General features: G+C 74.8%; 106 protein-coding genes, 1 rRNA gene, 1 pseudogene and 1 riboswitch (1 of these 109 only partly in view). Of the genes and pseudogenes, 51 read left to right on the plus strand and 57 right to left on the minus strand.

Features of this window, described 5'->3' with window-relative positions; all coding sequences use genetic code 11:
* The 3 genes from BM142_RS11325 to BM142_RS11335 all read right to left on the minus strand — a co-directional run.
* A 16S ribosomal RNA gene (locus tag BM142_RS11325) occupies window positions 1-61 on the minus strand; the annotation flags it as partial.
* A 367-nt stretch (window positions 62-428) separates the two neighbouring features.
* Entirely contained in the window at window positions 429-1058 is a 630-nt protein-coding gene (locus BM142_RS11330) for an alpha-ketoglutarate-dependent dioxygenase AlkB (protein WP_092198311.1), read from the minus strand.
* A 112-nt stretch (window positions 1059-1170) separates the two neighbouring features.
* Window positions 1171-3390 carry a RecQ family ATP-dependent DNA helicase gene (locus tag BM142_RS11335; protein WP_092198314.1) on the minus strand — a complete coding sequence of 740 codons (2220 nt, stop codon included), beginning with the start codon at window positions 3388-3390 and terminating at the stop codon, window positions 1171-1173.
* Window positions 3391-3470: 80 nt separating this feature from the next.
* On the opposite strand from BM142_RS11335, the gene BM142_RS11340 reads away from it, so the two are divergent.
* On the plus strand, window positions 3471-4304 hold the full coding sequence (locus BM142_RS11340) for a PHP domain-containing protein (protein ID WP_092198316.1): 834 nt from the start codon (window positions 3471-3473) through the stop codon (window positions 4302-4304).
* A gap of 4 nt (window positions 4305-4308) precedes the next feature.
* On the opposite strand, the gene BM142_RS11345 is transcribed toward BM142_RS11340, so the two are convergent.
* The gene (locus tag BM142_RS11345) at window positions 4309-4497 is read right to left on the minus strand and encodes a hypothetical protein (RefSeq protein WP_139228861.1); all 189 of its coding nucleotides are present in this window, start codon (window positions 4495-4497) and stop codon (window positions 4309-4311) included.
* Window positions 4498-4674: 177 nt separating this feature from the next.
* Here BM142_RS11345 and BM142_RS11350 point away from each other — a divergent pair, with 177 nt between their 5' ends.
* From BM142_RS11350 to BM142_RS11360, 3 genes are all read left to right on the plus strand, one after another.
* Complete coding sequence (locus BM142_RS11350) at window positions 4675-5640, plus strand: carbamate kinase (RefSeq protein WP_254790813.1); 966 nt, start codon at window positions 4675-4677, stop codon at window positions 5638-5640.
* 29 nt (window positions 5641-5669) lie between these two features.
* Window positions 5670-6773 carry a barbiturase gene (gene bar / locus BM142_RS11355; RefSeq protein WP_092198321.1) on the plus strand — a complete coding sequence of 368 codons (1104 nt, stop codon included), beginning with the start codon at window positions 5670-5672 and terminating at the stop codon, window positions 6771-6773.
* Between the two features lie 221 nt (window positions 6774-6994).
* Window positions 6995-8248 (plus strand): Cache 3/Cache 2 fusion domain-containing protein, encoded by a 1254-nt coding sequence (locus BM142_RS11360; protein WP_254790814.1) that lies wholly within the window; start codon window positions 6995-6997, stop codon window positions 8246-8248.
* Between the two features lie 33 nt (window positions 8249-8281).
* Here the strand turns inward: BM142_RS11360 and BM142_RS11365 are convergent, their stop codons facing one another.
* A complete protein-coding gene (locus tag BM142_RS11365) occupies window positions 8282-9712 on the minus strand; it encodes a PP2C family protein-serine/threonine phosphatase (RefSeq protein WP_092198323.1) in 1431 nt (476 codons plus the stop codon).
* A gap of 480 nt (window positions 9713-10192) precedes the next feature.
* The gene (locus BM142_RS11370) at window positions 10193-10615 is read right to left on the minus strand and encodes an organic hydroperoxide resistance protein (RefSeq protein ID WP_092198326.1); all 423 of its coding nucleotides are present in this window, start codon (window positions 10613-10615) and stop codon (window positions 10193-10195) included.
* 111 nt (window positions 10616-10726) lie between these two features.
* On the opposite strand from BM142_RS11370, the gene BM142_RS11375 reads away from it, so the two are divergent.
* Window positions 10727-11293: a TetR/AcrR family transcriptional regulator gene (locus tag BM142_RS11375; RefSeq protein WP_217640686.1), complete on the plus strand. Its 567-nt coding sequence runs from the start codon at window positions 10727-10729 to the stop codon at window positions 11291-11293.
* A gap of 96 nt (window positions 11294-11389) precedes the next feature.
* On the opposite strand, the gene rpsD is transcribed toward BM142_RS11375, so the two are convergent.
* Window positions 11390-11992 (minus strand): 30S ribosomal protein S4, encoded by a 603-nt coding sequence (rpsD, locus tag BM142_RS11380; RefSeq protein WP_092198788.1) that lies wholly within the window; start codon window positions 11990-11992, stop codon window positions 11390-11392.
* Window positions 11993-12068: 76 nt separating this feature from the next.
* On the opposite strand from rpsD, the gene BM142_RS11385 reads away from it, so the two are divergent.
* Entirely contained in the window at window positions 12069-12824 is a 756-nt protein-coding gene (locus BM142_RS11385; RefSeq protein WP_092198332.1) for a hypothetical protein, read from the plus strand.
* 71 nt (window positions 12825-12895) lie between these two features.
* Here the strand turns inward: BM142_RS11385 and BM142_RS11390 are convergent, their stop codons facing one another.
* The gene (locus tag BM142_RS11390; RefSeq protein WP_092198335.1) at window positions 12896-14317 is read right to left on the minus strand and encodes a YlbE family protein; all 1422 of its coding nucleotides are present in this window, start codon (window positions 14315-14317) and stop codon (window positions 12896-12898) included.
* 70 nt (window positions 14318-14387) lie between these two features.
* Window positions 14388-15845, minus strand: a complete 1458-nt coding sequence (locus tag BM142_RS11395) for an FdrA family protein (RefSeq protein WP_254790816.1) — start codon at window positions 15843-15845, stop codon at window positions 14388-14390.
* 248 nt (window positions 15846-16093) lie between these two features.
* Between BM142_RS11395 and BM142_RS11400 the strand changes: the two genes are divergently transcribed.
* From BM142_RS11400 to BM142_RS11420, 5 genes are all read left to right on the plus strand, one after another.
* The gene (locus BM142_RS11400; RefSeq protein WP_092198338.1) at window positions 16094-17587 is read left to right on the plus strand and encodes a uracil-xanthine permease family protein; all 1494 of its coding nucleotides are present in this window, start codon (window positions 16094-16096) and stop codon (window positions 17585-17587) included.
* Between the two features lie 193 nt (window positions 17588-17780).
* Window positions 17781-18656: an FAD binding domain-containing protein gene (locus BM142_RS11405; RefSeq protein WP_092198341.1), complete on the plus strand. Its 876-nt coding sequence runs from the start codon at window positions 17781-17783 to the stop codon at window positions 18654-18656.
* Window positions 18653-19171 carry a (2Fe-2S)-binding protein gene (locus BM142_RS11410; RefSeq protein ID WP_092198344.1) on the plus strand — a complete coding sequence of 173 codons (519 nt, stop codon included), beginning with the start codon at window positions 18653-18655 and terminating at the stop codon, window positions 19169-19171. The genes BM142_RS11405 and BM142_RS11410 overlap by 4 nt, the downstream gene beginning before the upstream one ends.
* A 97-nt stretch (window positions 19172-19268) precedes the next feature.
* Window positions 19269-21689, plus strand: coding sequence for an aerobic carbon-monoxide dehydrogenase large subunit (gene cutA / locus BM142_RS11415; RefSeq protein WP_092198346.1), 2421 nt, complete (start codon window positions 19269-19271; stop codon window positions 21687-21689).
* A complete protein-coding gene (locus tag BM142_RS11420) occupies window positions 21686-22348 on the plus strand; it encodes a CoxG family protein (protein WP_092198349.1) in 663 nt (220 codons plus the stop codon). Before cutA ends, BM142_RS11420 begins: the two co-directional genes overlap by 4 nt.
* A gap of 72 nt (window positions 22349-22420) precedes the next feature.
* Here the strand turns inward: BM142_RS11420 and BM142_RS11425 are convergent, their stop codons facing one another.
* Complete coding sequence (locus BM142_RS11425) at window positions 22421-23341, minus strand: oxidoreductase (RefSeq protein ID WP_092198352.1); 921 nt, start codon at window positions 23339-23341, stop codon at window positions 22421-22423.
* 92 nt (window positions 23342-23433) lie between these two features.
* On the opposite strand from BM142_RS11425, the gene BM142_RS11430 reads away from it, so the two are divergent.
* The gene (locus BM142_RS11430; RefSeq protein ID WP_092198355.1) at window positions 23434-24102 is read left to right on the plus strand and encodes a maleylpyruvate isomerase family mycothiol-dependent enzyme; all 669 of its coding nucleotides are present in this window, start codon (window positions 23434-23436) and stop codon (window positions 24100-24102) included.
* Between the two features lie 136 nt (window positions 24103-24238).
* On the opposite strand, the pseudogene BM142_RS11435 reads toward BM142_RS11430, so the two are convergent.
* The 4 genes and pseudogenes from BM142_RS11435 to BM142_RS24530 all read right to left on the minus strand — a co-directional run.
* Window positions 24239-24802 (minus strand): annotated as a pseudogene (locus BM142_RS11435) (peroxiredoxin family protein); the annotation flags it as partial.
* 12 nt (window positions 24803-24814) lie between these two features.
* Window positions 24815-24958: a hypothetical protein gene (locus BM142_RS24525; RefSeq protein WP_175527241.1), complete on the minus strand. Its 144-nt coding sequence runs from the start codon at window positions 24956-24958 to the stop codon at window positions 24815-24817.
* A gap of 78 nt (window positions 24959-25036) precedes the next feature.
* The gene (locus BM142_RS11440; protein WP_092198361.1) at window positions 25037-25597 is read right to left on the minus strand and encodes a hypothetical protein; all 561 of its coding nucleotides are present in this window, start codon (window positions 25595-25597) and stop codon (window positions 25037-25039) included.
* Window positions 25598-25751: 154 nt separating this feature from the next.
* The gene (locus BM142_RS24530; protein ID WP_217640687.1) at window positions 25752-26345 is read right to left on the minus strand and encodes a TetR/AcrR family transcriptional regulator; all 594 of its coding nucleotides are present in this window, start codon (window positions 26343-26345) and stop codon (window positions 25752-25754) included.
* A gap of 126 nt (window positions 26346-26471) precedes the next feature.
* Here BM142_RS24530 and BM142_RS11450 point away from each other — a divergent pair, with 126 nt between their 5' ends.
* Entirely contained in the window at window positions 26472-28676 is a 2205-nt protein-coding gene (locus tag BM142_RS11450; RefSeq protein ID WP_092198363.1) for an MMPL family transporter, read from the plus strand.
* Window positions 28677-28739: 63 nt separating this feature from the next.
* Here BM142_RS11450 and BM142_RS11455 read toward each other — a convergent pair whose 3' ends face one another.
* A complete protein-coding gene (locus tag BM142_RS11455) occupies window positions 28740-29873 on the minus strand; it encodes a serine hydrolase domain-containing protein (protein ID WP_092198366.1) in 1134 nt (377 codons plus the stop codon).
* A 148-nt stretch (window positions 29874-30021) separates the two neighbouring features.
* On the opposite strand from BM142_RS11455, the gene BM142_RS11460 reads away from it, so the two are divergent.
* Complete coding sequence (locus BM142_RS11460; protein WP_092198368.1) at window positions 30022-30666, plus strand: NAD(P)-dependent oxidoreductase; 645 nt, start codon at window positions 30022-30024, stop codon at window positions 30664-30666.
* Window positions 30667-30705: 39 nt separating this feature from the next.
* On the opposite strand, the gene BM142_RS11465 is transcribed toward BM142_RS11460, so the two are convergent.
* The 4 genes from BM142_RS11465 to BM142_RS11480 are packed head-to-tail and all read right to left on the minus strand — an operon-like array spanning window position 30706 to window position 34329.
* Window positions 30706-31164: a GNAT family N-acetyltransferase gene (locus BM142_RS11465; protein WP_092198370.1), complete on the minus strand. Its 459-nt coding sequence runs from the start codon at window positions 31162-31164 to the stop codon at window positions 30706-30708.
* 53 nt (window positions 31165-31217) lie between these two features.
* On the minus strand, window positions 31218-32615 hold the full coding sequence (locus BM142_RS11470; protein WP_175527243.1) for an amidase: 1398 nt from the start codon (window positions 32613-32615) through the stop codon (window positions 31218-31220).
* Between the two features lie 2 nt (window positions 32616-32617).
* Window positions 32618-33340 carry an alpha/beta fold hydrolase gene (locus BM142_RS11475; protein ID WP_092198376.1) on the minus strand — a complete coding sequence of 241 codons (723 nt, stop codon included), beginning with the start codon at window positions 33338-33340 and terminating at the stop codon, window positions 32618-32620.
* Window positions 33341-33399: 59 nt separating this feature from the next.
* Window positions 33400-34329, minus strand: coding sequence for an AraC family transcriptional regulator (locus BM142_RS11480; protein WP_092198379.1), 930 nt, complete (start codon window positions 34327-34329; stop codon window positions 33400-33402).
* Between the two features lie 74 nt (window positions 34330-34403).
* On the opposite strand from BM142_RS11480, the gene BM142_RS11485 reads away from it, so the two are divergent.
* Complete coding sequence (locus BM142_RS11485) at window positions 34404-35234, plus strand: SDR family oxidoreductase (RefSeq protein WP_092198382.1); 831 nt, start codon at window positions 34404-34406, stop codon at window positions 35232-35234.
* Window positions 35235-35316: 82 nt separating this feature from the next.
* Here BM142_RS11485 and BM142_RS11490 read toward each other — a convergent pair whose 3' ends face one another.
* From BM142_RS11490 to BM142_RS11505, 4 genes are all read right to left on the minus strand, one after another.
* Window positions 35317-35931, minus strand: a complete 615-nt coding sequence (locus tag BM142_RS11490; RefSeq protein ID WP_092198385.1) for a dihydrofolate reductase family protein — start codon at window positions 35929-35931, stop codon at window positions 35317-35319.
* A gap of 137 nt (window positions 35932-36068) precedes the next feature.
* Window positions 36069-36977: a GGDEF domain-containing protein gene (locus BM142_RS11495; protein ID WP_092198388.1), complete on the minus strand. Its 909-nt coding sequence runs from the start codon at window positions 36975-36977 to the stop codon at window positions 36069-36071.
* 146 nt (window positions 36978-37123) lie between these two features.
* Window positions 37124-38206, minus strand: coding sequence for an alkene reductase (locus BM142_RS11500; protein ID WP_092198391.1), 1083 nt, complete (start codon window positions 38204-38206; stop codon window positions 37124-37126).
* 61 nt (window positions 38207-38267) lie between these two features.
* A complete protein-coding gene (locus BM142_RS11505) occupies window positions 38268-38741 on the minus strand; it encodes a MarR family winged helix-turn-helix transcriptional regulator (protein WP_254790846.1) in 474 nt (157 codons plus the stop codon).
* Between the two features lie 114 nt (window positions 38742-38855).
* On the opposite strand from BM142_RS11505, the gene BM142_RS11510 reads away from it, so the two are divergent.
* Window positions 38856-39269: a nuclear transport factor 2 family protein gene (locus tag BM142_RS11510; protein WP_092198394.1), complete on the plus strand. Its 414-nt coding sequence runs from the start codon at window positions 38856-38858 to the stop codon at window positions 39267-39269.
* 70 nt (window positions 39270-39339) lie between these two features.
* Here the strand turns inward: BM142_RS11510 and BM142_RS11515 are convergent, their stop codons facing one another.
* Entirely contained in the window at window positions 39340-41166 is a 1827-nt protein-coding gene (locus tag BM142_RS11515) for an ABC transporter ATP-binding protein (protein ID WP_092198797.1), read from the minus strand.
* 86 nt (window positions 41167-41252) lie between these two features.
* Here BM142_RS11515 and BM142_RS11520 point away from each other — a divergent pair, with 86 nt between their 5' ends.
* The 6 genes from BM142_RS11520 to BM142_RS24535 all read left to right on the plus strand — a co-directional run bounded on the left by BM142_RS11520 (window position 41253) and on the right by BM142_RS24535 (window position 47110).
* The gene (locus BM142_RS11520; protein ID WP_217640689.1) at window positions 41253-41669 is read left to right on the plus strand and encodes a MarR family winged helix-turn-helix transcriptional regulator; all 417 of its coding nucleotides are present in this window, start codon (window positions 41253-41255) and stop codon (window positions 41667-41669) included.
* Window positions 41670-41736: 67 nt separating this feature from the next.
* Window positions 41737-42312: a DUF421 domain-containing protein gene (locus BM142_RS11525; protein ID WP_092198398.1), complete on the plus strand. Its 576-nt coding sequence runs from the start codon at window positions 41737-41739 to the stop codon at window positions 42310-42312.
* 54 nt (window positions 42313-42366) lie between these two features.
* Window positions 42367-42798 (plus strand): DUF1707 SHOCT-like domain-containing protein, encoded by a 432-nt coding sequence (locus BM142_RS11530; RefSeq protein ID WP_217640690.1) that lies wholly within the window; start codon window positions 42367-42369, stop codon window positions 42796-42798.
* Between the two features lie 45 nt (window positions 42799-42843).
* A complete protein-coding gene (locus BM142_RS11535; RefSeq protein ID WP_092198401.1) occupies window positions 42844-44946 on the plus strand; it encodes a hydantoinase/oxoprolinase family protein in 2103 nt (700 codons plus the stop codon).
* A complete protein-coding gene (locus BM142_RS11540) occupies window positions 44943-46847 on the plus strand; it encodes a hydantoinase B/oxoprolinase family protein (RefSeq protein WP_254790818.1) in 1905 nt (634 codons plus the stop codon). The genes BM142_RS11535 and BM142_RS11540 overlap by 4 nt, the downstream gene beginning before the upstream one ends.
* A 122-nt stretch (window positions 46848-46969) precedes the next feature.
* The gene (locus tag BM142_RS24535; RefSeq protein WP_175527244.1) at window positions 46970-47110 is read left to right on the plus strand and encodes a hypothetical protein; all 141 of its coding nucleotides are present in this window, start codon (window positions 46970-46972) and stop codon (window positions 47108-47110) included.
* 54 nt (window positions 47111-47164) lie between these two features.
* Here the strand turns inward: BM142_RS24535 and BM142_RS11550 are convergent, their stop codons facing one another.
* Window positions 47165-47950, minus strand: a complete 786-nt coding sequence (locus BM142_RS11550) for a helix-turn-helix domain-containing protein (protein ID WP_092198407.1) — start codon at window positions 47948-47950, stop codon at window positions 47165-47167.
* An 87-nt stretch (window positions 47951-48037) separates the two neighbouring features.
* Between BM142_RS11550 and BM142_RS11555 the strand changes: the two genes are divergently transcribed.
* Window positions 48038-48451, plus strand: a complete 414-nt coding sequence (locus BM142_RS11555) for a hypothetical protein (protein ID WP_092198410.1) — start codon at window positions 48038-48040, stop codon at window positions 48449-48451.
* A 38-nt stretch (window positions 48452-48489) separates the two neighbouring features.
* Here the strand turns inward: BM142_RS11555 and BM142_RS11560 are convergent, their stop codons facing one another.
* Window positions 48490-48987 carry a DnaJ family domain-containing protein gene (locus BM142_RS11560; RefSeq protein WP_092198413.1) on the minus strand — a complete coding sequence of 166 codons (498 nt, stop codon included), beginning with the start codon at window positions 48985-48987 and terminating at the stop codon, window positions 48490-48492.
* Window positions 48988-49025: 38 nt separating this feature from the next.
* Here BM142_RS11560 and BM142_RS11565 point away from each other — a divergent pair, with 38 nt between their 5' ends.
* From BM142_RS11565 to BM142_RS11575, 3 genes are all read left to right on the plus strand, one after another.
* Window positions 49026-49559 carry an NUDIX domain-containing protein gene (locus BM142_RS11565; protein WP_092198416.1) on the plus strand — a complete coding sequence of 178 codons (534 nt, stop codon included), beginning with the start codon at window positions 49026-49028 and terminating at the stop codon, window positions 49557-49559.
* 87 nt (window positions 49560-49646) lie between these two features.
* Window positions 49647-50660 carry an ATP-dependent DNA ligase gene (locus tag BM142_RS11570; RefSeq protein ID WP_092198810.1) on the plus strand — a complete coding sequence of 338 codons (1014 nt, stop codon included), beginning with the start codon at window positions 49647-49649 and terminating at the stop codon, window positions 50658-50660.
* Between the two features lie 79 nt (window positions 50661-50739).
* A complete protein-coding gene (locus BM142_RS11575) occupies window positions 50740-52581 on the plus strand; it encodes a sensor domain-containing diguanylate cyclase (protein ID WP_092198418.1) in 1842 nt (613 codons plus the stop codon).
* Here BM142_RS11575 and BM142_RS11580 read toward each other — a convergent pair.
* The 6 genes from BM142_RS11580 to aceB form a co-directional block, all read right to left on the minus strand.
* Window positions 52578-53144 (minus strand): MarR family winged helix-turn-helix transcriptional regulator, encoded by a 567-nt coding sequence (locus tag BM142_RS11580; RefSeq protein ID WP_254790820.1) that lies wholly within the window; start codon window positions 53142-53144, stop codon window positions 52578-52580. The two genes, BM142_RS11575 and BM142_RS11580, sit on opposite strands and share 4 nt — an antisense overlap.
* Window positions 53141-53989, minus strand: a complete 849-nt coding sequence (locus BM142_RS11585) for an SDR family oxidoreductase (protein ID WP_092198421.1) — start codon at window positions 53987-53989, stop codon at window positions 53141-53143. Before BM142_RS11585 ends, BM142_RS11580 begins: the two co-directional genes overlap by 4 nt.
* Window positions 53990-54045: 56 nt before the next feature.
* Window positions 54046-55035 carry a sensor histidine kinase gene (locus BM142_RS11590; protein WP_175527245.1) on the minus strand — a complete coding sequence of 330 codons (990 nt, stop codon included), beginning with the start codon at window positions 55033-55035 and terminating at the stop codon, window positions 54046-54048.
* Between the two features lie 115 nt (window positions 55036-55150).
* Window positions 55151-55798: a DUF5701 family protein gene (locus tag BM142_RS11595; RefSeq protein WP_092198427.1), complete on the minus strand. Its 648-nt coding sequence runs from the start codon at window positions 55796-55798 to the stop codon at window positions 55151-55153.
* A gap of 34 nt (window positions 55799-55832) precedes the next feature.
* Complete coding sequence (locus BM142_RS11600) at window positions 55833-57092, minus strand: DUF6986 family protein (protein WP_092198430.1); 1260 nt, start codon at window positions 57090-57092, stop codon at window positions 55833-55835.
* Window positions 57093-57216: 124 nt separating this feature from the next.
* On the minus strand, window positions 57217-58788 hold the full coding sequence (gene aceB, locus BM142_RS11605) for a malate synthase A (protein WP_092198817.1): 1572 nt from the start codon (window positions 58786-58788) through the stop codon (window positions 57217-57219).
* A 105-nt stretch (window positions 58789-58893) separates the two neighbouring features.
* Here aceB and uraD point away from each other — a divergent pair, with 105 nt between their 5' ends.
* Genes uraD through pucL form a run of 3 tightly spaced genes read left to right on the plus strand, consistent with a single transcriptional unit; the run spans window position 58894 to window position 60678 of the window.
* Window positions 58894-59391, plus strand: coding sequence for a 2-oxo-4-hydroxy-4-carboxy-5-ureidoimidazoline decarboxylase (gene uraD / locus BM142_RS11610; protein WP_092198433.1), 498 nt, complete (start codon window positions 58894-58896; stop codon window positions 59389-59391).
* Window positions 59388-59705 carry a hydroxyisourate hydrolase gene (gene uraH, locus BM142_RS11615; RefSeq protein ID WP_092198436.1) on the plus strand — a complete coding sequence of 106 codons (318 nt, stop codon included), beginning with the start codon at window positions 59388-59390 and terminating at the stop codon, window positions 59703-59705. The genes uraD and uraH overlap by 4 nt, the downstream gene beginning before the upstream one ends.
* Before the next feature lie 49 nt (window positions 59706-59754).
* Entirely contained in the window at window positions 59755-60678 is a 924-nt protein-coding gene (gene pucL, locus BM142_RS11620; RefSeq protein WP_092198439.1) for a factor-independent urate hydroxylase, read from the plus strand.
* Between the two features lie 2 nt (window positions 60679-60680).
* Here the strand turns inward: pucL and BM142_RS11625 are convergent, their stop codons facing one another.
* The 4 genes from BM142_RS11625 to BM142_RS11640 form a co-directional block, all read right to left on the minus strand.
* Entirely contained in the window at window positions 60681-61154 is a 474-nt protein-coding gene (locus BM142_RS11625) for a hypothetical protein (RefSeq protein WP_092198442.1), read from the minus strand.
* Window positions 61155-61468: 314 nt separating this feature from the next.
* Complete coding sequence (locus BM142_RS11630) at window positions 61469-62611, minus strand: class I SAM-dependent methyltransferase (RefSeq protein WP_092198445.1); 1143 nt, start codon at window positions 62609-62611, stop codon at window positions 61469-61471.
* A 40-nt stretch (window positions 62612-62651) separates the two neighbouring features.
* The gene (locus BM142_RS11635; protein WP_092198448.1) at window positions 62652-63776 is read right to left on the minus strand and encodes a class I SAM-dependent methyltransferase; all 1125 of its coding nucleotides are present in this window, start codon (window positions 63774-63776) and stop codon (window positions 62652-62654) included.
* On the minus strand, window positions 63773-64675 hold the full coding sequence (locus tag BM142_RS11640; RefSeq protein ID WP_092198451.1) for a haloalkane dehalogenase: 903 nt from the start codon (window positions 64673-64675) through the stop codon (window positions 63773-63775). The genes BM142_RS11635 and BM142_RS11640 overlap by 4 nt, the downstream gene beginning before the upstream one ends.
* 218 nt (window positions 64676-64893) lie before the next feature.
* Between BM142_RS11640 and BM142_RS11645 the strand changes: the two genes are divergently transcribed.
* The 5 genes from BM142_RS11645 to BM142_RS11665 all read left to right on the plus strand — a co-directional run bounded on the left by BM142_RS11645 (window position 64894) and on the right by BM142_RS11665 (window position 67747).
* Window positions 64894-65910, plus strand: coding sequence for an NADP-dependent oxidoreductase (locus tag BM142_RS11645; protein WP_175527246.1), 1017 nt, complete (start codon window positions 64894-64896; stop codon window positions 65908-65910).
* Between the two features lie 106 nt (window positions 65911-66016).
* Window positions 66017-66217 (plus strand): hypothetical protein, encoded by a 201-nt coding sequence (locus tag BM142_RS11650; RefSeq protein WP_092198823.1) that lies wholly within the window; start codon window positions 66017-66019, stop codon window positions 66215-66217.
* A 24-nt stretch (window positions 66218-66241) separates the two neighbouring features.
* Window positions 66242-66970: an alpha/beta hydrolase gene (locus tag BM142_RS11655; RefSeq protein ID WP_092198454.1), complete on the plus strand. Its 729-nt coding sequence runs from the start codon at window positions 66242-66244 to the stop codon at window positions 66968-66970.
* Between the two features lie 82 nt (window positions 66971-67052).
* Window positions 67053-67445, plus strand: a complete 393-nt coding sequence (locus tag BM142_RS11660) for a DUF1622 domain-containing protein (RefSeq protein WP_092198457.1) — start codon at window positions 67053-67055, stop codon at window positions 67443-67445.
* Complete coding sequence (locus BM142_RS11665) at window positions 67442-67747, plus strand: DUF1622 domain-containing protein (RefSeq protein WP_092198460.1); 306 nt, start codon at window positions 67442-67444, stop codon at window positions 67745-67747. The genes BM142_RS11660 and BM142_RS11665 overlap by 4 nt, the downstream gene beginning before the upstream one ends.
* Here the strand turns inward: BM142_RS11665 and BM142_RS11670 are convergent.
* The 3 genes from BM142_RS11670 to BM142_RS11680 all read right to left on the minus strand — a co-directional run bounded on the left by BM142_RS11670 (window position 67726) and on the right by BM142_RS11680 (window position 70280).
* Window positions 67726-68745 carry a 1-aminocyclopropane-1-carboxylate deaminase gene (locus BM142_RS11670; protein WP_092198463.1) on the minus strand — a complete coding sequence of 340 codons (1020 nt, stop codon included), beginning with the start codon at window positions 68743-68745 and terminating at the stop codon, window positions 67726-67728. The genes BM142_RS11665 and BM142_RS11670 overlap by 22 nt on opposite strands.
* On the minus strand, window positions 68742-69404 hold the full coding sequence (locus tag BM142_RS11675; RefSeq protein WP_092198465.1) for a GntR family transcriptional regulator: 663 nt from the start codon (window positions 69402-69404) through the stop codon (window positions 68742-68744). The genes BM142_RS11670 and BM142_RS11675 overlap by 4 nt, the downstream gene beginning before the upstream one ends.
* A 75-nt stretch (window positions 69405-69479) precedes the next feature.
* Window positions 69480-70280, minus strand: a complete 801-nt coding sequence (locus tag BM142_RS11680) for an SDR family NAD(P)-dependent oxidoreductase (RefSeq protein ID WP_092198468.1) — start codon at window positions 70278-70280, stop codon at window positions 69480-69482.
* Between the two features lie 152 nt (window positions 70281-70432).
* Here BM142_RS11680 and BM142_RS25170 point away from each other — a divergent pair, with 152 nt between their 5' ends.
* The 7 genes from BM142_RS25170 to BM142_RS11715 all read left to right on the plus strand — a co-directional run bounded on the left by BM142_RS25170 (window position 70433) and on the right by BM142_RS11715 (window position 77667).
* Window positions 70433-72892 (plus strand): molybdopterin oxidoreductase family protein, encoded by a 2460-nt coding sequence (locus tag BM142_RS25170; protein ID WP_092198471.1) that lies wholly within the window; start codon window positions 70433-70435, stop codon window positions 72890-72892.
* A complete protein-coding gene (locus BM142_RS11690) occupies window positions 72889-73371 on the plus strand; it encodes a hypothetical protein (RefSeq protein WP_092198474.1) in 483 nt (160 codons plus the stop codon). Before BM142_RS25170 ends, BM142_RS11690 begins: the two co-directional genes overlap by 4 nt.
* Window positions 73371-74036, plus strand: coding sequence for a GPR1/FUN34/YaaH family transporter (locus BM142_RS11695; protein ID WP_092198477.1), 666 nt, complete (start codon window positions 73371-73373; stop codon window positions 74034-74036). Before BM142_RS11690 ends, BM142_RS11695 begins: the two co-directional genes overlap by 1 nt.
* A gap of 75 nt (window positions 74037-74111) precedes the next feature.
* Window positions 74112-74215: riboswitch (TPP riboswitch) on the plus strand.
* Window positions 74213-74842 carry an ECF transporter S component gene (locus tag BM142_RS11700; RefSeq protein WP_092198480.1) on the plus strand — a complete coding sequence of 210 codons (630 nt, stop codon included), beginning with the start codon at window positions 74213-74215 and terminating at the stop codon, window positions 74840-74842. It overlaps the preceding riboswitch by 3 nt.
* Window positions 74843-74849: 7 nt before the next feature.
* The gene (locus BM142_RS11705; RefSeq protein WP_254790822.1) at window positions 74850-76301 is read left to right on the plus strand and encodes an ABC transporter ATP-binding protein; all 1452 of its coding nucleotides are present in this window, start codon (window positions 74850-74852) and stop codon (window positions 76299-76301) included.
* A complete protein-coding gene (locus tag BM142_RS11710) occupies window positions 76298-77059 on the plus strand; it encodes an energy-coupling factor transporter transmembrane component T family protein (protein WP_092198483.1) in 762 nt (253 codons plus the stop codon). Before BM142_RS11705 ends, BM142_RS11710 begins: the two co-directional genes overlap by 4 nt.
* Window positions 77060-77211: 152 nt before the next feature.
* Complete coding sequence (locus tag BM142_RS11715) at window positions 77212-77667, plus strand: ATP-binding protein (RefSeq protein ID WP_092198487.1); 456 nt, start codon at window positions 77212-77214, stop codon at window positions 77665-77667.
* A 13-nt stretch (window positions 77668-77680) separates the two neighbouring features.
* Here BM142_RS11715 and BM142_RS11720 read toward each other — a convergent pair whose 3' ends face one another.
* Window positions 77681-80269: a SpoIIE family protein phosphatase gene (locus BM142_RS11720; protein ID WP_254790823.1), complete on the minus strand. Its 2589-nt coding sequence runs from the start codon at window positions 80267-80269 to the stop codon at window positions 77681-77683.
* A gap of 825 nt (window positions 80270-81094) precedes the next feature.
* Window positions 81095-81931 (minus strand): hypothetical protein, encoded by an 837-nt coding sequence (locus tag BM142_RS11725; protein WP_092198494.1) that lies wholly within the window; start codon window positions 81929-81931, stop codon window positions 81095-81097.
* Between the two features lie 283 nt (window positions 81932-82214).
* Between BM142_RS11725 and BM142_RS11730 the strand changes: the two genes are divergently transcribed.
* Window positions 82215-83153, plus strand: coding sequence for a nucleoside hydrolase (locus tag BM142_RS11730; protein WP_092198498.1), 939 nt, complete (start codon window positions 82215-82217; stop codon window positions 83151-83153).
* Here BM142_RS11730 and BM142_RS11735 read toward each other — a convergent pair.
* On the minus strand, window positions 83150-83836 hold the full coding sequence (locus BM142_RS11735) for a GAF and ANTAR domain-containing protein (protein WP_092198829.1): 687 nt from the start codon (window positions 83834-83836) through the stop codon (window positions 83150-83152). The two genes, BM142_RS11730 and BM142_RS11735, sit on opposite strands and share 4 nt — an antisense overlap.
* A gap of 126 nt (window positions 83837-83962) precedes the next feature.
* On the opposite strand from BM142_RS11735, the gene BM142_RS11740 reads away from it, so the two are divergent.
* The gene (locus BM142_RS11740) at window positions 83963-84499 is read left to right on the plus strand and encodes an ATP-binding protein (protein ID WP_254790824.1); all 537 of its coding nucleotides are present in this window, start codon (window positions 83963-83965) and stop codon (window positions 84497-84499) included.
* Here BM142_RS11740 and BM142_RS11745 read toward each other — a convergent pair.
* The 9 genes from BM142_RS11745 to BM142_RS24540 all read right to left on the minus strand — a co-directional run bounded on the left by BM142_RS11745 (window position 84496) and on the right by BM142_RS24540 (window position 95409).
* Entirely contained in the window at window positions 84496-86079 is a 1584-nt protein-coding gene (locus BM142_RS11745) for a GTPase (protein WP_092198501.1), read from the minus strand. The genes BM142_RS11740 and BM142_RS11745 overlap by 4 nt on opposite strands.
* Window positions 86076-87779: a P-loop NTPase family protein gene (locus tag BM142_RS11750; protein ID WP_092198504.1), complete on the minus strand. Its 1704-nt coding sequence runs from the start codon at window positions 87777-87779 to the stop codon at window positions 86076-86078. The genes BM142_RS11745 and BM142_RS11750 overlap by 4 nt, the downstream gene beginning before the upstream one ends.
* A gap of 104 nt (window positions 87780-87883) precedes the next feature.
* Complete coding sequence (locus tag BM142_RS11755; RefSeq protein WP_092198507.1) at window positions 87884-88546, minus strand: PilZ domain-containing protein; 663 nt, start codon at window positions 88544-88546, stop codon at window positions 87884-87886.
* A gap of 396 nt (window positions 88547-88942) precedes the next feature.
* The gene (locus BM142_RS11760) at window positions 88943-89677 is read right to left on the minus strand and encodes an NYN domain-containing protein (protein WP_254790826.1); all 735 of its coding nucleotides are present in this window, start codon (window positions 89675-89677) and stop codon (window positions 88943-88945) included.
* A gap of 116 nt (window positions 89678-89793) precedes the next feature.
* Window positions 89794-91914, minus strand: coding sequence for a putative bifunctional diguanylate cyclase/phosphodiesterase (locus BM142_RS11765; protein ID WP_092198513.1), 2121 nt, complete (start codon window positions 91912-91914; stop codon window positions 89794-89796).
* A 116-nt stretch (window positions 91915-92030) separates the two neighbouring features.
* The gene (locus tag BM142_RS11770) at window positions 92031-93680 is read right to left on the minus strand and encodes an acyl-CoA dehydrogenase family protein (protein ID WP_092198516.1); all 1650 of its coding nucleotides are present in this window, start codon (window positions 93678-93680) and stop codon (window positions 92031-92033) included.
* 55 nt (window positions 93681-93735) lie between these two features.
* The gene (locus BM142_RS11775; protein WP_092198519.1) at window positions 93736-94104 is read right to left on the minus strand and encodes a type II toxin-antitoxin system death-on-curing family toxin; all 369 of its coding nucleotides are present in this window, start codon (window positions 94102-94104) and stop codon (window positions 93736-93738) included.
* The gene (locus BM142_RS11780; protein ID WP_092198835.1) at window positions 94092-94298 is read right to left on the minus strand and encodes a hypothetical protein; all 207 of its coding nucleotides are present in this window, start codon (window positions 94296-94298) and stop codon (window positions 94092-94094) included. Before BM142_RS11780 ends, BM142_RS11775 begins: the two co-directional genes overlap by 13 nt.
* Window positions 94299-94434: 136 nt before the next feature.
* On the minus strand, window positions 94435-95409 hold the full coding sequence (locus tag BM142_RS24540; protein ID WP_217640691.1) for a hypothetical protein: 975 nt from the start codon (window positions 95407-95409) through the stop codon (window positions 94435-94437).
* Here BM142_RS24540 and BM142_RS11790 point away from each other — a divergent pair.
* The 4 genes from BM142_RS11790 to BM142_RS24545 all read left to right on the plus strand — a co-directional run bounded on the left by BM142_RS11790 (window position 95396) and on the right by BM142_RS24545 (window position 98531).
* The gene (locus tag BM142_RS11790) at window positions 95396-95821 is read left to right on the plus strand and encodes a hypothetical protein (RefSeq protein ID WP_139228863.1); all 426 of its coding nucleotides are present in this window, start codon (window positions 95396-95398) and stop codon (window positions 95819-95821) included. The genes BM142_RS24540 and BM142_RS11790 overlap by 14 nt on opposite strands.
* Before the next feature lie 156 nt (window positions 95822-95977).
* Window positions 95978-97336: a hypothetical protein gene (locus BM142_RS11795; RefSeq protein WP_139228864.1), complete on the plus strand. Its 1359-nt coding sequence runs from the start codon at window positions 95978-95980 to the stop codon at window positions 97334-97336.
* A 139-nt stretch (window positions 97337-97475) separates the two neighbouring features.
* Window positions 97476-98327 carry a class E sortase gene (locus BM142_RS11800; RefSeq protein WP_092198531.1) on the plus strand — a complete coding sequence of 284 codons (852 nt, stop codon included), beginning with the start codon at window positions 97476-97478 and terminating at the stop codon, window positions 98325-98327.
* 45 nt (window positions 98328-98372) lie between these two features.
* Window positions 98373-98531 (plus strand): hypothetical protein, encoded by a 159-nt coding sequence (locus BM142_RS24545; protein ID WP_092198533.1) that lies wholly within the window; start codon window positions 98373-98375, stop codon window positions 98529-98531.
* A 12-nt stretch (window positions 98532-98543) separates the two neighbouring features.
* On the opposite strand, the gene BM142_RS11810 is transcribed toward BM142_RS24545, so the two are convergent.
* Window positions 98544-99827, minus strand: a complete 1284-nt coding sequence (locus BM142_RS11810) for a competence/damage-inducible protein A (RefSeq protein ID WP_092198536.1) — start codon at window positions 99825-99827, stop codon at window positions 98544-98546.
* Between the two features lie 134 nt (window positions 99828-99961).
* On the opposite strand from BM142_RS11810, the gene BM142_RS24200 reads away from it, so the two are divergent.
* On the plus strand, window positions 99962-100762 hold the full coding sequence (locus BM142_RS24200; protein WP_139228865.1) for a hypothetical protein: 801 nt from the start codon (window positions 99962-99964) through the stop codon (window positions 100760-100762).
* A 10-nt stretch (window positions 100763-100772) separates the two neighbouring features.
* Here the strand turns inward: BM142_RS24200 and BM142_RS11815 are convergent, their stop codons facing one another.
* Both BM142_RS11815 and BM142_RS11820 read right to left on the minus strand, forming a co-directional pair.
* Window positions 100773-102272 carry a protein kinase domain-containing protein gene (locus tag BM142_RS11815; protein WP_139228866.1) on the minus strand — a complete coding sequence of 500 codons (1500 nt, stop codon included), beginning with the start codon at window positions 102270-102272 and terminating at the stop codon, window positions 100773-100775.
* Window positions 102273-102351: 79 nt separating this feature from the next.
* Window positions 102352-103965, minus strand: coding sequence for a serine/threonine-protein kinase (locus tag BM142_RS11820; RefSeq protein WP_092198540.1), 1614 nt, complete (start codon window positions 103963-103965; stop codon window positions 102352-102354).
* A 435-nt stretch (window positions 103966-104400) separates the two neighbouring features.
* Here BM142_RS11820 and BM142_RS11825 point away from each other — a divergent pair, with 435 nt between their 5' ends.
* Window positions 104401-105165, plus strand: a complete 765-nt coding sequence (locus BM142_RS11825; RefSeq protein ID WP_254790827.1) for an enoyl-CoA hydratase/isomerase family protein — start codon at window positions 104401-104403, stop codon at window positions 105163-105165.
* A 542-nt stretch (window positions 105166-105707) separates the two neighbouring features.
* Here the strand turns inward: BM142_RS11825 and BM142_RS11830 are convergent.
* From BM142_RS11830 to BM142_RS24550, 3 genes are all read right to left on the minus strand, one after another.
* Window positions 105708-107390, minus strand: a complete 1683-nt coding sequence (locus BM142_RS11830) for a dynamin family protein (protein ID WP_092198546.1) — start codon at window positions 107388-107390, stop codon at window positions 105708-105710.
* Window positions 107387-109285, minus strand: coding sequence for a dynamin family protein (locus BM142_RS11835; RefSeq protein ID WP_092198549.1), 1899 nt, complete (start codon window positions 109283-109285; stop codon window positions 107387-107389). The genes BM142_RS11830 and BM142_RS11835 overlap by 4 nt, the downstream gene beginning before the upstream one ends.
* Before the next feature lie 131 nt (window positions 109286-109416).
* Window positions 109417-110913 (minus strand): IniB N-terminal domain-containing protein, encoded by a 1497-nt coding sequence (locus tag BM142_RS24550; RefSeq protein ID WP_175527248.1) that lies wholly within the window; start codon window positions 110911-110913, stop codon window positions 109417-109419.
* 285 nt (window positions 110914-111198) lie between these two features.
* On the opposite strand from BM142_RS24550, the gene BM142_RS11850 reads away from it, so the two are divergent.
* Window positions 111199-113163 (plus strand): Hsp70 family protein, encoded by a 1965-nt coding sequence (locus BM142_RS11850; protein ID WP_175527249.1) that lies wholly within the window; start codon window positions 111199-111201, stop codon window positions 113161-113163.
* A protein-coding gene (locus BM142_RS25175) for a helix-turn-helix transcriptional regulator (protein ID WP_092198558.1) crosses the window boundary here: on the plus strand, window positions 113160-113682 show its 5' portion. The gene runs 2072 nt beyond the window's last position; 523 of the gene's 2595 nt are visible here — the first part of the coding sequence; the start codon lies at window positions 113160-113162; its stop codon lies off the right edge, out of view. Before BM142_RS11850 ends, BM142_RS25175 begins: the two co-directional genes overlap by 4 nt.

The following is a 113682-nucleotide window of genomic DNA, read 5'->3' on the forward strand; positions in this document are numbered from 1 at the left end:
CTTGCATGTGTTAAGCACGCCGCCAGCGTTCGTCCTGAGCCAGGATCAAACTCTCCGTAGATGAATTTGAACCGGCTGAGAACCGAGAGCTAGCACTCTCGATATCAATCAACCAAAGGAATCCCAGCCGAGCTCCGAAGAACCCGACACGGGGTATTACTTGGCACTGACTTTCGGCACGCTGTTGAGTTCTCAAAGAGCGGACGCGCAGAAACTCGACCCTCGCGGGCTCCGCATCTGGCTGGATGTCCAACACTACGCCGGTTTCCAGGACCCGCCACAGCGGGGCACCTGGTCCGGCGGACCTTCCGGTCCGCGCGGCGCATGGAGAACAGTACACGAGCCCGGAGGGGGTCTGCAGGGGGGTCCCCGGCCCCGTCCAGAGGCTCGCGCCGAGCTTGCGAGGAGTGAGGGGGACGGGGTGTTTCTCAGGCGACGCCGGTGGGGCGGAACTGGACGCTGATCCGAGGGCCGACCGGCTTCGCCGTCTTGGGGATGCAGTGCTCCCACGTGCGCTGGCAGGAACCGCCCATGACCACCAGGTCGCCGTGCCCCAGCGGGAAGCGCAGGCTCTGACCGCCCCGCGCCGGGCGGAGCAGCAGTGGACGCGGGGAGCCGAAGGAGACGATGGCGACCATCGTGTCGGCGGTGCGGGCCCGGCCGAGGCGGTCCCCGTGCCAGGCGACGCTGTCGCGTCCGTCGCGGTACAGGCACATGCCGGCGCTGACGAACCGGTCGGCCGGTTCGACCCGGTAGTAGCGGTTGAGCGCCTCCCGCGCCTCGGCCAGCAACGGGTGCGGCAGCGTCTCGGCGCCTCCGTACCAGCGGAGCAGCCGGGGAACGGCCACCTCCCGCTCGTACATCTGGCGGCGGTCCTCCCGCCAGCCGATATCACCGAGCAGGACGTCGAGGATCTCGTCCGACCCGGTCACCCAGCCGGGCAGGTGGTCGACCCAGGCGCCGTCGCTCAGTTCGTGCCGGGTGACGGAACCGGCCAGCGGGCCCAGCGAGGCCTCCTCGGCCAGATCCCACATCGAGGGCTGGTGCGCGAGTGACATGCCGGCACGCTACTCCGAGTTTTCGCACAGGTGTGCGAAAAGCTGTGGACAGGGTCCCTCTGCCGGGGCCTGCGCCGAGCGTGCGCGGCGTGGGGAGCAGCGGGGTCCGTCTTCAGGCGGTCAGCGCCAGGGCGAACGGCAGCACCGCCGTGGCACCGGCCCGCCGCAGCTCACGGCCGGCCACGGTCATGGTCCACCGCGAGTCGGCGAGGTCGTCGACCAGCAGGACCGGGGCCGACCCGGCCTCGGCGAGGCGGTCGCGCAGGTCGGGCCCGACCACGAGCCGGTCCCACACCGCGGCCAACCGGAACGCGCTGTTGCCACCGGGCTGCCCGGTGGGCCCGCCGTGCTGGAGCGTCAGCTCCCCCAGGTAGGGCAGCCGCCCCAGCCGGGCCAGCCCCTGCGCCAGGCCGGTGACCAGCCGGGGCCGGCGCCGGGAGGGGATGGCGACGACCGCGCCGGGCCGCTCCTTCCAGTCCCAGGACGCCAGCACGCGCGCGCACGCGCGGATCAGCTCGTCGTCCGGAGGCAGGTCGGACACCGACCGCTGCACCGGCACGTCGAAGGCCGCGTCCGGATCCTCCTCGATGCTCGGCGCCTCGAGGTCGACGACGCCGCCGATGCCGTCGTCGCCCAGCAGCGTGCGCAGCCGCTGGCCCCAGCCGAGATCGGTGAGCCGGGCGACCGCCCGGCCGGGCTCGATCTGCTCACCCGGGGCGATCTTGCCCTTGACGTCCACCCCCAGCCGGTCGGCGCCGGTCGGCCACTGCGCGCGGGGGGCGAGCTCCACACCGGGCCGGTCGAGCGCCGCCGACGCGGCCTCGGCCGCGGCCTCGGGGACGTCGGCGGAGTACCAGGGGCCGGCGCAGACGTCGCAGCGACCGCACGGCGCCGCGGTCGGGTCGTCCAGTGCCTCCTGGAGGAAGGCCATCCGGCACATCGCCTCGTCGACCGGCCGCGCGTAGGCGATCATCGACCGCTGCTCGGCCTCGCGGGTCCGCGTCACGCGGGCGTACCGGTCGGCGTCGTACACCCACGGCTGCCCGGTGGAGCGCCAGCCGCCCTGGACCCGTTCCACCGCGCCGTCCACGGCGAGGACCTTCAGCAGCAGCTCGAGCCGGGAGCGGCGGACGTCGGCCACGGTCTCCAGCCGGGCCACCGACCACGCCTTCCCGTCGGCCATCGCCGTCAGCACGGCCGCGGCGTGGTCCTCGCGCGGCATCGAGGAGGTGGCGAACCACTGCCAGATCGCGAGGTCCTCGGGACCGGGGAGGAGCAGCACGTCGGCGTGCTCCACGGCGCGGCCGGCCCGGCCCACCTGCTGGTAGTAGCTGACCGGTGAAGAGGGGGCGCCCAGGTGGACGACGAAGCCGAGGTCGGGCTTGTCGAACCCCATGCCCAGCGCGGAGGTGGCCACCAGCGCCTTGACCTCGTTGGTCCGCAGCGCCTCCTCGGCGTCCTTGCGGTCGGCGTCGTCCAGGCGGCCGGTGTAGGCGCGCACCTCGTGGCCGGCGTCGCGCAGCAGCCGTGCGGTCTCCTCGGCGGCGGCGACGGTGAGCGTGTAGACGATCCCGCTGCCCGGGAGGTCGCCCACGTGGGCGGCCAGCCAGGCCAGCCGGGCGCGGTCGGACGGCAGCCGGAGCACGCCCAGCCGCAGCGAGTCCCGCGACAGCGGGCCGCGGACCGTCGTGACCCCCACGCCACCGGCGCCCAGCTGCTCGGCGACGTCGGCGACGACCCGCTCGTTGGCCGTCGCGGTGGTGGCGAGGACCGGCGTCCCCGCGGGGAGCGTGCCCAGCAGGTCGCGGATCCGGCGGTAGTCGGGGCGGAAGTCGTGCCCCCAGTCGGAGACGCAGTGCGCCTCGTCGACGACGACCAGACCGCAGCGGGCGACCAGGCCGGGCAGCTGCTCCTCGCGGAACCGCGGGTTGGTCAGCCGCTCGGGGGAGACCAGGAGCACGTCGACGTCGTCCGCGGCGAGCCGGGCGGCGATGTCGTCCCACTCCGTCATGTTCGCGCTGGAGATCTCCACCGCGCGGATGCCCGCACGGGCGGCGGCGGTGACCTGGTCGCGCATCAGCGCCAGCAGGGGGCTGACGAGCAAGGTGGGGCCCTTGCCCCGGCGGCGGAGCAGCGCGGTGGAGACGAAGTAGACCGCCGACTTGCCCCACCCGGTCCGCTGCACGACCAGCGCCCGCTCCGACCGCTCCACCAGCGCCGAGACCGCGTCGTCCTGGCCCTCCCGGAACACGGCGTCGGGACGACCGGTCAGCTCGCGGAGGACGGCGAGCGCCTCGTCGGCGATCTCGGACGGCGGCGCGGCGGTGGTCATGCCTCCGACAGTAGGCACCACGGACGACGGAACCGACCTCCCGCTACGGGCTGTGGATGTGAGGGGGAGAATCCACGCCGATGCCATCGCCGGAGGGCCTGCCGCCCGACAACCACGTCCACACCCACTGGTCCTGGGACACCGCCGACTCCGCCACGATGCGCCGGGCCTGCGAGCGCGCCGTCCAGCTCGGGCTGCCGGCCATCGCCTTCACCGAGCACCTGGACTTCACCGTCTGGGACCCCGACGACCGCGCCACCGACGAGGGGCTGGTGGAGCGGCACGCGTCCCGGCACGCCGAGATCGACGCGGCCGGCTACTTCGCCGAGCTGGAGGAGGTGCGCGACCGGTTCCCGGAGCTGCGGATCCTGTCCGGCGTCGAGACCGGCGAGCCGCACCTGTTCGCGGCCAGCGTGGCCGGCTACCTGCGCGACGCCCCGGTGGACCGGGTCCTCGGCTCGCTGCACTCGCTGTCCCGCGACGGCCTCCTCTACGGCGTCGGCCACCTGCTGTGGGACGACGCCGACGGGACGATGCGCCGCTACCTCGGCGAGCTGGTGGACATGATCGAGACCAGCGACGTCTTCCAGGTCCTCGCCCACGTCGACTTCCCGCGGCGCTACTGGCCGGGTGGCACGCACCGCTACGTGGAGAAGACGTTCGAGGAGGAGTACCGGGAGGTGTTCCGGGCGCTGGCGTCCACGGGCCGCGCCCTGGAGGTCAACACCAGCAGCCCGCTGGCCTCGGTCGACCAGGTCCGCTGGTTCCACGAGGAGGGCGGCGACGCGGTGAGCTTCGGCAGCGACGCGCACCAGCCCGGCGCCGTCGGCCAGCACTTCCGGCTCGCCGTCGACATCGTCGAGGCCGCCGGCTTCCGCCGCGGGCGGGACCCTTTCGACTTCTGGCGTCGCTGACCGGTCAGCCGTCCCCGGGAGCGGGTCCGGGCCGGCCCCACAGCCAGCCCTGGCCGTGGCCGACCCCCCCGGGCCCGGAGCGCGTCGCGCTCGCCGCCGTCTCCACGCCCGTGCCGACCCGTTCCCGCGCCGTCTCCAGCAGCCAGGTGAGCCAGGGATCGCCCAGGAGGGGTCCGAGCGGCTCGACCGTCACCGACATCGATCCCCCCGATGCACCCGCGCAGCCGGGAGTCGTCGACCGGAACCGGCTGGTGTCCCGGAATCCGTCCGGCTGCGTCGTCGATACCAGACGGAGGAGATCCGTAATGCCAGCCAGACCGATCCGGTCAACTACTTCACCGCTAAGGAATCTCCCGCTAGGGTCGGTGCCGTGACCTCTTCGCGCGCCGTGATCGCCCTGGGCGGCAACGCCATGACCGGGCCCGACGGCTCGGCGACGCCCGGGGCCCAGCGCACGGCGATGCGCGAGGCGGCCGGACACATCGCCGAGGTCGTGGCCGCCGGCATCGAGGTCGTCCTGACGCACGGCAACGGCCCGCAGGTCGGCAACCTGCTCGTCAAGAACGAGATGGCCGCGCACGTCGTCCCGCCGGTGCCGCTGGACTGGAACGTGGCGCAGACGCAGGCGACGATCGCCTTCACCCTCGCCGACGAACTCGACGCCGCGCTCGCGGCGCGGGACCTCCCCCAGCGCACCGCCGGCCTGATCACCCGCACGCTCGTCGACCCCGACGACCCGGGCTTCCGGACGCCGTCGAAGCCGGTCGGCCGCTTCCTGCCGCGCGAGGAGGCGGAACGGTTCGTCTCCCTTGGCCAGCTGTGGGAGGACCGCGGCGAGAAGGGCTGGCGCCGGGTGGTCGCCTCCCCCGAGCCGAAATCCGTCGTCGACTCCCCGGCGATCCGCGCCCTGGCCGCGGCCGGCTTCGTCGTCGTCTGCGCCGGTGGCGGGGGCATCCCGGTGACCGACGACGGCCGGGACGGCGAGGCGCTGCGCGGGGTCGAGGCCGTCATCGACAAGGACCTGACCGCCGCGATCCTGGCCGGCGAACTCGGCGCGGACACCCTGGTCATCGCGACCGACGTCCCGAACGTGATGGTCGACTTCGGGACGCCCTCCCAGCGGCCGCTCGGCCGGGTGACCGCCGCCGAGATCCACGAGCACGCCGCCGCCGGGCAGTTCGCACGCGGCAGCATGGGCCCCAAGGTGGAGGCCGCGCTGCGCTTCGTGGAGGGTGGCGACACCGCCACCGGACGGCGCCGAGCCGTCATCACCTCCCTGGACCACATCGCCGACGCCGTCCGCGGGGACGACGCCGGCACCGTACTGACAGCCTGATCCAGTCCCGACCAGACCAAGGAGAGCCAGTGCCCGCACCGATCGAGGTCCGCAAGGTCCCGCTGCACAACGTCAGTGACGCCTCCGAGCTCGCGAAGCTCATCGACGACGGCGTCATGGAGGCCGACCGGGTCGTCGCGGTCATCGGCAAGACCGAGGGCAACGGCGGGATCAACGACTACACCCGGATCATCGCCGACCGGGCGTTCCGCGAGGTGCTGCTGGAGAAGGGCACCCGCTCGCTCGACGAGGTCAAGCAGATCCCCATCGTCTGGTCCGGCGGCACCGACGGCGTCATCAGCCCGCACGCGACGGTCTTCGCCACCCTGCCCGAGGACTCGGTCGAGAAGACCGACGAGCCGCGGCTGACCGTGGGCTTCGCCATGAGCGACGTCCTGCTGCCCGAGGACATCGGCCGCGTCGCGATGGTGGAGAAGGTCGCCGAGGGCGTGAAGAAGGCGATGGCCGCCGCGGGGATCACCGACCCGGCCGACGTGCACTACGTGCAGACCAAGACGCCGCTGCTGACCATCGACACGATCCGCGACGCGCACGAGCGCGGGGAGACGACGATCCTGGAGGAGCCGCACGGCTCCATGGACATCTCCAACGGCACGACGGCGCTGGGGATCGCGGTGGCGCTCGGCGAGATCGAGATGCCGAAGCAGGAGCAGATCATGCGCGACCTCTCCCTCTACAGCGCCGTCGCGTCCTGCTCGTCCGGCGTGGAGCTGGACCGGGCCCAGATCGTCGTCGTCGGCAACGCCCGCGGGCACGGCGGCACCTACCGCGTCGGCCACTCGGTGATGAAGGACGCGCTCGACCAGGACGGCATCTGGAACGCCATCCGCGACGCCGGCCTGGAGCTGCCCGAGCGGCCGCACCACACCGACCTCGGCGACCGCCTGGTCAACGTGTTCCTCAAGTGCGAGGCCTCCCCCGACGGCAAGGTCCGCGGGCGGCGCAACGCCATGCTCGACGACTCCGACGTCTCCTGGCACCGCCAGATCAAGGCGACCGTCGGCGGCGTGACCGCGTCGGTGACCGGCGACCCGGCCGTGTTCGTGTCGGTGGCCGCGGTGCACCAGGGCCCGTCCGGCGGCGGCCCGGTCGCCGCCATCGTCACGGCCTAGCACGACACCCCCTCCGAGAGGGGACGACCGCGGGGAAGCAGCGGTCCGGACAGCGGTCCGGGCTCCTGCTTCCCCGTCGTCGTTCCCGGCCCCGGGCGACGGCCGTCCGGCACCGCAGGACACCGCACCGGCGCGCCTCCTCGGCCGTGCCGGAACGGGACCTACCGTGTTCCGGAATCCCCGCGAACCAGACGGGGCCGTTCTGCCCGGAGGAAACCGTCGTGCGTTGGTCAGGTCGGCGGGATGTCACCCCGGTCGCCCCCGACAGCGGGCCACCGACCGTGGCTCCCCGCCCCCGCGCCGCCGTCGCGGGACGGCACCAGGAGCGGGACGTCAGCCTGGAGGTGGCCGCGCAGCAGGCGGGGGTCCTCTCCCAGGCCAGCCGCGAGGTGTCGGACACCTCGCAGGAGGCCGCCGCCTCCCTCGCCGAGCTGCGCACCGCGATCGGGGAGATCTCGGCCAGCACCGTGCGGGCCTCGACCGTGGCCGAGGCGGCCGTGCGCGACGCCGAGGCCGTCGACGCCCGCATCGCCGCACTGCAGACGGCCAGCGAGGCGATCACCGACCTGGTCGACCTCATCGCCGCGATCAGCCAGCAGAGCCGGATCCTGGCGCTGAACGCCTTCGTCGAGGCGGCCCGCGCCGGTGAGGTGGGGCGCGGGTTCGCCGTCGTCGCGCAGGAGGTCAAGCAGCTGGCCGGCCGGACCGCCCAGGCGGCGGAGGACATCGGCGCCCAGGTCGCCGCCGTCCAGCAGGAGACCGGCGCCGCCGTGGACGTCATCCGCCGCATCGGCAGCACGCTGACCTCGATCGCCGACGCGCAGGACTCCATCGCCGCGGCCGTCGAGCAGCAGCGGGTGGCCACCGACCGCGTCGTCGACAACGTCGACCGGGCCGCAGGCGGCTCCGCCCGGATCACCGAGGCCGTCGCGCAGCTGGCCGAGAGCCAGCGGGTGGCCTACGTGCGCCGGGCCCTGGACGTGGCGCAGCAGGTGCTGGACGACGCCGGGGGCATCGAGCTGGGCACCGCGCGGCAGACGCTGACCGTCCGGGACCAGGCGACCTCGCGCGCCCACCCCGCGGACCTCCCCGAGCTGCTGCTGGGCGGCGTCCCGGTGGACCGCGACGACGACCCCGGGCGGCCGTCCGCGCTCGTCGACGACGTCGTGGCCCGGGTGGGCGGGAGCTGCACGCTGTTCCAGCGGCTGGACGACGCGGGCGGCATGGTGCGGGCGGCCACGAGCGTCGTCACCCCCGCGGGGCGGCGCAACGTCGGCACCTACATCGCCCGGACCGACGCCGACGGCAGCCCGAACCCGGTGCTCACCGCGGTGCACGCGGGTCGGACGTTCACCGGACCGGCCACGGTCGCCGGGCGGCCGTACTTCACCGCCTACGCCGGGCTGCACTCCCCCGCCGGCGAGCTCATCGGCATGCTCTACGTCGGCATCCCGCTGGACGCGATGCCCGCCTGACCCCTCCGCCCGCCTGGCCGGCGGCGGTGCCGCTCAGCAGCGGTAGAGCAGGAAGGCGACGTCGTCGTCCGGGGCGTCCACGAGCAGCTTCTGCCGCAGCTCCTCCGCCAGGTCCTCGGGCGGGAGGGCCCGGCCCGCCGCCAGCGCCTCGACGGCCCGGGCCATGCCCTCGTCCAGCGCCTCGCCGCGCCGCTCCACCAGGCCGTCGGTGTAGAGGAACAGGGTGGACCCGGGCGGCAGCACGACGTCGGCCTCGGGGCGCTCCAGGTCCGGGACGACGGCGAGCGGCAGCGACCCCGCCTCCTCCAGGAACCGCGCGCCACCGTCGACGTCCACCACGATCCCCGGCACGTGGCCCGCGCTGCTGTAGCGCAGCTCCCCGGTCGCGGGGTCGACCACCGCGCAGAACACGGTGCTCACCGACGCACCGGGGATGAGTGCGGCGAAGCGGTCCAGGGCCTCGAGGACGTGGGCCGGCGAGCGGCTCTCCAGCAGCAGCGCCCGTCCGGCGCTGCGCAGCTGCCCCATCACGGCGGCCGCCGACAGCCCGGTGCCGACGACGTCGCCGACGACGACCCCGTACCGGCCCTCCGGGAGGTCGATGACGTCGTACCAGTCCCCGCCGACCTCCAGCGTGCCGCTCGCCGGCTCGTAGTGGACGGCGAAACCGTCGGGCAGCGCGGTCGGCCCCAGGACGGCGCGCTGCAGCGTGACCGCCACCTCGGTGAAGAATGCGGCGCGAGCCCTGTCGACCGCCGACTGCTCGTCGGCACGGCGCCGCTCGACCTCCACGGCCCGGGCATCGGCGACGGCGGCGGCCACCTGCCCCGCGGTGAGGGAGAGGAAGGTCCGGTACTCGTCGTCGAGGCGCAGGTGCGGACTGGTGCCCAGCACCAGGGCGCCGACCGGCGTGCTCCGGCCGGCGACGACGAGCGGCAGCGCCATCGCGGTGCGCACGTCGGACTCACCGATCCCGCCGACGGTGGACAGACCCGGCAGCAGCCCGTCGAGACCGTCGAGGAGCTCCGGCCGGCCGGTCGCGACGACCCGGGCCACCGGGCCCGGGACGACACCGCCGGCCGCCTCGCCGTCGAAGGGGAGGCCGTGAGTGGCCACCATCCGCGGCACCCGGTGCTCGTCGAGGAGGTACACCAGCCCGAACGGGCAGTCCGTCCGCGCGCCGGCGAGGACGTCCAGCGCCGCGGCGGCCGCTTCGGCGGCGTTCCCGTGCACCGAGCGAGGCAGGCTGCCCAGCCGCTGGAGGACGCCCATCCGGCGTGCCGCCAGGACGCGCTGCGTGGTCTCCACGACCGTGTCGAGCAGACCGGCGATCCGCCCGCCCGGTTCCACGACCGGGCTGAAGGAGAACGAGAAGTACGTCTCCTCCACGAACCCGTACCGGGTCATCACCAGGGGGAGGTCCTCGGAGTAGGTCGCCCGGCCGGCCATGACCTCGTCGACCATCGGCTGCAGGTCGGCCCAGATGTCGGCCCAGACGGTCGGCGCCGGGCGGCCGAGCGTCGGGGTGCCGGTCGCCCAGCATGGGCGCGTACGTGTCGTTGTAGACCATCACCAGGTCCTCGCCCCACATCAGCAGGGTGGGGAACCGGCTGTTCAGGCAGGTGCTGACGGCGCCGCGCAGGGTGGGTGACCAGTCGCTCTCCGGGCCGAGCGGCGTCGCGGCCCAGTCGTGCTCGAGGACCATCCGCTGCAGCGGGCTCCGCGGGACCCCCGGAACCAGCTCTGCCAACCGCCCGTCCAGACCCCTACCCCCAGCGCCCGCACGCGGCCTCGTCGCCGGCGGCGTCGATCGAACGTGTTGTGCCCGATGATTCCATCCGCGGCCGGATCCGTCTCGTCGCGCCTCCGGAAGGACGCGTGCCCCGCAGACCGGTGGCCACCGGGGCCGAGCCCCAGTGGCCACCGGGGCCGAGCCGGCCCTGGTCAGGCGACGGTCGTCTCCAGCGTCACGGGGACGTTCCCGCGGGTCGCGTCGGAGTAGGGGCACACCTGGTGCGCGGCCTCGACGAGCTGCTCAGCAGCGGCCTGGTCCAGCCCCCCGAGCTCGACGGACAGCGCGATCTCGAGGCCGAAGCCCCCGGCGTCGTTCGGGCCGATGCCGACGTCGGCGGTGACGGCCGAGTCGGAGAAGCTGATCTTCTGCTGGCGGGCGACGGCCTTGAGCGCGGAGTGGAAGCAGGCCGCGTAGCCGGCGGCGAAGAGCTGCTCGGGGTTGCTCGCGCCACCCGCGCCGCCCATCTCCTTCGGAACGGCCAGGTCGAGGTCGATCAGGCCGTCGGAGGACCGGGTGTGGCCGTCACGGCCCTCGCCGGTGGCGGTGGCTGTGGCGGTGTAGATCGCGGGCACGGAGACCTCCAGGTGCAGGAACGTGACAGAACGGTCATTCTGCTCACCTGAGGCAACCACGAGCCATCGAGCGATGCAATACAGAACGTTCGTTCTGCTATCGTGGCGGACGTGACGCCGCCCACCCGGCCGTCCGCGGCCCGGGACCGCCTGCTCCGGAGCGCCTCGGCGACCTTCTACGCCGAGGGCATCCGCGGGGTCGGCGTCGACCGCATCGTCGCCGAGGCCGGCGTCACGCGGGCGACCTTCTATCGGCACTTCCCGAGCAAGGACGACCTGGTGGTCGCCTACCTGCGCGGGATCGACGAGGCGATCCGGGCACGGGTGGGCCAGGTGCCGGAGCAGCGGGCGGCCGCCGCCGGGCTGGTGCGCGCGCTGGCCGGCGGCATCGGCGACGAGCTGTGCACCGCCGGCTTCCGGGGCTGCCCGTTCATCAACGCCGCCGCCGAGTTCGCCGAGCCGGAGAGCCCCGTCCACCGCGCCGTCGTCGACCACCGCGCCTGGCTGGGGGGCACGGTGGCCCGCGCGTTCGCCGTCGCCGGCCGTCCCGACCCCGACGAGGCGGCCCGGCGGTTCGTGATGCTGCGCGACGGCGCGATGGTCGCCGGCTACCTCGCCGACCCCGCCACCGCGCGACGGACGCTCATCGCCGGGGTGGAGGACCTGCTCACGGGCTGACGAGCCCGCCGAACCATGCGAACTCGTGGTCATCGGGCGTGGATGGCCACGAGTTCGCATGATCGGCGCGGGGGCGGGTCACGCTCGGCGGGTGCGTCAGCGGGAGTAGTACTCCACGACCAGCTGCTCCTCGCAGATCACCGGGACCTCCTCGCGTCCCGGCGTCCGCTCGACGCGGGCCACGAGGTCGGCCAGCCGAACCTCGAGGTAGGCCGGCGGCTCGGCGTGCGCCCCCGAGGCAGCGACGAGGAACGGGTCCTTCCGCTTCGACTTCTCCGCCACCTCGAGGAAGTCGCCCGGCTTCAGCCGGTAGGAGGGGCGGTCGACCCGCTTGCCGTTGACCAGCACGTGCTGGTGGGTGACGAACTGGCGGGCCTGGTAGATGGTCCGGGCGAAGCCGGCGCGCAGGACGGTCGCATCCAGCCGCGACTCGAGGTCCTGGATCAGCGCCTCGCCGGTCTTGCCGCCCGACCGCTTCGCCCGGTCGAAGGCGGCCCGCAGCTGGGTCTCGCTGATGTCGTACTGCGCCCGGAGCCGCTGCTTCTCCTTGAGCCGGGTGGAGTAGTCGCTGTCCTTGCGCCGCTTGCGACCGTGCTCGCCCGGCGGGTACGGCCGGCGCTCGAAGTACTGCACGCACTTCGGCGTCAGCGGGATGCCCAGCGCGCGGCTGAGGCGGACCTTGGGGCGGGGAGTGTTCACGGGCACCTCTTCGCGAGCGGGCACTGTTTGGTTAGGCTCACCTTACAACTCACCGCTACTCCCCCGAGGTGGTCCCATGACGGCCGGTTCGCCCTCTTCGTCCGCGACCACCGCGCACCAGCCCCCGGTGGCCGAGCGGGCCCGCACGGTGGCCGCCCGCCCCGCGGCGTCGCTGCACTGCGCGGGTCTCGGCATCTGCCAGCTGTGGGGAGCCACGACCACCGCGCGCGGCGACGTGCTGCTCGTCGTCCCCGCGGCCGGTGAGCTCGTCACCGCCCTGGCGCGTTCCCCGCTGGGCGACGTCCCGGCCCGCCTGACGGTGACCGACCGGGCGCCGCGGCCGCTGCGCCACCCGGTGCGCGGGCTGGTGCAGCTCACCGGCTGGGTCATGCCGGTGCCGGAGGACGACGTCGCCCGGCTGGTCCTCGACTTCGCCGACGCCTACCCCTGCGACAGCCTCTTCGACGTCGGGCTGAGCGCCTCGCTGGTGCGGCTGGACCTGGCCGACGTCGTGCTGGAGGAGGCCGGCGTCTCCAGCGACGTCGAGCCGGAGGACTTCCTGGCCGCCCACCCCGACGTCGTCAGCGCCGCGGAGACCGAACTCATGACCGCGGAGAGCCGGGCGCTGGGCCGGCTCGGCGACCGGGTGCAGCAGTGGGCCGGCCGGCACGACGACGTCCGACTGCTCGGCCTGGACCGGTTCGGCGTCCGCTTCCGGGTGCAGGGCCGCACCGGCTGCTACGACCTGCGGGTGCCCTTCGGGTTCCCGCTGGACGGGCCCGCCGGCTTCCCCGCCGCCCTGGACCACCTGCTCACCTGCGGCCCCGCCTGACGCCGTGCCGAATGCGACGAACCGGTGGTCATCAGCGCGTGATGGCCACCGGTTCGTCGCACTCGTCGTCGTCAGGCGGTGCGGGTCTCCTCGGCCAGCGCGACCAGCGCCTGCTCGAAGCACACCTGCGGCGGCTGGACGAGGCCGGCGCCGACCTGGCCGGTTCCGGCCACGCGCCCGGCCATGCCGGTGTTGATCTGCGGCAGCCAGCCGGTGCGCGCCACCTTGAGGACGTCGATGCCCGTCGGCGAGCCGCGGAAGCCCATGATCGGGATGGCCATGGCCGGGTTCTCCGCCAGCGTCACCTGGTACATCCGCTCGGTGGTGGCCAGCGCGTCCGGGACGGTGCCACCGACGAAGCGCACGATCGCCGGGGCGGCGGCCATGGCGAAGCCGCCGATGCCGTAGGTCTCCATGATCGCGGAGTCGCCGATGTCGGGGTTGGCGTCGTCCGGTCCGTAGTCGCCGAGGAACAGGCCCACCGGGGTGTTGGCCGGGCCGGTGAACCAGCGGTCGCCGGTGCCGGCGGTCTGGATGCCGAACTCGGTGCCGTTGCGGCTCATCACGGTGAGCATCGAGGAGCCGGGGATGCCCCGGGCGGCGTCCAGCGCGAGCTTGGCCGTCGGCATGCCGAGGTTGAGGAAGAAGTGCTCGTTGCCGCCGATGAACGCCAGGACGGCGGCGATGTCGGACGACGGGACGCCCTCGACGGCCACGATCGACGGGGACAGCTCGCGCAGGGTCATCAGCGAGCCGGCGCGGTTGCGGTTGTGCCCCTCGTCGCCCATCTGCAGCATCTGCGCCAGCACGCTCTTGACGTCCAGCGGGTCGTTGCCGGCGTCGATCGAGCCGCGCACCGCCTTCTGCAGGACCGGCCCGAGCACGTCGCGCATCCAGGCCAGCCGGGTCTGCACCTCGTCGTTGAAGGCGCCCATCCGCAGCACCTTGCCGAGGCCCTCGTTGAGGTTGCAGAACGCCTGGCCGCCGTGGACCGGGTCCTTGAGGCACCACATCCACATCGACGGCGACGTCACCCCGGCCATCGGGCCGACCGTGCGGTGGTGGTGGCACGGGTCGAGGGTGATCTCACCGGCGGCGAGGATCCGCTCGGCATCCTCGACGTCGGTGGCCCAGCCCTCGAAGAGGCAGGCGCCGATGAGCGCCCCGCGCATGGGCCCGGACGCCGTCTCCCAGGTCAGCGGGGGGCCGGAGTGCAGCAGCGTGCGGTCCTGGAGGCCGATCACCTCACGGGCCGGCCGGACGTCGACCAGTTGCGAACCGGCGGACATGATCCGCTCGACCGCGACCCGGTTGGCGGCGTTGCGGCGCGGGTCCAGCGCCAGCGCGGCGAGGTCGGCCGGGTCGCCGAAGCCCGGCGGGCGCCAGTCGACGTCGTGCACGTCGGCGCCCTGGGCGCGCAGCGCGTCGGAGAAGACGTCGACACCGGCGGCGACGATGGCCGGGGGAGCGGAGAGCAGTCCACCGAGGGTCATGACTCCTCCTCGCTGGCGCTCGTCGGGCCGATGACGGTCGCTCTGTTCTTCGATGAGCTCGCAAGCTCGCTCATGCAACGGCTCCCAGCAGGTCGAGGGCGTACCGCGTGGCCGCGGCGTTGGAGGAGAAGACCGCCGCACCGGCGGCGGCGAGGGCATCGGCCTGGCGGGACCAGCCCTGCGGATCACCCTCGGTGCCGATCAGGGCGATCACCACCGGCAGGGCGGCCTGCTCGCGCGCGGCGGTCAGCGCCGGGACGAGCGCGCCGGCCGGGTCCGGATCGGCGCCGTAGCCGAGGACGACGTCCATGAGCAGGACGGCGGGCTCGCCGGAGCGGGCCAGGGCGTCCAGCGCCTCGAGCCGCAGCGTCGGGTCGATCATCGGGTGCGCGCGGCCCACGGTCAGGGCGTCGTCCCCGAAGTCGATGACGACGTGACCGGAGGCGGACAGGTCCGTCCCGAGATCGAGCTCCGGCTCCAGCGGGGTGTTCGAACGGATGTCGCCGAGCGCGGGGGCGGCCAGCAGCATCGTCTCGTCGGCCAGCGTGCCGCCGGAGTAGAGGCCCTTGAGGACGGCGCCGGGGACCGCGGACTCCGCGGGACCGGGGCGGGACGGCCACACCGGGACGTCGTGCCCCATGTCGGCCAGCAGCCCCTCGACGGCCGCGGTCAGGTCGGGCGTCTCCGGCGACAGGACGGCGGAGCGCACCGGCACCGAGAGCCCGCCGGCGAACTCCTCGACGGCCGCGGCGACCGACGCCGCCGGCGGCTTGGAGACCAGGAGCACCCGCTCGGTGGCCTCGTCGGCGTCCAGCGCGGCCAGGGCGTCGAGGGTGGCCAGCCCGCCGACCTCCTCCTTCAGGTCGCGGCCGCCGACACCCAGCACGTGCGAGACGCCCACGCCGGCCATGTCGAGCAGGCAGGAGATCTGCTGGGCACCGGTGCCGGACGCGGCCACCAGACCCACCGGACCGGGGCGGACGACGTTGGCGAAGCCGAGGGCGACCCCGGAGACGATCGCCGTCCCGCAGTCGGGGCCCATGACCAGGACGCCGGCGTCGTGCGCGGCGCGCTTGAGCGCGACCTCGTGCTCGACCGGGACGCCGTCGGAGAAGACCAGCACGCTGCGGCCGGCGGCGATCGCGTCGGCGGCCTCGGCGACGGCGTACTGCCCGGGGACGCTGACGATCGCCAGCGCGGAGCCCTCGAGCTCGCCGAGGCCGGCGCCGATGGTGCGCTGCGGGATGGCCTGGGCGGAGCCGGCGGAGCGCTCGCGCGCGGCGAGGGCGGCGTCGACGGCGGCCAGCGCGCCGGCCAGCGCGGCGTCGTCCTCGGCCCGGACGGCGATCAGCAGCTGCTCGGGGCTGGTCGGCTCGTCCGGGGACAGACCCATGTTCGCGGCAAGTTCCAGGTTCAGCGGCGTGGCCATGGCGACCAGGACGGCGGTGACGCCGTCCGCGGCCGCGACGTCGCGGCTGACCTGCATGAGCTTCACGGAGTCGGCGTAGACGCCGGATCGCAGGGCCACCGACCGGACTCCGGCCGTGGCTGACGGGGCTCCCGGGGGCGCTGAGGCAGTCACCTGCGTCACCGTACCCACAGATCTCTCAGCGGTGAAGTATCGGCATCTGTTCGCAATAACGATTTAGCACTGAGGTACTTCCGCAGCGCCGTGGCGCATGACACATTGGCCGCTCTCGGTGCTGGCCGGGCCCTCGCCAGGGCCCGTCGACCGGCACCGACCCAGGCCGCAAGTCAGTCGGAGGAGGCGCTCAGATGGCGTTCAGCTGGAAGCTCTACGGGGACGGCAAGACGCCGCCCCTGGGTGAGGCGGTAGCCCCGGACGAACGGCTCTCGTGGCCGCGGACCGCCGGGATCGGTGCGCAGCACGTCGTGGCCATGTTCGGGGCGACCTTCGTCTTCCCGCTCATCATGGGCCTGGACGCGAACCTCGCGATCATGATGAGCGGTATCGCGACGATCATCTTCCTGCTCATCGTGAAGAACCAGGTGCCGAGCTACCTGGGCACCAGCGCCGCCTTCGTGGGCGGCGTCGCGGCGATCCGCGCCAACGGCGGTGAGTCCAGCGACGTCGTCGGCGCCCTGCTGGTCGCCGGTGTGGTCCTGGCGCTCGTCGGCGTCGTGATCCACTTCGCCGGTCTCGGCGTCATCAACCGCGTGCTTCCCCCGGCGGTCACCGGCGCGGTCGTGATGCTGATCGGGTTCAACCTGGCCCCGGTCGCCGCCGGCATCTACTGGCCCCAGGACCAGTGGGTCGCGCTGGCCACGATGACCTTCGTCATCGTCGCGTCCCTGGCGCTGCGGGGCTTCATCGCCCGCGTCTCGATCCTGCTCGGCCTGATCTTCGGCTACCTGCTGTCGGTGCTGCTCGACGTCACCGCCGGTCCGATCACGGCTCCCGACGGGACCGGCACGGTCAGCGAGCACGACCGGATCTCCTTCGACGCCGTCGGTCAGGCCGACTGGTTCGGGCTGCCCGAGTTCACCTTCCCCACGTTCTCGGTCAACTTCAGCCTCCTGGTGATCCCCGCGGTCATCGCCCTGGTCGCCGAGAACGCCGGCCACGTCAAGGCCGTGGCCGAGATGACCAAGCGCGACCTCGACCCGTACATGGGCCGCGCGGTGGCCGCGGACGGCATCGCCACCGTCGTCGCCACCTCGGTCGGTGGCTCCCCGACGACGACCTACGCCGAGAACATCGGCGTCATGGCCGCCACCCGGGTCTACTCCACGGCGGCCTACTACATCGCCGCGCTGGTGGCGATCCTGCTGGGCCTGATCCCCAAGTTCGGCGCGCTGATCAGCATCGTTCCGGGCGGGGTGCTCGGCGGGATCACCGTCGTCCTCTACGGGATGATCGGCCTGCTCGGCGCCAAGATCTGGAAGGAGAACCGGGTCGACTTCGCCAACCCGATCAACCTCGTGCCGCTCGCGGCGGGGATCATCATCGGCATCGGCAACGTGACCCTGAGCTTCACCGACGACTTCTCGCTCACCGGGATCGCCCTCGGCTCGATCGTCGCCGTCGTCGCCTGGCACCTCGCCAAGGCGCTGGCCCCGGCGGACATGAAGGAAGCGCTGCTGCGCGAGGGCAGCGTTCCCGAGAGTGCCTCCGCCCTCGGCCACCACGGCGCCCCCGTGGGACGCTCCGAGGGTCCGGCCGGCGGCTACGCCGACGAGCGCGGTGGCACCGACCCGTCGTCGGTCGACGAGCTCGGCCGCGCGGGTCGGCCCGACCAGAACCGCTAGTCCCAGGCCGGGTTCCCGGCCGCTCCGACCGCACGCCGTCCCCGTCCGCGGGGGCGGCGTGCGGCGTTGCGGGGGCCCGATCCGGAGTTCCGGGCCGGACCAGAAAGTTTTAGCGCTGAGGTACTTTCGCCGTCCCGCGTGCGGTGAAAGAGTGACTGCTCTCGCACGACTCGTACGGAGGTGACCGCAGCCGGTGAAGCCTGCACCGTTCCGCTACGCCGATCCCAGCACGCTCGACGAGGCCCTCGCGGTCCTGTCCGACGAGGGTGCGGGCGCCAAGGTGCTCGCGGGCGGCCAGTCGCTGCTCCCGCTGCTCTCCATGCGGCTCGCGGCACCCACCACCCTGGTCGACATCAACCGGGTGCCCGGTCTCGACTCGATCGAGGTCACCGGCGACGGCGTGACCGTCGGGGCGCTGGTCCGGCACAACGCCCTCCTGGCGCACGAGGGGGCCGCCGGTGTGCAGCCGCTGCTGGCCCGCGCCACGGCGAACGTCGCCCACCCCGCCATCCGCAACCGGGGCACCACCGTCGGGTCCATCGCGCACGCCGACCCCTCCGGCGAGATGACCTCGGTCCTCGCCCTGACCGACGGCACCGTCTCCGTGGCCGGCCCGGGCGGCGTCGAGACGGTCGGCTGGCGGGACTTCTTCGTCGGCCCGCTGGAGACGTCGGTCTCCGGCCCCGCCGTCGTCACCGCCGCGTCCTTCCCGGCGCTGCCGGCGCGTTCCGGTACGGCGTTCGCCGAGGTCGCCCGCCGCAAGGGTGACTACGCGGTCTGCGGCGCCGGAGTCGTCGTCACGCTGGACGCCGACCGCCGCGTCGAGCGGGTGCTGGCGTCCTACGTCTCGGTGGGCATCGTCCCCGAGGTGCACGACCTGACCGAGGCCGTCGCCGGGAAGCCCGTCGACACCGCCGACTGGGCCGCCGCCGGGGAGCTGGCACGGACCCTGGTCGAGCCGGACACCGACATCCACGCCAGCGCCGACTACCGGCGCCTGCTGGTCGGCGTCCTGACCGAACGAACCCTTCGCGACGCAGCCGCGGAAGCGGCGGAGAGGGCGGCATGACCTCCGTCGACACGGACCGCACCATCACCCTGACCGTGAACGGTGTTCCGCGCGAGGCCACCGTGCCGGTGCGCCGGCTGCTGTCGGACGCGCTGCGCCACGACCTCGGACTGACCGGCACGCACGTCGGCTGCGAGCACGGGGTCTGCGGGGCCTGCACGGTGCTGGTGGACGGCGACCCGGTGCGCTCCTGCCTGCTGCTCGCCGTCCAGGTGGACGGGCACCAGGTGACGACGGTCGAGGGCCTGGCCCGCGACGACCACCAGGGCGGGCAGGTGCTGCACCCGGTGCAGGAGGCCTTCCGCGAGTGCCACGCCCTGCAGTGCGGGTTCTGCACGCCGGGCTTCCTCACCACGATCGCCGCCGGGCTGGAGAAGCGGGACAACGCCGCGGAGCTCACCGAGGACGAGGTCGACGACATGGTCGGCGGCAACCTCTGCCGGTGCACCGGCTACGCCAACATCAAGAAGGCCGTGCACCACGCCAACGCCGCGATGCGGGACGGCGCCCGATGACGGCGGGCCACCGGAGCCGCGTCCCCGGATGGGGAGCCGCGCCACGGCACGGCTCCGCATCGGCCGCGGCGGCTCAGGCTCCCCGGGAGGGACGGCGATGACGACGAAGCTGTTCGGCGAGCCGGTCCGGCGTCGCGAGGACGCCCGGCTGATCGTCGGCAAGGGCCGCTACCTCGACGACATCGGGCACCAGGCGCTGGCCGCCGCCTTCGTGCGCTCCCCGCACGCGCACGCGCGGATCACCGACATCGACGTCGAGCCCGCCCTGGACGTCGAGGGCCTGATCGCGATCTACACCTACGACGACCTGACCGGACCGATGGCCGAGCCGTTGCCGGTGCTGATCCCGCACCCCCAGCTCACCGAGCCGCGCACCAACTACCCGCTGGCCCGCGACGTCGTCCGGCACGTGGGCGAGGCCGTGGTGATGGTCATCGCCACCGACCGGTACGTGGCCGAGGACGCCGCCGAGCGGATCCTGGTCAGCTACGAGGAGCTGCCGGTCGTCGTCGGCGTGGACGCCGCGGTCGAGGCCAAGGCCGCCGTGCACGACGACGTCCCGGACAACGTGGCCGCCCGGCACCGCCAGGAGACCGGCGACGTCGAGCCGGTGCTGGCCGCCTCGCCGCACACGCTGAGCTTCACGCAGTACATCGAGCGCAGCGCCTCCATGCCCATGGAGGGCAAGGGCGTGCACGCCAAGTGGGACGCCGACGACCGTTCGCTGCGGGTCTACACCAGCACGCAGGCGTCGACGTCGGTGCGCGCGGCGGTCGCCGCGAAGCTCGACCTGTCGCTGGACCGGGTCGAGGTCATCGCCCCGGACGTCGGCGGCGGCTTCGGCGTGAAGATCGTGCACCCGTGGCCGGAAGAGCTGCTCATCCCGATGGCCGCCATCGCGCTGCAGGCCGAGGTGAAGTGGGCCGAGGACCGGCGCGAGCACTTCATCTCCAGCGCGCACGAGCGGCAGCAGCGCCAGGACATCACCGTGGGCTACGACGACGAGGGCCGGATCACCGCTCTCGACGTCCACGTCCTGCACGACAACGGCGCGTACACGCCCTACGGGATCATCGTCCCGATCATCACCGCGACCCAGCTGGTCGGCCCGTACGTCATCCCCGTGTACCGGGTGCAGGTGGACAGCGTCTACACCAACACGGTCATCGTGACGCCGTACCGCGGCGCCGGCCGGCCGCAGGCCTGCTACGCGATGGAACGGACGATGGACCGCATCGCCGACGAGCTGGGCCTCGACCGCGCCGTCGTCCGCGAGCGGAACCTCATCCAGCCCGACCAGTTCCCCTACGACCACCAGCTGACGTTCCAGGACGGCCGGCCGGTCATCTACGACTCGGGCGACTACCCCGGCCTGGTCGACAAGCTCAAGGCGCTGGTCGGCTGGGACGAGGCGTCGCGGCTCCGGGACGACGCAGCTGCGCGCGGGAAGCACCTCGGCATCGGGATGGCGCTCTACGTCGAGGGCACCGGGCCCGGGCCGTACGAGGGCGGGCACGTGCAGGTGCTCGGCAGCGGCAAGGTGCTGGTGTCGACCGGGCTGACCTCGCAGGGGCAGGGCCACGAGACGGCGTTCGCGCAGATCGTCGCCTCCGAGCTCGGCGTGCCGATCGAGGACGTCGAGGTGACCACCGGCGACACCCGGCGGTTCGGGTACGCCGTCGGGACGTTCGCCTCCCGGGCCGCGGTGATGAGCGGCAACGCGATCGCGCTCGCCGCCCGCGGGGTGCGGGAGAAGGCGCTGCGGATCGCGGCCGACGTGCTCGAGGTGGACGTCGCTGACCTGGAGATCGACGAGGGCCTGGTGCAGGTGAAGGGCGTGCCGGGGTCGTCGATCCCGCTGCGGACCGTCGCCGTGCTGTCCAACCCGCTGCGCTACGCGTTCGACGAGGCGGCCAAGCAGGCCACCCAGTTCACGACGCACGACGACTCGAAGCCGCCGGTGGCCGAGGGGGATGCCCCGGGGCTGGAGCACCGCGACTACTACTCGCCGCTGCGCTCGACGTTCGCGTCCGGGGCCCACGCCGCCATCGTGGAGATCGACCCGGCCACATGGGAGATCGAGATCGTGAAGTACGCCGTGGTGCACGACTGCGGCAACGTGGTGAACCCGATGATCGTCGAGGGCCAGGTGCAGGGCGGCGTCGCGCAGGGCGTGGGCGGCGCGCTGTACGAGCGGATGGTCTACGACTCCGACGGTCAGCTGACCAACGCCTCGTACATGGACTTCCTGATGCCGTACTCCAGCGAGGTGCCCGACGTGGTCATCGACCACCAGACGACGCCCTCGCCGCTGAACCCGCTGGGCATCAAGGGCGCCGGCGAGGCCGGCGTCATCCCGGGGACGGCCGCGATCGCCTCGGCGATCGAGGACGCGGTGGGACGGCGGATCACGTCGATGCCCATCTCCCCCACGGAGCTGTACGACCTCGTGCGCAACCCTGATTCGGAGAAGACCGCCGTGGCTGCCGGCCGCGCGGGGACTGGAGTGATGGCGTGAACCTCGACGGCTCGGCAGTTCTCTCGGGTGACCCGGAGCAGGTGTGGGCGGTGATCACCGACCCGGCCGTGCTGGCGCGCACCATCCCGGGCTGCGAGACGCTGGAGCAGGTCGGGGACGACGAGTACAAGATGAACGTCTCGGTGGGCGTCGGCGCGATCCGCGGGACGTACGCCGGTGAGGTGCGCCTGGCGGACAAGCAGCACCCGACGTCCTACGTCATGCACGCCTCCGGGGCCGGCGCGCCGGGGAACGCGCGGGCGCAGGTGACGATCAACCTGGAGCCGGCCGGCGACGGGAAGACGAACCTGACCTACTCGGCCGACGCCGTGATCGGCGGGCCGGTGGCCGGTGTGGGCCAGCGGATGATCACCGGCGTCGCGAAGCGGATGGCCGGCCAGTTCTTCACGGCCATCGACGACGAGCTGACCGGCAAGGCGGCGCCTGTCGCGGCCCCTGCCGCGCCCGCCGCTGCCGCCCCGGCCGCCGAGCCGGGAGCCGCTCCCGCAGCCGCACCAGCGGTCTTCGCCGGCCGTGCCGCTGCTGCGCCGGCGGCGATCGGCGGCGACGTGCGGACGCTGGCGCTGGGGGCCGTCGGTGGCGCCGCGCTCACCCTGATCGGCGTCCTCGTCGGCTACCGCATGGGCCGCCGTCGCTGATCACGACCAGCACGCGCTGAGGGCTGCCCGACCACTCGGTCCGGCAGCCCTCAGCGCGTTCGACGCGGGCCATCACACCGCCAGGCGGATCCCGGTCTCGCGCTCGGAGACCTGCCACAGGGTGTCGATCTGCTCCTGCAGGCGCCACCGGCGGAGGATCGGGCGGCGGACCGCCGGGCCGTGCGAGCCGTAGCGGGGCGCGAACAGCTCGCCGCCCTTCGCCCCCGGATCGGTCGCCGCCCGCAGCTGCGGCCGCGCCCCTTCGAACGGCGTCGTCCCCGACCGCGCCGTGAACGCTTCGAAGACGGGGCCCAGCCGGCCGGCGCCGCCCTCGCGCGTCGTCCGCGCGGACAGGTCCGTGTTCGACAGCCCGGGATGCGCGACGAGCGAGGACGCCGCCGCGCCGGCCCGCTCGAACCGCTGCTGTAGCCCCAGCCCACAGTGCAGGTTGGCCATCTTCGACCGGGCGTAGGACGCCCACGCCCCGTAGTTCCGCCGCAGGTGCGGATCGGACGGATCCAGCCGCCGGGCCCGGTGCCGCGCCGTGCTGGTCACCGTCACCACCCGCGCCGCCGGTGCGGCCAGCAGCGCCGGCATCAGGTGCGCCGTGAACGCCCAGTGCCCCAGGTGGTTGATGCCGAACTGCATCTCGAACCCGTCGGCGGTCTCCCGCTGCGGCATGGCCATGACACCGGCGTTGTTCACCAGCAGGTCCACGCACTCATGGGCGGCCAGGACCTTCCCTGCCGCCTCGGAGACCACTGACAGATCGCCCAGGTCGAGCGGCACCACCTCGAGCGACGCCGCCGGGTACCGCTCGGCGATCCGCGCCACCGCCGCCGACGTCTTCTGCGGGTCCCGCGCCGCCATCACCACGTGCGCACCCGCCCCGGCCAGCGCGAGCGCCGTCTGGAAGCCCAGCCCGCCGTTCGCGCCGGTCACCACCGCGGTGCGACCGGTCAGGTCGGGGATGTCCTTCTCGGTCCACGGCATGGCGCCAGCCTCACACAGCCGCCGCCGCTCAGTTCCGGGCCGGTGGCGGGTCACATCTGGCGACAGCCATCGCCCGGAGCACCAGGAGAACCATGACCACGAGCCCCCGGGTCGCCAGGCTCGCCGACGTCGCGGCCGAGCGCCTCGACCTGTGCGACTTCCTGGAGACACTCGACGACCGGGACTGGCAGGTCCGCTCGCTCTGCGCCGAGTGGACCGTGCACGACGTCCTCGCCCACCTCACGCTCTCGCACCGCCAGACCCTGCGCGCGACGCTGGCCCACGCCGTCCTGGCCCGCGGCAGCTTCGACGCGGCCGAGGCCATGTGGGCGCAGGAGATCGCGGCCGAGAAAACCCCCGTGGAGCTCATCGCCCTGCTGCGCAGCACGGCCGCCGTCGACCACCGCGTGCCCCTGAGCGGCCCGCTCGACCCGCTCACCGACGTCCTCGTCCACTGGCAGGACATCGCCCGTCCGCTCGGGCACCGGCGCGAGATGCAACCCGACCGGGTGCGCCCCGCGCTGGAGCACGTGTGGACCAGCGGCTTCTACGGACGTGCCGCCCGGGTCTTCGCCGGCCTGCGGGTCGTCGCGACGGACGCGGACTGGACGAACGGGGACGGCGGGCCCGAGGTCCGCGGCCCGATCGGCGACCTCCTGCTCCTCGCCACGGGGCGCCCCGCCGGTCTGGACGCTCTCGTCGGGCCCGGCCTGCGGGATGCCATCACCCGGATGCGCGGACTGGGGCGCACGACGGTCTGATCCGCCCGCGAGCCGCGCACCAGCCGGTCGGCACGTCCCCGCGGGAACCCCGGTCGAGCCGTGATGCGTGACGGCGTTCCCACGGGAACGCGGTGGAGGCAGCCGGCTCGGCGACGTTGCCGCGAGAACGCGCCGGCTACCGGCGATCCGGCGCGTGCTCGGCCCGCCACTCGTCGAAGGCGGCGAGGAACGACTCGGCCATCCCCTTCTCCGTGAGCAACTGCTCGCGGTCGCGCTCGTCGACCATCCGCTCGGCCAGCGCCCCGGTGTTGAACTTGATCGCCCGGAAGTACGGGATGAACGCCGGCGGCGTGAAAGCGCGCTCCGACGGCTGCGGCTCCACGTCCGGCGACCAGGGCGGAACGGAGACCGGGTCGAGGCCCAGCGACTCGAGGGCGGCCAGGATCGGTTCGTCGTCCGGACGGTCGGTGAAGTCGCGCGACAGCTCCCGGAACACCTCCCGCCCGTCAGGGGCGACGGCGAGGACGACCGGCTTGAAGATCCCGCCGCGCTCGGGGTTCCAGACATCGAGGGGCTTGGCCAGCTGCGAGCCGTCCGGATCGCTGACCCACCGGAACGGCAGGTGCCAGGTGCGGTTCATCGCGAGCTGCACCTCCGGCGGATCGGTGGAGGCGAGCACCACCTCGGTGCCGGAGTCGGCGAGCCGGGACAGCGACCGGGCCAGGCGGACCGCCTGGGCGCAGCAGTACGGCTACCAGTCGCCGCGCAGGCCGATCAGCAGCAGGGCGGCGCGCTCGTCGGAGCGGAGGGCGAGCAGGTCGGCGGGGTCCATCACCCGAGCGTAGGGACGACCCGCCCCCGCCCGCCTCTCGAGACCGCGCTGGGCCGCCGTCACCCCTGCTCAGCGCGTCACCACTGTGCCCGTGTCCACGCCATCCGGCTGGATCAGGTGGACCGGCGCACGACGACGCGCTCAGGCAGCCCGGTCCCGTGCCTCGGCGCGGAGCTGCACCGCCGTCAGCACCTCCCAGCGGATCGCCGTGCTCCCCGGGCGGACGAGCAGCCAGTAGCGGTCGAACTTCCGCCGGGTCTCGTAGTCCGTCGAGAGCACCCGCGTCTCCGAGCTGAGCTCCGTGCCGCCCCGGGACGGCGTCAGCCGGAAGTCCATCGCCGCCTTCACCCAGCGCGGTCGCATCCAGTTGCGCAGCCCCTCGGCGTCCAGCTCCGGCGCCTTCTCCCCACCGGTCAGCCGCCAGGCCTGCAGCGCCCCGCCGAACACCAGCGACCGCGGCTCGTCCGAGGCCAGCAGCGGCACGGGCAGGCAGTCCAGGAAGGGCCGGTCGCGCAACTGCCCCAGCCCGGACCCGGACAGCAGCACCGGCAGGAAGCGTGCGGCACCGAGGACGACGGTCACCGGCAGCCCGGACAGCCGGACGGCGTGCAGCTCCTCCCACACCACCTCGGGCGGAGCGTCGATCCAGCGCGCCTGCCGGGTGACGTGCTGGGGATTGAGCAGGACGTCGTCGAGTTCCACGCCGCGCTACCTATCCCGGAGATCCGGCGCGCAATCGGGATGGGCCCGCCAGGGAGCGCCGTCCTCCCTCACCATGAGGCGTCCTCCCTCGCGTTCGGCGGTGCGGGAGGACGCTGCATGATCAGGTCCCCTGATCATGGCCGGTCGACGACGGTCAGGCCCGGCGGCGGGCGGCCTTCCGGTACCCGGCGAGCATGTGGGCGCCGAGCTCGGTGAGCTCCTCGCGCAGCCACTCCTCGGTCGCCTCCGGCGGCGCGGCGACCAGCGCCCCGGCCAGCGCCTGCAACGTGGCGGCCCCCCAGAAGGTGCCCAGCTCGTCCGCGTCCCCGCCGAGCAGCATCGTCTCGACCTGCTCGCGCATCCGCGTGCCCTTCTCCACCAGCACCGGGCGGCTCATCGCGGTGGGGTCGCGGGTCAGGTAGGCGGCCACCCGCCGGTGGCGCAGCAGGAAGTCCACGTAGCCGGCGATGTCCACGGCGCCGCGCCGCCGCGCCTGCAGGCCGGCGTCCGCCAGTGCCAGCAGCTCGTCGAAGGCCGGCTCCACCAGGGCCAGCAGGATCTCGTCCTTGGTGTGGAAGTGGTAGTAGACGGCGGCCTTCGTGACGCCGAGCCGGTCGGCGATGTCCTGCAGCGACGTCCCCTCGAACCCGTGCTCGCTGAACAGGTCCAGGGCCGCGTCCAGGACGCGCTGTGCGCCAGGGGACCGGCCGGTCGCCTGCCCGGCCCCTGGAGTTCCCGCGCTCGTCACCGGCACAGAGTAGGCACGTCCCCACGTGACGCGGCTCATGCACCACCTAGCCGTTCGGCTAGTGGCATGCTTGCCGATCGGCTAGGTGACCAGTCACCGGCATCCCTCGACCCCCGGAGCGCACCCGTGGCCGTCTTCCTCCACCGTCTCGGACGCTGGGCCTTCTCCCGCCGGTGGACGGTCCTCGTCTCCTGGGTGCTCGCCCTCGTCCTCCTCGGCGGGCTGGCGGGCGCCTTCGCCAGGGACGCCGACGCGCAGCTCACCATCCCCGGCGTCGAGTCGGTCAACGCGCTGGAGACGCTGCAGGAGCGGTTCCCCGGCGGCGCAGCGGGCGGGGCCACCGCCCGCGTCGTGTTCGCCGCCCCCGAGGGCTCGGCCGTCACCGACCCCGAGCTGACCGCAGCGATCCAGCAGGCCCTCGCCGAGGCGGCCGACGCCGAGCAGGTGGCCGCCGTCAGCGACCCGTTCCGGACCCAGGCCGTCTCCCCCGACGCGTCGATCGCCTACTCCACCGTCAGCTACGGCGTGCAGGTCGACGAGATCACCGACGACGCCCGCGCGGAGCTGCTCGCCGTCGCCGACGCCGCCGAGGACGCCGGGCTGCGCGTGGAGTTCGGCGGCGAGGCCACCCAGGCGATCCCGGCGCAGGGAGCTGCCGAGGCGATCGGCGTCCTCGTCGCGCTCGTCGTCCTCGCGATCACCTTCGGCTCGCTGCTGGCCGCCGGCCTCCCCCTGCTGACCGCGCTGATCGGCGTCGGAGTCGGCATGGCCGGCGTGCTCGCGCTCTCCGCCGTCGTCGACCTGACCAGCACCACCCCCACGCTGGGCCTGATGATCGGCCTGGCCGTCGGCATCGACTACGCCCTGTTCATCAGCATCCGGCACAAGGAACAGCTGGCGGCCGGGGTGGATCCCCGGGAATCGGCCGGCCGTGCGGTCGGCACCGCGGGCAGCGCCGTCGTCTTCGCCGGTCTCACGGTGATGATCGCCCTCGCCGGGCTGACCGTCGTCGGCATCCCCTTCCTCACCACGATGGGCCTGGTCGCGGCCGGCATGGTCGGCGTCGCCGTCCTCGTCGCGCTCACCCTGGTGCCCGCGTTCCTCGGCTTCGCCGGGAACCGGTTCGACCGGTGGAAGGTCCCGGGCCTGCGCCGCCGCCAGGCCGCGCTGGCCGCGAAGGAGTCGGCCGGCACCCGCTGGGCGCGCCTCGTCACCCGCCGCCCGCTGGTCGTGCTGCTCACCGGCATCATCGGCCTCGGCGTCGTCGCCCTCCCGGCCCTGGACCTGCGGCTCGGGGTGCCCACGGACGGCGACCTGGGCGCCGAGACCACCCAGCGGCAGGCCTACGACCTGCTCGCCGAGGGCTTCGGCCCCGGGTTCAACGGTCCCCTGACGGTGCTCGTCGACGCCACCGGGTCCGACGACCCGCAGGCGGCCTTCGCCGCCACCGCCGCGGCGATCGGCGAGCTGGACGGCGCCGTCGCCGTCACCCCCGCCATCCCGAACGAGAGCGGCGACACCGCGATCATCTCCGTGATCCCGGAGGACGGGCCGTCGGCCGCCGGGACCGAGGACCTCGTCACCGACATCCGCGACCTGCGCCCCGGCCTGACCGAGGACACCGGCTCGGAGCTGGCGGTCACCGGCAACACCGCCGTCGGCATCGACATCTCCGAGAAGCTCGCCGCCGCCCTGCCGGTCTTCCTGCTGGTCGTCGTCGGCCTGGCGTTCCTGCTGCTGATGCTGGCGTTCCGCTCGATCCTGGTGCCGATCAAGGCCACCCTCGGCTTCCTGCTCAGCCTCGCCGCCACCTTCGGCGCCCTGGTGGCGGTCTTCCAGTGGGGCTGGCTCGCGGGGTTCCTCGGGGTGGAGCAGACCGGGCCGGTGCTGAGCTTCCTGCCGATCCTGCTCATCGGCCTGCTGTTCGGCCTGGCCATGGACTACGAGGTGTTCCTCGTCAGCCGGATGCGGGAGGAGCACGTGCACGGCGCCGAGCCGAAGGATGCCGTCATCGGCGGCTTCCGGCACGGCGCCCGCGTGGTGACGGCGGCGGCCCTGATCATGGGCTCGGTGTTCGGCGGCTTCATCCTCGGCCACGACGCGACCATCAAGAGCATCGGCTTCGCCCTGGCCTTCGGTGTGCTGGTCGACGCCTTCGTCGTCCGGATGGCGATCGTGCCGGCGGTCATGACCCTGCTGGGCAAGGCGGCCTGGTGGCTGCCGCGCTGGCTGGACCGGGCGATGCCCGACGTCGACATCGAGGGCGCCGCCCTCCAGCGGCACATCGCCGCGCCCGAGCGCACGGCGGAACCGGTGGGCGCGCGGTCCTGAGCGTGATCAGCACGCACCGAGGGCTGTCCGGATGCCCGTCCGGCAGCCCTCTGTGCGTTCTCGTCACGAGTCGAGCGCCGCGTACACCGCGCGCACGTAGGCCTCGCTCCGGGTCGAGCCCAGCAGGCCCGGTGCCATCCGGTTCATCAGGTAGGTGATGGTCAGCCGGCGGTCGAGGTCCATGACGGCCAGCGAGCCGCCCCAGCCGCCCCAGAAGAAGGTGCGGCCCGCCGGCACGTACGGCACGGCGGGTGACCCCAGGCAGTAGCCGATCCCCCAGGTGAACGGCGCCTCCAGCACCAGGTCGGTGCCGTCGGCCTGCACGTCGAACACCCGCTCGACCGTCCGCGCCGAGAGCAGCCGCACGCCGCCGGCCGTCCCGCCCAGCGACAGCACCCGCAGCACGTCCAGCAGGCCGCGGGCGTTCGAGTGCCCGTTCAGCGCCCCGAGGTCGGCGGCCCGCCACTCCGGCGTCGTGGTCGCCTTCACCGACATGACCGGCGCGGTGAACGTCCGCACCGCGATCGACGCCGGGTCGACGTCGGCGGGCGGCTCCTCCCGCGGCGGGGCGACCACCGGTGCGATCCGGTCCCGGTCCCGCTCGCGGGCACCCACCTGGAAGTCCGCCCCCAGGGGCCCGGCGATCTCGTCGGCCACGAACTTGCGGAAGGTCTTGTTGGTGATCCGCCGGATCACCTCGCCGACGAGGAATCCCTGGGTGGCCGCGTGGTACCCCGCCGCGGTCCCCGGCTCCCACCAGGGCCGCTGCTGCGCCAGCCGCTCGGTCGCCGTCGGCCAGTCGTACATGTCGCGGACGGTGAAGGGCGGCTCCCACCCCGACAGGCCCGACGTGTGCGCCATGAGGTGCCGCACCAGCACGTGCTTCTTGCCGTTCGCGGAGAACTCGGGCCAGTAGTCGCCCACGGGCGCGTCGAGATCCAGCTCGCCCCGCTCGACCAGCATGAGTGCCGCCAGGTTGAGCACGCACTTCGTCGTCGACCAGCCGTTGACGATCGTGTCCTGCGTCCACGGGGTGGTCCGCTCCTCGTCGCGGTGGCCACCCCAGACGTCGACGACGGTCTCGCCGTCGAGATCGACCGCGACCGAGGCGCCCAGCTCGTCGCCGTCCAGCTGCGCCGCCAGCGCGTCCCGCACCCCCGCGAAGCGCTCGTCGCAGGTGCCGTGGACCTCGGCCATGGAGCCTCCTCGTCAGCCGGGCCCGCACGAGCCCCGGCCCGATGAGACCACGGCCACAAGATCGCAACAACGAGAGGCGAGGTACTGGAATGTTCAAGCAACTGCCTGCGGTTGCCTCCAGCACCACCCAGCAGACGGAGGGACAGACATGGCACGGATCAGCGTGTTCGGCGGGACCGGCTACGCCGGGAGCAACGTGGTCGCGGAAGCGGTGCGGCGCGGTCACTCGGTGACCGCGGTCAGCCGCACCGCCCCGGAGCGGCCGATCGACGGTGCCGACCACCTCCAGGGCTCGATCCTGGACGCCGGCACCCGGGCGAGTGCGCTCGAGGCCGCGGACGTCGTCGTGGTGGCCGTCGCCCCGCGCGGCGACATGGCGGGTTCCGTCGAGCCGGGCATCGCGGCGCTGGCCGCCGAGGCCGACCGGACCGGCGTCCGCATCGGCGTCATCGGCGGCGCGGGGTCGCTGCAGGTGGCCGAGGGCGGACCGCGGCTGTTCGACACCCCCGAGTTCCCGGCCGAGTACCGCCCCGAGAGCGTCGAGATGGCCGGCGCCCTGGACGACCTGCGCAGCTCCCCCGAGAGCCTGGACTGGTTCTACGTCTGCCCGCCGGCCGGCTTCGGCGGCTTCGCGCCCGGAGAGCGCCGCGGCGGCTTCCGCGTCGGCGGCGACGTGCTGCTCAGCGACGACGAGGGCAACTCCTTCATCGGCGGCGCGGACTTCGGCACCGCCGTCGTGGACGAGATCGAGCGGCCGGCCCACCGGCGGGCCCGCTTCACCGTCGCCTACTGAGCTCCCGCGGACCGGGACGTTCCCGTGCGAACGTTCCGGTCAGCGCCGCTCGAGGACGTGCCCGGTCGCCTCGAAGGCCTCGTTCCCGGCCAGTCGCCCGGTCCGCGTCGCGACCCGCCGGAAGCCCTCGCTCGCGTACAGCCGCCGCGCCGGGTTGCCGTCCAGCACGGTCACCCGGACCAGCCCCTCGGCGCCGAAGTCGTCGGCGTGCGCGAGCGCGTGCCGGAGCAGCGCGCGGCCCACGCCCCGCCGCTGGGCATCGGGATGGACGTACAGCCAGGTGATCTCGCTGTGCGCGTAGGCGACGAAGCCGACGACGGCACCGTCCAGCTCCGCGACCCACAGGCACTCGTCGAAGAGCCCTTCGCGCCGGCCCGTCACGGTCAGGCTCAGGAAGGCCTCCTCGCCGACCGTCGCGAGCTCCTGGAGGCGGGCCGCGTCGTGCGCCCGCACGATCGCCTCCCAGTCCTCGGGCCGGTACTCGCGGATGGCGACCATGGGACAAGGGTCCCCCATCGGCCACGGGCGCCGGACGCCGACCGGCGCGGCCGTCAGGGCCGCAGGGGCACCAGCTCCGGCCGGGTCCGCTCGAGGGCGGCCGCCAGCCCCAGCACGAGAGCATCGCTCCCGGGTGCCGCTCCGAGCATCACCCCGATCGGCATCCCCGTGCCGTCGGTGCCCCAGGGCAGGCTCAGCGCCGGGCCCCCGGTCACGTTGAACACCCCCGCGAACGGCGAGATCCGGAAGATGTCAGCGAAGAGCTCCCGGGCCGGGCGCCGGGTGTGCAGCTCGCCGATCCGCGGGGCCGGCAGCGCCGTCGTCGGGCTGAGGACGACGTCGACACCGCCCAGGGCCGCGGCGAGCGCGTGGGCGAGCCCACGCAGCGCGAGCTGGGCCTGCACCACGTCGACGGCGGTCATCCGGCGTCCTCGCTCGAGCAGGTCGAGGACCGCTTCTTCCAGCGTCTCCCGGGAGGCCACCCGCCCGGTGCCGGCCTCCGCTTCCGCGACCGCCGCGGCGAGGTGGCCGGCGACCACCCGGCCGAGCAGGGGGCCCACGTCGGCCGCCCGGTCGAGCGGCGGGAGGTCGACCAGCTCGTGCCCGAGCGCCTCCAGGTCCGCGGCGCACGACCGGACGCCGGCGACGTAGGACGGGTCGACGCCCCCTCCACCGGGCGCCTCCGTCAGCACCCCGACGCGGAGCCGGCGCGGCGGGACGATCTCCGCCGGCATGCCCGGGAGCGAGAACGGCTCCCCCGGGGCGGGGCCCGCGGTGACCGAGAGGACCAGCGCGCTGTCGCCGACGGTCCGGGTGACGGCGTGCTCGTGGCTCATCCCGGCCCAGTCGTCGACCCGGAACGGACCCATCGGGTTGCGCCCGCGAGACGGCTTCAACCCCACCAGCCCGCACCATGCCGCCGGGATGCGGATGGACCCGCCGCTGTCGCTGGCGTGCGCCGCCGGCACCATGCCCGCCGCCACCGCGGCGGCCGCACCCCCGCTGGACCCGCCTGCCGACCGGTCGGGATCCCAGGGATTGCGGGTCGGGCCGTACAGCTCCGGCTCGGTGGTGATGTTCAGCCCCAGCTCCGGGCTGCTGGTCCGCCCCACGACGACGGCCCCGGCGTCGACCAGGCGCGCCACCACGGTGGCGGTCCCCAGCGGCGGCAGTCCGGCGAACAACCGGCTGCCCCGGGACAGGGGCAGGTCCGCCGACTCCGCGTGCAGGTCCTTGAGCAGCAGCGGGAGCCCGGCCAGAGGGCCGCGGGGCCGCCCCTCCCGCTCCAGGCGGCGCAGGCCGGGGCCGGGGTCCACCGCCACGACGGCACCCACCGCCGGATCGCGCTCCTCGATCCGCCGGACGGCGGCCTCCACCACCTCGCGAGCGCCGGCGGCGCCGGAACGCACGGCGGCGGCGAGCTCGGCCACCGATCCGTCGAGCAGCTCCACCGTCAGTCCCGGCCCGCCTCGACCAGCTTGCCCGCCAGTCCCGCGGGATCGGTGAACAGCACCTCGTGCGAGCCGTGCATCTGGACCAGGCGGAACGGCCCCAGCCGTGACGACATCTGCGGATGCCAGCTGAACTCGGTCGCAGGGAACACGTTGTCGTCGGTCGCGTAGAGGTAGGACCGGGGCACGGGCAGGCCGACGAAGCCGGTCAGTGCCAGCGGCTCCGTCGACCGGGCCAGCGGCTCCGGCGTCATCCGGGCGTGCGCGGCCTGCGCCGTGGCCAGGTCCGCGTCGTTGCAGAAGGCCTCGCGGAAGAAGTCGAAGGGCAGGCTGACCGTGCCGTCGCCGGCCGCTTCGGCCAGGGCCTGGAACGCCGGGGCCACCGAGGCGGGCACGTCGTCGAACACCGTGCCGCCGTCCCGGACGACGTAGGCGTTGTGGAAGACCATCCGCCGCAGCCGCTCCGGCACGCGGAGCGCCACCTGCTGCACGACCGACCCGCCGAAGCTGTGGCCCACCAGGACCACGTCATCCAGCCCGCTGCTCTCGAGCAGGCCGACCACCGCGTCGACGACCTGCCGCATGGTAACGTCGCGGGCGGCGCCGGCGCCGTTGCCCGGCAGCGTCGGCGTGTGGACCTCGTGGCCGGCCGCCTCCAGGTGCCGCCGGACGTGGTCCCAGCACCCCCCGTCGTGCCAGGAACCGTGGACCAGGACGAACCGCATGACTGCCTCCCGCACTCGACGTGACGACGAACGCTAGGGAGGCCGCGCCGCACGCGCCGTCAGCAGACGGACCGATGCCTGTCAGCCGCGTGCCGGGCCCGCCACGAGCCGGGCGTCTCCCCGTACACCGCCCGGAAGCGGGCGCCCAGGTGCGAGGCGGAGGCGAAGCCGAACCGGGAGGCCAGGTCGGCGACCCCCGTCCCGGGGGACTCCGCCAGGACACGGGCGCAGGCCTGCAGGCGCTGCCGGCGGAGGTGCTCACCCGGTGTCGCACCGCCCGTGGTGAAGGCGCGGTGCAGCTGACGGACCGACACCGACAGCTGCCGCGCCAGCCAGGCCACCGACAGGGCGGGATCGTCGAGATGGCGCTCCGCCGTGCGCTCCGCGGCGAGCCGGAGCGCCACCAGCGGGTCGCCGGCCAGATCCCCGAGCGCACCGCGGAGCACCAGGTGCAGGACCGACTCGAGCAGCCCGGCCAGGTCCTCGGTCTCGGAGCCCTGGGCGTCGAGGGCCGCCGACAGCACGTACGGGAGCTGACCGGCGACCGCCCGGGCCGCGCGCTGCAGGGGCACCGCGCGCACCGGACCGTCCAGGGCCGGGCACCGCGCCGTGACGTGGGCGGCCGGCAGCGCGACGAACAGCAGCGACGCCGGCCCGGGGTAGTCCACGGCGAAGCCCTCACCGGCCGGCACCACCACGAGCCGGTGCGGACCGATCGCCTCCGTGCCGCCCCGATGGGTGATGCTGCCGGTGCCCCGCTGCGCGAGCAGGAGGAAGACGCTCCCGGCCGCGGCGCCGTCGTCGTCCCGGCGGGACTGCAGCGGGCCGACCTCGGCGGAGACGAGCGCGACGCCGCCGACGGAGACGTCGACCAGGTCGGCGCGGAAGCGCTCGGGCGCGGGCGCACGGAGCACCTGGTCCACCAGCGAGCCGCGCACGGCCTCGGAGAAGTGCGCCAGGCCCGCGGCTCCGGCGAAACGCTGCTGCATCGGCGCATCCTGCCCCGGAACAGAATGCGGGGGAACCGGCTCGGGCAGAGTCGACGACAGCAGAGGAGATCCCCATGGCCAGGACGTGGTTCATCACCGGCGCATCCCGCGGCTTCGGCAGGGAGTGGGCGATCGCCGCTCTCGAGCGCGGCGACAGCGTCGCCGCCACCGCCCGCGACACCGCGTCCCTCGATGACCTGGGAGCGCAGTTCGGCGACCGGCTGCTGCCCCTGACGCTCGACGTGGACGACCGCGACGCCGTGTTCTCCGCGGTGAAGGACGCCCACGACCGGTTCGGCCGGCTCGACGTCGTCGTGAACAACGCGGGCTACGGCCAGTTCGGCATGGTCGAGGAGATCTCCGAGGCGGAGGCGCGGGGCCAGTTCGACACGAACGTGCTCGGCGCCCTCTTCGTCGTCCAGGCGGCGCTGCCCCACCTGCGCGCGCAGGGCTCCGGCCACATCCTGCAGGTGAGCAGCATCGGCGGGATCAGTGCGTTCCCGAACATCGGCATCTACAACGCGTCGAAGTGGGCGCTGGAGGGGTTCAGCCAGTCGCTGGCCGCCGAGGTCGCCGACTTCGGCATCAAGGTCACGATCATCGAGCCCGGCGCGTACTCCACCGACTGGGGTGGCGCCTCGGCTCGGCACGCCGAGCAGAACCCGGCCTACGACGCGTTCCGCGAGAAGGCGGCGGAGCAGCGCAAGGCCCGGGCCGGCAACCCGGGCGACCCGCTGGCCACCCGGGAGGCGGTGCTGCAGCTCGTCGACGCCACGAACCCGCCGCTGCGGGTCTTCTTCGGCGACGGCCCGCTGGGCATCGCCACCCGCGACTACGAGTCCCGGCTGGCCGAGTGGCGCGCGTGGGAGCCGCTGTCGGTCGCCGCCCACGGCCGCAGGAGCTGAGCCGCCCACCGGATGGGCGCGAACCGTGGTGACCGGAGGCGGACGACCACGGGGGCTGCGCGGATCGTGGTCGCCGCGGCGCTCACTCGGGGACGAAATTGCCGGTCTCCACCTCCCCGACCCGCTGGTAGGTCGTCATCAGCACGCCGTTGGGCGACACCTTGTGGTCGCTGAGCCGCCACGTGCGCGGGACGGTCCCCTCGCCGAACAGCCGCTTGCCCTCGCCGAGGGTGACGGGGAAGACGACCACCCGCAGCTCGTCGACGAGGTCCTCGCGCAGCAGCGTCTGGATCAGCCCGGCCGAGCCGTGCACCTGCAGCTCGCCGCCGTCCTCGGCCGTGAGCGCCCGGACGGCGTCACCGACGTCGCCCTCCAGCAGCTCCGCCGTCTCCCACTCCACCGAGGCGCGCGTGCGCGAGGCGACGTACTTCTTCGCGAAGTTGAGACCCTGGGAGACCGGGTCGTCACTGATCATCTTCGGCCACGACGCGTAGAAGATGTCGTAGGTGCCGCGCCCGAGCAGGAAGTCCTGGGCCCCGGCGAACCAGGCGTTCATCTGCTCGCCCAGGACCTCGTCGAAGTGGGGGACGAGCCAGCCCTCGTACGAGAAGCCGCGCGAGGGGTCCTCCCCCGGGCCGCCGGGGGCCTGCATGACCCCGTCGAGCGTGACGAACGTGGTGACGACGAGCGGACGCATGGGAACTCCTCTACCGGGCGGGCCGCCGTTCGGCCCCCTCGGTAGGACGTCGAACGGGCACGGCGCTCATCGACACGGCCGCGAGAACCTTCTCGGAGAACGCCCGGAGCCGGCTCCCGGTGCACGGAGCGAGGGAGTCAGCGATCCCCGTCGTCGGCGCGGCGCGGCGGGCCGGCCCGCCGGTGCGGATGGGTCTTGACGCCGTACATCGCCCGGTCGGCGCGGCCGATCAGCTCGTCGGCGTCGTCGCCCGGGCGGCTCACGGCCACCCCGATGCTGACCCCGATGGACAGCGGCCCCTGGGGGCCTTCCCAGGGGCGGCGCACGGCGTCGTCGACCTGCTCGGCGAGGGCGACCAGCTCGTCCGGTGCGCGCCCGTGGCAGAGGATCACGAACTCGTCGCCGCCGAACCGGGCCACCAGATCGCCCGGCCCTGCCAGCTCGGCCATGCGCCGGGCCGTCTCCGCCAGCAGCTGGTCGCCGACCGCGTGGCCGTGCCGGTCGTTGACGACCTTGAACTGGTCCAGGTCGCAGAACAGCAGCGCACACGGGACCTCGTCGGCCAGCCGGGCCCGCAGGGCGTCGAACAACGCGCCCCGGTTGGCGATCCCGGTGAGCAGGTCCGTCTGCGCGCGCAGGTGCAGCTGCGCCTCCCGGCGCCGGTCGTCGGTGACGTCGATCCCCACGCAGCCGATGGCGTAGGGCTCGCCCTGGTCGTCGCGGAGCACGGTGTTGCGCATCGCCACCCGTCGGCGCTCGCCGGCACCGGTGATCCAGTCCCCCTCCTGGGGATGGGCGACCCCGGTGGCCATGGCGCGCGCCACGGCGTCCTGGGAGAGGGCCACGTGCTCGGGGGCGACGTAGATGTCCCAGAACGGCATGCCCTCCAGGTCGGCCCCCGTCCGTGCGGTGAACCGCTGGAGCGCCGGATTGGTCAGCAGGATCCGGCCCCGCCCGTCGACGATGCAGAGCAGGGCGTCACTGCCCGCGACGAAGTCGCGCAGCAGCTGGTCCGGGAGCTGCGCCACCTCGGGGTGCACCGTCATCCGGACGTCTCCCGCCGTCGGCTGAGCGCACGTCGTCGTGCGCCTGGCACGCGGACCGGGCGGTTCCCCGCCGTGCCCACGCCTCCCCCGACGATGATTCTGCGGCCATGCATGCAGGAGGCCGCAAGTGTTACTGCGGGTACGGGTCAGCTCCGGCTTCCGGTGAGCGTCGGGTAGTCGGTGTAGCCGACCGACCCGGAGGCGTAGAACGTCGCCGTGTCCGGTGCGTTCTCGGGATGCTCACCGGCCCAGCGCTCGACCAGGTCCGGGTTGGCCAGCACCGGGCGGCCCACGGCCACCGCCTCGGCGTGCGCGTCGCCGATCAGCTGCACCGCCTCCGCGCGGGTGGTCACCGTCCCGAACCCGCTGTTGGCGACCAGCGGACCGTCGAAGCGGGCGCGCAGGTCCTGCACGAGGTCCCCGGCCGGTTCCACGTGCAACACGCTCAGGTAGGCCAGGCCCAGGGGGCGCAGCCCGTCCAGGAGGGCGCCGTAGGTGGCCCGCACGTCGGCGGGATCGGTCTCGAGGGCGTCCTGGATGTTGTGCTCGGGGGAGATGCGGATGCCGACCCGGCCGGCCCCGACGGCCGCCGCAGCCGCGGTGGCCACCTCGATGCCGAGGCGGGCCCGGTTCTCCGGGCTGCCCCCGTACTCGTCGGTGCGCTGGTTGGCCGCCGGCGACAGGAACTCGTGCAGCAGGTAGCCGTTCGCGCTGTGCAGCTCGACGCCGTCCATCCCGGCCCCGACGGCCCGCTCGCAGGCGGCGACGATGTCGGCGGCGGTGGCGCGCACCTCGTCCGTCGTCAGCGCGTGCGGCACGGGGTAGGGCTCCTTGCGCCCACCGCCGACGTGCACCTGCCCGCGGATGGCGATCGCGCTCGGCCCGACCACCCGGGTGCCGGTCAGCTCGGGGTGGGAGACCCGGCCGCCGTGCATGATCTGCATGACGATCCGCCCGCCGCGGGCGTGCACGGCGTCCGCGACGCGCCGCCAGCCGGCGACCTGCTCGTCGGTGACGATGCCCGGCTGGCCGGCGTAGGCGCGGGACTCCTGGTTCGGGTACGTGCCCTCGGTGATGATCAGCCCGACGCCGGCCCGCTGCGCGTAGTGCTCCACCACGATGTCGCCGGGCACGCCGGCCCGTCCCGACCGCAGGCGGGTCAGCGGCGCCATGACGACGCGGTTGGCGAGCTCGAGGTCCCCGAGGCGGACGGGTGAGAAGATGTCCATGCCCGGGGCAACCGGGGTGCGGCACGCGTCGATTCCGGGAACGGCACGGATGCGAGCCGCGTCACTCCGGTCCGGTCGCGGTGCGCTCCACGGCGGCGAGGACGTCGGTGAAGCCCGCGCGGTCGGCCTCCGGCACGTCGTCGAGGAGCCGGTCCAGCGTCGCCACGTGGTCGGTGACCGCCGCGTCGACCAGTGCCCGGCCCTGCCCGCTCAGTTCCACGACTCCGAAGCGGCCGTCGGCGGGGTCCGGGCGGCGCACCACCAGCCCCCGCTCCTCCAGCCGCTGCAGCCGGTTCGTCATCGCCGCCGGGGAGAGCACCAGGGCGCGCGCCAGGTCGCCGGGTGAGAGCCGGTAGGGCGCCGACGACCGGCGGAGCGAGGCCAGCACGTCGAACTCGCCGCGGTTGAGGCCGTGCCGGCCCAGGGTGGCCGCGATCGCGCGGGACGCCGCCAGGTGGGCCCGGGTGAGCCGCGCGAACACCGCCATGGACGACGGATCGAGGTCGGGCCGCTCGTGTCGCCACTGCTCGACCATCTGCTCCACGGGGTCCCCTTGGTCCGGCACAGAAACAGTTTGACATCGAAATGATGACCGGTCCATCATTTCGACGTCGAAACGAACACGGGGACGATCCCTTGGAGGACGACGATGCCGTCACCCCTGACCACCTGGTACGACGCCCTGGCCGCCGGCGACCTGCCCCGCGCCGCCGGCGCCCTGACCGAGGACACGGTCCTGCACGTGCCCGGCCGCAGCACCAACACCGGCACCTACACCGGGCGCGACGCCGTCCTCGGCTTCGTCGGCCACGCCGCCGAGGTCACCGGCGGCACGCTGGACCTGACCGTCCACCGGGTCCTCGACGACGGCGAGTGGGGCGTGGCGCTCTGCACGTACACCGCCACCCGCCCGGACCGCGAGCGGCCGCTGGAGAACAACCTGGCCCATGTCGCCCGGCTGCGGGACGGGCGGATCGCCGAGTCGTGGCTGCACAGCCGCGACCAGTACGCCGTCGACGAGTTCTGGGGCGACCCGGTGCCGGCGTCGACCGCCCTGGGGTGACGGCTGGAACGGCCCCGCTGCAGGAGCCCGCCGCGAGCGCGCGAGCGGTGGGGGGCAGCGGGGTCCCTGCTCAGCCGACGAGCTCGACCTCGCGCTCGGCGGTGCCGACCAGCCGGGCGTAGCGCCCGCCCCGGCCCACGAGCTCGTCGTGCGGGCCCTGCTCCACGACCCGCCCGGCGTCGAGGACGGCGATCCGGTCGGCGTCGCGCACGGTGGAGAGCCGGTGCGCGATGGTGATCGTCGTCCGGCCCCGCGCGGCCTCGTCGAGGGCGGCCTGCACGGCCCGCTCGGTCTCGTTGTCCAGGGCGCTGGTGGCCTCGTCCAGCACCAGCACCCGCGGGTCGCGCAGCAGCGTGCGGGCGATCGCCAGCCGCTGCTTCTCGCCGCCGGAGAACCGGTGGCCGCGGGCGCCGACGACGGTGTCGTAGCCGGCCGGCAGCGCGGCGATCACGTCGTGCACCTGGGCCCGGCGCGCGGCGGAGACCATCTCCTCGTCCGTGGCGTCGGCCTTGGCGTGCCGCAGGTTCTCCCGGATCGTGCCGTGCAGCAGGTAGGTCTCCTGCGAGACGACGCCGACGACGCGGGCGAGGTCGGCCAGCGCCATGTCCCGGACGTCGACGCCGTCGATGGTCACCCGGCCGGTCGTCGGGTCGTTCAGCCGCGCGACCAGCGAGGCCAGGGTGCTCTTGCCCGATCCGGTCTCGCCCACGAGGGCCAGGGTCGAGCCGGCGGGGACCGCGAGCTCGACGCCGGACAGCGCGGCCCGGGGACCCTCGGGGTAGGTGAACCCGACGCCCTCGAACCGGACCTCCCCGCGGACGGAGGCGGGGTCGACCCGGACGGGCCGCGCGGGGTCGTCGATGTCGACGGGCAGGTCCTGGTACTCGAACACCCGGCTGAAGAGCGCCATCGAGGCGGTCAGCGAGACGCCGATGTCCAGCAGCTGCATGAGCGGGCGGAAGAGCGCGCCCTGCAGCGTGGTGAAGGCGACGAGGGTGCCGATGGTCATGCCGCCCGACGTCGCGGGCAGCCCGGCGGCCAGGTAGATCAGCGCGGGGATGCCGGCGAAGACGACGCTCATCGTGGCCATCCGCCACCGGCCGGCCAGCTGGGAGCGGACCTCGAGCGCGACCAGGTCGTCGGACGTGGTGGCGAAGCGCTGCGACTGCGCCGGCCCGGCACCGAGGGTCTTGCCCAGCAGCACGCCGCTGATCGACAGCCCCTCCTCGACCTGGGAGTGCAGGTCGGCCAGCGAGCGCTGCCGCTGGGCGGTGATGGTGCGGCGCATGCGGGCGACCCGGCGGGTCAGCGCGATCGCCGGCGGCAGCACGATCAGCGACAGCAGCGACAGCCGCCAGCTGAGCACCGCCATGGCCACCGCCGTCCCGACCACCGTGGTCAGGCTGGAGGCGAAGGACGTCGCGGTCGAGGTGACCACCGACTGCATGCCGCCGATGTCGTTGGTCAGCCGCGACTGCACCTCGCCGCCCTTGGTGCGGGTGAAGAAGCCGAGCGACTGGCGCTGCAGGTGGGCGAAGACCGCCGTCCGCAGGTTGTGCATGACCCGCTGCCCGACCGTGGTCGACAGCCAGGTCTGGACGACGCCGAACACCGCGGTGACCACGGTGACGGCGAGCATCCCGCCGACCGCCCACAGGAGCAGCGCGACGTCCTGGTCCGGGATCGCCTCGTCGATGACCAGCCGGATGAGGAAGGGCGTGGCCAGGGCGACCGCGGAGGACGCCACGATCAGTGCCACGACCACCCCGAGCTGCCACCGGTAGGGCCGGAACAGCGCGGCCACCCGGCTCCACCGCACGGGTGAGCGCTCGAGCTGCGCCTTGTCGGCCGGATCGGGGCTGCGGCCGGATCGCCCGCCACCACTTCGCGTCGTCATCCCCTCGATGCCGACCACCTCCCTCGTCGAGATACTGAGGTTACCTCACGGTGTGGTAACCACACCGCTCCCGCTACCATTCCCCCGTGACCGACGACGGGCCGGCCGACCTCGGCGACCTCCTCATGCGGGTCGCGCGCAACCAGCGCCGTCGCTTCCGCGAGGTGCTCGCCCCCTGGGACCTCTCCCCCCACCAGGCCCGTGCGCTCATGGTCGTCAGCGCCGAGGACGGGGTCCGCCTGTCCGACCTCGCCGACCGGCTGCACATCGCCCCCCGGTCGGCGACCGAGGTGGCCGACGCCCTGCAGGAGCGCGGGCTGGTGGAGCGCTCCCCCGACCCCGGCGACCGCCGGGCGATCCTGCTGCGGCCCACCGACGAGGGCCGGCGGGTCCGCGCCGAGATCGCCGCCGCCCGTGCGGCGGACTCCGCGGCGCTCTACGCCCGCCTCTCCGAGGCCGACCGCGCCGCTCTCGCCCGGATCCTCCGCACGCTGACCGACTGACCGGGCCGGCCCGGGGCCTCCGACCGAGAATCGGGCGAGTCGTCCACGCGGAACGGGGAGGTCCGACATGGCGGAGCAACTGGGGATCGACTGGGAACTGGCCGGGCTGGTGGCGCTGGCGACCGTGGCCATGTACCTGACCCTGATCGCCTGCGTCCGCGTGGTCGGGCAGCGCAGCCTGTCGAACATGTCCAGCTTCGACCTCGGGTGCGCCATCGCGCTCGGCGCCGTCGTGGGCCGGACGGCCCTGCTGCTGGACCCCACGCTGCTGGTCGGCGTCGTCGCCATGGTGACCCTCTTCTCGACCCAGGCGATCCTCGCCCGTCTCCGGCAGAGCCGGTGGGTGGACCGGCTGATGAACCGGCCACCGGTGCTGCTGATGGCCGGGCCGCTGCCACTGCGGGACAACATGCGCGCCGGGCACGTCGCCGAGGACGAGCTGCGCCAGCGCCTGCGGCTGGCCGGCATCCGCCACCTGGACGAGGTGCGCTGCGTCGTGCTCGAGCGGAACGGCTCGGTGAGCGTCGTCCGCCGGTCGGAACCACTGGACCCGTGGCTGTTCTCCGACGTGCCCGGCGCGCAGCAGCTCTGCGGGCCGGCGCCCGCCGACCCGGGAGAGCGCGGCGCCGGCCGCTCCACCTGAGGTCGGCGGCGCGTGGTCTCCCGGTCCGCGGCGACGTGGTGCGACGATGCGGCCGTGACCGAGCCCGTCCGCCCCGACGCCATGCGGGTGTCCGACGCCGAACGGACCGTCGTCCAGGAACGGCTGCGCTCCGCGGTGGGCGAGGGGCTGCTGGACCTGCACGAGTTCGACACCCGGGTCCAGGCGATCTGGGCGGCGAAGACCCGCGGGGACCTCGCCCGCCTCACCGCCGACCTGCCCGAGCCCCCGCCGCCGCCACCGCCGGCGGAGCCGTGGGCCGCCTTCGCCGCGGACGACGCGGGCACCGCGATGCGCGTGCTCACGATCATCTGGGCCTGCGCGGTCACCATCAACCTGGTGATCTGGGGCACCGTCTCGCTGGCGACCGCCCAGTTCCTGCACCCCTGGTGGCTCTACGTCGCCGGCCCGCCGGGCGCCGTCCTCGCCGTGCTCTACGCCTTCGGCATCGGCCGGCGGAAAAGCTGACCGCGAGGGTTCCCGGCCAGGTATCTCACCGCTAAGGTATCGGCCATGACTGAGCGCCGGGTCCGGATCGGCATCGACACCGGCGGGACGTTCACCGACGTCGTCGCCGTGGACGAGGAGACCGGGCAGACCACCACGACGAAGACCCCATCGACGCCCACCGACCCGGCCGAGGGGTTCCTCACCGGGGTCCGCAAGGTCCTCGGGCTGATGGACCTCGACGGTTCGGCGGTGACGGCCGTCAGCCACGGGACGACGGTGGCCACCAACCAGCTGCTCGAGGGCAAGCTGGACCGGATCGGGTTCATCACCACCGAGGGCTACGAGTCGGTGCTGGAGATCGCCCGGCAGTCGGTGCCCGACGGCTACGGCAACAGCTACTTCTGGGTCAAGCCGCCGCGGATCGTGCCGGCCGACCTGGTCCGCACGGTGCGCGGGCGACTGGACCACACCGGCGCCGAGGTCCGCCCGTTCGACGAGGACGACGCCCGCGCCGCGGCCCGCTTCTTCGCCGACGCCGGCATCACCACCATCGGCGTCTGCTTCCTGCACGCCTACGCGAACGACGCGCACGAGAACCGGATGCTCGAGGTGATCCGCGAGGAGCACCCCACCGCCGTCGTGAGCATCAGCTCGCAGGTGCTGCGCGAGTACCGCGAGTACGAGCGCTCGGTGACCACGCTGGTCGACGCCGCCGTGAAGCCCAAGGTCGGCGCGTACGTCACCAACATCCGCACCCGCCTCGACGAGATCGCCCCCGGCGTGCCCTTCTACGTGATGAAGAGCAACGGCGGCGTGCTGTCGGCCACGGAGGTCGTGCACCAGCCGATCACCACCATGCTGTCCGGCCCGGCCGCCGGCGCCCTGGGCGCCGCGCTGATCGCCGGCACCGCCGGGTTCGACCGGGTGCTCACCTGCGACGGCGGCGGCACCTCCACCGACGTCACGGTCGTGATCGACGGCGAGCCGGCGCTCACCACCGAGGGCTCCGTCGGCGAGTACCCCTCGAAGATCCCGATGATCGACGTCGTCACGGTCGGCGCGGGCGGCGGCTCGATCGCCTGGCTCTCCCCCGAGGGCACGCTCAAGGTCGGCCCCCAGTCCGCCGGCGCCGATCCCGGGCCGATCTGCTACCCGGCCGGCGGCGACCAGCCCACCGTCACCGACGCGCACGTCGTGCTCGGCCGGATCCCCCCGCACCTGCTGGGCGGGGAGATCCCGCTGTCGGCCGATGCTGCGCGCGACGGGCTGCAGCAGCTCGGCGCGAAGCTGGACATGGACCTGGAGCGCACGGCCACCGGCATCCTGGAGATCTCCGCCTGGAACCAGGCCAACGCGCTGCGCCAGGTCACCGTCGCCAAGGGCCTCGACGTCCGCGACTTCACGCTGACCACCTTCGGCGGCTCCGGCTCGCTGCTGGCCTGCCGGCTGATGGACATCCTCGGCCTGCCGCGCACCCTGGTGCCGCCGAACCCGGGCAACGTCAGCGCGTTCGGCCTGCTCACCGTCGACGTCCGCAACGACTACGTGCAGACCGTCGTCAGCAAGCACCTCGACCTCGACCTCGACCGCGTCCGGTCGGTCTACACCGACCTGGAGGCCCAGGCGCAGGAGGCGCTGGACGGCGAGGGGTTCGGCCGCGACTCCCAGCGGATGCAGCGGACGGCCGACCTGCGCTACGTGGGCCAGGCGTTCGAGGTGCGGGTGCCGGTTCCCGACGGCGAGCTGGACCGGGCGGCCACGGAGGAGGTCGCGCAGGCGTTCCACGCCGCGCACCGCCAGCTCTACGGCTACGACTTCGCCGACGACCCGCGCCAGGCCGTCGAGTGGGTCAACCTCCGCGTCAGCGGGATCGGCCCCATCCGGCGTCCCGACCTGGTGGAGCTGCCGTCGAAGGACGGGGGGACGGACCGGGCCGTCACGGGCTCGCGACGGGTGTTCTTCGACGACTGGGTGGACACCCCGCTGTACGACCGGCCCGGCCTGGCCCCGGGTGACGTGGTGCGCGGCCCGGCGATCATCGAGGAGTTCGGCTCCACCGTCCCGGTGCACCCCGGCTTCGCCGCCACCGTCGACGCCCACGGAAACCTGATCCTGACGCGCGCCGAGGCGAGCGACCTGCTGCTGACCAAGGAGTCGGGCAAGTGAGCACTTTTCCCACGGGTCCCCTGAACGCCACGAAGGTCGACGCCGACCCGGTCCTCGTCGAGATCGTCGCCGGCACGCTGGCCGCGATCGAGAAGGAGGTCGAGACCTCCATCGGCCGGACGTCGCGGTCACCCATGATCCGGGATGCGCACGACTTCCGGGCCGGCATCCACGACCGGAACCTGCGCAAGCTCACCGGCCGCTCGTACTCGGCGCTCGTGCACCCGGTGGTGCGCGACTACCCGATCGAGACGATGAACGTGGGCGACGTCTTCTTCCACAACGACGTCTACGCCTCCGAGGGCGGGATCGGCCACCTGCCGGACCTGTGCGTGACCGTGCCGGTCTTCGCTGGATCGTCCGACGGCGGAGAGGACGGCTCCCAGCGCGTCGTCGCCTTCATCCAGGCCTTCGGCCACCACGACGACATCGGCGGCGCGGTGCCCGGCTCGATGCCGTCGGCGGCCACCAGCGTGTACGAGGAGGGCCTGATGGTCCCCCCGATCAAGCTGTGGGACCGCGGCGTGCCCAACGAGAGCGCGCTGAAGATCATGACCCGCAACTCCCGGATGCCCGACTCGCTGGCCGCCGACCTCGACGCCGAGTGCTCGGCCTGCCTGGCCGGCGCCCGCCGCCTGGGCGAGCTGTTCGACCGGTACGGCGTCGACGCGGTCGAGGCGTGCTTCGACGCGATCCTGGCCAACTCCACGGAGGTCTACCGCCGTGAGATCCTGTCGCAGATCCCCGACGGCAGCTACGTCTGGGAGGACTACGCCGAGCACGACGGCGTCGACGAGCCCCAGCTGCACCGCCAGCGGATCACGCTGATCATGGACTCCACCCAGGAGACCCCGCTGGTCATCGACTTCACCGGCACCGGCCCGCAGGCGAAGGGCCCGATCAACCACTGCGGCGACTACGCCGACGGCAACTTCCTCAAGAAGTGGCTGGCGCCGATCCTGCGCAACCTGGCCGAGAGCCCCGAGCGCATGGCGCAGCTCGACGTCAACGAGGGCGTCGTCCCGCTGATCGAGATGCGGTTCCCGGAGAAGGGCACGCTGCTCACCCCGATCTTCCCGGCGCCGACCAACGCCCGGACGTTCGTGATCCTGCGGCTCCTCGGCGTCCTCGCCGGCGTGCTGGCCAAGGCCACCGGCGGCCGGATGCCCGCCGACCAGGAGACCATCCGCTACACCGGCGTCTACGGCACCGACGCCGACGGCGAGCCCTACCTCATGCGCGAGGTGCTCGGCGGCGGCTCGGGCGGGCGGTACTACGCCGACGGCGAGGACACCATCCACGTCGTCCCCGACTCCCGGAACCTGCCGACCGAGTTCACCGAGGGCCGCTTCCCGCTGCGGGTGGAGCGGCTCGGGCTGGCCGTGGACTCCGGCGGCCCCGGGCGCTACCGCGGCGGTTGCGGCTACGAGAAGCACATCCGGGTGCTGCGCGACGCGCACTTCATGTCGATCGCCGACCGCTCGATCCTCGCCTGCTGGGGCGTCAAGGGCGGCAAGGCCGGCAAGCCGTTCCAGATCACCGTCGACCCGGGCGGCCCTGGCGAGCACGACGTCGACGCGCTCGCCGACGCCGAGCCGCTGACGGCCGGCACCGTCGTGCGGATCCGGACCACCGGCGGCGGCGGCTGGGGCGACCCGCTGGAGCGGCCGGTGGAGGAGGTGCTGCGCGACATCGCGTGGCGCAAGGTGTCGGTCGCCGGTGCCCGGGCGGACTACGGCGTCGTGGTGCGCGAGGACGGCACGGCCGACGAGACGGCGACCGACGAGCTGCGGGCGTCGATGCGGGCCTCCCGCACCGGCGAGGAGCCGTTCTTCGACCGCGGCCCCGGCTACGCCACCCTCTCCGGCGGCGCCGCGTTCAACGAGTTCGACGTCCTGTAGGAGTTGCTCTCCGCACGCTCGGCCCCTGCCCACACCCGTGGGCAGGGGCCGAGCTCGTGCAGGGGTACCTCCGCCACCGGTTCCACGTGGCCGGCGCGGAGCCGGACCGGCAGGCTGCGGGCATGACCGAGCCGCGCGAGGACGACGAGACCAACAACCTGCACCCCGGGCAGCACGACGAGGGCGGGCACGGCGGCATGGCCACCCGCGAGCGGGACGCCGAGAAGGCCGATGACCAGCCGGGGGACCGCCCCCGGGGCTGACCCCGGGTGACCGGTACGGGACCGGACGCCGGGTCCGGACGCGCGGACCGGACGTCAGGGACCGGCCAGCGCCCGCAGGACGTCGGCGGTGTGCGCGTCGGCGGGCAGGAACGCCTCGATGCTCAGCTCGGCCGCGGTGAGGTCGACGGCGGTGCCGAAGGTGGTCACCGTGCTGAGGAAGCTCAGCACGTCGTCCCCGGCGCGGACCCACAGCGGCACGACGATCCCGTCCGGAGGCGCGCGGTCCGCGCCGCCGGGCAGCGCGGCGAGCTCGTCGTGCAGCGCGCGCAGCCGTCCGTCCCCGGTCAGGTGCGCCTCCCGGTCGAGGCGGTGCAGCACGTGCCGGCGCCACTGCGGCAGGTTGAGGATCCGCGGCGCCAGCCCCTCGGGGTGCAGGCTCAGCCGGAGGACGTTGACCGGCGGCACGAGCAGCTCGTCGGCCACACCGTCGGTCAGCAGGGCGATGCTGCGGTTGCCGGCCACCAGGTTCCACGACCGGTCGACGACCACCGCCGGGTACGGCTCGTAGGCGGCCAGCACGAGGTCGATCGCCCGTCGGACGGCGGCCATGTCCGGGTCGTCGAGGCCGCGCCGGCCGTAGACCGGCGCGAAGCCCGCCGCCACGAGCAGGTCGTTGCGCTCGCGCAGCGGCACCTCCAGGTGCTCGGCCAGGTGCAGCACCATCTCGCGGCTCGGCCGGGCCCGGCCGGTCTCGACGAAGCTCAGGTGCCGCGCGGAGACCCCCGCCTCGCCGGCCAGGTCGAGCTGGCTGAGCCGCCGGCGCTGCCGCCAGTCGCGCAGCAGCTCCCCCACGGCGGGCCGGGTCCGGACGCTGGTCACGGGAAGGGACGCTAGCGACGGCGGCGCCTGGTGTCGCTTACCTGCGAGGTAATCGACCCGCGGCCGACGCGGCGCCACGGTGGCCGCATGACAACCTCTCCCGCCGCGGCGACCGCGGCTCCGCCCCGTCCCGATTCGCTGCTGCGGTTCGCGCTCCGGCTCGACGCCGTCGTCAGCGGCCTCAACGGCGCCGCCTACCTGGCGGCCGCCCCGCTCCTGGACGACGTCCTCGGCCTCTCCGGCGGCCTGCTCCGCGGCGCCGGCGTCTTCCTCCTCGTGTACGGCGCCGCCGTCTGGCTGGTCGGAACGCGCCGGCCGATCCCCGCGACCGCCGTCGAGGCCGTGGTCGCCGGCAACAGCCTGTGGGTCGTCGGCAGCCTGGCCGTCGTCGCCACCGGCACGCTCACCCCCACCACGGCCGGCGCCGTGTGGCTCGTCCTGCAGGCGGCCGTCGTCGCCGGGTTCGTGGCGCTGCAGGTCGCCGGCCTCCGCCGGCGCTGACGGCGGTCCTCCGGAGGACGGCGGGACGACCCCCGGCCTCAGCGGGGGGTCGTCCGGCGCCGGAGCGGCCACCGGAGCCGACGGCGCCGGGCGGCCGCCGGCGGGGGCGAGGGCGGCGGCGGGACCGGTGACCGGTCCCGCTGCCAGCCGGCCACCAGCGCCTCCACGTCGGCCAGCCCCGGCACCGGCGACCACCGGCTCTCCTGCGGGCGCCGCCAGAAGGCCCGCACCCGGTCGTTGAAGTCCTCGGCCACCGCCCGCACCTGCTCCTCCGAGGCCAGCCGGGCCACCCGTGCGGGCAGCTCGTCCCGTTCGCGGCGCAGCCCCAACCCGGGCGGCAGCATCGCGGCGGTGTCCACGCCCTCCCGCCGGGCCTTGGCGACCGCCCAGTCGTAGGCGGTCTCGTCCCGGTCCAGGCCCCGCAGCGGCTTGCCGGCCCCGTCCAGGTCCTCGAACTCCCCACGGGCGATGCTCTGCGAGATCTGGTGGTCCACCCAGCTCTGCACGGACATCCCGGGGGGCTTGCGCTCGGTCATCGCACGCCATCGTCCCAGCGGTCTGCCAGGGTGGCGCGGTGCGGACGACGAGCAGCCGAGAGGTCTACCGGAACCCGTGGACGCGGGTACGCGAGGACGTGGTCGAGCTGGCCGACGGCTCGACCAGCGTCTACGGCGTGGTGGAGCGGCCCGACTTCGCCCTGGTGCTGCCGGTGGACGGCGACGGGTTCTGGCTGGTCGAGCAGTTCCGCCACCCCATCGGACGGCGCAGCTGGGAGTTCCCGCAGGGCACCTGGAGCGCCGGCCGCGACGGGAGCCCGGAGCAGCTGGCCCGCACGGAGCTGGCCGAGGAGACCGGGTTCCGGGCCGGCCGGCTGGAGCACCTGGGCCGGCTGGACCTGGCGCCCGGGCTGATGACCCAGCGGTTCGACGTCTGGCGGGCCACCGACCTGACCCCCGGCCCGACGGCCCGCGAGGCCACCGAGGCCGACATGCGCTCCGGGTTCGTCGGGGAGGCGGAGCTGCGCGCCATGATCGGCGACGGCCGGCTCACCGACGCACCCTCGCTGGCGGCCTACAGCCTGCTCCTGCTGGCGGCCGGCGCCGGCTGACCACGCCTGGTCACGACCGGCCCTCGATCGGGTGTGACCTGCACCGGCCGCCGTGCATCGGCGCCGGTCAGCGGCCAGGCTGTCCGGGTGCCTCTGTCCGTCCCCGGCCTGCCCGGGCTGCCGCCCGACCTGTCGGGGCCGGTCGCGGTGGAGCTGGCCAAGCCGGTGCGCACCATCCCCCCGTCGCACGCCCTCCCCGGCGGCTGCCGCTACGAGCCCAAGTGGGACGGCTACCGGCTGGTGGTCGTGCGCAGCGGTGGCACGACCCGCGTGTGGTCCAAGCAGGGCCGGGACCTGACCGACCGGTTCCCCGACGTCGTCGCGGCCGCCGTGGCCCAGGTGCCCGCCGGCACCGTCCTCGACGGCGAGGTGGTCGTCTGGAACGGTTCGCGGCTGGACTTCGGCCTGCTGCAGCAGCGGATGGTCACCGCGGCGGGCCGGATCGGGCCGCTGGTGGCGGCCTCCCCGGCGTCGTACGTGGCCTTCGACCTGTTGGCCGCCGGCGGCGAGGACCTGCGCGGCTGGACGCTCACCCGCCGGCGGGCGGCGCTGGAGGACCTCGCGGCCCGCTGGGCCCCGCCGATGCAGCTGTCCCCGGCCACGGCCGACCCGGCCGAGGCGCGCACCTGGTTCGACGACTACCGCCCCGCCGGGATCGAGGGCCTGGTCGCCAAGGGGGCCGGCACCCGCTACGCCCCCGGACGGCGGGAGTGGCTCAAGGTCAAGTCGTGGGAGACCACCGAGGTCCTCGCGGGTGGGGTCATCGGCCCGATCGGTGCGCCCAGCCAGCTGGTCGCCGGCCGCTACCGGGACGGCGAGCTGGTCGTCGTGGGCAGGACGAGCCCGCTGAACCCGCGGCAGTCCGCCGAGCTGGCCGCCGTCCTGAGCCCCGCCACCACCGATCACCCGTGGCCCGAGCGCATCGGCACCGGCGCCTTCGGGGGCGGCCGGCTGTCGGTGGCCCTCACCCGGGTGGCACCGACCGCGGTGGTCGAGGTCAGCGCCGACGCCGCGCTGCAGGCGGGCGTCTTCCGCCACCCCCTGCGTTTCGTCCGGATCCGTCCCGATCTCCGACCGGAGGACCTCCCGCCCGTCCGGTGAGAATGCGCAGCTCAGGCGCCTGTCCCCCGCCCGGGTGAGGCCTGCGCAAGCTGCACGGCCCCGGTGCCGATGGGGGTGCGTGAGCGTCCCCGCCGTCCCGACCGCCCGTGCCGCCTGGCTGCACGCGGCGCTCGCGGTGCTGGCGGTCGGCCTCGTCGTCACCGTCGTCCCCGTGGGCCCGTGGCGGCCCGCGGCGGAGATCGCGCTCTTCGGCCTCGGCCTGGCGGCCGCCGCCACCGCGCTGCGCCGCCACCGGACACCGCTCGTGGTCGGCTGGTGGGGCCTGACGCTGGGCCTGCTCCTCTTCGCGCTGAGCTGTGCCGCCGAGGTCCTCGAGCTGACCGGGATCGTCGCCGGCCCGGCCGGCGCCGCCGAGACCGCCCTGGACATCGCGGCCTACGCCGCGGTGGTCGTCGGCGCGCTGGGCGTCGTCCGCACCGGTGGCGGGCGCCGGAACCCGAGCTCGTGGCTGGACACCGCGACGCTGCTGCTCGCCGGCGGGCTGGCCGTGCTGGCGGTCGGGGGCGACCGGCAGCCGACGTCGGGGGACCTCGCCGAGCTGGGCATCGGCACCCCGGTGCTCACCGCGGTGCTGCTGATCGTCTGCGTCCCGCTCGCCATGTCACGCGGGGGCCGGTCGGTCAGCACGATGGCGCTCCTGGCCGCGGCGGCGCTCACCGTCGTCGGGTACGGCGGCCGCATCCTCGTCGGCACATCGCTGCGCGACTCCCCGTTCCTCGACCCGCTGCCGCTGCTCGCCGTCGCGGCGCTGGTGCTCGCCGGCCGGCATCCCGCCGTCGCCCTGATGGGCCGCGACCCGGAGTCCGAGCAGGACGCCGCCACCACCCGGGTCCTCGGCCTGGGTGCGGCCCTGCTGGTCAGCCCGGCCCTGCTGATCCTGTGGACCATGGGGCACGGCGGCGTCGGCTACGTGCTGGGCGCCGGCAGCCTGCTGCTCACCGGCATCGCGCTGTGGCGGCTGCTCGCGCTGAACCGGGAACGGGAGCGCACCCGGGCCGCGCTGACCGCCAGCGAGGCCCGCCTGCAGCTGCTGCTGGAGAACGCGGCCGACGTGATCGCGATCGTCGACCCCTCCGGCTCCATCGCCTACATGAGCCCGGCCGTGCAGTCGCTGCTCGGCCGCCCGCCGGCGGAGTACCTCGGGCGCAACGCCATCGAGCTCGCCGATCCGCGCGACCAGCCGCGGCTGCGTGCCGCGGTCGCCGCGGCGGGCAGCGCGAGCGACATCGAGGCCGGCGGCGTGGACACCGACATCCGCGTGCAGCACAGCTCCGGCGGCACCCGCTGGGTGGAGATGCGGATCAGCGGCCGCGTCGCCGCCGCCGGCATCGAGGGCTGGGTGGTGAACTTCCGCGAGGTCACCGACCGGAAGATGTTCGAGGAGGAGCTGCGCCGCCAGGCCCGGACCGATCCGCTCACCGGGCTGATGAACCGGACCGCGTTCTCCGACCGCCTGGCCGCCGCCACCGGCTCGATCGACGTCACGGCCCCACCGGCCGTGCTGTTCGTCGACATCGACGACTTCAAGGCCGTCAACGACTCCCTGGGCCACGCCGCCGGCGACGACCTGCTCGTCACCGTCGCCGCGCGGCTGACCGCGGACGTCCGGGCCGACGACGTCGTGGCCCGGCTCGGCGGCGACGAGTTCGCCGTCCTGCTCGCCGACGCCGACGCCGAGCGGCTGCGCGACGTCGCGGACCGGCTGCTGGCCTCGCTGCGCGCGCCGATGGCGCTGGCCGGCACCCGGGTGTCGGTGACCGCGAGCATCGGCGGGGCGCTCGGCCGCCCCGGCGACACCGCCGAGCACCTCCTGCACGCGGCCGACACGGCCATGTACTCCGCGAAGCGCTCCGGCAAGGACTCCCGGTCGCTGCTCGACGTCGCCCCCGGGCGTGCCTAGGGCTGCTGCGGCAACCGCCCCCGGGCCACCAGCAGCCGGCGGAGCAGCCCGGCCAGCAGCTCCTGGTCGGTCCGCGACAGACCGTCCAGCAGTTCCCGCTCCGTCTCCAGGTGGTCGGGCAGCGCGGCGTCCAGCGCGGCCCGGCCGGCCGCCGTCAGCGTGACGACGACGGCGCGGCCGTCGGCCTCGCTGCGCTCGCGGGTGATCAGGCCCCGCTCCTCCAGCCGGTCCAGCCGCTGGGTGATCGCCCCGGAGGTGACCAGCGCCGTGCGCATCAGCGCGGTCGGCGTGAGCTGGTAGGGCGCCCCCGCCCGCCGCAGCGCCGCGAGGACGTCGAACGACGGGGCATCGAGGCCGTACCGGGCGAAGGTCGCCCGCTGGGCCAGGTAGACCTCCCGCTGGAGCTGGGTGATGCGGCCGATGATCCCCATCGGGGAGCAGTCGAGGTCCGGCCGCTCCCGCGCCCACTGCTCGAGGATCAGGTCGACCGCGTCCTCCGCCGGGCCCCCGGGTGCCGGGTCCTGCACCGGATCCACCGACACCGCCTCCCGCACGTCGCTCACCGTAGTTCCCCCGACACGTCGAGCGCGGACAGGTGCTGGGCGAAGGTCCGCGGCGGGCGGCCGAGCAGTGCCTCCAGCACCCGTGGGCTGCCGGTGAACCCGTGCGCCCGGTAGTGGTCGAACATCAGCCGCGCGCAGTGCGCCGCGTACTCCTGCGGCGGCGGGACCGGCCCGTCGGGGACGACGTCGACCGCGCGCACCTCCCGGCCGAGCCGGGCCCCGGCCAGCTCGGCGATCCGCGGCGCGGTCAGCGGCTCGGGCCCGACCGCCTCGAAGGTGCCGCCGTCGAGGCCGTCCTCGGTCAGCAGCGTCGCCGCGGCGTCGGCGACGTCGCGCAGGTCCACCAGCGACTGCGCCTGCTCCAGCCCCCACGGACTGCGCAGCACGCCGGTGTCCGCGGCCTCGGCCAGCTGGCCGTCCAGGTTGTCGGCGTAGGCGCAGGGCTGGAGGACCCGCCAGCGCAGCCCGCCGGCGTCCAGCGCCTCCTCCACCCGGTCCTTGGCGGCGTGGTGCGGCATGCTGCGCGCCTGCGGGCGCAGCACCGAGTGGTAGACCACCCGGCCGACCCCGGCCCGGCGCGCGGCGGCCAGCAGCGCCGTCGCGCCGGCCGTCTCCCCCGGGTCGAAGTTCGGCCAGATGAGGTACAGCGCGTCGGCGCCGGTGAGCAGCGGCTCCACGGCGGCCGGGTCCGTCAGGTCCACGGCGACGACGTCCGCGCTGAGCGCGGTCAGCTCCGGTCGCGGCCGTCCGCTGCCGACCAGCGCACGCACCCGCAGCCCGCGCCCCCACAGCGCCCGGACGACGGCACCCCCCGTCGCGCCCCCGGCCGCCGTCACCACGATCACCGGGATACCTCAGCAGTGAGGCATCTGCCCGTCAAGCAGGACCCCTCGGGCGGCGGTCAGCGGATGCGCGAACTCAACCGGACACTGAGCCCTGTCGGCCCGGGCAGCACGTCCACGTGGTCCCACAGCTTGCGGGCAAGCCACAGCCCCATGCCCCCGCGGGAGAGGTCCGCGCCGTGCGCAGGGAGGAAGCCGCTGAACGGGTCCCCGTAGGAGGTGCCACGGTCGGCGATGACGCAGACGACGTGCGTCCCGTCGCCCCAGACGCGGGCCGACACCGGGGGCACGCCGTGCCGGAAGGCGTTGGCCGCGATCTCGCTGGCGGCCAGGTGCAGGTCCTCCTGCTGGTCCCGCCGGGGCACCAGGGCGGCGATCACGTCGTGCAGCTGGTGGCGCAGCCCGGCCAGCGTGCCCGCGTCGTCGACGGCGAAGGCGGGCTCGTCGTCCTCGACCGGCTCGCGGGGCAGGGGGAGGGAGCGGACGAAGTCGTCCGGGTCCTGGAAGCCCGGGTTGGCCCGCGGCCCGGCGGCGCCGACCAGCACCGGGTGGGTCGCGGCAGCGCTCTCGACCACCGGCTCGGGCAGCCGTCGCCGGTCGTAGGTGCAGATCACGTCGACGGGGACGCCGCCCATCAGCCGGTTGAACGCGGCCTCGAAGCGCAGGCCCTCGCGCCAGCCCGCAGGCTCGGCGCCGAAGTCGATCTCCGACAGGACCCGCAGCCGTCCCGAGCCCGAGGCGGCGGCCCGATCCAGGAAGCGGCCGGCCATCGCGAGCGCGTCGGGGGCGCGGGAACCCAGCAGGCTCAGTCGCGGCTCCGACTCCACGGCGGCCGCCCGCTCACCGAGCTCGGACGTGATCAGCTCGACCGTGCCGGGCAGGCAGTTCAGGGCGACGAGGTCACCGTTCCGCAGGCCGGCGTCTAGGAAGGGCAGGGCCACGTCGAGCAGTTCCACGTCACCGCCCACCACGGCGGCCGCGTGCCCGCAGCTCACCGGCGCACCGCCGTTCCCGGACCGCTGCGCGGGCAGGGAGAGGAACGAACGCATGGTCGCAGAGCGATCCACCTGCCCCCCGTGATCGGTCCGGACCGGTCGACCCCGGTCGATTGAGCGTTCATTCTGGGCCATGGGGTGCCGGGCACCGCAACCGGGGCGGCTCCCATCAGATGGCGTGCGGCTCACCCTGGCGGCCGGCGCAGGACGCCGTCCCCAGCCAGGAGTGCGGGGCGCCCTGGTAGCACCAGCCCAGCCGGGGCCGCCGGGCGCTCACCCAGAGCGCGGGCACCCGCTTGTCCCCCGCCCGCGATCCGGCGACCGAGAAGCAGTTGCGGCCGCGCAGGACATTGGGGTCGGAGACCAGCAGGGCCAGGCCCTCCGCGATGGTCAGCGGGGTGCGGCCGGCCGCGGCGAGGCGGGGCAGCACCTCGCCCGGCGGCTGGTCGAACGTGCCGGCCCCGAGGTCGACGTCGAGCAGCAGGTACGGCCCGACCGGGACGTCGAGCTCCGGCAGCGGCCGGAAGCCGGCCACCTCCTCGTCGGTCATCGTGGTGAAGCCGGAGCCGCCGACGGTGTGCACCGTCTCCAGCACGGGCACGACCGGCAACGCCGGGAAGACGACGACGAACGGGATCCGCTCGGCACCGCCCGCCACGGGGGGCAGCACGTCCCGCAGCGGCTCCGCGCAGGCACGGAAGCAGGACTCGGCCAGCTCCATCGCCTCGGGCAGCCCGGTCATGACGAGCGCGTCGACCTGGCGGTCGAACTCGAGCTCGGCCTCGGTGGGGCAGGCGGCCACCGGCATCGCGGTCATCGCAGAACCTCTCGGACGATCCCCGCCGAGGACGTCAGCGGGCCGTTCGATCATCGGCGGCCACTCCGGCTCCCCCAGGCCGCCGGCCAGCAAGCCTAGCCAGGTCCCGCCGATCCGGCCCGCCGACCTCGCGAACATCTGACTCCTCCAGGGCGCCGCAGTCCAGCCCGCGCAGGAGAACGGCCGCCAGCGCCCGGGCCGTCGCGGGCTCGTCGAGCACGCCGGCGTCGGCGCGGTCCAGGTAGGCGGCCAGCCGCCCGGCCGCCGCGGGCAGCGCCTGGCGGTAGAAGGCGTAGGTCGCGGCGTACCGGGTGACCAGCTGGGCCGGGTGCAGGTCCCAGCCCTGGTAGAGGCCGCGCTCGAGGGCACGGCGGACCAGCCCGGCGTGCAGCCGCCAGGCCGCGTGCACCTGGTCCCGGCCGCCGACCGGCAGGACGTTGGTCGAGCCGTCGACGGCCACGGCACCGGTACCGGCGACGGCGACCTGCATCAGCTCCTTGGCCAGGTCGGCGGCCGGGTGGTCGGCGGCCTGGTGGGCCGCGGCGATGCCGAGCGCGGCGCTGTAGTCGTAGGTGCCGTAGTGCAGACCGGCCAGTCGCGGCCCGGCCGCGTGCACCATCCGCGCCAGCGTCACGGCACCGTCGGGGCCGAGCACCGCCTGCGGCGTCTCCACCTGGAGCTCCAGGGCCAGGGCGACGCCATGGGCGTCCTCGAGTGCGTCGAGCACCGGCAGGAAGGCCCGGACCTGCTCGACGTCGGTCACCTTCGGCAGCGTGACGACCGCCCGGCGGAGACCTCCGGCGCCGACCGCCCCGAGGAAGAGGTCGAGACTGCGCACCCCCCGCCGCCGGGTGGCCCCCTCCAGCGACCGGATCCGGATCCCGGCCGACGGCGGCCCCGTGCCCGCGGCCCGGTCGGCGGCCACCGCAGCCGCCGCCCGCAGCACGTCGTCGTCCTCGGCGCGCGCCCCGCCCCGGTAGCCGTCCTCCGCGTCGACCCGCAGGTCCTCGACCGGCTCGGTGGCGAGCGTGGCCCGCACCCGGGTCAGCAGTTCCTCGACCAGCGCCGGGTCCAGCCCGAGGTCGGGCAGGCCGTGCTCGTCCAGCGCCGCCAGCGCGGCCGCCCCCCATCCGGCGGCCAGGCCGGGGACGACGGCGTCGGCCGGGACGTAGCAGGTGTGCACCGGCTGACGGTCCGGCCGGTCTCCCGGGTAGGCCGCCAGGCGCGCGTCGTCGACCGGGCCCAGCCGCCGGTCGAGCTCGGCGTAGACCGCCTCGGGCAGTGACCGACTCATCGTCTCGCCCCGGCCCCCACGACGGCCGGCCTTCCCCACCGGTCGCCGCCCTCGCGGTCGGGCGCGAGGTCGGACGCCCTGCGGTGAGGTCGGCGGTCGTGCTGGTGCACCGGCGGCGGCTCGGTCATTCCACGAGCCCGTACGCGGGCAGGGTCAGGAAGTCGGGGAAGTCCTCGGCGAGCGCCACCTGCTCGAACAGCGCCCGGGCCTGGTCGACGTGGTCCAGCCGTCCGATAGCGGCGACCTCCTCGTCGATGACGCGGCGCACCAGCTCCGCGGTGACCGTCTCCCCCGTGTCCAGCTCGACGGCGGCGTGCACCCACTGCCACACCTGCGAGCGGCTGATCTCGGCGGTGGCGGCGTCCTCCATCAGCCCGTGGATGCCCACGGCGCCGTTGCCGGCCAACCAGGCGGCCAGGTAGCGGATCGCCACCTCCACGTTCGCCCGCAGCCCGGCCATCGTGCGCTCGCCCGGCACGCCGGCGACGTCGAGCAGCTGCTCCGGCGTGACCGAGACGTCGTCCCGGAGCCGGTCGAGCTGGTGCGGCCGGCCGCCGAGCACGGCGTCGAAGGCCTCCCGGCAAACCGGCACCAGGTCGGGGTGCGCCACCCAGGAGCCGTCGAAGCCGTCACCGACCTCGCGGGTCTTGTCCTCCCGGACCTGCGCCAGCGCCCGCGCGTTGGCCCCGGCGTCGCGGCGGCTGGGGATCGCCGCCGCCATGCCGCCGATGGCCAGGGCGCCGCGGCGGTGGCAGACGGCGACCAGCTGCTCGGTGTAGGCGCGCATCATCGGCGCCGTCATCGTCACCGCGGCCCGGTCGGGGAGCACGAACTCCGGCCCCGCGTCGCGGAAGACCTTGATGATGCTGAACAGGTAGTCCCAGCGGCCGGCGTTGAGGGCGGTGGCGTGGCTGCCGAGCTCGTGCAGCATCTCCTCCATCTCGAACGCGGCCGGGATGGTCTCGATCAGCATGGTGGCGCGAATCGACCCGGCCGGGAGACCCAGCACCTGCTCGGCGTGGTCGAACACCAGCGCCCACAGCCGCGCCTCGAGGGCCCCCTCCAGCTTGGGCAGGTAGAGGTACGGGCCGCTGCCGCGGTCGAGCTGCTCGCGCGCGTTGTGGAAGAGGTAGAGCCCGGCGTCCACGAGGGCGCCCACGGCAGGCGCGCCGTCCACCAGCAGGTGCCGCTCCGGCAGGTGCCAGCCGCGGGGCCGCGGCACGATCGTCGGCAGCTCGCCGTCCTCGCGCAGCCGGTACTCGCGCCCGTCGGGGGCGGTGAAGGCCAGCGTCCGGCGGACGGCGTCCCGGAGCACGACCTGCCCGCCGACGACGTTGCGCCAGTGCGGCGTGTTGGCGTCCTCGAGGTCGGCCAGCCAGACGTTCGCCCCGCAGTTGAGCGCGTTGACCGCCATCTTCGGCTCGGTCGGCCCGGTGATCTCGACCCGGCGGTCGACCAGCCCGGGCGGTGGCGGGGGAACCTGCCATCCGCCGGTCCGGACGGCCTCGGTCTCCGGCCGGACGTCGATCCGGCGGGCGGTGGCGATCTCGGCCCGGCGGGTCGCGCGGGCAGCCAGCAGGGCGTCGCGGTGGGCGCCGAAGCGGGTCTGCAGGTCGGCCACGAAGGCCAGCGCCCCGGGCGTCAGGATCTCCTCGCCCCGCTCGACGGCCGGACCGTCCACGCGCACGTCGGCCATGTCCCCGCCGTCCCTTCCGTGCTTCGTCGCGAGGGACGCGGCGCTCCTCCGGTCCAGCACCGTTCCCGGGTCCCGGTGGACCACCGAGGCTGGCATCCTCTCACCGTGAGCTCCCTCGACGACTTCAACGGCGAGCCCGCCGACCGGGCCGTGCAGGCGCTCCGGGCCTGCAACGCCGCCCCGCGGTTCGCCGCCGAACTGGTCGCCGGCCGGCCCTACCGGGACGTCGGGACGCTCGTGGACCGCGCGGAGGAGGTCGCCCGCGCCCTGCCGTGGGAGGAGGTGCTGATCGCGCTGGCCGCCCACCCGCGGATCGGTGACCGCCCGGAGGGCGATTCCACGGAGGCGATGTCCTCCCGCACGGAGCAGAGCTCGATGAGCGGTGCCGACGACGCCACACGGGAGGCGCTCGTGGGCGGCAACCGCCGCTACGAGGAGCGGTTCGACCACGTGTTCCTGATCCGCGCCTCCGGCCGCAGCCCGCAGGAGATGCTGGCCGAGCTGGAGCGCCGGCTGGGCAACGACGAGGAGACCGAGCGCGCCGAGGTCACCGGGCAGCTCGCCGAGATCACCGCCCTGCGGGTGCGGGCGCTGGTGTCGTGAGCGTCTCCACGCACGTGCTCGACTCGGTCCTGGGCCGCCCGGCCGCGGGGCTCACCGTCCGGCTGCTCGCCGGGGAGGACCTGCTCGCCGAGGGGGTCACCGATCGCGACGGTCGCTGCCGGCTCACCGAGGAGGCCACCTCGGCCGGTCCGCACCGGCTGGTCTTCGCGACCGGCGGGTGGTTCGCCGACCAGGACCGCGAGACCTTCTACCCGGAGGTCGTGATCACCTTCGACGTCCGGGAGCCGGACGCACACCACCACGTCCCGCTGCTGCTCGCCCCGTACGCCTACTCGACCTATCGCGGCAGCTGAGGGTTCCACGGGAAACATCCCCGCCACCCACACAGGGAAAGGTGCGCGCATGGCGATCAGGCTCGGACCGAACCAGTACGGGAAGGCGGAGGTGCGCGTCGTCGCGGTCGACCGCAGCTCGCCGCGGCACACCCTCGTGGACCTGAACGTCAGCACCAGCCTGCGCGGGGACTTCACCGCCGCGCACGCCACCGGCGACAACAGCCACGTCCTGACCACCGACACGCAGAAGAACACCGTCTTCGCCTTCGCCCGGGAGGGGGTCGGGACCCCGGAGGAGTTCGGCCTGCGGCTGGCCCGGCACCTCGCCGGCTCCTACGACTGGATCACCGGCGCCCGGGTGGCCGTGGCGTCCTACGGCTGGGACCGGATCACCGTCGCCGGCGCCGAGCACGACCACGCGTTCCGCAGGGCCGGCGCCGAGCACGACCACGCGTTCCGCAGGGCCGGCGCCGAGGTCCGCACCGCCGTCGTCACCGTGGACGGCGAGGACGAGCACGTGATCGCCGGCCTCGCCGACCTCGTCGTCCTCAAGACCACCGGCTCGGAGTTCCGGGGCTTCCCGCGGGACCGCTACACGACGCTGGCCGAGACGACCGACCGGGTCCTGGCGACGGCGGTCACCGCGCGCTGGCGCTACCGCGCCGGCGACCTCGACTACGACGCGCTCTTCGCCGGGGTCCGGACGGCGCTGCTGGAGACGTTCGCCTCCACCCACTCCCTCGCGCTGCAGCAATCCCTCCATGCGATGGGCGTGGCCGTCCTCGAGCAGTTCCCGGAGGTGGCCGAGATCCGGCTGTCGATGCCGAACCGGCACCACTTCCTGCAGGACCTGTCCGCGTTCGGGCTCGACAACCCGGATGTCGTCTACCACGCCGACGACCGCCCGTACGGGCTGATCGAGGGCACCGTCCTGCGCGACGACGTCCCGCCGGCGGAGATCGCGTGGCAGGGGACGCCCGGGTCCTGCTGAGGTCAGCCGGCCTCGACGCCGATGCCACCGAACACCACGACGGCGTGGATGCGCAGGTCGGCGGCGTGCTCGTCGTGGGTGCGCTGCAGCGAGCCGTCGGTGCCGATGCCGCCCACCCCGCGGAACCGCCACCAAACCCGCCAGTCCGCCGGCACCCGCACGGCGAGGCCGGCCATCATCGCCCGCACGGTGAGGTCGATGCCGTGCGGCGGCAGCGGGAGGGCGGTCAGGTCGATCTCGCCCCCGGCCATGGCGAGGTCCAGCCGGAGCCGGGACAGCTCGGGGTTGGTCGGGCGCAGCTCGACCCCGCTGTGGGTGATCGCCCGGCGGATGCTCGTGCTCGTCTCGTCGCCCTCGTCCCTGCGGCGGGCGAGGAGCCACCCGGTCACCGCCACGACGGCCTGGAAGGCGAACCAGCCGAACAGCCAGGGCCGGAGCCTGCGGAGCGCGGCCGACCGGGAGCGGGACGTCGTCATGCACCCAGCCTGCCGTGTGGACGGCCCGCCGCCCAGGGGACGGGCGGCGGGCCGGCCGATTCAACGGCCGGAATGGCGGCCGGCCGGCAATGACGGCGGCGGCGGTGGGAAGCCCCCCACCGCCGCCGCGTCTCAGGCCGCTCCGATAGCGCGTCAGTACCGGAACACCGCGACCGAGCTGAACGAGGTCGCCGTGCCCGCGACCTCCGGCGGTTCGCCGTTGCCGCGTTCTTCGGCGGTTCGCTGGAGCGACTACAGCGGAACGGCGGCGAAAGATCCGGCCTTTCTGGTTCCGGGTGCCGTGCCTGGCCGGGTCAGCCGTGCACGAGGCGGTAGAAGCGGAAGACGTCGTGCTCCACCGGCAGCACCTCCAGCCCGGAGAAACCGGCCGCCCGCGCATAGCCCTCGAGGACCGCCGGACGCATCACCGTGCCGGTGGCCACCGACGGGGTCGTCGACCGGCCGTCGGGCAGGCAGCAGGTGAGGCTGTAGCCGTACATCAGCCGCTCGACCTCGTCCCCGGGGGCCGTGAACGTGTCGGCGACCTTCTCGTCCACCACCAGCACCGTCCCGCCGGGGCGCACCATCGCGCGCATCGCCGCCAGGACGGCCACCGGATCGGGCATGTCGTGCACGCACTCGAACGCGGCGACCAGGTCGTAGGCCCGCTCACCGGCCAGCGTGCCGACATCGGCGACGGTGAACCGGGCGCGGCCGTCCAGGCCGGCGTCCACCGCGTTGCGGCGGGCGGCCTCGATCGACGGGGCGTCGACGTCGAAGCCGTCGACCCGCGCGGCCGGGTAGCCGCCGGCGATGCCGAGCGCCGACCAGCCGAAACCGCAGCCGACGTCGGCCACGCGGCCGCCCGCCCGGAGCACCGCGTCGACGGCGGGGATCGCGGGCAGCACCTCGGTCACCAGCGGGCCGGCGAAGAACGGCCGGTTGGCCCCGGCCTGCGCCTCGCGGGCGTCGGAGCCCATCTCGGCCCAGCTCAGCCCGTCACCGGTGCGGTACACCTCGGCCAGCCGCGGCACGTTCCGGGTGAACGCCATGGCCGCGCGCGCCAGCGGTGCGGCGAACGCCGGGTCGAGCTCGTCCACCAGGACCGCCCGGTGCTCCTCCGGGAGGGTGTAGCGGCGCACGTCGGGCGCCGCCGCGACGTCGTCCACGGTGAGGTAGCCGGCCACGGCCTGCTGCTCGAGCCACTCACGGGCGTAGCGGGCGTCGGAGCCGGTCCGGGCAGCCAGCTCCGGCGGGGTCGCTGCGGCGTCGGCGAGGGCCCGGTACCAGCCGAGCCGGGCGCCGAGATCCACGGCGGCGGTCTCGAAGGCGCCGATCACGGCGGCGACCAGCCGGTCGCCGAGCGCGCCACCGGACGGCGGCTCGGGGGACGCGGCCCGTTGTTCGGGCGGGCGCGGGTGCGACGGAACGGTCCGGGACGGGTCTGCCTGGGTCATGCCCCGTCACCGTGGCCCGACCGGACCCGGGGGACAAGGGTCAGCGGCGCGCGGAGGCGGTGACCGTGAACTTCGGCGTCTGCACCACGACGCGGGTCGGCCCCACGAGCCGGGCGAGCACCGGTTTGTAGCGCAGCGCGCTGTTGTAGACCGTCCACAGCTCGCCCCCCGGTCGCAGCACCTGCGCCGCGGCGGCGAACAGCCGGTCGGCGGCGGTGGTCACCACCGCGGCGCCGACGTGGAACGGGGGGTTGCAGACGACCAGGTCGACGCTCGCGTCGGGGAGGGAGTCGGCCGCGTCGTCGCGGACCACCCGGATGCGGCCGGCGAGGCCGTTGGCCTCGGCCGTCGCGCGGGCCGACGCCACCGCCGCGGCGGACTGGTCGACGGCGAGCACCTCCAGCACGGGCCGCGTGCGGGCCAGCCGGGCGGCCAGCACGCCGGTGCCGCAGCCCAGGTCGAGGGCCGTCCCGGCATCGGGGGCCATCCGGTCCAGGGCGCCGAGCAGGGTCCGGGTGCCGACGTCGATCCTGGTCCCGGCGAAAACCGCCCCGTGGGCCCGGACGGTCAGCCCCAGGTCGGGATGTTCCTGCGCGCGGGGGAACGAGGACGGACCGCGCTTCGGGCCACGGGCGACCAGCACCCGTGACTTCTGCCGGGCGAGCGTGGCCGAGACGTCGGCGAAGGAGTCGCCCAGCACGTCGTTCATCGCGTGCGTCATGTGCTTGACCCGCCCGCCGACGAGCACGGTGACGTCGGGAGCGGCGACGGCGGCGACCCGCTCGGCGATCTCCCGGAGGGCGTCCAGGGCCTTGGGCGCCTGCACCAGCACGACCCGGGCGCCGGTCGCGACCTCTGCCAGGGGAAGCGAGCGGAAGGTGCCGGCCAGGCCGGTCCGCTCGGCGTTGCGGGCCAGCGCCCGCTCGCCGACCAGCAGGTCCTGCGCCACCCGGACGCCGGAGGCGCCGTGCAGGGCCACCGCGCCGAGCGTGAGCGCGCCGTAGGCGTCGTCCACGACGGCCACCTCACCGGGTCCGCACAGGGCGAGGGACGCGGCCGCCTCGTCCAGCAGCAGCCGGTCGGTCGCGTCGACGGCGACGAGTTCCGGCGCCTCGACGTCGGGAGCCCGCCGGAGCCGGGCGAAGAGTTCGGCCGGTGCCGTCACCGGGGCGTCGACGCGATGAGCTCGGCGACGACCCGGGCGAGCTCGGGGCCGACGTCCTCCTGGAGGAAGTGGCCGCCGCCGGGCAGCGTCGTGTGCGACATGCCATGGGCGCCGGGAACCAGCTTCTGGAAGACCCGTTCACCGCCGCCGGTGATCGGGTCGCCGTCGGAGAACGCGGTCAGGAAGGGCTTGTCCCAGCGGGACAGGACCTCCCATGCCGCGCGGTTGGCGGCCGCGGCCGGGTCGTCGGGCCGGGTGGGGACCAGCGCCGGGAAGACCCGGGCTCCGGCCGTGTAGGAGTCGTCCGGGAAGGGGGCGTCGTAGGCGGCGACGACGTCGGGGGTCAGCCCGCCGACCGTCCCGTTGCCGACGATCCGGCCGATCTGGAACTGCGGGCTCTCCTGGGAGAACCGCTGCCAGGCCAGGAAGGCATCGCTCATCTTCTGGTCACCGGTCGGCAGGCCGGTGTTGGCGACGACCACGCGGGCGAACCGGTCGGGGTTCTCGGCGACCAGGCGCAGGCCGATGAGGCCGCCCCAGTCCTGGCACACGAGGGTGACGTCCCGGAGGTCGAGGCGCTCGAACAGCGCCTCCCGCATCCACCCGACGTGACCGGCGTAGCTGTAGTCCTCCCGGGCGGCCGGCTTGTCCGAGCGGCCGAACCCCACCAGGTCGGGGGCGACGACGCGCAGGCCGGCGCCGGCCAGGACCGGGATCATCGTCCGGTACAGGAACGACCAGGACGGCTCGCCGTGCAGCAGCAGGACCGTCTCGCCGTCCGCCGGCCCGTCCTCCACGTAGGCCACCCGCAGGCCGCCGTCGACCTCCACGTACCGGGGCTCGTACGGGAAGTCGGGCAGGTCGGCGAACCGCTCGTCCGGGGTGCGCAGGATCTCCATACCGCCCAGTCTCACCCGAGCTGCGGCTCGGCCACCCTTCAGGGGCCCGCGCCGACCGTGCAGAGGTGCTGCTGGTGGTGATCCCGCCGTAGCCGGCTGCCGAACCATGCGAACTCGTGGCCATCAGCGGCCGATGACCACGAGTTCGCATGGTTCGCGCCGGCCGTGTGGTGGGCCCGCGACGGCGGCTCGCCGGTGCGGGAGGCAGGATCGGGGACATGCCCGTGACGACGCGTGAATGGCAGCTGGCGGCCCGGCCGCACGGCGAGCCGACCCCCGAGGACTTCCGGCTCGTCGAGCTGGAGCACCCCGACCCGGCCGAGGGGCAGATCGTCGTCCGGATGCTCGCGATGTCGGTCGACCCGTACATGCGCGGCCGGATGAACGCCGGGAAGTCCTACGCGGCGGCCTGGGAGGTCGGCGAGACGATGAAGGGCGGCGCGGTCGGCCGGGTGGTCGACTCGCGTTCCCCCGCCGTGCCCGAGGGCGCGCTGGTGCTGGCCGACGCCGCCTGGCGGGACGTCGCCGTCCTCGACGCCCGGCACGTGCGGGTGCTCCCCGAGCTTCCTGGCATCCCGCCCAGCTACCACCTCGGCGTGCTCGGCATGCCCGGCCTGACCGCCTACGTCGGCCTCTTCCGGCTGGCGGCGTTCCAGGAGGGGGACGCGGTGTTCGTCTCCGGGGCCGCCGGCGCGGTCGGCAGCCTGGTCGGCCAGTTCGCGAAGCTGAACGGGGCCTCGGCGGTGGTCGGCAGCGCCGGGACGCCGGAGAAGGTGCGCTGGCTGACCGAGGAGCTGGGCTTCACCGCGGCGTTCGACTACCACGACGGCCCGGTGGCGCAGCAGCTGAGGACGGCGGCACCCGGCGGGATCGACGTCTTCTTCGACAACGTGGGCGGCGAGCACCTGGAGGCCGCCATCGGTGCGTTCAACGAGTTCGGCCGGGCCGCCCTCTGCGGAGCGATCTCGGGCTACAACGCCGTCGAGCCGCAGCCCGGGCCGCGCAACATGTTCATGCTCGTGACGAAGAAGCTCAGCCTGCGCGGCTTCATCGTCAGCGACCACGCCGACCTGCACGGCGAGTTCATCGAACGGGTTCCGCAGCTGGTGACGTCCGGCCGGCTGGTCGTCCGGGAGACCGTCCGCGAGGGGCTCGACCAGGCCGTCCCGGCGTTCCTCGACCTCCTGCGCGGCGGCAACACCGGGAAGATGATCGTGCGGCTGGCCGAGGCGTGATCAGCACGCGCTGATGGCTGCCGCGACCCCCTTCGGGACAGCCACCGAGGTGTGGTGATCATGGATCGGCGGTTCCCCACGGTGGCTCCGGGGCAGAGTGCTGTCCATGTGGCTCTTCCTCACCCGCCGGCTCCGCATGTGGGTCCTCCTCACCGTCCTCGCCCCGCTGGCCACCAAGGTCCTGCGTGGCCTCGGCCGGACGCTGGAGCGGCGAACCGGCCCCTCCGTGATCAGCAACGGCCTGCTCAAGGCCGGTGAACTCGGCGAGCGGGCGCGGACGGCGCTGGGCGGCAAGCCCCGCCGGTGACCGCGCTGCGCACCTGAGGACGACATGACCACCTCCCCCTCTCCCGACGTCGACCGCCCCGATCCCCGCTCCCCCGCGCTGGAGCAGCGGACGGCGGTCGGCGAGACCCGCGGCATCGCCCTGTTCTGCCACGGCGGCACCGTCGCCAGCGTCGAGCCACCCAAGGCGCGGGCGCTCTCGCTGGTGCGGATGCGGGCCGTCGAGCAGTCGGTGCACGGCAGCACGGCCGACCGGGGCATCACCACCGCCCTGCTCCGCTACCGGGTCGCCGGCTGGAACGGCGAGGCCGCGGACGCCTTCCAGGACGTCCGCTGGGCGATCGAGCGGCTGCGGGCCCAGCACGGCACCGACGTCCCGATCGTGCTGGTCGGCCACTCGATGGGCGGGCGCGCGGCCCTCCGCGCCGGCGGGGAGCCGTCGGTCACCGCCGTCTGCGCCCTCGCGCCGTGGACCCCGCCCGGCGAGCCGGTCATGCACCTCGGCGGTCAGACCGTGGCGATCCTGCACGGCCTCGGTGACCGCTGGGTGCCCGCGCGGCTGTCGGCCGAGTTCGCCGTCCGTGCCCGCCAGGCGCACGCCCGTGTCGCCCGCTTCACCATCGTCGGCGGGCACGGCATGGTGCGCCGGTCCCAGCGCTGGCACGGCTTCGCCCGGGACGTCGTCCTGGCCGGCACCGGCCTCGAGCCGATGCCCGAGGCGATCGCCACCGCCCTGACCCGGCCGAGCCCCGAGGGCCTCGCCGTCCCCCTCTGATCCTGCCCCCCTCGCCCGCCGGCGGCGACGACCGCTTCCGGGCCCGAGGTCTGGCGCCGCGCCCATCGGGTAGCCCCCCGCCGTGGAGGAGCTGCTCGCCGAGGTCGTCAACGTCCTGGTCGTCATCGTGGAGGCCTGCGGGGCCGCGGTCATCATCATCGGCGCGGTCTGGGCCTTCGCCCGCTTCGCCTGGGTCGGGTTCCGGCAGCGGACCACGGCCGCGTTCGTCCCCGTCCGGCTCACCCTCGGCCGCTTCCTCGCCCTGGGCCTGGAGTTCCAGCTGGCCAGCGACGTGCTGCGGACGGCAGTGGCACCGAGCTGGGAGGAGCTGGGCCAGCTCGCCGCCGTGGCCGCGATCCGGACGGCGCTGAACTACTTCCTGTCGAAGGAGATCGCCGAGGAGCGGCGCCAGGTCGCCGCGGAGCAGGACCACCACGAGGTGACGTCGACGGACCACCGGGGCTCCGGGGTGTGAGCGCCGTCGCGGAGGTGACCCGCCTCGCGGCCCTGGGTACCGGGCTGGCCGCGGTGGTCGCCGGCGCCCTGGCCCTGGTGGTGACCCGGCGCCCGCTGCCGGCACTGGCCGTCCTCCTGGACCTGCTGCTGGCCGCCGGCCTGCTCCGCCTGGCCGGCGACCCGGACTGGCAGGGCATCGTCACCGCGGCCGCGATCGTCGCCCTCCGGCACCTGATCGGTGTGGGTCTGCGTGCCGGTGGACGGGCCTGGACGGGACCGCGCCCACCGGCCGCGAGCGCTCAGGAGAAGAGCGCGCTGTAGCCGTTGAGCGCCGGCTGACCGCCCAGGTGGGCGTAGAGCACGGTCGACGACCGGTCGATCTCCCCGCGGCCCACCAGGTCGATCGTGGCGGCCATCGACTTCCCCTCGTAGACGGGGTCGGTGACCATGCCCTCGGTGCGCGCGGCCAGCTCCATCGCCGCGATCGTCCCCCGGTCGGGGATGCCGTACACCCCGGCGGAGTAGCGCTCGTCCAGTTCGACGTCGTCGGCCGTGAGCTCCCGCTCGACGCCGATCGCGCGCGCCGTCCGCTGCGCGATCCGGAGCACCTGGTCCCGCGTCTCCGCCGGCTTCGCTGACGCGTCGATCCCCAGCACCCGCCGGGGACGGGCGCCCCGCTCCTCGCGCTGGGCGAAGCCCGCGACCATGCCCGCCTGGGTGGACCCGGTCACCGAGCAGACGATCACCGTGTCGAAGAAGACGCCCAGCTCCGCCTCCTGCACGGCGAGCTCGTGCGCCCACCCGGCGAAGCCGTGCCCGCCGAGGGGGTGGTCCGAGGCCCCCGCCGGGATCGCGTAGGGCTTCCCGCCGCGCTCCTCGATCTCGGCGAGCGCCGTCTCCCAGCTCTCCTTGAACCCGATGCCGAAGCCCGCCTTCACCAGCCGGACGTCCGCGCCTGCGAGCCGGCTGATCAGGATGTTGCCGACCTTGTCGTAGACGGCGTCGGGCCAGTCCACCCAGCTCTCCTGGACCAGCACGCACCGCATCCCCACGCGGGCGGCCACCGCGGCCACCTGGCGGGTGTGGTTGCTCTGCACCCCGCCGATCGACACGAGGGTGTCGCAGCCCCGGGCCAGCGCGTCGGCCACGAGGTACTCCAGCTTCCGGGTCTTGTTGCCGCCGAACGCGATGCCGGAGTTCACGTCCTCCCGCTTGGCCCACACCGCGGCGCCGCCGAGGTGCTCGGTGAGCCGGTCGAGGCGGTGGACGGGCGAGGGCCCGAACAGCAGCGGGTAGCGGGGGAAGTCGTCCAGGCTCATCGGGGGTGCCCTTCCAGTTCGGACAGCAGCGCCGTCCAGATCTCGGTCGTGGTGGCGACGGCGTCCTCGACGTCGTGCCTCGCGCAGGCCTCGATGAGCCGGTCGTGCAACTCCACCGAGGGGTGCCCGGCCGCGTCGAAGCGCCGCCGCTCCAGCCGGCGGACGGCGGGGGTGAACCGGGCCGCCGTCGCGGTCACCGCTGCGTTCCCGCACCGGTCGAGCAGTACGGCGTGCAGGTCGTCGTCGGCCGCCAGGGCGTCGTCGAGATCCCCCGCCTCGACGGCGGCGGCGAAGCGCCGGTTGGCCGCGCGCATGGTGGACACGTCGTCGTCGGTCACCCGCCCGGCCGCTTCCTGGGCGGCGAGTTCGTGCATGGCCCGGACGACGACGGCGGCGTCGCGCACCTGGGCGGGGACGAGCGGCGTGACCCGCGTGCGGCTCTGCGGCTTGCTCTCCACCAGGCCCTCGTCGGCGAGCCGGGCCAGTGCGGCCCGCACCGGCGCGACGGACAGGCCCAGCCGGACGGCGAGGTCGGTGTCCTTGATGACCTCGCCGGGCGCCAGGTCCCCGACGACGATGGCCTCCCGGATCCGGTCGAGTGCCACGTCCCGCAGGAGGACGCGACCGCCGGGTCCGAGAGGTGCGGGCACGACTGACATCTCAGATGTCGATGACGCCCGAGTCAAGCCCCGTGGCGGGCCTCTCCGCTCACACCGGTGGCCCGGTCGCCGTGATCAGCTGTCCCCGGAGCCCGGTTCGGCCATCGGCCGGGTGACCTTCGCGCCCACCGAGTCAGGGGTCATCGCCGAGAGGCGGCCCATCGCCCTGCTGCTCACCGACCCGCCGAAGACCGACGCCTCGCCCTTCATGAGCCCGTCGAAGCCCTGCCTGGCCACCTGCGCGGGGTCGTCCTTGGACGCCTGGCCGATCCTCGTGTCCTCGAGATCGGCCCGCTCGAAGAACTCGGTCTCCGTCGGGCCGGGCAGCAACGCGGTCACGCTGACGCCGGTGTCCTTCAGCTCCTCCCGCAGGGCGAGGGCGAAGGACTGGACGAACGCCTTCGACGCCCCGTAGACCGCCTGGAACGGCTGCGGCGCCTGGGCGGCCACCGAGGAGGTGAACAGGATCCGGCCCTGCCCGCGCGCGGCCATGTCCTGCGCCACCCGCTTGCCCAGGTGCACGGTGGCGGCGCAGTTGAGCTCCACCACCGCCAGCTCGGCATCGAGGTCGTTGTCCACGACGGGGCCGCCGACGCCCACGCCGGCGTTCACTGCCGCCGCGACCAGCGGGCGCCCGGCACCCCGGACCGCGGCGACCAGCCGCTCGACGTCGGCCCGCTGCGTGAGGTCGACGCTCACCGGCGCCACCGTCGCCCCCATGGCGCGGAGCTCCTCGACGGCGTCGTCGAGCTCGACGTCCTCGGCGGCGACGACCAGGTCGAAGCCGTTCTCGGCGAACTGCTTGGCCAGCTCCCGGCCGATGCCGCTGGAGGCACCGGTCACGAGGGCGAGGGGGCGGGGAGCGGTCTGGGTCACGGGTGCCTCCTGACGGGGATCTCGGTACGCCGGGTTCATGCCCAGCCGGCGCGCGGCCACGCGTTCCGCGAACCCGGTGTGTAGCCCACCCACCGCCGGGGGCACAGACCCTCGCAGCCACCCGCGCCGGAGTCCACCGAGGAGGCCTTCGCATGACCCGCACCGACCGCATCGCCGAGCCCTGGGGCAGCCGCACCCCCTACGGACCGGGCGAGACGTGGCCGACCCGGGTGGACTCCTACCTGGCCGACGGGCTCACCGAGGCCGACGTCGACCGCTGGGTCCAGTCGGCGACGATCCTGCACTCCAACGGCGACGGCCTGGACATCGCCGTCAAGGACGACCGGATCGTCGGTGTCCGCGGCCGGGCCGTCGACCGCGTCAACCACGGCCGGCTCGGCCCCAAGGACCTGTTCGGCTGGCAGGCCAACAACTCCCCGGACCGGCTGACGAAGCCGCTCGTCCGGCGGAGGGGGAAGCTCGTCGAGACCGACTGGGACACCGCGATGGACGCCGTGGCGAACCGGGCGAAGGAGCTGCTCGAGGAGCAGGGACCCCGCGCGATCAGCTTCTACACGACCGGCCAGCTGTTCCTCGAGGAGTACTACACGCTGGGCCTGATCGCCCACGGCGGCATCGGCACCAACCACGTCGACGGCAACACCAGGCTGTGCACCGCCACCGCGGCGGCCGCGCTCAAGGAGACCTTCGCCTGCGACGGCCAGCCCGGCAGCTACACCGACATCGACTCCGCCGACGTCATCGCGCTCTACGGGCACAACATGGCCGAGACGCAGACCGTCCTCTGGACGCGCGTCCTCGACCGGCTGGCCGGCCCGAACCCGCCGCAGGTGATCTGCGTGGACCCGCGGGAGACCCCGGTCGCCCGCGCGGCCACGGTGCACCTGGCCCCCCGGCCGGGCACCAACGTGATGCTGATGAACGCGCTGATCCACGAGCTCGTCGCCCACGGCTGGATCGACCGCGACTACATCGAGGCGCACAGCGTCGGGTTCGCGGAGCTGCAGAAGCAGACGGCGGAGTGCACCCCCGAGGTCGCCGCCGCCGTCTGCGACGTCCCGGCCGAGCAGATCCGCGAGGCCGCGCTGATCATCGGCACCGCCGAGCGGCTGATGTCCTCGGTGCTGCAGGGCTTCTACCAGGCGCACCAGGCCACCGCGGCCGCCGTCTGCGTAAACAACATCCACGTGCTGCGCGGCATGCTGGGCAAGCCTGGCTGCGGGATCCTGCAGATGAACGGCCAACCCACCGCGCAGAACACCCGCGAGTGCGGCGCCGACGGCGACCTGCCGGCGTTCCGCAACTGGTCCAACGACGCGCACATCGCCGACCTCGCGAAGGTCTGGAACGTCGACCCGATGCAGATCCCGCACTACTCGCCGCCGACGCACATCATGCAGCAGCTGCGCTACATCGAAGAGGGCTCGATCCGCTTCATGTACGTGACGGCCACCAACCCGGCGGTCTCCCTGCCGGAACTGCGCCGGATACGGGAGATCCTGTCCCAGGACCGGCTGTTCCTCGTCGTCCAGGACATCTTCCTGTCCGAGACCGCGCAGCTGGCCGACGTCGTCCTCCCGGCGGCGACCTGGGGTGAGAAGACCGGCACCTTCACCAACGTCGACCGCACGGTGCACCTGTCGGAGAAGGCGGTGGAACCGCCGGGCGAGGCGAGGTCGGACCTCGACATCCTGATCGACTTCGCGCACCGGATGGGGCTGGAGGACAAGGACGGCGCCCCGCTGGTGAAGTGGAGCGACCCGGAGGGTGCCTTCGAGGGCTGGAAGGAGTGCAGCCGTGGCCGCCCCTGCGACTACACCGGCCTCTCCTACGACAAGCTCCGCGGCGGCAGCGGGATCCAGTGGCCGTGCAACGACGAGCACCCCGACGGCACGGAGCACATCTACGTCGACGGGCAGTTCTGGGCGCAACCGGACTACTGCGAGAGCTACGGCCGGGACATGGTCACCGGCGCCCCGGTCGAGAAGACGGAGTACGAGGCGCTCAACCCGACCGGCCGGGCCGTCCTCAAGGCGGCCGAGTACGTCGCGCCGCACGAGCTGGTCAGCGAGGAATACCCGTTCCAGCTGATCACCGGCCGCACGCTGTACCACTTCCACACGCGGACGAAGACCGGCCGGGCGCCGCAGCTGCAGGCCGCGGCACCCGAGGTGTGGGTGGAGATGTCACAGAGCGACGCCGCCGACCGGTCGTTCACCGAGGGCGACCTGCTGGAGGTCACGACCCCGCGCGGCCTGGTCCGCGCCCGCGTCCGGATCAGCGGCATCCGGCCCGGTGTCCTCTTCCTGCCGTTCCACTACGGCTACTGGGACACCGCCGACGGCTCACGACCCAGGAAGGAACGCGACGGCCGGGCGGCCAACGAGCTCACCCTGACCGACTGGGACCCGGTGTCCAAGCAACCCATCTTCAAGACGGCGGCAGCCGCGGTGCGGCGGGTGTCCGCGGCGAAGGGGCAGCCCTCCCTGGCGCCCACCACGACCGGATCGGCACCGGTCACCGGCGGGGTCCCGCCCACCACCGGCGGGGCGCAGGCCCATGCCGAGGAACTGGTGGGAGGCCGGCGATGAAGCTGGACATGGCGATCGAGGAACTGCACCGCTCGGAGAACCACCTGGTCACCGTGCTGACGTCCATGTCGGACAAGCACAAGACCGACCACGAGGTCTTCTACGTCTGCCGCGACATGGCGAAGTGGTCCCGGCAGCACGTGGCCGACCTGGCCGGCATCGGGACGGACTTCGGCCTCCGGCTGGAGCCGGAGGCCTCCGAGGACCCGGGCCTCCTGGCGAGCGTCAAGCAACGGACGGCGGAGCTCGTCGGCCGGAGGTCCACGCCCGGTCTGCTGCTGCTCGCCGACCTGCGCCACCTCTACCGGGAGGCGGCCGGCACCTCGGTGGACTGGGAGCTGCTCGCCCAGGGCGCGCAGGGCGCCAAGGAGAAGGAGCTGCTGGACCTGGCCCAGCGTTGCCACCCGGAGACGCTGCGGATCACCCGCTGGGCGAACGCCTACCTCAAGGTCACCTCCCCGCAGGTGCTCGCCAGCTGATGACCGCGCCCCCCGCAACCCGCATCGTCCTCCGGCCGCTCGCCACACCCCTGCCGCTGGGATTCCTCGCTCTCGCCTTCGCGACGACGGTCTTCTCGGCGGTGCAGCTCGGCTGGATACCACCCACCGAGGGCCGCGTGGCCGCGTTCACGGCGATCGCAGCCACGGCACCGCTGCAGTTCGCGGCGTCGGTCTGGGGCTTCCTCGCCCGCGATCCGGTCGCGGCCACCGGCATGGGGCTGCTGAGCGGGATCTGGGCGGTCGCCGGGTTGACGACGCTGACCTCGCCGCCCGGGACGGCGAGCGACGGACTGGGGGTCTTCCTGATCGTCGGCGGGCTGTCGATGTTCGTACCCGCCGCGGCCGCCGTCGGGAGCAAGATCGCACCGGCCGCCGTGATGGGCCTGGCCGGCACCCGGTTCATCGTGACCGGCGGCTACGAGCTCACCGGCTCGGCCGCGTGGAAGGCGACTGCGGGCTGGGTCGGCGTCCTGCTGGCCGCCGTCGCCTTCTACGCCGCGCTCGCCCTCGAACTGGAGGGCGCGCGGGAGCGCACCGTCCTGCCGGTCGGCCGCCGCGGCGCCGGTGCGGCGGCCATGGCCGGGAAGGGGCCGCTCGACCCGGCCGACCTGGTCGAGGAGGCAGGAGTCCGCCCGCAACTGTGACGGCGGCACCGCGGGGAGCAGGGCCGCCCGCCCCGGCCGGCCGCCGTACGGGCTAGGGTCGGACGTACAACCGAACACACGCAGCAGGGGAGCGCCACGGCGCTGAGAGTGCGGGCAACCGCAGACCCTCGAACCTGATCCGGGTCATGCCGGCGCAGGGAGTCTGGAGGAAAGCCATGGCCGAGCAGGCCGTCCATCCGTCGTCCACCCGCGCCCCGGGCGAGAACCCCGCCCGCTGGCGCACCGTCGACATCGTCGTCACCGCCGTCCTGGGGGTCGCCTTCGGCGTCGTCTTCTGGGCCTGGAACCTGTTCGGCGAGGTGGCCTCCACCCCGCTGGACTTCTTCCCCCCGATCAAGGGCCTGCTCAACGGGGTCTACCTGATGCCCGGCGTCGTCGCCGGCCTGCTGGTCCGGCGCCCGGGTGCGGCGGTCTTCGCCTCGACCCTGGCCGCCGCGGTCAGCCTGCTGCTCGGTTCGCCGTACGGCGGCATCATCGTCGTCTACGGCCTGGTCCAGGGCGCCGGCGCCGAACTCGGCTTCCTGCTCACCCGCTACCGCACCTTCGGCTGGGCGACGGCGGTCCTGGCCGCCGTCACCGCCGGGTTGTCGACGTCGATCCTGGACCTGAGCCTGTACTACCCGGTGTCCGGCGAGTACCCGTTCTGGGCGTTCACGCTGCCGTACACGCTGGCCACCGTGCTCTCCAGCGTGCTGCTGGCCGGCGTGGTGGGCCTGCTGCTGGTCCGTGCGATGGCCCGGACGGGGGCGCTGGGCTCCTTCGCCTCGGGCCGCACGCGCGTCTGACCGCCGGGTGACCACCACGTCGGGGTCCCGGTCCAGCCATCCGCCGATCCGGGCGGACGCCGTCCCGGCGCGCGTCGTCGCGCGGGGCCTGGGTGTCCGCCACCCCTCGCGGCGGGCCTGGGCGGTCAGCGGCGTCGATCTCGTCGTCGAGCCGGGCGAGCGGATCCTGCTCACCGGCGCCTCGGGCGCGGGGAAGTCGACGCTGCTCGCCGCGCTCGCCGGCATCCTCGACGCCGAGGGGACGGAGGTGGCCGGCGAGCTCGCCGTCGACGGCGCGGCACCGCGCGCCGCGCGGAGCCGACTCGGGCTGCTCGCCCAGGACCCGGACAGCCAGCTGGTCATGACGCGGGCCGGCGACGACGTGGCCTTCGGGCTGGAGAACGCCGGCCTGCCGCCGGAGGAGATCTGGCCCCGCGTCGACGAGGCCCTGGCCGCGGTCGGCTTCCCCTACGGCCGCGACCGCCCCACCCAGGCACTGTCCGGCGGGGAGAAGCAGCGGCTGGTGCTGGCCGGCGCCCTCGCCCGCCGCCCCGGGCTGCTGCTGCTGGACGAGCCGACCGCCCAGCTCGACCCGGGCGGGGCGGCGCTGGTCCGGGCCGCCGTGGCCCGCTCCACGGCCGACCGCTCGGCCACCGTGGTCGTCGTCGACCACGACGCCCAGCCGTGGCTCCCGCTGGTCGACCGCGTGGTCGAGGTCGTGCCCGACGGCCTCGTGGAGCACCCGCCCGGCTGGCAGCCGGCCCCCCGCGCCGCCGGCCTGACCCTGCCGGCCGCGGCGGACGGACCGGTCCTCCTCGCCGCGCGGGCCGCCGGCTTCACCTACCGCGGCAGCCCGGTGCCGGCGCTGGCCCCGACGACGACGGTCCTCCGGGCCGGGCGGGCGCTGGCGGTCACCGGCCCCAACGGGAGCGGGAAGTCCACGCTGGCGCTGCTGCTGGCCGGCCTCCGGGCGCCCACCAGCGGCCGGGTGGTGGCGTCGGCAGCGCTGACCGGCACCGTGCGCAACGGCGCCGACGAGCCGCACCGCTGGCGGGCCGGTGAGCTGGTGAGCCGGATCGGCACCGTCTTCCAGCACCCGGAGCAGCAGTTCCTGACCGGGCGGCTGCGCGACGAGCTGGCCCTGGGGCCGCTGCGTTCGGGGGAGCAGGCCGCCGCGGCCCGCGCCACCGCCGACGCGCTGCTCGAGCGGCTGGGGCTCACCGCGTTCGCCGACGCCAACCCCTTCACCCTCTCCGGCGGCCAGCAGCGCCGGCTGTCGGTGGCCACGGCCCTGGCCACCGCGCCGCGGGTCCTGGTCCTCGACGAGCCGACGTTCGGCCAGGACACCGGCACGTGGCGCGAGCTGGTCACGCTGCTGGCCGAGCAGCGCGCGGCCGGTTGCGCGGTCGCCGTCGTCACCCACGACGTCGACCTGGTGGACGTCCTGGCCGACGACCGGCTGTCGCCGGCGCAGCCATGACCGCCTCGCTGTCGCTCGGACCGGTCCCCGGTGCCGCACTGGGCCGGATCAACCCGGTCGCCCAGCTCGGCGCCATGGCCGTGGTCACGCTGGTCCTGCTCACCAGCCTGGACGTGGTCACCCCCGCCGTCGTGGTGGCCGCCGAGCTCTGCCTGCTGCCGGCGGCCGGGCTCACCGACCTGCGCGATCTCTGGCGCCGCACCTGGCCCCTGGCGCTGGGCGCGGGCTCGGTCGGCGTGGTCAACGTGCTGCTGTCCGACGAGGCGACGCTGGTCACCGGCGTCGGGCTCGGGCTGCGCGTCGTGGGCCTGGCGCTGCCCGGCGTGCTGCTCGTGGCCACCACCGACCCCGTCCGGCTGGCCGACGCGCTCACCATCCACTGGCGGGTGTCGACGCGCTTCGCCTTCGGCGCGCTGGCCGCCCTGCGGCTCGTCCCCCTCCTCGTCGCCGAGTTCGAGTCCGTCCGGCTCGCCCGCCGGACCCGCGGCGTCGAGGCGGGACGCAATCCCGTCGCCCGGGCCCGGTTGCTCGCCGGCATCGCCTTCACCCTGCTGGTCGGCGCCGTCCGCCGCGGCTCCCGACTGGCCACGGCGATGGACGCCCGCGGCTTCGACTCGGGAGTTCCGCGGACCAACGCCCGCGGCTCGCGGCTGCACCGGCGGGACGCCGCCTTCGTGGCCGGAGCCGTCGTCGTCTGCGGCGTGGCGGTCACGCTCAGCGTGCTCACCGGAGCCTGGTCGCCGATCTTCGTCGGCTGACGACCGGCCCGGGCGGCACGGACCTCACCCCGCGGAGGGTGATCCGTGTCGCACCAGGTTTGGTCCGGCCGTCACCGGCCGATACGAGGTTGTTGGCCCCGACCACCCGGGCCGCACGAGAACACGCCGCACGAAGGCAAGGGGACCATCGCGTGACAGGTCAGGCGGCCGGGCCGGTCTGGCCGTCGGCAGCTCCACCGCCGGCCGACGTCGCCCTCGCCTGGGACCTGCACGACATCGCCGAGCTGCCGCGCGTCCGGGCCGAGCTGCGCCGGCACGCCGGGGCGCACCCGGTGCCGCGACGGCTCCCCGGCCGGGACGCCGCCGCCGATCTGCGGGACCAACTGGTCCTCGCCTTCGACGAGATGGCCTCCAACGCCCTGCGCCACGGCGGCGGCGACGTCCGTGCCACCGTGCAGCTCACCCCGGACGCGTACCTGATCGAGGTCTCCGACCGGGCCGCGGGAGCACCACCGTCGCCCGCCGTCGGCCGCGACCCCAGCGAGGGCGGGCTGGGCCTCTACCTCATCGCGGAGATGGCCACCGCGCACGGCTGGTACGTCCGGGACGGCGCCAAGCACGTCTGGGCGCTCCTCCCGCGCGGCTGACGCTACCGACGCCTCAGCGCGCCGGCCCCTGCCGGGGATCGATCGGACGGGGCACCCACGCCGTCCCGGCGCCGGGCGGCCGCGGCCGGTCCTCCGGGTGCAGCCGGATGGCGACCAGCGCCACGTCGTCCTGCAGCCCCTCGGGCCGCAAACGCTCGATGACCTCGTCGCACAGCACCGGCAACGGCCGCTCGGCGAGCTCGGCCAGCGCCGCGCGCAGCCGGGCCATGCCGTCGTCCATGGGGAGGTCGCGGCCCTCCACGAGGCCGTCGGTGTAGAGCAGCAGGGTGGCCCCGTACCCGACCGTCACCACCGCGTCGGTCCGGGAGGACGTCGGGTCGACCCCCAGCATCAGCTGGGCCCGCGGATGGGCGAGCTCCTCGATGCGGCCGTCCCCGTGGAGCAGCAGCGGAGGGGGGTGCCCGGCGTTCGACCAGCGCAGCCGGGTCAGCCCGGCCGCCCGATCCCCGGGCGTCTGCTCCACGCGGGCGATCGCGGCGGTGGCCATCGTGCCCATGCCCAGGCCCTGGATCGCGGCGTCCAGCTCCCCCAGGACGGCGGCCGGCCCGGGACCGTCGCGGTAGGCGATGCCGCGCAGCATGCCGCGGAGCTGCCCCATCGCGGCCGCCGCCTCCGTGTCGTGCCCGACGACGTCGCCGATCACCAGCACCGTGGCGCCCGACGGCTGCAGGAACGCGTCGTACCAGTCCCCACCGACCTCCGCGAGCTCCACGGCCGGCAGGTAGCGCACCACGATCTCGACGTGGTCGGGCTGCGGCGGCGCGGTCAGCAGGCTGCGCTGGAGGCCCTCGGCGAGCCGCCGCTGCTGCCGGTACAGCCGGGAGTTGTCCAGCGCCAGGGCGATGCGATCGGCGACGTCCTGGGCGGTGGCCACGTCCTCGTCGTCGGCCTGGTCGCGGTCGGCGGGCCGGTAGATGCTCAACGCACCCAGGGTGCGTCCCCGGGCCACCATCGGGAGCGTGACCGCCGACTGCGGCGCCAGACAGGTGAGGACGTCGCGGACCTCGCCCGGTGGCAGCGACCGGCCCACCGCGGCCTCCACGTCGGGGACCCGCATCAGTTGGCCGGAGGCGAGCCCGCGCAGGAGCGGTGCGCTCGGCGGGAGGGCCGGCAGCCGCAGCTCGGCGTACCGGGCGACCGACGACCGCATCGCCGGGTCGACGTGCCAGCTCCCCACGTCGCGGGTCCGGCCGTCCTCGTCGACGAGGCTGACGACGGCCCAGTCGCCGAGCACCGGCACGACGGCCTCGGCCACCCGCTGCAGCGCCGCCTCCTCGCCCGCGCCGGTGCTCAGCGGCGCAGACATCGCCGAGGTGACGTCCGCGACCAGGGAGAGCCGGGCGGTGCTGCGCCGGGACATCTCCGCCGCCCGCCGGCGCTCGGTGACGTCGACGAAGTACACCGACAGGCCGTCGGGCCCCGGCCAGGCCCGGACCTCGTACCAGGCGTCCAGCGGTGGCGGGTAGTAGGCCTCGAAGACCCGTTCCTGGCCGGTGGCCACCGCGTCCCGGTAGTTGATCTCGAAGTCGCTGCCGACCGCGGCGGGGAAGATCTCCCACATGACCCCGCTGAGGAGCTCCTCGCGGGTCCGGGAGAGCACCCGCTCCGCCTCGGCGTTGACGTAGGCGAACCGCCAGTCCCGGTCGACGGAGAAGAACGCCGACTTCATGACCTCGAGGATCCGGGCGACCCGCGAATCGCTGTGCCGCTGGGCGGTCGTGTCGAAGCCCGCCCCGATCAGCCGCACCGCCACCCCGCGATCGTCGGCGAGGGCGCGGCCCCGGCCCTGCACCCAGCGCGTCTCGCCGGACGGCAGGACGATGCGGATCTCGGCGTCGTACTCGCCGCAGCTGTCGATGGCCGCCTGCAACGAGTCCTTCAGCAGCTCCCGGTCGTCGGGGTGGCAGCGGCTGACGACCGCGTCGATGCTCTCGTCGAAGGTCACCCGGTCGTAGCCGAAGATCTCCACGAGCCGGTCGTCCCAGACCAGCCGCCCGGTGACCAGGTCCCAGTCGAAGCTGCCGATCTCCGCGGCGTCGATGGCCAGCTCGAACCGCAGCCGGTGGGCCTCGAACTCCCGTCCGAGGGCGGACAGCTCCAGCTCGGTGGCGACCGAGTCGGCCAGCTGACGGAGCAGGCCGGTTTCGCTGTCGGTCCAGGGACGCGGTCGGACGCTGTAGGCGGTGAGGGCGCCGACGGGTGACCCGTCGAAGGCCACGAGGGGGACGCCGAGGAATGCACCGACCCGGCCGTCGGCGACCGGCGGCAGGGCGCCGACGCGGGGATCGGTCACGGCGTCGGCCACGACCAGGGGCAGGTCGCCCTGCTCCAGCACGACCGCGCAGAGGGAGTCCCCGTAGGGGACCTGGCGGCCGAGGCTGCCGGTGGGCAGGCCGTCCCCGCCCACCACGGTCTCGACCTCGCCGAGCAGGGAGACGGCGGTCGCGTCGGCCTCGAGCAGCCGGGTGGCGAGGCCGGTGAGGCGCTGCAGGGCGCGCGATCCGAGGGCGGTGGGCTCGAGGCGCCGTACCGCGGTCAGCCGCCCCTCGACGGAGCCCGGGTTCGGCTCGGGGGCGGTCACGGTCGATTCCTTCCACAGGGGGCTGCGGGTCACACGGACTGGCCCCAGCATTCCGGCCTGCGGAATCCCGGTCGGCACCGGGTGCCTCCCGTGGCCCTGGCCGGGCGGGCGCTCCCGGGGGCTTCCGGGGAGCGCCCGCCCGTCGGCGGGAGGGTGGCGGACGGCGGTGGCGTCCGCCGGCGCGGCCCCGCGGGCAGGCGACGCGTCCAGCATCGCCGTGCCGGAGCGGCCGGGCCGCGGACGGTCCGCGCGAGTCGTCCCCTCGGGGCGGACCCCCTGGTGCTGCCGGCCGGCGTCCGATCCGGTCAGAGACCCGGGGACGGAGGATCCCGTACGGGTACCGGTGGAGCGCCGTGTCCACCTCGGGACGGTGCCGGGGTCCGGTCGGCCGCGCCGCGGACGTCTGCGCCTCCCTGGAGGGTCCGCGCGCTGCTCGGGGCAGTCGGCGGGGGGTCGAGGCGAGAACCGTCGTGCGTGCAGGTCGATCGACCACCGGGGCGGCACCGGACCGGCCGGACCGGCACCGCCGCGGACGTCTGCGCCTCCCTGGAGGGTCCGCGCGCTGCTCGGGGCAGTCGGCGGGGGGTCGAGGCGAGAACCGTCGTGCGTCGGGTCGGTCGGCGGCCGGGGGTGCACCGTCGGAGGCGAGCCGGGGAGCGGCCGGGGTCGGCCGGGAGTTCGGACGTGCTCGGGGACCGAGGCGGCGGTCCCGGCCACCCGGGGAAGGGGGCGGCCGGTGCCGGCGTGCTCGGGCGGGCGGAGGACGGCGTCCAGCGGCTGGCTGCCGTGGTCGCGCTCGGTGCGGGTCGGATGCAGCGTCCGGTCCTAGGGGAACGAGCTCCAGGCGGAGCCCGGGGACCGGGAGCGCTGCGCCGGCAGGGGGGAGCCCCTGGCCGGGCACGCGTGCGGATCCCCCCGTGCGCGGGTCGGCCCGGTCGACGCCGGGGACGCGCGGGACGGGGACGGCCAGCCGGTGGCCCGGGAGCGTTCAGGCGGTCCGCACGGTCTTACGCCGGGGACGGCCACTGCTCCACGGGGGACCGATGGCACTCCTCGCGAGCCGGCCGACGACGCCGGACCGCGGGGAAGCAGCACCACGGCGGGGGAAGACGCCGCAGGCTGGATCAGGGGGGTGCTGGGCATCTCGCGCAGTACCACGGGGGGGTCGACCTCGTGGCGCACGGCCGGACGGGCCGGTGCACCCCAGGCGAGGTAGCGGCCGTCGGGACCGGCGCCCCAGAGCGCGAGCCGCCGCACGAGCGCGCGCACCCGGAGGGTGCGGCGGGGGGCCGGCGCGGGGCGTGGGGCGACGTGCCAGGCGAGGTGCTCGCCCCGGGGCCCGGCACCCCACAGGGCGGCGCGCCGGACGACGTCGGAGAGCCGGGTGACCGGCACCCGCTCGGGCTCGGGGACGACCAGCACCCGGGGGGCGACGGCGGGCCTGGCCATCGGCGCCGGCTGGACGGAGCGCAGCGGCCCGGTGCGGACGGCGCCCGTGCCGGTCCCCGGCGGCCGGTGGGCCGCGGCCCGGCGCGGCTGCGGGCGACGGACCGGTCCGGCTCCGCCGGCGCGGTCGAGGACGTCGATGAGCCCGGCGATGCTGCGCCCCTGCCCGTGCGGAGCGGCCGACATGCGCGCCGCGGTCGCTCGCTCGCTGCTCATGTCGCCTCCTGAAGTCATGTCCGCAGCCGGGGGGGAAGGTGCTGCGGACAAGGAGGAATCTAGGGACCACCGAGCCGTTTCCCCGCCATTCCCGACACCCGCCGGCATCCGCGTGACCGAACCGTTGCGCGACCATTCCAAACCGGTCGACGACCCTTTTCCCGCAGCGGTCACTTGTCGACAAACTCTGCATTCCGAGCGTGGAATTGCGCTGCCACGCGGTCGGTCATCCCGGCGGGGCGGCCGACGCGCCCCGCGTGTCGGACGCTGACAGGATCCCGGGATGCCCGTCCCCCTGGTGATCGACACCGACCCCGGCATCGACGACGCCCTGGCGATCCTCCTGGCCCTGGCCAGCCCGGAGGTCGACCTGCGGCTGGTGACGACGGTGCACGGCAACGTCGAGCTGGCGCAGACGACCGAGAACGCGCTGCGCGTGCTGCACCTGGCCGGCCGCTCGGACGTGCCGGTGGCGGCCGGCGCCGCGGAGTCGCTGGTCCACCCCCAGCCGGAACGGGCCGGCCACGTGCACGGCGCCGCCGGCCTGGGCGGGGTGGAGCTGCCGCCGTCGCCGGCATCGGTGGACCCCCGGCCGGCGGTCGTCGCGCTGGCCGACCTGCTGGTGGCTTCTCCCGAGCCGGTGACCGTCGCCGCCCTCGGGCCGCTGACCAACCTGGCGCTGCTCCTGCGGGTGTTCCCCGACGCGGCCGCACGGATCGACCGGCTGGTGGTCATGGGCGGCTCGGCCGCGCGCGGGGGCAACGTGACGGCGGCGGCGGAGTTCAACGTGTGGGCCGACGCGGAGGCCGCCCAGGCCGTGCTGACCTCGGCGCTGCCGACCGTGCTGGTCGGGCTCGACGTCACGCTGCCGACCGTGCTCGACGAGGACGGCATCGCCCGGTTCGCCGCCGGGCCGATCGGCGGCCGGGCCGCGGCGATCCTGCGGCAGTACCTCGACCACGCCCGTACCGCCTACGGGACCAGTGGCGTCGTGCTGCACGACGCGCTCGCCGTCACCGAGGCCGTCGCCCCCGGCACCCTGGGCACGGTGCGGCGCGACGTCGTGGTCGACACCGGGCTGGGGTTCGGCCGTGGGCAGACCCTGGTCGACCGGCGCACCGTCTCGACCGCGGCCACCGCGGTGGAGGTCGCCGAGCGGGTCGACAGCGCCGCGGCGGTGGAGTTCCTCGTCTCCCGGCTGGCCGGCCTGGACGGCCGCTAGCGCCGGGTCCCGTCCACGATCCCCTGCGCGATGTCGCGGAGCTTGCGGTTGTACCGCTGGGAGGCCTCGCGCAGGATCTCGAAGGACTGTTCGGCGTCCACGTGCCGTTGTGCCATGAGGACGCCCTTGGCCTGCTCGATCACCGCGCGCGACTCCATGGCGATCCGCATGTTGTGCGCCTGGTCGTGCAGCTGGGCGTGGGCGTCGGCGTTGGCCACCGCCACGGCGATGGCATCGGCGACGTCGGTGCCCGCCTGGATGGATTCCGGCGAGGCGAACGCGCCCGGCTCGGTGGAGTAGTTGTTGAGCGCCCCGATGGTCGATCCCTGGTAGGGCAGCGGCACCGACAGCGAGCTCCGCACGGGGCTGGTGTCGAGCAGGTGGGCGACGTAGTCCGGCCAGCGCTGCTCGGTCCGCATGTCGTCGACCCGGAGCAGGACGCCGCCGCGCCCGGCGTCCATGCACGGCCCGTACCCGTGCTCGTACTGCAGCTCGTCGGCCGCCAGGGCCATCGCCCCGTGGTGCGCGGCGGTGAACGCCCTGTCGTTGCGCAGCAGGGTGATCGACGCCGCCTCGGCTCCGGGGATGCCCCGGGCCGCGATGGTGACGACGTCGGTGAGGACGTCGGTCAGCGAGCGGCCGACGAGAGCCACCCGGCTGAGTTCGCGCAGCAAGGTCTCCACCGGCACAGTGTGCCTGGACAGCTGCGGAGTTCCCGCCCGCCGGTGCGCGACGGATTCCCATCGGTCAGGATGGACCCGGCCAGGCAGGGACCTGAACCGCCTGCACAGGAACGTGAGGGGGAGGCGATGGCCGGGGACATGGCCGACCAGCCGCCCCACGACGCCGGTTCCGAGGCGTGGCCGTGCGCCCCGGTGCCGTCGGTGCCCGGCGACGTGTGGCACTGGCAGCTGGAGGCCATGCACGTCGTCTCCCGGGTCCGCAGCGACCTGCGCGCCCGCATCGCGCACCCGTCGGTCTCCTCCGCCTCCACCGAGGACGCCCGCGACGGCCTGCTCCTGGTCTTCGAGGAGCTGGCCTCCAACGCACTGCGCCACGGCGGCGGCGACGTCCGTGCGCTCGTGGTGGCCGGCCCCGGCGGCTGGCTGCTGGACCTCAGCGACGAGGCCCCGGACAGCCCACCGGTCCCCGCCGTCGACCGCGACCCGGCGCTGGGCGGGATGGGGCTGCACCTGGTCGCGCAGCTGTCCACGGCGTTCGGGTGGGAGCAGCGGCCGGGCCGCAAGCACGTGTGGGCCCGGCTGCCCTCCGGACGCGAGGAGGTGGAGGGACGGCGCCGCGGCCAGTTGCCCGAGCCGCGCTCCCCCGAGGTCCGCCGGGACTAGCGGCGGGCGGTCTGCACCGCCTCGCGGAAGCGGGCCGCGTCGGCGCGGACGGCCGTCATGGGGGCGAGCAGCTCCTCCTCCGCCACGGCCTCGACCGCGGCGCGCAGTCGGCGCTCGGCGGCCCGGCCCCGGCGGGCGGCCCGCAGCCGCACCAGTGGCCGGGACAGCACGGCCAGCAGGGGGCCGGCCAGCAACCCACCGACGGCCAACAGCGTCGGCAGCGGCAGGCCCTCCACCCTCGGCACGGGCAGCACGTCGTCGAGCTGGAGGAACCCGAGCACGAGCAGCCCGAGCAGCCACAGCACGCCGACGAGGGCGGTGAGGGCGAGCAGCCACTGGAGGCCGCCGACGGCCCGTTGCCACAGCGGCACACGGTCCGGACCGAGGTCGGTGCCGGCCACCGCCCGGTCGAGCCGGTCGGCCAGCTCCCCTTCCGAGACCTCCACGGTCCGCCGGAGATCGTCCCGCCAGGCCTGCGGCAGCCCCTCTCCCACCACGTCCCGGGCCCGCCGCACCGCCGTCGCCACCCCGGCCAGCTCCACGGGGCCGGCCGGGCCGAGCGAGGTGCGGGCCCGCTCGTCCCCCAGGTGCAGCCGCTCGAGCGGGTCGGGGCGCAGCTTCCGGGTCCAGCGCAGCAGCGGCCAGCCGGTGCGGGCCACGCCCGCGCGCAGCGTCGAGCGTTCCACGGCGGCGGTGACGGCGGGCACGCCCGCGGCGCCGGCGAGCGCCCCGCCGAGGTCGTCGAGCAGGTCGGCCCGGTCACGGCGCCCGAGCCCGGCGTCCGCACCCTCGGCATGGGCGCCGAGCGCGCTCGCCGTCGCACGGACGTCGGCGGTCAGCCGGTCGGTGGCCGCCCGCCGGGCGGCGACCCGGCGGGCCAGCTCGCCGCGGAGCTCGGCGACACCGGCACCCGTCCGGCCGGAGGCGGCCAGCAGCGGGACGGCGCCCAGCCCCTCGCGGTCGAGCAGCGCGCGCAGGTCGGTGAGGCACGCCCGTGCGGCGGCGCCGTCCAGCCGGTCGACCTGGTTCAGGACGACCAGCAGCACGCCCGCGTGCCCGGCCAGCGGGACCAGGTACCGGTCGTGCACCGCGGCGTCGGCGTACTTCTCCGGGTCCAGCACCCACACCAGCACGTCGACCAGCCCGACGAGCCGGTCGACCTCGAGCCGGTGCTCGAGCCGCACGCTGTCGTGGTCGGGCAGGTCGAGCAGCACCAGCCCGTCGAGCGCCGGCTCGGGTGGGTGCCGGTGCCGGCGGGGCACCTCCAGCCAGTCCAGCAGGCGGTCGGCTCCTTCCTCCCCCCACGTGGTCGCGTGCGCCACGCCGGTGGTGGGCCGGCGGACGCCGGGCGTGCTGACCTCGCTCCCGGAGAGCGCGTTGAACAGCGTCGACTTGCCGCTGCCGGTCGCCCCGGCCAGGGCGACCACGGTGGCGTCCCCGAGGGCGGCGCGGGCTCCGGCCTTCCCGAGCAGCGCCCGGGCGCGGGCCACCTCCGGCACCTCGAGCCGCCCCTCGGCGACCTCGACCGCCTCCCGCAGCGCCGCCAGCCGGTCGGCCAGCGGCAGCTCCCGGCGGTTCACGAGTCGGCCCGGCGGGCGGCGGCCAGCTCGCGCACGGCCGCGCGGAGGGCCTCGGCGGTGCCCGGCGCGGGCGCGGCGTCGTCCACCCGGTCGTCGAAGCGCGCCTGCTCGTAGCGCAGCAGCCCGTCGACCCGGCGCTGCAGGTCCTCCCGCGCCCGGTCGGCCAGCGAGCGGACGGCGGCGTCGCCGAACACCGCCTCGAGCACGCGCTGCCCGACGACGGTCGTCCCACCGGCGACGGCGACCTCGCCGCCCAGCAGTCCACCGGTCTGCGCGAAGACGGCGATCATGACGATCCCGCCCGCGCCGTTGATGCCCCACGACAGCAGCCGCGCCCGTGTGCGCTTGTCCCCGCCCTGGTCGCGGACCAGGTCGAGCACGGCGCCCTGCCAGTCGCGGACCTGCGCGGCGGCGGCCTCCGGGAAGTCCGGCGAGACCTGCTCCAGCTCCCGCTCCTCGCCGGTCAGGAGCCGGGCGCCGGCCGGCAGCGCCCGCCAGGCGCCCACGGTGCGCTCCGCGGCCCGGTCGGCCTCGGCGCGCAGCAGGCGCTCGACGCTGCTCTCGAGGGCGTCCTGCAGCCCGTCGGCCGGGGTGGGACGGCCGGTGAGGCCGCTGACCACCCGGTCGCGCAGCCGGCTGACCCCTCCCTGCAACGCGCGCATCCACTCCCCGGTGCCGACGAACTCCTGCCACCGGGCCAGCACCTCACCGCGCAGCAGGGTGCCGCTGCGCACGCCGGCGTCGATGCTCTCGTAGGCCGCCGTGTACGCGGCGGCCGCCGCCGCACGGAGGGCGTCGACGGCCGCCGCCTGCTCCTCGACGGCGGCGGCGACGCCGTCGACCCGCTGCGCCAGGCTGTCGAGCGCACCGGTCAGGGTCTGGCGGACCACCGCGGCACGGGCCTCCTGGTCGGCGGCGAGCCCGTGCAGCCACGCCCGCAGCGGGGCGACCTGGTCCTCCGGCACCCGCCCGTCCACCAGCGGGCGCTCCTCCACCACCACGAGCCGGGCACCGGCCAGCCCGGCCCGCTGCAGCATGCCGTGCAGGTCCGCGGCCACCTCGGCCGCCGCCTCGGGCGGCACCCGGTCGAGGACGACGGCCAGCGCCGTCCCGCGCTCCTGCGCGGTGCGGAGCAGGTCCCAGGGCACCGCGTCGGCGTAGCGGGCCGCCGTCGTCACGAAGATCCACAGGTCGGCCGCCGCCAGGAGCTGCCCGGCGAGCTCGCGGTTGGACTCGACCACCGAGTCGACGTCGGGGGCGTCGAGCAGGGCCAGCCCGGCGGGGAGGTCGTCCCGGACGACGAGCTGCACGGTGCCCGGTCCCCCGGCGCCGCCGGTGACCCGGGCCAGCCCGGGCAGGACGCGGTCGCCGGAGAACGCGGCCACGTCCGCGCGGGCGCAGACCAGGACGGGCGCCCGCGTCGTCGGGCGGAGCACACCGGCCGTGGTGACGGGGCTGCCGACCAGGCTGTTGACCAGCGTGGACTTCCCCGCACCGGTGGAGCCGCCGACGACCGTCAGCAGCGGCGCGTCGAGGTCCCCGAGCCGGGGCAGGAGGTAGTCGTCGATCTGGTCCCGGACGGCCCGGGACGCCCGCGCGGCGGCGTCGCGGGCCGGCGTGGCGAGGCCCAGGGGGCTCGCCGCCAGCCGGTCCCGGACCACGGCCAGGGCGTCGGGCAGCCGGAGCGGCGGGGCGCTCACCCGCGCTCCCCGCCGGCCCTCGCCGTACCTGTGCCCCGGTGCCGGGCCGATGGCGCCCTCGCGAATCCCCTCACGCCGTCATGACTGCCCCGCACGGAGCCGGGCTACCCCCGCAGCCCGGGCGGCGAGTCGTCGGCCTTGCTGGCCCGCTCCTCGCGGAGGGCCTGGAAGACCCGCCGGCGGACGCGGTCCTGGTCCTTCTCCTGGATGTCGGTGAAGCGGATCGACATCACCCAGCGCGCGCCCCGGGCCTGGGTGCGCACCACCTCGGCCGGCGTCCGGATGTCGCCGTCGTCCAGGTGGATGAGGAGGAGGAGCTTCGCGCCGGCCTCGGGCGGGACGCCCAGCCCCTCGAACTCGGCACGGATCCCGGCCTCGCTGAGGTCGATGCTCGAGCCCGTGAGGTCGATCGCCCCGTACTCGGCCTCGACCGGCACCACGATGCGCCCGCGGACCGCCTTGCGCCGCTGGCTGGTCTCGGCCGGGCCGGTGGCCCGCAGCCGCCAGCGGACGACCGCACCGGTCTCGACGTCGACGACCTCGGCCGGCAGGGCGCGCTGGGTGTCCTCGCCCCTCCAGAACACCTCGACGACGTCGCCCACCCGGACGACTACCTGGTCGACGAACTCACCGACCGACGGCCGCACGGAGATGAACTCGTTCTGGACCACCTCCACGCGGGCGGTGACCGAGACACCGCGACCGGAAAGGGTCACCTCCGCCTCGGTCTGCTCCTCCGGGTGGTCCACCCCGGGAACGCTCGTCATGGATCCTCTCCGATCGGTACCGCGGGGGCACGGGCCCGCTCGACCCGCTCCGCCACACCGCGGGAGGCACGGTAGCCCGCGGGCCGGGCACCGGCCACGCCGCCCACCCCCGACGCGCCGCTCAGGCAGCGGGGATTGCGCATCACGACCTGGTCATCGGTCGCCGGGGCATCCACTGCGAGCCCGACCACCCACTTCCACCCCCGAAGGGGCAGCACCGCGACACCCGACGCCCCACCCGGGGCCGGGAACCTGACTGCGCCCCGGTGACCTACCGCTCCCCCGCCGAAAGGCGGTTCCGCCGGCCCTTCGATCGACCGGGCAGTTGTGGTCGCGGACACGCGCGGACGCGCCGCGCGGGACGACCGCAACTGCACTCTCGGTGAGCGAACGCCCTCAGCGGTCGCGGCGGGCGGTGAAGCCGCTGACGAAGTCGCGCAGGCTGCGGGTGGGCCGCAGCCAGGCGCCGTCCGGCGGCAGCGCGTCGAGGCGGACCCGGTCCAGCGGCTCGACGAACGCCCCGGGGACGTCCTCGATGTCGATGAACTCCAGCAGCTCGGAGCTGATCGCGTAGCCGGCGACCTCGCTGAAGGCGACGACGACGACCTGGGTGCCCTCGCGGACCAGCTGCTCCAGCGGTTCGGCGAAGTTGCGCCCGTCCCCGGAGAACACGACCAGCCGCCGCAGCCGGTGGCTGTGCGCCCGCACCGCGATGTGGTCGAGCATGTCCTGGTCGATGTCGTCGTCGGGCTGCGACTTCGGCCGGGCGAACACCGCGTAGCCGAAGCTGCGCAGCGCCTCCACCCACCGCTGCAGCGTGCCCGGCTGCGGCGGGATGTTGGCGAAGACGCACGCCTCCACCTCGGCCGCTCCCGGGGCGCCCGGATCGCCCGCGCCGTCGACGAACCACGCCGCGATCGCGTCGAAGCGGGGCCGCGAGGCGGCGGTCGGGCGGGCTCCGATCACCGTCGACAGGGTCATGTCGATGTTCGGGGCGTCCCAGATCAGCAGGTCCAGCGCCGGCTGCGACCGGTCCTCGGCCGCCGCGCCGGGAGGCGACGGGGAGGGCCCGCCGGGCACGGCCTCCTCGTCGGTCGGGGTGGCGAACTCGGCGTCGAGGCTGTCGGGCACCCGAGCAGTGTGCCGCGCCGGGTCCGCACCGGTGCGCGGCGGGACCGCCGGGGGCGTCGCCGTCGGCCGTGGCGGCCCCGGGGGTGCCGTCGCCCGGCGACGGGTCCGGCGACCGATCACCCGACCTGGGCGGCCGTGCTGGCCGCGACGGCGAGCGCGCAGAGGTCCCCGCCGGCCGCCTGGACCGATCGCACGAAGCGGGGCACCTCCTCGCCGGGCATGGGCTGACCGAGCAGCCAGCCCTGGGCGAGGTCGCAGCCGGCCTCCCGGACCATCCGCAGGTGCTCCGGGGTCTCCACGCCCTCCGCGACCGACTTGATGCCGAGGGTCCGGGTCAGCTCCACGATCGCCGCGAGCACCGCCCCCGTCTCACCGGCCACGGCCCGCTCGGCCGCGTTCAGCAGCGACCGGTCGATCTTGAGCGTGCCGATCGGGAGGGAGAAGAGCTGGGCGAGGGAGGACCACCCGGTGCCGAAGTCGTCGATGGCGACCCGCACCCCGAAGCTCCGCAGCACCGTGAGCTGGTCCTCGGCCCGCGTCGGGTCCTCGGCGACGCTGGTCTCGGTCAGCTCGAGGACGAGCTGGTCGGCCGGCAGACCGGAGTCGCGCAGGGCCACCCGCACGTCGCGGACCAGGGTCTCGGCGGAGAAGTGCCGGGCGCTCACGTTCACCGACATGCGCAGGGGCAGGCCCTGGGCCGCCCACTCGGCGGCCTTGCGCGTCGTCTCCCGGAGCAGCCAGCGGGTGATCGGGATGACCTGCCCGGTCTCCTCGGCGACGGACAGGAAGCTGTCCGGCGGCAGCAGCCCCCGCTCGGGGTGCTGCCAGCGGACCAGCGCCTCGACGCCGTCGACCTCGCCGGTGTCGAGCCGGACCACCGGCTGGTAGTGCACGACGAGCTGGTCGATCGCCTCGCCGCGCAACCGGGTGGCGACCTCCAGCCGCCAGCGCGCCGCCTCGCGCAGCCCCGGGGAGAACAGGTGGACGCGGTCGCGCCCGGAGCTCTTCGCCGCGAACATCGCCGCGTCGGCGTCGCTGAGCAGCTGGTGCGGGTCGCGCACGTCGGAGCGCGACACGGCCACCCCGATGCTGGCCGACAGGGGCACCGAGATGCCCGAGGCGATGAACGGCAGGGTGAAGGTCGCCTGCAGGCGGAAGGCCAGGGCCGCAGCCTCCGCCTGGTCGCAGCCCCGGGCGAGGACGACGAACTGGTCCGCGCCGAGCCGGCCCACGGCGTCGCCGGGCCGAACCTGCTCGGTCAGGCGGCCACCGACCTCGCGCAGCAGGCGGTCGCCGAGCTGGTGGCCGAGGGAGTCGTTGACCGTCTTGAACCCGTCGAGGTCCAGGACCAGCAGCGCGGTGCCGGGGGCGCCCGGCGAGCCCACCGCGAGCGCGTCGGCGATCATGTCCAGCAGCGTGGCCCGGTTCGGCAGCCCGGTGAGCTCGTCGTGTCCCGCCCGCCAGGCCAGCACCTGCTCGCCACGGACCCGCTCGGTGACGTCGGTGTGGGTGACCACGATCCGCCGCGAGTCCTGGACGCGCGCGGCCTGCAGCTGGTACCAGCTGGCGGACGAGCCCAGCTGCGCGGAGTACTCGTACTCGAACGAGCCCGGCAGGCTCTCGGGGGCCTCGGACCGGAGCCGGCCCAGCGCCACGCCGATCGCCTCGTGGTCGGCCGGCCGCAGCCCGCGACCGAGGGCGTCGAGGTAGTCGTCGCCGACGACGCCCGACCGGATGCCGGCGCTCCGCAGCAGTTCGCCGTCGGCGTCCCAGGACCGGTTGGTGACCAGGATCCGGCCGTCCTCGTCGAGCAGCACCGTGGCCGCGGGCAGCGCCTCGATGACGGCGGCCAGTTGCCGCAGCTCGGCGTCGCGCTGCTGATCGGTGCGGTACCGGGCATCGACGTCCCGGAGGAGGACTGCGACGCCGTCCGCATCCGGGAACGTGCGGACCTCCAGCCAGCGCCCCTGCGGCTCGTAGAAGTACTCGAACTGCCGTGGCTGCCCCGCCTGCTGCGACCGGCGCACCTGCTCCTGCGCGAGGGACCCCTTGGCGGCGGGGAAGCAGTCGACGAGCCGCTGCCCCAGCAGCTCGCCCGCCGGTTTCTGGAACAGCCGCTCCGCCGCGGCGTTCAGGTAGACGAAGCGGCCCGCGGGGTCGAGGCGGTACACGGGATCGGGGACGCCGGACAGCACGTCGGACTGCCCGGGCCGGGGGCGCTCGCCGTCTGGTCGCACGCTCCCCCCGCCTCGCCTGCTCGTCGTCCGCGCCGGGCGGAACGTCGGTACGGACCCGTCCGGCAGTGCCGTGGCGCCCGGTGAATGACAACGAGAGTAGTCATGCGGACGGGTGATCAGACAGGGGCGATCGCCGCCCGCTCGACGATCTTCCCCGCGTCCGCCGCGGCCGGCAGCATGCCGAGGACGGCGCCGCCGCGTTCGCCCAGGCGAGAGGCGCAGAAGGCGTCGGCGACCGCCTCGGGGGCATGCCGGAGCAGCAGCGAACCCTGCAGGCAGAGCGCCAGCAGGCCGGCGATCCGACGCGCCCGGAAGGGCAGCTCCTCGGGTTCGCCGAGCTCCGCGTGCAGCCGCTCCACCGCGTCGTCGAAGCGGGCGTCGACGCCCCGGGCGAGCTCGATCTCGGCGGTCACCGCCGCGAGGGTGTCCGAGGACCGCCCCATCGCCCGCAGCACGTCGAGCGCGATCACGTTGCCCGATCCCTCCCAGATGGAGTTCAGGGGGGACTGACGGTAGAGCCGCGGCAGCCCCGAGTCCTCGACGTACCCGTTGCCCCCGAGGACCTCCATCGCCTCGGCGACGACGCCCGGCGTCCGCTTGCACACGTAGAACTTCGCCGCGGCGCCGGCCAGTCGCAGGAAGTCCGACTCGCCCGCGTCGACGGCGGCGGCCAGCCGGACGGCCAGCGCGGTGGCCGCCTCGCTCTCGACGGCGAGGTCGGCCAGCACGTTCTGCATCAGCGGCTGCTCGACGAGCAGCGCGCCGAAGGCCCGCCGGTGCCGCGCGTGGTGGATCGCCTGGGTGAGCGCGGCGCGCACCGTCGCGGCCGAGCCCAGGACGCAGTCCAGCCGGGTCATGTTGACCATCTCGATGATCGCCGGGACCCCGCGGCCCGGCTCACCGACCAGCCGGCCCACCGTGCCGTCGAACTCCACCTCGCTCGAGGCGTTGGACCGGTCGCCGAGCTTGTCCTTCAGACGTTGCACGTGGAACACGTTGCGGCTGCCGTCAGGGAGGACCCGCGGGACGGCGAAGCAGGAGACGCCCTCCTCGAGCTGGGCCAGCACGAGGAAGAGGTCGCTCATCGGCGCGGAGGTGAACCACTTGTGGCCGGTCAGCCGGTAGGAGCCGTCGGGCTGCGGCACCGCCCGCGTGGTGTTGGCCCGGACGTCGGAGCCGCCCTGCTTCTCGGTCATGCCCATGCCGGCGACCAGACCCCGCTTGGCCGACGGCTCGGTGAGCCCGAACTGGTACTCGGTGCTGGTCAGCCCGGGCTCGTAGTCGGCGGCGAGGTCCGGGCTGCGCCGCAGGGCGGGGACGACGGCGTAGGTCATCGTCACCGGGCAGCCGTGGCCCATCTCGTTCTGCGTCCACCCGAGGTAGCCCACAGCGCGCCGCACGTGCGCGTGGGCGGAGTGCGCCGGGGCGGTGGAATGGGCGGTGGATTGCTCGGCCCACGGCGCGCCGGCCAGGCCGTTCCCCACCGCGGTGCGCATGAGGTCGTGCCAGGCCGGGTGGAACTCGACCTCGTCGATCCGGTGCCCGTAGCGGTCGTGGGTGCGCAGCCTGGGCGGGTTCTCGTTGGCCAGCCGACCCCATTCCTGCGCCTGCTCGCTGCCGGCCAGCCGCCCGAGGTCCGCCAGCGACGAGAGCGTGGCCGCATCGGCATGCCGGACACAGGCCTCGGCCAGCGCCGCGTCGCCGGCGATCGGATCGTGCCCGGTCAGTGGCGGGACCTGGTTGGTCACCTCGTGCGTGAACCCCATGATCGGCACCGTACGTGGCGGGGGCGGGCGGCCGGGAGATCCCGCGGACGGCGGGTCAGGCCGGTTCGCGGAGCCGGTCGGCGATCGAGTCGACGGTCTCCACCCGGCCGGTCAGCACGTCGGTGACCAGGTCGACCACCTGCGCGTCGGTGAGGCTCGCCGGCCGGCCGCGCCGCGCGAGGTACACCGCCGTGGCCGCCCACGCGAAGGGCCGGTTCCCCTGCACCAGCGGCGCCGTGGTGGCCAGCGAGTGCAGCAGCGCCGCCGCCCGCTCCTCCACGCTCGGGTAGACGTCGCGGCCGAGGGCGCGGGCCTCCATCCGGGCGAGGGCCGCGCTGAGCAGGCCGAGGTCCCGCACCCGCACATCCGGGCCGACGGTGCGCCGGGCGACCTCCAGGAGGTCCTCGACGCTCAGTCCTGCCATCGGCCCAGCCGGCCCACGGCCCCGGCGTAGCGGTCGAGCTCCTGGTCGATCAGCACGGCGAGCGGCACCTCCGGCTCGTGGGCCCGGATGTAGGCCTCCACCGCACGGCGGGCGACGTCCTGCATCGACGCCCCCTCGGCCTGTGCCCGGCGACGCAGGGCCTCGCTCTGCGCCGCGCTGAGACGAAGCGTCATGGCCACGTGAACGCCCCCCGAACGTGTTCCGGATCGCTCTCGGTCAGGTATCAGAGTGATACCAGACGGCATAACGATCTTGTTACGGTCACTCTGCGCAATCCCCCGGTCAGGTGATGGCGTGTGACACGCCGCACTATTCCGGTCCGAGCCGGGACGGCTGGTCACGGGACGGACCGATTCCTAACGTCCGCGCCATGACGGGGACCACCACGAGCCGGAACGGCGTGCAGCCGTCTCCCGCCCGGTGGTCCTGGCTCCGGCGCACCGCCGCGGCCTGCTTCCTCGGCGCCGGCGCGTACGCCGGCCTCGCGGTCGTGACGGAGGTCGTCGCGCACGCCGACGAACCGGCCGCCGCCACCGCCGAGGCGACGACGCAGGGGGCGCCACCGGCGGAGCCCGGCACGGCCACGGCGTCGTCGACCACCCCGTCCTCGGCCGCCGCGTCCTCCGGCACCGCGTCCTCGACCACCACGTCCTCCACCACGACGGTGACGTCGACGACGCAGACCCGGTCGTCGTCCGGGACGGTGACCACGACGTCGACCGTCGTCCGGAGCTCGTCCGCGACGGCGTCCGTCGCACCGGCGCCGGCGACGGGCGAGGGGGACCCGGCGACACCGCCCGGCGGCCCCGCACCCGCCACCGACCCCGCGACGTCCGGCGGCGGCCCGGGTGCGCCCCCGGCGACGACCCACGCCTCGACCTCCGCCACGGAGGTCACCACGACGACGGCCACGGCCTCCGCCGACGGCGCGACCACCGTGACCACGACGACCCGCACGACGACCGGCCCGACCCAGGGCAGCACGACCAGCGGCACCACGCCCAGCGGCACCACGCCCAGCGGCACCACGACGGACGGCACCGCGACCACCGGCACCACGACGGACGGCACCGCGACGGACGGCACCGCGACGGACGGCACCGCGACCGGCACCGCGACGACCGGGACGGGCGCGGGCTCCGCCCCGTCGACCTGCGCCGCGACGTCCGCCGGCGCACCGGCGACCCCGGCGGCCGCCGGACCGGCCGGCGCCACCCCGGGATGCGTCCCGACCGAGCCCGCCGCCGACCGGCCGGGTGCCCCGGCCCTCGTGGACTGCGCCACCACCCCGCTCACGGTGGCCGCCGCCGGCTCGGCCGCCGCCACCGGTGGTGCGCCCTCGCCGTCGACCGGCGCCCAGCGCACGGCGCCCGCCGTCCCGGTTCCCGCCTCGTCGGCCGCGCCGGTCGTCGGTCAGGTCGTCGAGCAGGCCGTCGAGGCGCTCGACGACGCCTCCGGCCCTGCCGGGCCCGCCCCCGAGCGGCCGGCCCCCACGGCCCCGGCCGCCGCCCTCGGCGGTGCCGGCTGCAGCAGCCAGGGCGCGGGCCCGGGCAGCCCCAAGGGAGCGACCGCCGCGACGGCGGTGCTGGGCTCCCCCGCCGGGATCTCCCTCGCAGTGCAGGACGCCGGCCTCACCGAGCCGGCAGCGGGGTCGCCCACCACCAGGGCGACCGACCCCGCCACGCCGCCGGACTGACGCCGCCGCACCAGCGGCCTGCGCCCGTCCCCGAGGTGTGCCACGGGGGGCACATCACCGACCAAGTGCAGCCGCCCCGCACGTTCACCCACCACTCACCGGCGCGTCACTTCATACCCAACCGTGGCGCGCACACTCGCAAAGGACACGCACACGATGAACCGATCCGTGAGGAACGGACTCGCCATCGCCGGTATGGCCGGAGGAATGCTCTTCCTCGGCCAGGCGGTGGCAAGCGCCGACACCGACGCAGCCGCGTCGGGAGAGATCACGTCCACCACGGCCGGCCACGGCAGCGGTGACGCGACCAGCGTCAACGGCCAGAAGGTCGCGGCCGGCAACGACGTCGAGAACGACGCCAGCACCGGGGACGTCGACGCCGGCGGCGGCACCTCCGCCGTCGGTGTGGTCGCCGGCAACGGCAACACCGTGCACGCAGCCAGCGGCGCGGGCGACGTCGACGCCTCGCAGAAGGTCGCCACGGAGGTCACCGTGGCCTCCCAGGCCAACGGCGGGACCGTGACCGGCAGCAACAACGCCGCAGCGGGCAACGGCGCGACCAACGAGGCCACCGCCACCGGCACCATCGACTCCACCACCACCGGTGGAGCGGGCTACGGCGGCGATGCCACCAGCGTCAACGGCCAGGTCGTCGGCGCCGGCAACGACGTCGACAACGAGGCCGAGACCGGCGACATCGACGCCGGCGGCGGCACCTCCGCCGTCGGTGTGATCGCCGGCAACGGCAACTCGGTCGTCGCCCACAGCTACAAGGGTGACGTCGACGCCTCCCAGCACGTCGACACCACGGTCGACGTCGCCTCCGCGGCCAACGGCGGCCACGTCGCCGGCAGCAACAACGCCGCCGCCGGCAACGGTGCGCACAACACGGCGGACGCGAAGGGTTCCATCGACTCGACGACGACCGGCGGCAGCGGCCGGCACAGTGACTCCGACAGCGCCAACTACCAGCACGTCGGCGCGGAGAACGCGGTCGAGAACGAGGCCGAGACGGGCGACGTCGACGCCAGCGGCGGCGAGTCGATCGTCGTGGTGGAGGCCGGCAACGGCAACACCCTCTACTGCTCGTCGGTGAAGGGTGACGTGACCTGCCACCAGAACATCAACGTCATCATCAACATCATCTCCGAGGCCAACGGCGGCACCGTGACCTGCACCAACAACGCCGCCGCCGGCAACGCGGCGGAGTGGAAGTGCGAGCTCCCCAAGGCCCCGGCGCCGGCCCCGGCTCCGCCGGCCAAGCCGGTGGTCCAGCCCGAGAAGGACTGCCCTGAGGAGGCCAAGCCGGCGTACACCGCGAAGCCCGCGGCTCCGGCAGCCGCCAAGCCGGTCGCCTACCGCCCGGCTGCGATGAACACCTACGCACAGCCCACCGGCCAGCTGGCCTACACCGGCGCCGAGACCACCGCTCCCCTCGCCCTGGGCCTGATCGCCCTGGGTGCGGGTGGTGCTCTCACCCTCGCCGGCCGCCGCCGCACCTCCGCGACGGTGTGATCCACCGGCCCGCCGCCCGGACTCCCCGGGGCGGCGGGCCGGGCTCCATCCCAGGACGTCGCCTGCCGGGGGAGCGGTCCCCTGGCAGGCGGCGCCCCTCGGCACCTCGCCGGACCACCCTCGGCAGACAGGATCCGTGGTGAGCAGCGCAGTCGACTTCGAGAGCCCACCGGCCGACGTCCGGGACGCGGCAGCCCCGCGACGGGGTGACTCCGTCCGCACGCTGCTGCGCGGCGTGGGGCAGACGCTGATCACCATCGGCCTGGTGGCGCTGCTCTTCGTCGTCTACGAGCTCTACGTCACCGATCTGCTCGCCGCGCGCGAGCAGGACCGGCTCAGCGAGCAGATCCAGGAGCAGTGGGCGGACCTGCCACCCGCCGACGCGCCGACCGTCGCCCCGCCGGCCGGCTCCGCCACCCCCGGAGCCGACCCGGCGCCACCGGCTCCGGAGTCGATCCAGGTGGGCCTCGGCGACCCCGTGGCCGTCCTGCACATCCCTCGCCTGGGCGCGGACTACGAGCGCGTGGTGGTGGAGGGCACCGCCCAGGTGCAGCTCGCCCAGGGGCCGGGCCACTACCTGGACACGGCCATGCCCGGCCAGGAGGGGAACTTCGCGGTCGCCGGCCACCGCGTCGGCCGCGGCTCCCCCTTCCTCGACCTGGACCGGATGCGGCCCGGCGACGCCGTCGTCGTCGAGACGGCCAGCACCTGGTACGTCTACCGGGTGCTCGGCGACCCGGCCACGGGGGACTTCGGGGCCGACCCGAGCGGGATCCCCGGCCGCGCCGTCGTGGACCCGGCCGCGGTGGACGTGATCGCCGCCGTCCCGGGTCGTGCGACCGCCGGCCCCACCGAGGGCGCCTACCTGACCCTCACCACCTGCCACCCGAAGTACTCCGCGGCACAACGGCTGGTCGTGCACGCCCGGCTGGACGGCGCCCCGGTGAGCAAGGCCGCGGCCCCGGACGGCCCGCCCGCGCTGGCCGGCTGACCGGCCCTCCCCCTCGATCCACGACCAGGACAGGAGCCCGCTCGCATGTACACCTGGATCTGGCGCCGGCTGCCGGGGAACACCGCGGTCAGGTCGCTGTCCGCCCTGGCCCTGGTGCTGGCGGTCGCCGTCCTGCTGCTGTTCGTCGTCTTCCCCGAGGTGGAGCCCCTGCTGCCGTTCACCGACGTCACCGTCACGGAGTGACCGCGGCGGCCCTCAGGCGGACGGACCACCGAGCAGCGCACCGCGCAGCAGGTGCATGGCCATCGTGACGGACCGCTCCCGGACGGCGGCCCGGGAGCCGGGGAGGCGCAGCGCCCGGGCCACCCGTCCCGCCGGGGTCGAGACGCAGACGTGCACGGTGCCCACCGGCTTGTCCGCCGTGCCCCCGCCGGGCCCGGCCACCCCGGTGATCCCGACGCCGACGTCCGCCCCGAACCGGGCGCGGGCTCCGTCGGCGAGGGCTCCCGCGACCTCCGGGCTGACCGCACCGTGCTCGGCCAGCATCGCGGGCGGGACGCCGAGCAGCTGCTGCTTGGCGGAGTTCGCGTACGCGGTGACGCCACCGAGCACCCACGCCGAGGAGCCGGCGCGCTCGGTGAGGCGCGCCGCCAGCAGCCCGCCCGTGCACGACTCACCGGTGGCGACCGTCCATCCGCGGTCCGCGAACCCCCGGGCGACCAGGTCGTCGAGGGAGGGGCCGGTGGAGAACAGCGTGTCGGCGTACTCGGCCGCGAGGACCGCACCGAGCCGGTCGTAGGCAGGCTGCGCCGACGGCGGGAAGCGGGTGACGATCTCGAGCTCGCCGTCGCGCAGGCAGGTGGTGATCTCCAGGGCGCCGAGCTCGGCCTCGTGCTCGCGCAGCGTCGCGGCCAGCTGCGCCTCGAGCGTGCCCCACAGCCGGACGGTCTCCTGGCGCAGCTCCTCGGCGCCGGCCAGGGCGGTGCGCAGCGACGGCTCGGCCAGCGCGGCGGGCCACATGCCCTGCAGCTCCGCCGGAGGGCCGGGCAGCACGAGGACCGTCGGCCCGCCCCGTCCCGCCGCCGGGGGCACGACCAGCCCCGGCGCGGTGCCGACCGGCTCGAGCACGGTGGCTCCCTCGGGCACCAGGGCCTGCTTGCGGACACCGGCAGCCGTGGCCACCGGATCGGTCCGCCACCCCCGGCGGGCCGCGAGGCGCTCGACGATCGCGGCGATGCGGCGCTCCAGCTCCGGGTCCACCGCCGACGGCCGGCCCTGCACCTCGCCGACCAGCTGGGCGGTCAGGTCGTCGGCGGTCGGCCCGAGCCCACCGGTGGTGATCACCAGGTCCACCCCGGTCCCGGCCAGGAAGGTCAGGGCGCCCCGGAGGTCCTCGGGCCGGTCACCCACGACGACCACGTGCCCCACGTCGACGCCGAGGAGGCGCAACTGCTCGGCCAGCCAGGGGCCGTTGCGATCGGCGACCCGCCCGGTCAGGACCTCGGTCCCGGTGACGACGATGCCGGCGCGCGCACTCACGGCCCCGACCCTAGGGCCGCCGGCCACCGGGGCGCCTGACCGGGCTGCCGGGCGGACGCCGATAGCGTGCGGGGCGGTGGTGGTCCGGACGACGGGCCACCGGAGTGCGCGGCACCGGACGCAGAGGAGGACCCGTGAGCTCGTCCGATCCCCAGCGGCCCGTGGAGCCGGAGGACGGCACCCCGCCGGGAACCCGCGAGGTGCCGGCCACGCAGCCGACCGGCGGGGCGTCCGCCGCGCAGAGCCTGCCGCCGCATCCGGGGGCGATCACCCCGGCCCCGGTGCGGCCGGTCGACGGCCCGGCCCCGACCGGGCCGGTGGACTTCGTCCCCGGTCCGCCGGGCGCCGGCACACCGCCTCCCCCGCCACCGGTGCGGCCGACGCCACCAGGTCCTGCAGGAGGCGCCCCGCAGTCGGATGCCCTGCGCTCGGATGTCCCGCGCTCGGATGCCGCGCCGCCGAAGGCCCCGGCGGCCCCGCCGCAGACGGACGCGCCGACGCGGACGTGGCCGGAGACGCTCGATTCGGACGACACCGCCGCGGAGCGGTCGCGGACGACCCGGGTGCGCCCACCACGGGATCGCCGGACGCTCCTCGGCCTCGGGCTGGCGGCCCTGTCGGTGGTCCTGCTCCAGCTGGGGCTCGCGCTGCGCTGGGACGGCCTCGAGTCCTCCTGGGAGGCCATCCCGCTCTGGTCGGCCTTCGCCACCGGCTGCGCGCTGCTGGCGCTCGCGGCGTTCCTGGCCTCGGCCGCCGCGGGCCGGCTACGGGCGGAGACGGCGTGGCGGACGGCCGCCGGCGGGCTGGTGGGGCTGGCGGCCTTCTGGCTGCTGGTGGTCCTGCCCGTGGTGGCCACCGATCGCGGCTTCCTGCTCACCGCCGCACTCGCCGCCCTCGGCGGGGCGCTGTGGACGGGACCCCGCGACAGGGACTGACCGTCCGGGCTCACCCGTTGCGGCCGTTCCCCCTGCCGTTCCCGCCGGCGTTGCCGTTCCCGTTCCCGCCGGCGTTCCCGTTGCCGTTGCCGTTGCCGCCGGCGTTCCCGTTCGCCCGGCCGTCCCCGGTCCCGGTGGCGTCCTCGCCGGCGGTCCCGCCGCCGGAGACGGCCTCCCCCCCACCGGCGGTGCCGGCCCCGGGCCCCGGGGCCAGCACCTCCGTCGCGGGCCCGGCCCCCTGCTCCGGCACCGGAGGATCCGCATCGGGCGGGGCCGGGGGCGCCACGGCGTAGGACACGATCACGGTCTGCCCCTGCCGGACGGCGCCGGTGGGGCTGACGCCCGTGACCAGCCCGGGCTCCTGCGCGTCCGTCTCCTCCACCGCTCGCTCGACGGCGAGCCCCCGGGCGCCGAGTTCCGCCTCGACCTCGCCGACCGGCCGTCCCACGAAGTCCTCGGCGACCAGCACCACCGGCGCGGAACCGGCCTCCTCCACGGCCGGCGGCGGAGGGCTGTCGAGGAGCTGGCTCCCGGCCAGCGCGATCCCGGCCCCCGCGACCACCGCGGCCAGCGGCGCCAGGACCCGGACGGCGCGACGCCGCCAGGGCAGCACGACGGGCTCCCCCGCGATGAGCGGCCGGGTGCTCCCGGCGCTCGGCCGGGGGAGCATGCGTCCGGCCAGCACGTCCGTGACGGCGTCCCGGAAGGCGGCTCCGTCGGCGAACCGGGCCGCGGGGTCCTTGAGCAGGGCGCGGTCGACCAGCCGGCGGACGTTCTCCGGCACGTCCTCGGGGAGCGGGTCCGGGGTGTCCCGCACCTGCATGAGGGCGACCTGCACGGAGTTCTCCCCGTCGAAGACCCGCCGTCCGGCCAGGCACTCGTAGCCGATGACCCCGAGGGCGTAGACGTCGCTGGCCGGCCCGGCCTTGCCGCCGGCCGCCTGCTCGGGCGAGAGGTAGTGCGCGGTCCCGACCACCTGGCCGGTCTGCGTGAGCGGCACGCTGGCGGCCGACCAGGCGATCCCGAAGTCGGTGATCTTCACCGTCCCGTCGTCGGCCACCAGGATGTTGCCGGGTTTGACATCCCGGTGCACGACGCCTGCGGCGTGGGCCGCCGCCAGCCCCGAGGCGGCCTGCTGCAGGAGGTCCAGGGTGCGGCCGACGGGCAGCCGTGGCTCGCGGGCGAGGACGTCGCAGAGCGCCTCCCCCTCGACGAGCTCCATCACCAGGTAGGCCACGTGCTCCGGGGCGGCGTCGTCGGCAGGGACCTCGCCGTAGTCGTGCAGCGCGGCGATGTTGCGGTGCGCGAGCGCGGCGGTGTGCCGCGCCTCCGCCCGGAAGCGGGCGAGGAAGGTCGGGTTGCCGGTGTACTCGCTGCGCAGCACCTTCACGGCCACCGGACGGTCCAGCACGGTGTCGCGGGCCCGCCAGACCTGACCCATGCCCCCGGTGGCCAGCAGCGCCAGGAGTTCGTACCGGCCGCCGACGGTGGGCCCGCCGAGCTCTCCCATCCCGTTCCCCCTCCTGCCGCCGGACCGACCTCCGAGCCTGGCACCCGCCGGCGTCCGGCACCTCCCGAGGAGCGGGACGTCACCCGGCCGTGGGCGCTCCCGACGTGGACGGACCGGTCGTCGGCGCGGTCGACGTGGGCGGAGGCGGGGGCGTGGTGGTGCTGCTGCTCTGACCCGGCGACGACGGCGACGTCGACGATGTCGGCGACGACGGCGCCCGGGACGTGGTGGGCGTGCCCGGCTGGACGGACGTCGCGGGGGTGGACGACCGGGGGGTGGTCACGGGTGCCGGCTCGTCGACCGGCACCGGTTCCTCCTCCGGGACCGGCGCCGACCCGCCGTCGGCCGCACCGGTGACCACCGGCCGGTCGGGTCCTCCGCCGTTCGAGGCGCGTCCCGTCGCGTACCGGACGACCACCGTGTCCCCGGCGGTGAGCGGTTGCCCGGCCGGCTCCACGCCGGTGACCCGATCCGGGTCGACGTCGTCGCGGTCCTCGCCGACCGGCTGGACGTCGAGCCCCAGCCGGGTCAGCTGCCGCACCACCTCGTCGACCGGCCGGCCGACGTACTGGGCGGCGTCGAGCACGATGCTGCCGCTGTCCCGCTGCTCGGCGGCCTCGGCGGGAGTGCCCCCGGTGTCGTCGGCCAGCGCCTGCAGCAGGGCGACCGCGATGCCGGCGCCGGCCGCGAGTGCGAGCAGCGGGAGCAGCACCATGGCCGCCCGGCTCCGCCGTGGGCGGGCCGGCGGACGGGCGACCGTCCCCGCCCCCGGGGTGACCGGACCGACCGCCCGGGGCGCGGGGGCGGCACCGGGCGCACGGACCGTCACGGTGGGCGGGAGGGGCGCCAGCGGGCGCCCGGCGCGGACGTCGTCGACGGCCGCCAGGAAGGCCGCCCCGTCCGGGAACCGGCTCGCCGCGTCCTTGACGAGGGCGCGGCCGATCAGCGCGCGGACCTCGGCCGGCAGCTCACCGGGCAGCGGCTCGGGGTCCTCGCGGACCTGCTTGAGCGCGAGGGTGACCGGGTTGTCGCCGGAGAACGCCGGCCGGCCGGCGAGGCACTCGTAGCCGATGAGCCCGAGGGCGTAGACGTCGCTGGCCGGCGTGGCCGGCCGGCCCTCCGCCTGCTCGGGGGAGAGGTACTGGGGGGTGCCGATCACCTGACCGGTCCGCGTGAGGGCGACGCTGCGGGCCGACCAGGCGATGCCGAAGTCGGTGATCTTCACGCTGCCGTCCGGAGCCACGAGGATGTTGCCCGGCTTGACGTCGCGGTGCACCATCCCGGCGGCGTGCGCCTCGCCGAGCCCGAACGCCACCTGGCCCATGAGCGAGAGCGTGGTCTCGGTGCCGAGAGCCCCGTCCCGGGCGACCAGCGCGGACAGCGGCTCGCCCTCGACCAGCTCCATGACGAGGTAGGCGAGCTTCTCCCCCGACCCGTCCTGCGCGCTCTCCTCGCCGTAGTCGAAGACCGCGGCGATGTTGGGGTGGCTCAGGGAGGCGGCGTGCTGGGCCTCGGCGCGGAACCGCGCGACGAAGGTGGGGTCGCCGGTGTACTCGCTGCGCAGCACCTTGACCGCGACCCAGCGGTGGAGGGCGTGGTCGTGGGCCCGCCAGACCTGGCCCATGCCGCCGGCCGCGATCAGCTCGTGCAGCTCGTAGCGGTCACCCAGGCACCGTCGTCCTGGTTCGACCAACGGTGGTCACTCCTTCGGCTGTCCGGCCCTGCTGCGGCAGGCCGCCACGGCGCCGCCCGGTGGGCCGCCCCGTACTGGTCCACCAGACCTCCGTGTCCCGTCCGGGGGCCTGTTACACATGCTGGCCGAGCACCGGAGGGGTACCGGTCGGTCCACGGGTGCGCTCCCGCTCACACCCCGGCGGGTCCGGCGCGCCGACTGCGCTGCGTGCACGGCCGGCCACGACGATCCGCCGCCGACGGGAGTGCGCCCCCACCGGTCCCGGGCGCCGCGGATCGCCGCCTCCTCGAGCCGGCGCCGCAGCGCCCGGGCGCCGGCCTGCGAGCCTCGGGGTCGGCTCGTCGGTCGCACGTCCACCGCCCGGCGACCCGCATGACAGGCTGGAGCGGCAGGGACCGGCCGAGACGAGCAGACGGGACGACGATGTCCGAGACCGTGACCAGGACCGACGACGGCGGGGTGGCCACCCTCACGCTGCTGCGCCCCGGCCTCTCCAGCGCGCTGCGCACCGATCTGCTGGCCGCCGTCACCGAGCTCGCCGCGGACGAGTCCGTGCGCGCCGTGCTGCTGACCGGTTCCGGCCGGGCCTTCTGCGTGGGGCAGGACCTCGCCGAGCACGTCGAGTCGCTGCGCGGGAACGCCGCGACGTCGCTGTCGGTGGTCGAGGACGAGTACAACCCGCTGATCCTGGCCCTGGCGGCGCTGCGGGTGCCGGTCGTCGTCGGCATCAACGGGGCCTGCGCCGGCGCCGGGCTGGGCATCGCGCTCTCCGGTGACCTCCGCGTGGCGGCGGCGGGGTCGAAGTTCACCACCGCCTTCGCCGGCGTCGGGCTGTCCAGCGACTCGGGACTGGCCTCCCGCCTGGTGCACTGCGTCGGCGGCTCCCGGGCGGCGCAGCTGCTGCTCCTCCCCGACCCGTTCTCCGCCGAGACCGCCGAGCAGTGGGGGCTGGTGCACCGCGTCGTCCCGGCCGACGAGGTCCACGACGAGGCGCGCGCCCTCGCCGCGCGGCTGGCCTCCGGCCCGACGGCCGCCTACCGGGCCATGAAGACGGTGCTGGCGACGGCGGCCACCGACCCGCTCGAGGAGACCCTCGCCCTCGAGGCCCGGTTGCAGACGCAGCTGGGCCGGACGGCCGACCACCTCGAGGCCGTGGAGGCGTTCCTCGCCAAGCGCGCACCCGACTTCACCGGTCACTGAGCGCGGCCGAGGCCGCACACGGCGAGAGCGACACGGGTGGGGCGGCCGCGGGACCCGGCCGCGTCCGGGCCGTCGGCTCCCGGATCGCGGGCCCCGGTGCGACGCTGCGGGCTCCGGGAAGGGAGACCATGGCCGATCGCGCATCCGCCGGCCCGCACGGCCCGACGACCCGTCGTCCCCAGGCGGTCCGGCCGCCGGCGACCCGGCCGGCCGGGCGCACACCGCCTCCCCGCCCGGGGGTGACGAGCGACCTGGCCCCGCCGGTCGCCCGCCCGCAGCCGCCCCGCCCGAGGGCCCTCCGCCTGTCGGCCGGCTTCTGGTTCGCCGCCTGCCTCGCCGGGGTGATCGCCCTGGTCGCCACCATGCTGGACGGGGACGCCCTGCGGGCCGACCTGACCGCGACGGCCACCGCCGACAACCCGTCGTCCTCACTCGCGACCATCGAGGACGGGGTCCGGATCACGATCCTCGTCGTGCTCGGCGCGGTGACGCTGCTCGTGGTGAGCACGCTCGTCTGGACGGTCCTCCTGCTGCGCCGCCGGTCATGGGCGCGCTGGGCGCTCCTGGTCACGGGCGTGCTGACGCTGTTCGCGGTGGACGTGGCGCAGAGCCTGGTCGCCGGGGGCGGACGGGTCGACCGGATCGCGTTCGTCGCCCAGGCGGGGCTGGTCGCCCTCGGTCTGATCACCCTCTGGGCCCGGTCCACCCGCACCTGGCTGCGCGCCCGGGAGACCTGAGCGCGGGCCGTCCAGTTCCGCCAGCACGGCCTCGCAGGAATGGACGACGACCGCGATCGCGTCCCGCGTAGCCCGCGGGGCCAGCGGGTCGGCGCCGCGGGCCTGCCACCGGGTGATGGTCTCGACCGCCACCGATCGGAGCTCCTGCTCCGACGCGTGGTCGACCAGGCCGAGCCGGGTGGCCGGTGACCCGCCATGGGCACCGAGCAGACGGCGGGCCTCGGTCCGCAGCTCCGCGGGCAGGACGCCGTCCTCCTCCGACGCCGCGACGAGCGCGAGCTCCACGGGCGCGTGCGCGGCCAGTCGCAGCCGCTCGAGCTCCCGCCACAGCGCGTCGTCGCCCGGGAGCGGAGTGGCCCGCAGCACCGCCTCCACGGTGCGGAGGGCCGCTTCGGCCGTGAGCAGCTCCGAACGCTCGGTGAAGCGCTCGGCGATGTGCGCCTGCAACTGCGCCAGGCCGCTCCGGTGGACGAGCTCCTCGGCCAGGGCACGGGCATCGGGCATCCCGGCCCGGACCAGGGCGATGGACAGCCGGACCCCGAACATGCCCAGGCGCTCGAGCAGCGCCGCCCGCACGGTCGCCGACACGGGCACGGGGGCCTGCGCGCGGCAGAACCGGTCGGCGCTCAGCAGCATCGACTCGACGTCGGCCGGCGGCGCGTGCGCCAGGCTGCGCAGCGCCACGAACTCGCCGTGCCGGAGCGTCCGCCCGGCCAGGGCCAGCAGGCCGGCCACCGGCAGCACGGCCGAGCTCACCGCCTGGACCGCCGGATCCCCGGACATGCGGTGCGCGACCTCGTCGGCGGCGTGCAGCGCGTCCAGCCGGCCGGAGCCGATCTCGTCGGCGCGCGACAGGACGGTGATCGTCGTCGCGGACGACCCGCCCGCGCCGGACCGGGACTGGAAGGCCGCGAGGAAGGACACGTCGTCGGGCTGCAGCTGCCGGGTGAGGTAGACGATCGCGTCGGCGCCGGGCATCCGGTCCTCCTCGTCGAGGAAGGCATGCGTGCGGGCGCTGGTGTCGACCGAGAGCGACGACGTCCCCGGGGTGTCGACGAGGGTCACCGGCTCCAGGTCCGGAGCGGGCCAGTCGACGACGAGCTGGTCCACCTCCTGCGGGGCGGCGCCGGCCAGGTCGAGCTCCAGGCCGCCCGCCACGCGGTGCACCGGCAGCCGGCGTGCCGTGCCGTCCGCGTCCAGCCGGGTCACCCGGGGCACGGCGCCGTGCCGGTAGGTGGTCACCACGCGCGTGCACTCACCGGCGTCCGTCGGGGCGACCCGGGCCCCGACCAGGGCGTTGAGCAGCGTGGACTTCCCGGCCTTCACCCGGCCGACCAGCGCGACCCGCAGCGGCCCGTCGAGGCGCTCCCGCCGGGCGCGCAGCCGGTCGGCCTCGGCCGGGCGCTCGGCGTAGAGCTCGATCGCCGCGTCGAGGAGGGCGCGCAGGCCCGTGGGAGGCGCTCCGGTGCCGGCTGCGCCCCCCGTCACCGCGACGTCACCTGCTGCCCGGAGGCCGCCCGGAGGGCGGGTCCGGACGGTGGCTCCGCCGGGACCGGGGCGGGGGGCGGGAGCAGGCGGTGGGCCTCGGCGGCCAGCCCGTCGAGCTGCTCCAGGCGCTGCCTGAGCACCCGCACCCGGGCGGTGCGCTCCGCGGTCGCGTCCTTGGCCGAGCGCTGGGCCGCCCGCAGGGAGTCGGCCAGCGTCTCCGACATCTGGTCCACGGTGTCGGTGATCAGGTCGCGGAGGGTGCGCTGGACCAGCCGCAGCCGGTCCTTGAGGTGCTTGCCCACCTGGAAGACGACCTCGTCCAGGTGGCGGCGCACGGCGGCCTTGGCCTCGGCCTGCCGGCGCTGCAGCCGCTGGGCCTTGTCGTCGTTGTAGGCCTTCCGCCCCAGCAGCACGCCGGCGGCCAGCGAGATGGGGTTGATCAGCGCCATGCCGGCGAGGCTGGTGACCAGGCCGGTCATCAGCACTCCGGTGTAGGAGCCCCGGACGCCGATCAGGAACCGCTCGCGCAGCTTGAGGTAGCCGTCGTCCACGCCCGGTACGTCGACGACGCCACCCAGGACCTCGGCGGCGTCACCGATGGACAGCTCGGGCAGCGTCGCCCCGCCGTCCCGGGCGAACTGCTCGGTGACCTGCGCGGCCAGGAACTCCGAGCGCTGCTCCGCCCAGACGAAGCTGTCCGCGACGGCGACCCCGACGCGCTGGTCCAGCCACTCGGCCAGCTGCGGCCACATCGGACCGGGGTCGCAGGCGTCGATCGCCTCCTCGGCCTCCCGGGTCACCACCCGCGAGCGGTCGCGGAGGTCGTAGTCGATGTCGGCCATCAGATCGGTGACGCCGTCACCGAGGACCTGCTGCCAGCGCGAGGAGCGGCGGCGGAGCTCGTCGACGGCGTCCCGGGCGGTCTCCAGCTCCTGCACCAGGGCGTCCTTCCCGGTGGGGTCCTCCAGGATGGCCAGCTCGCTGCGGACGGCCATCGACAGGTGCTCGGTGACGCCGGTCAGGTCGTGCACCAGGGACCGCTGCGCGAGCGTCTCCGCCTGCTGCACCACCTCCGTGCGGAGGTAGGTCGTCAGCGGCCCCAGGCCGGACTCCTCGTGCAGCTCCCGGTCGCGGTGCCGGACGGCGAGCAGCGCCAGCGAGGAGGACACCGGCAGCACCGGCGCGTCGATGCCCCGCGCCCGGAGGTGCGCCTGGTCGAGGTCGAGCACGGTGCGCCACCCGGACGTGACGTCGGTCTTGGTGAGGACGCACACCACGTTCGGGCACAGGGCGGCCGCCTGCTCCAGGAAGGCCATCTCGGGAGCGGTGAACTCCTGGGTGGCGTCGCTGACCACGACGACCGCGTCCGCGCTGGGCACCAGGTCCAGCGCGGCCAGCGACCGCACCGCGCCGACGCCGCCCAGCCCGGGGGTGTCGACGATCTCCAGGCCGCCGTCGAGGAGCCGCCGGGGCAGCTCGACCTCCGCCCGCAGGACCGGCCGGCCGGCCGGTGCGTTCCGGAGCTCCGCCATGCGGGCGACCAGCGAGCCCACGGGCACCTCGACCCGGTCGCCGGGCTCCTCGGTCGCCGGATCACCGCCGTCGGCTCCACGGGTGGCCGGGTGGACGAGGAAGGCCCGGGGCTCGGGACCCTGGCGCACCACCGTGGGCACCACCGTGGCGACGTCGTCCGCCACGGCGCAGACCGGCGCCCCGAGCAACCCGTTGACCAGGGAGCTCTTGCCCTTCTTGGGCTCTCCCACCACCAGGACGCGGACGCTGGGGCGCCGCGTGCGCTGCTGCACCAGCGCCAGGCGCCGCACCAGGTCGGGGCGCTCGCACTCCCCCGCCAGCCGGATGGCCCGGTCGATCAGTGACACCGACGGCACGCCCATGTGCCCTCCCCACGGTTGTGTGTCCGGTCTACCACCGGCTCCCGCCCGGGCGCAGCACGTCCCGGGGCCGGGCAACGCGGAGCCCGGCCCCGGGTCCGTGCGGTCCCGGGGCCGGGCTGGTCAGGCGCCGCTCAGAGAGGGGCCAGCGCGTCGTTGTTCTGCGTGTTGCCGGAGAGCAGGTCCACGTCGTTGTTCGAACCGTCGTCGTTGTAGGAGTCCTCGTTGAACGACTCCTCGAACTCGACCTCGACCTCGGTGTACTGGATCTCGGTGTGGTCGATGTCGGTCTCGATGTCGGTCTCGATGTCGGTCTCGATGTCGGTCTCGACGTCGCTGTCGACGACGGCGCCGGGGCTGTCCAGGACGACGTTGTTGTCCTTGACCTCCACCTCGTTGTCGACGACGGCGCCCTGGCTGTCGACGACGACGGTGTTGTCCTTGACGTCGAGGTCGAGGTCGTCACCGACGCTGCCGTCACCCGTCACGACATTGCCGCCGACCTCGCTGTCGACCACGGCGTCCCCGCCCTCGGTGAGGACGACGGTGTTGTCCTTGACCACGACCGCGGTGTTGTCGCCGTTCTGCACGTCTCCGCCACCGATGCTGCTGCCGTCGTCGGCGTAGTTGAGGGTGATGTCGTCGATCTCGACGTCGATCTCGGTGTCCTGGTCGTTGACCGTGCCGCCGTTGGACGCCACCTGGCTGTCGGTGATGTCGTTGTCGTTGACCGTGCCGCCGTTGAACGCGACCTGGCTGCCGGCCCCCGCCGTGACCGAGTTGTCCGTGTTGAACGAGTCCTTGATGTCCACGTCGACGTCCACGTCGGTGTTGCCGCTGTTGAGGTTGACGTCGCCACCGTCGGTGTCGATGTCGTCGCCCACGGCCAGGCCGTTGTCGCCCGCGACGACGTTGTCGTCACCGAAGATGAGCTGGGCGTCCCCGCCGACCCAGATCGCCTTCTCGATCTCGACGTCGACGTCGTTGTAGACGTAGTTGTTCTCGACGTACGTGGTCTCCACGTACTTCACGTGGCTGACGGCAGCGACCTCCTGGCCACCGGTGTGCCCGTGGTTGCCGCCGTGACCACCGTGGCCGCCGTGGCCGTAGTGGTCGTCCCGGTCGTGGTCGCGGTCGCCGCGGTCGCGGCCGCCGCGGTCGTCGTCGTCGCAGTCGTCGTCCCGGACGGGCTTGTAGCCGTGGTCGCGGTCGTCGTTCCGGCCGTGGTCCCGGCCGCCGCGGTCGTCGTCGTCGCAGTCGTCGTCACGGACGGGCTTGTGGTCGTCGTCGCGGTCGCGGTCCCGGCCGTGGTCCTTGTGGTCGCGGTCGTGGTCGCGGTCGTGGTCCCGGCCGTGGTCCTTGTGGTCCCGGTCGCCGTGGTCACGACCGCCGTAGCCCCGGCCGTCGGTGTCGCAGTCGTCGTCGTCCTTGCCGTGGTGCCGGCCGCCGTAGGCCATCGGGGAGGAGTCGGCCATCACCGGCATGAGGGCGTGCACGTCGGCCGGGCTGACGCCGTCCAGGCCGGCGTCGGCGAGGGCGCCTTCCGGGTCCTCCGCGAAGGCCTTCGCGGCCTCCGGGTCGCGGAACAGGTTGAGGATGAAGTCGAGCAGGGTGCTCGCAACGGTGGTCATGGTCGCTCCCGAGCGTTCGAGCCGTCCCAGGTGGCCGGCTGGCGGGAGCAGTCAACGACCGACGGGCACCTCCGCTCATCGGGGAGCACACCGCTTTTCGACGTCGCCGATTAGGGGATCCCCGGTGACCCACCGTTAGGGGCCCCCGGGGTGTCCCCCCGACTTGGGTCCGCGGAGCAACAATCGCCGGGCAGAAGTCCCACTTCCGGCATGTGTCCGGTTAGTTTCCGGCCCAGACCGGTCCGCTATCGCGGAGTCGTCCGGTCGGACGCGCAGGGGGATCTCGTGCACGACGGTGAGTACGGGCTGGGCATCGACATCGGGACCGGGGGAGTGGCCGCGGCGATCTGCCGGGCGGACGCGGACCCCGAGGTCCTTGCTCTCGACGACACGGCGCCACGGGTGCCGGTGGAGGTGGCGGCGGACGGCCGGGTCCGGTTCGCCGGACAGCCCTGGCCCGGGTCGGGCGCCCGCCCGTCCCCCGTCTCCTGGGCGCAGGTGGTGGACCGGATCGGCACCCCCACCCCGCTCCACCTCGGCGACGGGGACCGCCGTCCGGCCGTCGACGTGGCCGCCGCCGTGGTCCGTGCGGTGGTCGACCGCGCGTCCGCCCAGGAGGGGCGGCCCGCGGACAGCCTCGTCGTGGCCGTGCCCCCGTCCTGGGGATCGTTCCGCTGCGCGCTGCTGGCGGATGCGGTGGCCGCGGGAGGCCCCACCGACGTCGCGGTGGTCTCCGCCGCCCTGGCCGCGACGTACCAGCACATCGCCGACGGCGATCTCCGTCCGGACGCCACCACCGCGGTGTACGACCTGGGTGCCGGCACGCTGGACACCGCGGTGGTGGGCCCCACTCCCGAGGGGGAGCTCCACCACGTCGCCGTACCGCCCGCCCCGCTCCGGTGGGGCGGCACCGACGTCGACGACGCACTGCTGGCGCACGTGGGCCCGTGGATCTCCGGGGACGTCCCCGCCGGGACCGTGCGGGCGGCCGTCGTGGCGGTCAAGGAGCAGCTGTCCGTGGACACCGTCGCCGACGCGGATGCGCTCGCCGGGGGTGCGGTGCGGGTGACCCGGGACGAGCTCGAGGAGCTCGTCGACGACGACGTCCGACGGTCGGTGGCCACGCTCGCGGCGACGATCGCCGCCGCCGGGCTGACGGCCGGGGCCGTCGACGCGGTCGTCCTCGCGGGTGGGGCGGCCCGCATGCCGCTGGTCGGCGAGCAGCTGTCCGCGGTGCTCGACCGGCCGCTCGTGGTGGCCGTCGACCCCGAGCTCACGGTCGCCGCCGGCGCCGCGCGGCTCGCGGCGGTCGGCTCCCGGCCGGACGAGGAGCCGCAGCCGGTGGCGGTGCCGCAGGACCCGCCGACCGCCGCTCCCCGGCCGGCGCGGAGGGGACCGGAGGCCGGTGCCGCGCGGGGGGCGCGCCCGCCGGCCGGGCCGGGAACGGCACGGCCGCCGGCCCGCGCCGGAACGCGCGACACCGGCCGGCGGGTCGCGCGCGCGCTCCTGGTGACCGGGATGTTCCTCGGTCTGCTGCTGCTCGGCCCCTCGCTGGCCGCCCTCCTGTCCCCGGAGCCCGGCCCCGCCGGCCCGCCCGAGCAGGCCGCCGAGGCCGCCGAGGCGGTCGAAACCGTCGAGGTGGCCGAGGAGCCCGCCCGGCCCGGGCCGAGCGGCCGCCAGCCCGCGCCGCCGCGGACGGGGACCGCCTTCGACGGTGCCGACGTCCGGGTCGCGGCGCAGGGCCGGCCCGCGGCCCCTTCCTCCGTCGCCCGGGCGACCACCTCCGCCCGGGCCGCCGAGCGGGCCGCCGTCCGGGCGGCATCCGCCGGCACCACCGCGGCTCCGGGCACCACGGCCGCCCGCACGGCCGCGGCCGCCACCACCGCCGCCACCACGCCGGCCGGGACGCCGACCGCCGCCCCGTCGACCACCACTCCGCCGACCACCGCCGCCCCCGCCCCCACGACGTCGACGCCTCCGCCGGCATCGACGCCACCGTCGTCCACGCCGCCTGCCCCGTCGCCGACCCCGACGCCGACCCCGGACCCCGAGCCGACGCCGGCACCCCCGCCCGCGCCGGAGCCCGCTCCCGAACCGGAGCCCGCACCGCCGCCCGCGCCCGAGCCGGCTCCCGAACCGGAACCCGCGCCGGCACCGCAGCCCGAGCCGCAGCCCGAACCGCAGCCCGAGCCCACGGCAGGCCCGGCGCCGACCGACGCCGGCAGCACCGAGGGCGAGGCCACCCCGTGATCGACGTGCTGGTCAGGGAGGGGCTGCGCAGCGCACCGCCGGCACCGTCGGAGCAGGGGGGCCAGGACCCCGCGCCCCAGCCCGGGAGCGTCGTGGTGCAGGGACCGGGCGGCACCGGGAAGACCGTGCTGCTGAACGAGATCGCGAACGGCTACCGGCGCTCCGGGCTCACCGTGATCGACGGGCACAGTGACGCGCACAACGTCTGCTGGTCCCCCGAGACCGGCGCCGGGTTCGCCGTCGTCCTGGACGACGGCGAACGCGTCACCGACGAGACCGCCGACCGGGTGGGCCGGCTGCTGCGCCTCTCCGGCTGCTCGCTGGCGATCGCGTTCCGGCCCGTCCCCCGTCCGCGGGCACTGCGCCGGCTGCTGGACGAGCTGGGCAGCAACCGCCGCACCGTGGTCCTCGGCCACGCCGACCGACAGCTGGTGCACGGGTGGGCGCGGGACCAGCTCGGCGCCGCGGTCCCCCCGGCGCTCGTGGACGCCGTCCTGCACCAGACCGGCGGCCTGCCCG

The sequence above is a fragment of the Blastococcus tunisiensis genome, assembly GCF_900112815.1.
Lineage (GTDB): Bacteria > Actinomycetota > Actinomycetes > Mycobacteriales > Geodermatophilaceae > Blastococcus_B > Blastococcus_B tunisiensis.

Coding starts and splice junctions, on each gene's coding strand:
- BM142_RS11475 (WP_092198376.1), bottom strand. CDS start 33,340: ATGCGGTTCGTCCTGGTCCACGGTTCCTGGCACGACGGGGGGTGCTGG.
- BM142_RS11600 (WP_092198430.1), bottom strand. CDS start 57,092: ATGAGTCGGTCACTGCCCGAGGCGGTCTACGCCGAGCTCGACCGGCGG.
- BM142_RS11625 (WP_092198442.1), bottom strand. CDS start 61,154: ATGACGACGTCCCGCTCCCGGTCGGCCGCGCTCCGCAGGCTCCGGCCC.
- BM142_RS11525 (WP_092198398.1), top strand. CDS start 41,737: ATGGCGGAGCAACTGGGGATCGACTGGGAACTGGCCGGGCTGGTGGCG.
- BM142_RS11430 (WP_092198355.1), top strand. CDS start 23,434: ATGACCACGAGCCCCCGGGTCGCCAGGCTCGCCGACGTCGCGGCCGAG.
- BM142_RS11510 (WP_092198394.1), top strand. CDS start 38,856: ATGCCGTCACCCCTGACCACCTGGTACGACGCCCTGGCCGCCGGCGAC.
- BM142_RS11695 (WP_092198477.1), top strand. CDS start 73,371: ATGACCGCGCCCCCCGCAACCCGCATCGTCCTCCGGCCGCTCGCCACA.
- BM142_RS25170 (WP_092198471.1), top strand. CDS start 70,433: ATGACCCGCACCGACCGCATCGCCGAGCCCTGGGGCAGCCGCACCCCC.
- BM142_RS11670 (WP_092198463.1), bottom strand. CDS start 68,745: ATGAGCCTGGACGACTTCCCCCGCTACCCGCTGCTGTTCGGGCCCTCG.
- BM142_RS11755 (WP_092198507.1), bottom strand. CDS start 88,546: ATGACGAGCGTTCCCGGGGTGGACCACCCGGAGGAGCAGACCGAGGCG.
- BM142_RS11535 (WP_092198401.1), top strand. CDS start 42,844: ATGACTGAGCGCCGGGTCCGGATCGGCATCGACACCGGCGGGACGTTC.
- BM142_RS11690 (WP_092198474.1), top strand. CDS start 72,889: ATGAAGCTGGACATGGCGATCGAGGAACTGCACCGCTCGGAGAACCAC.
- BM142_RS11590 (WP_175527245.1), bottom strand. CDS start 55,035: ATGCGTTCGTTCCTCTCCCTGCCCGCGCAGCGGTCCGGGAACGGCGGT.
- BM142_RS11515 (WP_092198797.1), bottom strand. CDS start 41,166: ATGACGACGCGAAGTGGTGGCGGGCGATCCGGCCGCAGCCCCGATCCG.
- BM142_RS11630 (WP_092198445.1), bottom strand. CDS start 62,611: ATGACCCAGGCAGACCCGTCCCGGACCGTTCCGTCGCACCCGCGCCCG.
- BM142_RS11465 (WP_092198370.1), bottom strand. CDS start 31,164: ATGGTCGCCATCCGCGAGTACCGGCCCGAGGACTGGGAGGCGATCGTG.
- BM142_RS11835 (WP_092198549.1), bottom strand. CDS start 109,285: ATGGGCGTGCCGTCGGTGTCACTGATCGACCGGGCCATCCGGCTGGCG.
- BM142_RS11555 (WP_092198410.1), top strand. CDS start 48,038: ATGACAACCTCTCCCGCCGCGGCGACCGCGGCTCCGCCCCGTCCCGAT.
- BM142_RS11480 (WP_092198379.1), bottom strand. CDS start 34,329: ATGCAGCAGCGTTTCGCCGGAGCCGCGGGCCTGGCGCACTTCTCCGAG.
- BM142_RS11365 (WP_092198323.1), bottom strand. CDS start 9,712: ATGGTCGACGAGGTCATGGCCGGCCGGGCGACCTACTCCGAGGACCTC.
- BM142_RS11640 (WP_092198451.1), bottom strand. CDS start 64,675: ATGGAGATCCTGCGCACCCCGGACGAGCGGTTCGCCGACCTGCCCGAC.
- BM142_RS11780 (WP_092198835.1), bottom strand. CDS start 94,298: ATGACGCTTCGTCTCAGCGCGGCGCAGAGCGAGGCCCTGCGTCGCCGG.
- BM142_RS11390 (WP_092198335.1), bottom strand. CDS start 14,317: ATGACCCTCGGTGGACTGCTCTCCGCTCCCCCGGCCATCGTCGCCGCC.
- BM142_RS11655 (WP_092198454.1), top strand. CDS start 66,242: ATGACCACCTCCCCCTCTCCCGACGTCGACCGCCCCGATCCCCGCTCC.
- BM142_RS24545 (WP_092198533.1), top strand. CDS start 98,373: ATGTACACCTGGATCTGGCGCCGGCTGCCGGGGAACACCGCGGTCAGG.
- BM142_RS11560 (WP_092198413.1), bottom strand. CDS start 48,987: ATGACCGAGCGCAAGCCCCCCGGGATGTCCGTGCAGAGCTGGGTGGAC.
- BM142_RS11385 (WP_092198332.1), top strand. CDS start 12,069: ATGACGGCCGGTTCGCCCTCTTCGTCCGCGACCACCGCGCACCAGCCC.
- pucL (WP_092198439.1), top strand. CDS start 59,755: ATGGCGATCAGGCTCGGACCGAACCAGTACGGGAAGGCGGAGGTGCGC.
- BM142_RS11725 (WP_092198494.1), bottom strand. CDS start 81,931: ATGAGCAGCGAGCGAGCGACCGCGGCGCGCATGTCGGCCGCTCCGCAC.
- BM142_RS11495 (WP_092198388.1), bottom strand. CDS start 36,977: ATGACGGTGCACCCCGAGGTGGCGCAGCTCCCGGACCAGCTGCTGCGC.
- BM142_RS11700 (WP_092198480.1), top strand. CDS start 74,213: ATGGCCGAGCAGGCCGTCCATCCGTCGTCCACCCGCGCCCCGGGCGAG.
- BM142_RS11425 (WP_092198352.1), bottom strand. CDS start 23,341: ATGCCGTGGACCGAGAAGGACATCCCCGACCTGACCGGTCGCACCGCG.
- BM142_RS11500 (WP_092198391.1), bottom strand. CDS start 38,206: ATGGACATCTTCTCACCCGTCCGCCTCGGGGACCTCGAGCTCGCCAAC.
- BM142_RS24550 (WP_175527248.1), bottom strand. CDS start 110,913: ATGACCACCGTTGCGAGCACCCTGCTCGACTTCATCCTCAACCTGTTC.
- BM142_RS11675 (WP_092198465.1), bottom strand. CDS start 69,404: ATGTCAGTCGTGCCCGCACCTCTCGGACCCGGCGGTCGCGTCCTCCTG.
- BM142_RS11460 (WP_092198368.1), top strand. CDS start 30,022: ATGGCACGGATCAGCGTGTTCGGCGGGACCGGCTACGCCGGGAGCAAC.
- BM142_RS11740 (WP_254790824.1), top strand. CDS start 83,963: ATGGCCGGGGACATGGCCGACCAGCCGCCCCACGACGCCGGTTCCGAG.
- cutA (WP_092198346.1), top strand. CDS start 19,269: ATGACGACGAAGCTGTTCGGCGAGCCGGTCCGGCGTCGCGAGGACGCC.
- BM142_RS11330 (WP_092198311.1), bottom strand. CDS start 1,058: ATGTCACTCGCGCACCAGCCCTCGATGTGGGATCTGGCCGAGGAGGCC.
- BM142_RS11410 (WP_092198344.1), top strand. CDS start 18,653: ATGACCTCCGTCGACACGGACCGCACCATCACCCTGACCGTGAACGGT.
- BM142_RS24535 (WP_175527244.1), top strand. CDS start 46,970: ATGACCGAGCCGCGCGAGGACGACGAGACCAACAACCTGCACCCCGGG.
- BM142_RS11730 (WP_092198498.1), top strand. CDS start 82,215: ATGCCCGTCCCCCTGGTGATCGACACCGACCCCGGCATCGACGACGCC.
- BM142_RS11490 (WP_092198385.1), bottom strand. CDS start 35,931: ATGCGTCCGCTCGTCGTCACCACGTTCGTCACGCTCGACGGGGTCATG.
- BM142_RS11650 (WP_092198823.1), top strand. CDS start 66,017: ATGTGGCTCTTCCTCACCCGCCGGCTCCGCATGTGGGTCCTCCTCACC.
- BM142_RS11645 (WP_175527246.1), top strand. CDS start 64,894: ATGCCCGTGACGACGCGTGAATGGCAGCTGGCGGCCCGGCCGCACGGC.
- BM142_RS11340 (WP_092198316.1), top strand. CDS start 3,471: ATGCCATCGCCGGAGGGCCTGCCGCCCGACAACCACGTCCACACCCAC.
- BM142_RS11505 (WP_254790846.1), bottom strand. CDS start 38,741: ATGGTCGAGCAGTGGCGACACGAGCGGCCCGACCTCGATCCGTCGTCC.
- BM142_RS11710 (WP_092198483.1), top strand. CDS start 76,298: ATGACCGCCTCGCTGTCGCTCGGACCGGTCCCCGGTGCCGCACTGGGC.
- BM142_RS11400 (WP_092198338.1), top strand. CDS start 16,094: ATGGCGTTCAGCTGGAAGCTCTACGGGGACGGCAAGACGCCGCCCCTG.
- aceB (WP_092198817.1), bottom strand. CDS start 58,788: ATGGCCGACGTGCGCGTGGACGGTCCGGCCGTCGAGCGGGGCGAGGAG.
- BM142_RS11595 (WP_092198427.1), bottom strand. CDS start 55,798: ATGACCGCGATGCCGGTGGCCGCCTGCCCCACCGAGGCCGAGCTCGAG.
- BM142_RS11795 (WP_139228864.1), top strand. CDS start 95,978: ATGAACCGATCCGTGAGGAACGGACTCGCCATCGCCGGTATGGCCGGA.
- BM142_RS11455 (WP_092198366.1), bottom strand. CDS start 29,873: ATGGCCGAGGTCCACGGCACCTGCGACGAGCGCTTCGCGGGGGTGCGG.
- BM142_RS11770 (WP_092198516.1), bottom strand. CDS start 93,680: ATGGGGTTCACGCACGAGGTGACCAACCAGGTCCCGCCACTGACCGGG.
- BM142_RS11815 (WP_139228866.1), bottom strand. CDS start 102,272: ATGGGAGAGCTCGGCGGGCCCACCGTCGGCGGCCGGTACGAACTCCTG.
- BM142_RS11485 (WP_092198382.1), top strand. CDS start 34,404: ATGGCCAGGACGTGGTTCATCACCGGCGCATCCCGCGGCTTCGGCAGG.
- BM142_RS11775 (WP_092198519.1), bottom strand. CDS start 94,104: ATGGCAGGACTGAGCGTCGAGGACCTCCTGGAGGTCGCCCGGCGCACC.
- BM142_RS11335 (WP_092198314.1), bottom strand. CDS start 3,390: ATGACCACCGCCGCGCCGCCGTCCGAGATCGCCGACGAGGCGCTCGCC.